The following is a 115,343-nucleotide window of genomic DNA, read 5'->3' as shown; positions in this document are numbered from 1 at the left end:
CAATAAGCATGTATTTCTTCATCACTGAGTGTTTTAAAGGTGACATCTGTACTGACCACACAACTGAGTACTTTATCTGGTGTCGCAAAAGCGATGGCAGTTAACACTTGGTGCGTGTTCCCTGATAAGCGCTTTAAGGTTTGAGTAAAATCGTCTTTATCTCGTGGCTTACATAAGGATTGGTTATCCATCACCACCACAGTATCACTACCTAGCACAGGCCGGTCAGTATAACCTTGTTCTACGCCCATTTGCGCCTTTAAACGCGCTAAACGCTCTACATAGTCATGCGGGCGCTCATTAGCAAGCTGGCTTTCATCGGCATCAACACTAAACTGTGAAAATTCAATACCCAATTGGGTTAGAAGCTCTTTACGACGGGGAGACGCGGAGGCTAAATATACTGCGCAAGTCATTATCTGATCCTAAAATGTCTACGGTATTTTCGAAGTAATAAAAATACCCATATCCAGCTCAACATGCCTGTTAATACAGGCCATAAGTAATGCGGGCTAAAATAAACGCCAAGTAAAAAGTGATTTAACCAAAACTGCATTAAATGGTAAAGCGTTAAGAACAAGCCTATAAGTAGGCTTTGTTGCCACAATGAAAAATTGCGAATTTTTTGAAAGTTACTTGCAGTAACAAAAATACACACTGAATAAGTTAATGAATTAACACCCAATGAAGAGCCTGTTGCTAAGTCAATTAATAACCCAACAACCCAAGCAGTCCCTATATTTAATCGATGCGGTAAAGCCAAAGACCAGTACATAAGCACCAACAGCACCCAATCAGGACGAAATGGTTCAAGTGAAAAAGGTAACGGCATTAGCGCCATTACTAATGCAAAGAAAATACTTAATGCGATTAAGAGCATATGACGGTTAATCATCACCCATCAACTCCTGCTGATTTAGCCATAACACCACTAATAACCGAATTCGATCTAATTGAGCTATCGGCTCAGCAAATACTTGCGCAAAAGGTTGGCCTTCATCACGAGTTATTTCGGTGATCACCGCAACCGGATAACCTTCAGGAAAGGTACCACCTAGGCCAGAGGTCACCAGCACATCACCAATACGAACATCTAAGCTATGCGGCACATGTGATAGCTTTAGCACGTTAATTTTACCGATACCTTCAACCACTGTGCGCACATCGTTTCGTAATATACGCACCGGTGTTGCATGAGTGGTATCTGTAATTAACAGCACTCGCGAGGTTGTTGAACCAACTTTAGTCAACTGCCCGACTAACCCCATATCATCAATCACTGCTTGGCTTTCGCTTAAACCATCGGTGGTTCCCCGATTTATCACCACTTGGTGACTATAAGGATTTGAATGAACAGAAAGTACTTGAGCAATAATTTTACGATTGGTGTGTTTAGAGGAAGAGCCAAGTAATGCACGAAGTTTTTGATTCTCTTTTGCTAAAAACTCATACTGCTGGATTTGCTCACTTTGCAATACTTGCTTCTTTTTGAGTGCTTCGTTTTCGGTTAGTAACTGCTCACGGGTATGCAAACTTTTGGCGCTAAAGCTAAATACTTCGTAAGGTAGGTTAGCAACATAAATAAGTGGACTAACCAACGTATTCAAACTAGTACGAATGTTCTCGCCACCTTGCGTGTACTTGTCTCCAAGGATCAATACGATACTCAAAAGCACTGCGACAAAAAGTCGCAGTTGCAAAGAAACCGTTTTTTCAAACATTGATTTCATTAATCGTAACTAAAAACGTCACCACCGTGCACATCAATCATTTCAAGGGCCTTGCCGCCGCCACGTGCAACACACGTAAGTGGATCATCAGCAACAACCACTGGAATGCCCGTTTCTTCCATTAGCAGGCGATCTAAATCCTTAAGTAATGCGCCGCCGCCAGTTAACACCATACCATGCGCTGAAATATCAGATGCCAGCTCAGGTGGAGACTGCTCAAGCGCCACCATGACAGCGCTTACAATCCCCATTAGTGGCTCTTGTAATGCTTCTAAGATTTCATGCGAGTTAAGCGTAAACGAACGAGGTACGCCTTCTGCAAGGTTACGACCACGCACTTCTATCTCTACTGGCTCGTCTGTTTTAAATGCCGATCCAATTTGGTGTTTAATATTCTCAGCGGTGGCTTCACCGATTAAGCTACCAAAGTTACGACGCACATAATTAATAATGGCTTCATCGAACTTATCACCACCAATGCGTACTGAAGATGAATACACAACACCATTAAGTGAAATAATAGCGACTTCTGTTGTACCGCCACCAATATCAACCACCATAGAACCCGTTGCTTCAGACACCGGTAAACCGGCACCAATTGCAGCTGCCATTGGCTCTTCGATTAAGTAGACTTCGCGAGCACCTGCACCCATTGCTGATTCACGAATTGCACGCTTTTCAACTTGAGTAGCTCCACAAGGAACACAAATAAGCACGCGTGGGCTTGGGCGCATAAAATTATTATTGTGCACTTGTTTGATGAAGTGCTGTAACATTTTTTCAGTAACATAAAAATCAGCAATCACACCGTCTTTCATTGGACGTATAGCTTTAATATTACCAGGCGTACGGCCCAACATTTGCTTAGCTTCTGTACCTACAGATGCAACACTTTTAGGTCCACCAGCACGCTCTTGACGAATAGCAACAACTGAAGGTTCGTTTAATACAATACCTTCTTCTTTTACATAAATTAGTGTGTTGGCTGTACCTAAATCGATCGATAGATCGTTTGAAAAAATACCACGGAGTTTTTTAAACATGAGGCTGGATGACCTTTGAAATTCGTTCTTATTGTAGTTGCGCTTACTTTAACATTCTCAACACAATGAGCAATGTAAAGCGCAGCCGTCTTTGTAATCATTAAAAAGAGGAAGCACCGCTTCCCCATTAAATATTATCGTTCGCTCATTAAGCGAAAGCCAATATAATTAGCTCTAAAATCTGGCGCTAAAATTAAACGCGTTGATGCACGAGCAAGGCTAGGGGCAAAATTCCATGCACCTCCGCGAACAACGGCATCTTTTTTATTCCCTGTGCTACTAGTCCATTCCCATACATTGCCTACAGTATCGTATAAGCCAAATGCATTTGCAGAAAAAGACCCTACCGGAGCCGTGCGTTTATTAGACCACTCGCTACCACACCAACCACAGTTAGCTAGGTTTTTACCAATTTCGTTACCCCATGGGTACTCTGTCTCAGTGCCTGCACGCGCCGCATATTCCCACTCAACCTCAGTAGGTAAACGATACGTTTGCGCTGTTTTATCAGAAAACCATTCAGCGTAAGCAATAGCATCATTTTTTGTCAAACACACAGCAGGAAACTCATTGGTTTGCTCAAATCCTGGAGCACGCCAATTTAAGCTTGCTTCCCAAACAGGTTCGCCGTTGAGGTAATATGCGCAACCTTTGCCTTTTTCAGCTTCGGTTTTATATTGCGTTTCGTTTACAAACGCTTCAAATGCGCCAACAGTCACTTCTTTGCTCTGCATAGCAAAAGATTCACTAATCGTTTTTTCAACCACGGGGCGTTCATTTTCAAGCCCATTGCCGTTTATATCACCCATTTTAAATTTGCCAACGGGGATCATCACTGCTGATGGGTCCACCATAGGTGGGCGTGTATCAACTTCCATTCCTTTTGGGCAATCTGCTTGTATTATTTGCTCTCGCTTTTTAGTCGGTGCAGCAATCGACTCTGACTTTTTTTCCAACTGAGCAAAAAGCGTTCGCGTTTTCTTTAAGTCAATTCGCGCTTTATAAGGGATGTAACCCTCTTTGCGTATTTCTAATTTATGCAAACCACGTGGTAAGTTCGTCACCAAACGAGTAGAACCTACTCGAATATCATTAATAAATACTTCATCGCCGTGTACATTAGAGCGTAAGGTTAACTGAACTAATTGATCTTTCTTGTTATCAGCGACCACTTTGGGCTTTTTATTAACTGTTTTAGCGACAACGGCAGCGGCTTTATTATCCCCATTATCGCTGAATGTTAACTGACTATCAGAGAAAGTAGTGCTATAAGCTGGCTGATAAGTATTTGCCAGCGGGGTACCATACTCTAAACAAAAACTATTATTCACACTAAGTAAGTGACATAAACGACTGCTGTTTACATCTCCGCGCATAGTAACGCTTAAATTGACGTTGTAATCACCTTGCCCGCTAAATGCGCTCTTAATCACGTGACTACTTAAAATTTGTACTTGTGCCCCTGCCATGTCTCGCTTAGGTTCAACAAGACGTTTTTCTGTAAGATTTTCAAATATTTGATCTAAAAAACGTTTAGTTGCCTTTTTCAGCCCTATTTGCTGACCGCTCTGCTCACATGCCGCCAGTGTTTCAGTGCGCTTACAGTTAATGGTATGGTCAACTTCAAGCGTCCCCTCTCGGGTAAACTCATTGCGTAATCGCTCTACACGCGCCGTGGTATATTGCACTTTTAAGCTTTCAATCGTGTTTTGAAGTGCATGTTTATCAGCGCGAATTTGCTCAATATCTTTTAGATGGGATGCAATTGCCGCCAATTGCATAGAAATATCATTTTTATTTTGTTCTTGATCAACAACGGCTTTTTGATAACGCGACTGTGCAGAGGTAATGTCTAGCGACGGATTATCAATTAAACGTCGATACATATCATTCATCGCATCCAACGCTTGGTTTTTTTCTTTATCAAGCTGTGTGGAACGCGTTCTGAGCAATTCAAGTTGTGTTTGAAGTTGATTCTCTTCTTTTAAATATTTGTCGAGCATCGTCGTTGAACGAGTGTATTCTGTTTGTTTCGTATTAATCTCTGATTCAATTCTGTTTACAGTAGTTGTATCTTGTGCAAATACTGTGCTTGCAAAAAAGCTAGCAGAAATTAACAGAGATAAAGGAGCAATTCGCATATATTCCAGTCCCAAAAAAGCGGCAATTATTTGGTTATTATTATTTTTTATAATAAAACCTTATGCTATGTACTTGAAGCACAAAACACAAGCTTTGTTCATTTATTATCTCAGTTTACAACTATTATCCCGTTTCATGCCAGTAAATAACCGTTTCATTTGTACTAAATAGCTAATTTATTTAACAACACCGAGATTTATCTGCATTTTACGCTATTAAGATGCCAATTTAGCCGCGTATTCATATTTTTTAGTTTGCTTAAGTAATAAAAACTGAGTCAAAATAACGCTATTACACAGCACATTCATCATGTAACTAATGAAAAAGAGTGATAATGCCAATACCATTCAGTATTAATGAACATAGCTATTTACAAACAATTACCAGTGAATTACTAACAGACAAGAAAATAACTTTAACTATTAAGCGCGATGATTTATTGCATCCACTTATCAGCGGTAATAAATGGCGAAAGCTCAAATACAATTTAGTTCGTATGCAACAACTGGGTAAATCTGAATTACTTACATTTGGTGGTGCTTTTTCAAATCACATTCATGCGTGCGCCGCTGCTGGTAAAGAGTTTAACTTAACAACCCACGCAATTGTGCGCGGCCCACAGCTTGATCTAAATAATCCTACTCTAAAATTTGCACAGCAATGTGGTATGCAGTTACATGCTGTCAATCGTATAGAGTACAAACAACGACATGATGAAGCCTATTTAGCCGCATTACAGGCACGCTTTCCAAACGCATACATTCTACCTGAAGGAGGCACTAATTCGTTTGCTATAGAGGGATGTAAAGAGCTTGCCCAGAGTTTACCTGAGCACGACTACTTAATCTGTCCAACTGGCAGTGGCGGCACCTTGGCTGGATTGATAGAGGGCAGCTCAAATAAAATCAACCTACTAGGGATTGCTGTTTTAAAGCAAGCCGACTACCTGCGGGACGAAATACGCGCTCTTAGCCCTAAAGCAAAATCACAAAATAACTGGCAACTACTTACGCAATTTCACGGTGGTGGATATGGTCGTTTTACAGCTGATTTATGGCAGTTTTGCCAACACATGCAGCATCAACATCAATTACCCTTGGAGCCTATTTACAGCGGTAAAATGATGTACGCACTTTGGCAGCTCATCAATAATGATTACTTTGCCCCTAACAGCAAAATTATTGTAATACATACTGGTGGGTTGCAAGGTTTAGAAGGGCTAAAATATCGCAAATTAGTGTAGAGTATATTTAACTTGTTAATTGCTTAGCATTAGTGAAATGCGACTTGAGTATAATTGGGAAGAAATTTAGAAAAATATCCTCCTTGCGCGCCGCTAATGCCTATTACTTTTAAAAGTTGTAGCTCCTGAGGCGTCTCTACATCAAGTGCAAATACTGACAAGCTCAATAATCTACTTATATGCACAATTCCCCTAACGTATTTTTGTTGTGAATTACTGCGCTCTATCCCATGGACAAGTTCAGAAGCTAAGTTAAGCCCTGATATTTGTTTATTAAGCGTAAACTTAAAAATATTTTTACTGCTTCTCACATCATCAATTACAATATTGCAGTTTAGTGCCGCTATTGCTGCAAAAGCGCCTTGCAAACGTAATTGATTATTTAAGAATTCTGATTCATTTATAGAAAATTGCAGTGTATGTTGGTTTTTTAAGTCATTGATATAAGCAGTTAACCAGCTCCAAAACTCGTTATTAAACCAGTTTTTAGGATGTAACTTAATACTAATAACTGACGATGATTTATCTATAAGCAATAGTTTTTTTACTTGCATAACTACCGCTTGATCGTGCAATAGCGCCTCACCTTCGTTATAAAATTGACTGATACTTTCTTGATTAAGTAATTGTTTATTTCCCCTGTCATTACTTTTAATTGATACGTAATGCTTAATAATAGCGCCGCTATCGAGCTCGTATACTGGTTGAAATAAAATAGCCAATTTTTGCTTTTTAATTCGTTGTGGTATTGAGTGTCTATCGAGCTGTTGGACATGACCATAATTTAACGCTAATTGGTGATAATGCTTAACTCGATTTTGCTGCGAAAGAGTAAGTGCCGACTTTGCCAACTGATACACCATAACCTGATCAGCCTCTGAATAATAAGTACATAAACCTACTTTTACATGCCTCTGTGCAGTTCTTGGCGCCAATACATGAGCGGCACTTACAGTGCATTGATGTAAATATTTAGCGCAATTGAGTTTATCAATTGCATCAATCCCTTTGAGAGTAAAAGCGAAATTGCCTGCAGTTAATAACTTAACGGATATTTCAGTCGTATTAATAAAGTCTTTTGCCAATAAGACTTTAAGAGTCGCTTGTAAGTCAGTGTTTGCATCAAAATGGCATTCACACTGAATAAGTGCAAATACATTATATTTAATTGCTTCCTGCACATTAGTTGTCGCTATGGGAGCGAGCTGTAAAGAACTCACTTTGGGTGCATAACGTACTTTCTTATTATTAAAGTGCTGCTGACGTTTAGAGGTCATTGTGCTGTTTTTTATTGTTTTAGGCTTTTTAAAACGTCGAATACAAAGCATAGCGAGCAAAAGAACCGCGTTTATTATTAAAAACAAATAGCTATAGCTATACCAAACTGGCCATGAGTAGAGCAAAATTCCTTTTGAGTTAGCGCTAAAATAATGTTTTTGTTTTTCTATATAAATAGAGTTTTTATTAGGGGCGAGCGTAAAAGGCGTATTTGCAATAAGTTGTTTTTCATTGGCCAATGGCTGTTGCAATTGCTTCGCTAGCTTTAAACCAACTTGCTCGTTTTGATGCTGTAAAACCAAACTTAAACCGCTATTAATAATCACTAGCAAGGCGATACACAGAGCATAAAACAAAGCATTTGAATAATTGGTAAAGTGAAATTTACTGGCTTTCATAACCCACCGGCACATCAAATAAGTTATTAAAGTGTTGTCTACTATTTGCAATTGTACAAGCCAATAATAAAAGTTTAGCGAAGGTTTAAAAGTTAGTACTTAATGTTTATAAACATTATATTTAGCCTTCAATTAGTTAACTAAACAGCAGTCATTATTTATATATTAGTTTGAACAAAGGAGGGCTTGGCTCAAAAAATAAAAACACCAATATCACAGTGCTTTTTACACATTCATATGTTTACTTTAGGAAGTGTTTATTCAGATTTAAAAACTGTAGAAATGGAATACGGTCATTTTTTTAATAAAAAAGCCGCTTAATAGCGGCTTTCTAGAAAACTTTTAAACATTTTGCTTTTTGTCTTAGGTCAGAACGGTAATAAATACATAAATCCAAAACAGGGTGAGTGAATGAATAAAAACTCCTTTTAAAATAAAGCTTAAAAAGATAACTCAAACATTATTTTATACACTCCAATCACAATTTGTATATTAAAAGCACTTTTAGGGCTGAAAACTACACTTAATCTACATTTTAAGCTTAACTACAAAAAGTAGTGGTGAAGCTTATTACCACTCTAATTTACCTGATGTTCTACCAATACTAGACGTTTTAGCCAGCGTTCTATACTCATAATATTCATAGCCAAATGCTTTATCAATTAAGACCTCGGTGGCAAACTGATGCACTAATTTATCATCAACCACTTGGGGTTTTAAAGCAACGACAGGCTCACCTTTCGCTTTTACTGAAGAATAAAGAACACCATCACATTTATCAGTCAAAAACATATTACTTAGGGCTGATGTCACTTGATACAACCGTTCATTTCCTTCACGAGATAATATATCTGCAAAGAAACGATCTGTTAACTCATAGGCTAAAAGCAATTCTCGGCTAAACTGCTTAACCATATGCTTTCTTGCCTCAGTGTAATAGTCAAAGGTATCTTGGTTTAAATAATACGGTTTTTCATTTCGTCTTATTTGATCCCATATCCCTATGATTCTTAAATATAAATCAGTTTTACTCACTTGATGAGATCGCAGTACATTTAGGTGATCAAGCTGTTTCGCTTGAGCCTCAGATAATACAACTCTTAATGCCGTATCATCTTGTTTAACGGCTACAGAAGCATAAAACAGCGCTTGGCCTGTAAGATTTAACCTACCCGCCTTTGGAAACGTGCAAGAGCTTTTCTTTATGTAAGATAACTCATCAACATTAGTAAAGTTTTGACCCTCACAAAGGCGAACCCTAAGAAATTCAAGTTCATTTATTGGGTGATCGAGTGTAATTGTCACGCAACCAGCTAAGTTATCTATTTTAGACTCGATTTCATGCTTCGTTAATTCACACGTACCATTTATGTGCTCAGTTAATTGACTAATATAAACAGAAGAGTAAAGCAAATTAGTATGCCCACACTCTACCGATGCTTTATGCTCAATTAACTTAATTAATTCAGGATCTAATACCACTACATAACCTTCATCACTCTGCTACAACAAGAACAACGCTATTTGAAATACTCTCTATCAGCTCTGTTTTTTCTAAGGCTTTTTGCTTAACTGGTTCAATATAGTCTACACCGTGATTTATCAGCATTGACAATGCATAAGCTATTTTAACGGCATAATTTACATTTTGTGCTAATGTTCCCGTAGCCTTAATAGCTGCGGATTGATTTAACGATGCTGAAGCAATACCAATGACAACACCTTGATCATTTACCACAGGGCTACCCGAGTTTCCGGGCTGTATAGGGGAATCAATTTGAAAATACCGAGTATCACCTTGGATGCCAGAATTGGCATTAACATACCCAAATGTCGCTTTTTGTTCGTTGCCTTGTAAGCCTATATTTGGATAACCTAAAATGGCGATTGCGGTTCCTTGCTTTGTTTTGTTTTTAAGCTCAATCGGTAAACCTTCAACCACCTTATCTACTTTCAGCAAAGCGATATCATTGCTAGGGTCATGATCAACCAATGAAGCTGATACAGATTTACCATGTCGAATAATCGATATGTTTGATGAACCTTCTATTACGTGACTATTGGTAAGCACATAACCATCATTAGAAATAAAGAAGCCCGTGCCTGTAGAAATACCTTTAGGCGACTCAGGCTTTTTGTTGTCAGGTTTTGTTGTCACGGTTGATGAAGTAACATTCTGAGAGTCATATCTTTGCTTCATAGCTAGTGCAAGCTGTCCTGCACTGTTTGCTCTATTTGCCAATGTCGAGGCTTGAATTGATACTTTTAAAGTTTCATCTGTATAACTCTCTGGTAAGGTAACATTTTCTTTTTGAGTACCAAACTGCCATTTCTGATGAAATACCCCATGTTTATTTTTCACTACAATATACTTGTCAGGCTTGTCAGCGTTTATATCGTAGAAGCCCCAAGTTGTAAAAGCTAACTGGTTATTTTTATCAAAGAACTCTCTGGCTCCGAAAAAACGCAAGTTGCCGAATTGTCCTGATAGTTTAGCAAATCCATCAGCATAGTTCTTTCTTGCAATACCAGTGAATATTCCTTTTATAAGGCTTCGCTCTCCTTGCAGATCGACAGAATCAATATCTCCATTTGGTTTTAATGACGCATGGTTTTGTAATGTTTTAGTCATTTTGCCATTTTCACGGATATACGTGCCAAACTCGACATTATTTGTTCCTTCAACCCATTTGTAATAAAGTTGATCAGTAACGCCTTTGTTGTGGTACGTAATCTCAAACCCTCTAATACTGCCATTTGTATAACTAATTTTGCCAAGCCCCTCAGCTTTTCCGTCTTTACAATCCCCATCCCACTCTACATGGCCGTGATTTGTTTGTTCTGTATAGCCTTCCATTAGCATTTCACATTTCTCGGACTTATTTGCAGGCTGAATCCAATGTGGAGAATAACTTCCGGCTTGAAAATCTGTGATCTGGCTCTGATAGTTTGTAATTTCTGATTCAGAGACTTTCCGATAATTTGGTGTGGAGTTACAAGCTGTTAATAGAATGCTAATCCCTATGACTAATGGTAAAATCTTTTTCATACCAGATCCCTTTATAATATTTTTTGTCATATATTTTTATTGAGATAAATATAACGAATAATAAATATTATGTCATTGTTCTCATGCACTAAACGGCAAAAAAGCTAACCTGTTACAAAGCTTGCAATTCCAATGAATCAATCCCTTGCAGACTAATCCAGCTCAAATGCTAAATTTATCTTTTCTCTGAGAAAAGTTACTCGATTTAACGCCCTTGAACCCACCTTAATAGCCTTTTGAACTACTCGTTCACTCCCCATCAAAACCAGCCTTTCACTTGGTCGAGTTGATGCGGTGTATAGCAATGTTTGGTCTATCATTTTTTCCGCTTCATTGGGTAACATAACAAAGCAATTAGGCCATTGAGAACCTTGTGATTTGTGGATAGTAATGGCATACCCAAGGTGCAGTTTTTCCAATAGCTCAGTAGTGACATTAATTAAGTCGTTATTTACTTCAATAACGGCAACAGCGCCATCTTCATCAGGTTGTTCAAAGACTTCAACAACAAGCCCTAAATCACCATTTCTCAGATCTGCGTCTTCATCATAATTGTTTGCGGTGATTAATACAGGATCACCTTTCAATAACCGTGAACCAGTTGATGTAATCCAAGGAATCCAGCCCCTTAGTGAGTCTTGAAAGTAAATGGCTTGCCTTTCATTACCTACTGATTCTTGCAGCTCTAAATTTAGGTTGTCGATCCCAAATTCACCTTTTCTAATAGGCGATAAAACAATGCTCTGTTCAATACCGCCAGACTCTTGCCAAAGCTTGATGAGTCTTTCAATTGTCGTCTTTGTTTCAATAGAGCAATCACTACTTTCATTTAGTGTATTTTTAGTAGGCTCTGGAATGTCAAACTGCCTCTTTCTAACAGATGTCGAAAACTTGTGTATTTCACTTTGCTCGTTTTGCCTCTTAACCTGCGTTAAGTTAAAAAATGGAATCTGAGTTTCAGTTAAGGCGTGGAATACCAAACCATTACCTACAGGTGGTAATTGAGCGATATCACCAACAAAAATAACTCTAGCTGCATCTGGCAATATGCCTACTACTCGATACATAGACAAGAGATCTACCATTGACGACTCATCTATGACTAACAATATTTGCTCAGGTAAATCAGGCTTGTTGTCGCCTAGGTGCTCACTAATTAACTTGGCAATGGTTTTGGCTGGTCTTTGGGTACTTTCCGCCATACGCTGTGCTGCACGGCCTGCTAGAGCCACTTGATAGCACTGTATTCCTTGTGCTACTCGTTCATATACACCTAATACTGCTTTTAGTATCGTTGTTTTGCCTGTTCCTGCAAAACCTGAGATACCACATACAGGTGCAAGTACAGCACCAATAACAGCATCTCGCTGATCGGTAGTTAAGTTAAAATCCAGTGTACTTTCATAGTCCGTTAAAGCAGTTTCAACTATTTCTGGTGATAATTCACGCTCCCAACTAGCCAATAAACAACCTTCACCTGCTGGTCTTTGCTGTGCATCAACAATAAACTGAGCTACAGCAGCTTCCATCAAGGCTTTACCATAAACTTGATAACCGTCTGCCGCCTTTACTAAAAGCCCTTGTTCACAGGCTATTTCACCAACATCATTAGGAGCTTTAGAGTTCATGAGCTTAGCGTATTCTTTATTTAGTTCATCAATGGTTATCACTGTTGAACCAGTCTTATTAGCATGACTAATTGCCGCATATTGAGCGATGCCTGCAACAACTACTTCGTCTTCTAATGTAAAACCAAGCCTTAATGCCAATTGTGATACCTGTTCAAAAGCAGCCCCCATTGCCACTAAGATAAAGGGATGTTCTTTGATTTTATCAATCGCTTCTTCACCAAATATCGCCACTAACTTTTCACCAAAACCCAATGGCAAGTTCTGTTCTTCAAGCCAATTAATTGTGTTAAAAAGCGCCTCACTAGGCCAACTTTCTATTAAGTCCTTAACACGATTTTCAGTCATCCCTGCTATGTTTAGCAGGGCATCTGTATCTTGTATTTCAATGAGTTGGGCTAGTTTTTTATGTCTAACAAGACGATTGGCTATAACACTGCCGATACCTTTGATGTTGTTGCTGATCCAACGAGATAAAATCCTGCCTGAAGGTCTTAGAAACTTAATGTTGTCAGCATCAATGGTGTACTCGCTTAATGGAAAGTCATTAATGATAAAGTGATTAATCCCCTCTTTACCTGATACTTCCCATAAGCTTCCTGTTGTAGCGGTATCTTGAGCGTGCTCTGGAAATTTAACAACGGTTGTCCTGTCTCGTTTTTTGATCGAACCATCTGCATTGACAAGATCAACTGTTGCATATGAATTAGCTCTCTGCTTCTTCACTTGAATGATTTGACGTAGGTGGACAACTTCGCTCATAGCTTGAACCCTGCTGCGCCAGATTGAACCAACATTTGCTGTTTTTTAAACTTGGTCAATTCATGTTGTAGCTGCCTGTTTTCGGCTTCTAACTCAGCAATTCTTTGTGTCAGCGCATTATTGCTTACTGCCGCCATACCGGATTGTTTTTCAGCTCTTTCTCGTGCCGCTTCATGAGACTTTTTATCTTCATCAATCTTGCGAAACCAATAGCTATCAGCTTCCTCAATTAATGCTCTGACGGCCTTATTCTGCGTACATACAGACTTTGCAAAACCCAGCTCATCAGCTAATACTCTACGATTAATTTTGCCGCTGTATTCATACTCGTGCCAGTCTCTAGCCGCATTACGCTCATCAATCCAAGTCTGAACCAATTTGATATTCTCTTGAGCAATCTGCTGTCCGTTTTTTCCTTTGGTCATCGTCTATCAACCTCAGGTAAAGGCTTATCAAGTTGCCTATCCAATAGTTTCATATCAACATTGGGCATCATATATGCGTTATGTTGCCAACGGACAAACTGTTCTAGCAATTTTTCGTTCTGCTTTTCTAGCCTTTCCACCTTAGCTTCAAGAGTGGCTATTTGCTGTTTAGCAAATTCAAGTGTAATGTCTTTTTCTTCGTCTTTAGTTGCTTCTTTAAGGCTTTGTTTTCTGTCGTTAAAAGCTTCAACTAAAGCAGGGTACGAAAGCAGGGTATGCCTACTAATATTCTTTTCCCCAAACACCTTTGCAAGCTGCTCAGCAAAACTATTCCAAGTGAGCTTTCCTGTCCACTTATCGAGTTCATGTAATGCTAGTGGTAATGTTTTTTCAGTAATGATTTTTTTAGGCATTTTCGATCCCCAATAACATTGCGACTTCAGATTCTTCAACAAGATCTTGATCACTAGCGCTGATATCCAAATCATTTTGTTCAAGTGCTCTTTTTACAGGGCTTGGATCGTGCTCAGGTGGAATCCACAAGATTGCCCCCTCTGGCGTATCTTCCGATTCGAGCCGCTCACGTTGTGTGCGAATATGAGCCAGTTTCCAACCCAAATGTGATACCCATCTGTTAGCACCAAAAACACCATCAGCGTCATCATCTGTCGCTTTATTGAATTGAGATTCGACCTTTTTTTCTAGACGTATAATGCGTTCAAGTGTTTTTGGCATACCTTTGATACAAACATGCTCTTTACATGTCATGCACTCTCCACCTTTTGTGCATGGCGACATAGCGTAATCATGAACACACATACCATACTCGGTTACATCTGCTATACCGATACGATTTACCCCTAAATCCTTATAGCTAACAGGTAAATTCATCTTAATAGCCTCTAGCGCTGTAGGTCTCTCATTAAACTCAAGAATGCTTCTAGCTTGTTGCTCACGCTCATCTTGCGTGCGTAGATCATAATGACGGTTATCATTAATCCGAGCACGTCCAGCCCACCTTGCAAGCTGCCACGCATCCATACCACCACGCTCAGCATTAGTTGATAACCAAACTCTGATCTGATGTGAAGTTAAGCGAATATCAAAGCCGTCTTCATCTTTATAGCCCATACGTTGGAATAATGTTTTAGGTGGATTTTTTAACTTGTCTCGAATTGCTAATTGAGCATTAAGTTCATTAACGCTTGGTAATCGCCATGAGAATTCTCTAACGTCAAAGTCATTGTGGAACTCACGATCTCTTATTAATACTAAAGATTCCCATACTGGACGTTGAATAGAAGGTAGATTAGGCCAGTCGTGAGTTTGATATTCTGAAGCAACAAAGCTTGCTAAATCTTCATAAGTAGGCTCACCTGAGGCAATTAATTTTTGAACCCACTTTGTATTTTTACCACCAACCATATTCCATGCTGTTACGCTGCTAAACTGACTCGTTTTAGCTTTTATGCTTGTTATAGACTGCTCTGTAAAGCTCATTGCATGTGCAAATTGATATGCATTTAGCGGTTTGTTTTCTGCAAAGTCGTCTGACGTGCAGCAACCTGCATGGCGCATAAACACATTAGGGTGATCATAAGCGTACTTAGCAGCCTCCCTTGCTGGCTTACCAATTTCCATAAGTCTGTTATGTGCTTCAATTACCGTTTGCTCTAAAGCTTCTGGAACCCATTTGATCGTATGTCCAAAGCCTTTTTCAGCATACCACCTAACGCCAAGCGCTCCATTTTCTCCTCGGTGCAAGCAGTCAACGGTTAGCTCTGATAGCTCCCCAGCTCTTCCCGGAGCAAACATCAGTAGAGTGATAACGCTAGACCAGTATTTATCTTCTAAAGTTTCTGCATTAGCAAAACAATCAGCCAATGCCAGCATCTGGTGCATACTTGGGCAACGAGTATCTTGCCATTTACGAGAGTCTTCATCAGTTCTTTCAGCTTTTGCGCCCACCTTAGGCCAAGGGTTCTCCCACGATTGTAGTGCTGGCACAATTCGCTTGCTGCGAATGAACTCCAATAATATCTCAATTTGATAGCCAATCTTATTTCTTCGATCTTTATTGGTAACTCTTTGCTTAGTGATAGTCTCTAATTCACCAATTACCAGTCCATCAGTTTTCAGTACATTTGCAATACCATGCACTTCAACAAGAGCGTCATGTAACATGCGTAATGCAACCATTTTATTTGTTACGCTGGATACCGCCTTGATACTCTGGTTATAGCGGATATAAGCTTTTGCAAAAGACAAGAAAGGTTCGTCCAAAGGGTCAAAATTCGCAGGATTTGACTTTGCTCTATACTTTGAAAAAGTCATCGCTATTGACCGATTTTTTTGCTTGTGTTGCCAGTTGTTACTTTGCCAACCGCCTTGATCATCATAGAGTGTCAAAGTGTTCTTGCAGTGCTCGATGAAGCTATCTAGATTTTGCTTAGCGCTTATCTCATGCTTAGGTTGAAAGTGAATAATATCAGCCATTTGCACACTCCTCTTCAGATAGGTCTTGTTTGCACATTATTATTATTTGCTGAACGGCCAATAAAAGCCTGTCAGTGGATTGGATGACATTGTTTGATACACCAAGGTCTTTTTGTTTTTCTCTTTCAGCTAAGATTTCATTGAGAACCTCTTCATGAGGTGCTTCAATCCAAGGTTCAAAACTTGAGCAGGTATAACAAGCTCTATATCCAGAAGCACAAAAAGCATAAGTTCCGCAGCTACCAACGTTTTCAGACTTGCCATTCTTTACTCGGCTATTCGGGTCATTTGCTCTAACTGCATCACGCTCTGATGCAATCAATTTCCCTGAAAAAGCTTGAGCTAAAGGTGCAAGCATAGGAGCCATTACTTCATCAATTTGCTTTGCTGTTTCTTCAGTATTTTCTGTATACACACCAATGTTTTGCGTATCGGTGTGATCTAGCGCAGCAGCTAGTGCTACACCACTAATTCCTCTTCGAGCTAAATTCGTTCCCTTTGTATATCTAAAGCGAGAGGCTGTGAAGTTAATGTAATCACCTGTCCTTTCAGAGCAGGCTGTATTTTTAATTGCTACACCTCGAAGTAATTCATATGCAGTATCGGCAGCCATGTGCAAATAATCAGGCGTTTTAGAAAGCCTTGTTTCTAAGTCTTCTGCACTTGATAACCTGTTGACTCTTGCTTCTTCTATGAAAATAGGAATTTGCTCACGTAAAGAAAACGATAGTTTTTCCCTCAATCGAGATTCGACATATTGAATTGATTGGTTACGCTGATTGTGAAGCAGAAGGTATAAATCTTCATTAATTGGCAGTGGGGTAAATTGTTCTCTAAATCCTACGCCACGCTGTTTAGCTCTTGGGCAATTAATAACGTAGTCGTTACCATTTTTATCTTCCCTAACAACTAAATCAACTGAACGTAAGGAGCGAATTTGAACATATCTACGACCAGTTAAGACTAACGCCATAAAACAAACATACTCTTTTAGATTGAGAACTTCTTTCGTAAATGCATTTGATGCCCAGTCAATCAACGCTCCCAGCTCGTTATGCGTTAAAGGGCCTGAATATGGGCAAGCACCTTTAACAGCATTACCTTTTGGGTTTCCTTTTAATGTTAGCTCTTCTAAATAATCAGCTACTTCCTTGCTGATACCGCTAAATCCCCATTCGTACCAAGCCAATAAGAACCCCTTAAGTGCTCCTAACTTGTATTCAGTATCTGAATCAAATGACGCTCTATAATCTGTTAAGCCTTGTAATGTTAGCTTGCCTTCTTTTATAGACTTCATATATGCGTTGAAACGATTAAACATATTGAAAGTGTGCATAGCTGAGAGTTCTTCAGCGTAACGACACAAAGCCTTCCTAAACCCTTCTTCCGTTTCTGGTTCAAGAGCGGTCAAGCGCTGGAAGTTAATCACTGTTGAACCATCTAGCCTCCATTCAATATCCGAGAAATAAAATGGATAACCACTTTTCGTTGTGTGTTGACTGGCTAATGCTTTGCTCTTTTTTAATTGCATACTAGTTATCCTTCTTAGCTCGGTTAGTCCAGTGATCCATATCCTCTCGCATAACCCGATCAGCTTCTTCTCGGATGTGTCTCAAGTTATATGTCTCGGCAGTTTTATCTGAACTCCATCCATTCAGCTCTTTACGGATCTGAGTTTCTTTCTTTTCATTAATAGGCTTAATTTTGGGATTTTCCTTGGCGGCTTTATTAACTGCGTCAATCTTCTTTGAAAGCTTATAGTTGAAATTGTGGCGGAAGCCGTGACGGGTAATTTCTTCAAGCATTTCTGGATGGATTGCAACCGCTGGCTTAAGTATCCGATTGACAAAGGTACTATTCGATATTGGCTTACCGTGATACTTACCATGCTTATGCGTTACAAAAATATATGGATGCTTTCTAGCAGCAGGTATTTTGGCTCTTCTGTCCATGATGTATTCACGCAGCCTGTTTGTAATGACTTTATCAACAGGAATTGTACGTTCATTGGTTTTCGCCACAGGCTGCTTTTTACGGGGATCTTCTATAGCATCATGCCTACGAACAACAGACACTGTTCCTTTTTGAAAATCAATATCTTGGATCTGTAAGGCCAGTATCTCTCCTGCACGCATCCCTGTTGCGTCCATCACCTCAAATATCACAGCGTTTCGATATTTAACTTCCTCCCCCTTAAATGGGTTATCTGGAGAGGTTTCTTTTACAATACTTAAAATTCGGTCAAATGCTTTAGGCGGTGGAGCTTTAGTGTTTGGATCAGCAGTAAGTCCTTTACCACTACTACCTTTGGGTTTATTCGCTAACAATAACTTTTTCATGGCTTCAATATTATTTGAAACCGCTTCTTCGACTAGCTTTGCTTTAAGAATTGTTCTTGCCAAAAATTCTAAGTAGGAAGCGATCTGAGCCATCCGATTTGCAGCATGATCATTAGACACCTTTTGTATCGGTGCAACGCTAGCGGTCGATGCTGAGGGAAATTTAACTACATTTTTCTCTGATGTTTTTAGCCATTTCTTCAAACTTCTTGTATCTAATGTGCAATGATCACGGATTGAATAAACATCTTCGTCAGTCAACAAGTCACCTTGTTCAAACTCAGAAATAAGATCCCGACCATTTATGTTTTCCCATAGCTTTAGATGAATCAGATGACCAAGCGAATTGGATATTGCAGATTGAGTGTGTGATGTTCTTAGCTTTTCAGTAACGTATAACGTCACCCAATAATTGGGTAATCCATCTTCCTCCATTAAGATTGGATATCGTTCACCATTTCCAAAAATTAAATCTCGAATTTGTGACATTGAACACCTCTTTATCTACAATTTACATATGTATAGTTCCTAGGCTGATTATTGTCAACATCTTTTTTTAAAGAAAATAAAAAAGGGCTTGTAAAAACAAGCCCTTGATAATTTTAATCTACATTTTTTATTTATGTATTCCTCAAAACGGGATATCGTCATCAAAGTCGATTGTTGGTTCCATAGGGTTTGATGCGCCACCTTGCGGTGCATTTTGTGGCTTAGGTGCAAACCCGCCTTGCTGTTGTGGTGCACTATTTTGTTGTGGTGCAAAACCACCTTGCTGCTGTGGCTGGTATTGGTTGTTTTGCTGCGGTGCTGGCTGCTGAGCAGGTGCAGATTGCTGCTGTGGAGCATAACTGCCTTGCTGGCTATTTTGGCCTTGGTTATTTTGACCATAACCACCGCTTTGTTGCCCGCCTTGGTTGCCTTGATAGCCACTACTTTGTTGACCACCTTGGTTACCTTGATAGCCACCACTTTGTTGATCGCCACCGCGTGCACCTAGCATTTGCATTTGACCCGTAAAGCCATCGACAACGATTTCTGTGGTGTATTTTTCTTGGCCTTGTTGATCAGTCCATTTACGGGTTTGAAGTTTACCTTCTACGTAAATTTGTGATCCCTTGCGGCAGTATTCACCCACAATTTCAGCTAACTTGCCAAAAAATACCACACGGTGCCACTCAGTTTTATCAACCATTTGGCCAGTGTTTTTATCTTTATAGCTATCTGAAGTTGCTAAGGTAATATTTGCTACACCATTACCATTAGGCATGTAACGAACTTCAGGATCTTGCCCTAAATTACCAACCAAAATTACTTTGTTCACACCGCGTGCCATGGAACCATCTCCTATAAACGTTAGATTAAACCAGCCACTCTTCGGGCTTGGTCTAGGTCAAATTCTTTATCATTAATCTTTAAGTAGCTACGACTTTCATCGCGAACTACGGTTGCTTCTATTACGCCGGGTAAAGCAACTAACTGAGAAGCCAGTGTTTGTGCCTGCTCTTCAGAATCTAGTTGGGTCATTAAACTAATAACTTTGCTTTTCGGTGGGACTTGCATTTTCCACGCAATAATAAGCCATATTACCCCAACAAGTGCCGCCGCCGCAAACACAGCTTGCGTACTAGTTGTTTGTGCTACATACCCGCCAAGCATGCCGCCTAAAAAAGCGCCTAAAAACTGGCTCGATGAATACCCCCCCATGGCTGAGCCTTTTTGGCTTGCTGGAGCAATACGCGACACAAGAGCCGGCATAGTGGCTTCTAAAAAGTTAAACGCAACAAAATATAACAGCATACAAACCGCAATACCAACAACGCTGTTTGCCCACATAGACATACTTAACATGCTGACTATTAAAACCATAACAGAACCAATAAAGGCTTGTTTTTCTTTCTCTTTTTTAATCGCCACTATCATTACTGGCACCATTAAAAAAAACGCCAAAAATAAAACCGGAATATAAAGCTGCCAATGGTTTTCGGCCACTAAGCCATCTTTAATTAATTGGCTTGGTAATACTACAAAAATAGTCGTTAATGTTAGATGCAGCAATAATACGCCTGCATTTAAACGTGCCAGCTGTGGGTGTTTAATCAATTTTTTGATGTCACTAAAACTGGCAAGCGTATCGCCTTTAGGGGCTTTATTTATTGCACTGGGAACGAGCATAGTGACTATAAAAATACCACACACAGCCAAAATAGCCGTTAGCCAAAATACGCCTGCAATGCCCCACGAAGCTGCCACTATAGGCCCTAATAACATCGCAAACGCAAAGCTCATGCCGATGCTCATGCCAATCACCGCCATAACTTTGGGGCGCTGTTCATCACGGCTTAAATCTGATGCAAACGCTAATAATGCGCTGGCTATAGCTCCCATGCCTTGTAACGCACGCCCTACCGTCACCATTTGAATAGACTCTGCCAAAGCGGCAATTACCGAACCTAAAGCAAACACCGCCAAACCACCGACTATGACTTTTTTACGACCTATTTTATCGGAAAGTCTCCCCATTGGGATTTGTAATACGGCCTGAGTTAAACCATACGCACCAATTGCAAAACCAATCCAGATAGGTGAAAAGCCTTCAAGCTCTTGACCATAAATAGCTAAAACAGGCATCAGCATAAACAAGCCGAGCATTCTAAATGCAAACACACTCGCTAACGATACGGCAGCGCGTTTTTCTCGTGAATTAAGTGAAGATGCGGTCATTATATGCGTGATCTTACTGTGTTAAAAAATTAGGCAAGGATTCTATCACAAGCTTGGCAATAATTAATCGTCTATAACTAAGGATTTTTTCGATGATCAAGGATTAATATTGCAGCGTATTATGCGATACTGAACAAATAATTTTGGCAATAAACGAGATAGCATGGAAAACATTGAAGTCCGAGGCGCCCGCACGCACAATTTAAAAGACATCAGCCTAACCATCCCACGTGATAAACTAATTGTTATTACTGGCTTATCTGGTTCAGGAAAGTCATCACTTGCATTTGATACGCTGTATGCAGAAGGGCAACGCCGGTATGTTGAATCACTCTCTGCTTATGCAAGGCAGTTTTTGTCATTAATGGAAAAGCCCGATGTAGATCATATTGAAGGCCTTTCTCCTGCTATTTCCATAGAACAAAAATCAACCTCGCATAACCCACGTTCAACCGTGGGAACTATTACTGAAATCTACGATTATTTACGCTTGATGTTTGCACGCGTTGGCGAACCTCGCTGTCCGACTCATGATTTACCGCTCGCGGCGCAAACAATCAGCCAAATGGTCGATACCGCACTGGCGCTGCCTGAAGGCACAAAGTTAATGCTCTTGGCGCCTGTTGTTAAAGACCGTAAAGGCGAACATGTAAAGCTATTAGAGCAGCTTGCAAGCCAAGGCTACATTCGCGCACGTATTGATGGCGAAGTGTGCGACCTATCTGATCCACCACCACTAGATCTACATAAAAAGCACACAATTGAAGTCGTGGTTGATCGCTTTAAAGTCAAAGACGGCCAGCAACAACGTCTCGCGGAATCATTCGAAACAGCACTTGAAATGTCAGGCGGCGTTGCCAACATTGCGTTTATGGACGATAGCAATGCTGAAGAAATGCTGTTTTCAGCAAATTTTGCCTGTCCAACCTGTGGCTATGCGATGACAGAGCTTGAACCGCGTCTATTTTCGTTCAACAACCCAGCCGGGGCTTGTCAAAGCTGTGACGGTTTAGGTGTAAGGCAATACTTTGACCCTAATCGCGTGGTTCATAACCCTGAGATAAGTTTAGCTGGCGGTGCAATTAAAGGTTGGGACAAACGCAGCTTTTACTACTATCAAATGTTGCAAGCAGTTGCACAACATTACGACTTTGATTTAGATGTGCCTTATCAGGAACTAGCTAAAGAACATAAGAAAATTATTCTAGATGGCTCGGGTGATACTAAAATTGCATTTAATTACCGTAATGACCGCGGTGATTTAATTACACGTAATCATGTATTTGAAGGCGTGTTAAATAATATGAACCGCCGCTACCGCGAAACTGAATCAAACTCTGTGCGTGAAGAGCTAGCTAAGTATCAAACTAGTCAAGCGTGCCCTAGTTGTAAAGGTTCGCGCCTTCGCCAAGAAGCACGTAACGTATTTATTGGTCAAACTAACTTACCAACCATCACACATATGAGTATTGGTGAGGCAATGAGCTTTTTTGAAGGCTTGCATTTGACTGGGCAAAAAGGCCAAATTGCGGAGAAGATTTTAAAAGAAATTCGCGATCGTTTATCTTTCTTAATAAATGTTGGCCTAAATTACTTATCACTTGAGCGCAGCGCCGACACGCTCTCTGGCGGTGAAGCACAGCGTATTCGTTTAGCGAGTCAAATTGGCGCTGGATTAGTAGGTGTAATGTATGTTTTAGATGAACCATCTATTGGTTTACACCAACGTGATAACGACCGTTTATTAAAAACCTTAGTGCATTTACGTGATTTAGGTAACACCGTTATTGTTGTAGAGCATGATGAAGACGCGATCCGCGCGGCAGATCATATTATTGATATTGGTCCGGGTGCTGGTGTCCATGGCGGCCATGTTATTGCTCAAGGTACACGCGATGATATTTTAGCGAGCAAAGACTCGGTTACCGGTCAGTTTTTATCGGGGGTGCGTAAAATTGAAGTACCTAAAGAGCGCCATGCTACTAACGATAAATGGTTAGAGCTGTTTGGCGCTACCGGTAATAACTTAAAAAATGTTGATTTAAAAATACCCTTTGGCTTAATGACCTGTATTACCGGTGTATCGGGCTCAGGTAAATCTACACTCATTAACGACACCTTATTTAAACTCGCTCACACTGAGCTTAATGGCGCCACAACTGCAGAAGCGGCCCCTTACAAGTCAATTGCAGGCCTTGAGCACTTTGATAAAGTGATTGATATTGACCAAAGTCCTATTGGCCGCACACCGCGTTCAAATCCTGCAACTTATACCGGTATTTTCACCGGTATTCGTGAACTGTTTGCGGGTACTCAAGAAGCCCGTTCACGTGGTTACAAAGTAGGTCGCTTTAGCTTTAATGTTAAAGGTGGGCGTTGTGAGGCATGCCAAGGTGATGGCGTTATTAAAGTAGAAATGCACTTTTTACCTGACGTATATGTGCCGTGTGATGTATGTAAAGGTAAACGTTATAACCGCGAAACCTTAGAAGTACAATATAAAGGCAAAAACATCAACCAAGTGCTCGATATGACCGTTGAAGATGCCCATGACTACTTTGATAAAATACCGGCCATAGCACGCAAACTTAAAACCCTAATGGATGTTGGACTTTCTTATATCCGCTTAGGCCAAGCCGCTACAACACTTTCTGGTGGTGAAGCACAGCGAATTAAGTTAGCACGTGAGCTTTCTAAGCGTGATACCGGTAAAACGCTATACATATTAGATGAGCCAACAACAGGCCTGCACTTTGCAGATATAGAGCAGTTATTAGTAGTACTGCATCGTCTGCGCGATCATGGCAATACCATTGTAGTGATTGAGCACAATTTAGATGTCATCAAAACAGCCGACTGGATCGTTGATTTAGGCCCTGAAGGTGGTGCTGGCGGCGGTGAAATACTGATTGCAGGTACACCAGAAGAAGTGGCTGAATGCCAGCGCTCTCATACTGGGCACTACTTAAAACCGTTATTAAATAAATAACGGTAATACGCTTTAGATAAGGAAAGTCGGTGTTAAGGTATTTAAAAATTGCAAAATGGCGTGCTAATAAGCAGTTTAAGCAACAGCAAAAAAGCTGGCAACCACACCAAGTTAAACTGCTTAGCCATATAAAAAGCATATGGTTTAACCTTAACACCGCGCAAAAACTTTATCTGCTTGCGTTTATAACTCTAGCCATTTTTAAGTTAACGTGGCTATGTGCCACTATTACTATTATTGCGCTGATCATAGAATTTTGGCCTAAGTTTAATCAACTATGGAATTCACTCGCCGGTAAAGCACTTATTTTGGTATTTTATGCCAGTATTGCTAACTTTGTTTTAGCAAGTGCTAGTGGCATTGTAAATGAAGTCACTCAGGTATCAGCTAATCACTTTAATTACACTCATAACTTTGCCACTTTATTATATTTACCGCCTTGGACACTAGGAATAACTCTGGCAACACTGCTCGGCTTACAACTTATTTTGCCTTTTTACATCATAGTGTTATTACTAATCAAGCCATTTGGATCTGATCGCATAAAGTTTATTAGCCAAAGCTACTCACCACTTCTAACTGCATTAACCCGCTTTTTTTTAGCGACGGTAGTGTTTGTAAGTCTGATTGCATTTATTGATGAAAAACCGCCTGAAAAAGTATTAAACGATATAGTAAATAGCTTTGAAAATAGCCAATCGCTCGCAAATAAATCCCCCGCTGAGCAAGAGCAAGCCATAGAAAAATTGAGTGAGCAAATAGAGAAAAAACTCCCCTCTTCAGACAATGACGGCGCTCAGACAAAAACATTTGGTATTCGCTTAGAAGGCGAAGATGAGAACACTCAAACGGTTAGGCAGTTTTTAGATACTAAAGGCTACTTTGAACGTAGTAAGCGCTTAATTGCCATATTTGCCTATAGTTATGAAGCAGACAGTTATTCACGCTGTAAGAAATCAACAGAGAGTAAGTCAATCGAACTCAATGATTACGAAATTATTGAAATAACGCCTGATCAAAGCATGCCTTACGGTTATAAATTTATAGTTAGAGCCTGTGAGTCTGCCGGTATTTCTGCTACAAAACATTAAAATACAAAAAATGCCGCTAAATTAGCGGCATTTTTGTATCTGCAAATAAACGCGCTTATGGGCGTGGAATAAACCCAACCGCATCATAAACTGCTTTTAATGTAGTTTCTGCACGCGCGCTGGCTTTCTCGGCATAATGAATAGCGCTATTCGCTCCAACTAATTTGTACTATTTGCATATCTTTATACTTAGATCCCGTAAACAATATTTCATTGCTTTCGTTTACCTCAAAACCAATAGGTCGAAAGTCCACGTGTGTATCCTGTATGGTTTGATCTTGTAAATTTAGCCTAGCGATTCTAGAAATAGAATCTGAATAATAGAAATAGTTTTTGCTAATGCCATATGCAACTGACTTTTTGGCATTTTTAGGTAATTCCCAGCTTTGCCTATCTGAAAGGCGAATTAATTGATTATCATTGGTTACGTATCCGTTACCTTTACTATCTGAAATGAGTTTACTCGCTTTTATTCCTTCTATCACGCGTGTATCGCGGGTGAGTAAATTAAATTCTGCCAATATATTTTTTGAACCAAGTCGCTTAATATAAATAATGCTTTCGTTATTTTTTGACCAAATATAGCTTATTATTTTATGCTTATTAAATTCTTCTAACGGATAAAATCTTTGAGCGTTTACGTCATAAAGTGAATAGCTTTTATTTTTTATGAACATTATGCGCTGCTTATTGGAAGAAGCTCTGAGCATTCCTAATGCAAAAGTCGAAGGGGCATCATCATAATTAAAAAAGCTAAGTTGCTTTGTAAAACCATTTTGAGAGAGCCATAATTGACTGCTGCCAGAACGCTCAGATACGAAAACATGCGCAGGCCCTTCTTTATTAACTATTTCAATAATGTTGTAGTCGTCTTTATCACTTTTATAGAGCGTTTCATACTTAGGTGTATCGCCAAAAGGGTCTGTTGCTTTAATTAGCGAGTATGATTGGGTTTTATTCTCTGAATAAAAAAGACTATTGGCAGAGTGAACCGCTATATAATAAGGATTTATCTTTGGGGTTACTGTTAGCGTATGTTTAACAATGTTTTTTTCATCAAACATAATGGTTGAAAGCTCAGAACCTTCAAATACAATCACGCCTTTATCGTCAGCAAGCCAATCAAATGCAAAGCTAATCGTGCTTTTTTCTGCTTTAAATAACCGCTTGGTTTCATGGGTCTCAAAGTTATAACTAAATACAGAAAAAGGCTTACCCTTTTGACTAAGTATATATGCTATTTTATTACCAGAATGAGATAAACGCGGCATGATTACGCCATACATTACCCCTGGTGGTGGGATCACTATGAATTCTTTTTTAAGTTCTAAATCAAATTTATATAAACCTGAACCTTCATGCTCATTTTTATATTCGGTGTAATAAATATGTTCACCACTTTCGTCTACTTGCGCATAACCTGTATATCTAAGGTCACACTTTTTAATAGAGGTAGCCTCCCCAATAACAGGAAACTGGCTTAAATCAACAAGTACCATTTCGCACTTTTGCTGCTTTAAATTGGTAGCTTGTAATAGCACTGAGTGCTGGTTTAACTGCCATGATAAAATAGACACCTGAAAGCCTGGATAGGTAATTTCAATCTCTCGCTGATCTGAAAGACGCTTAACAAATGCATGCATTACGTCATTTTCAGGTTCTATATTAGTGTAAGCTAAAAACTGTTTATCAGAAGATACCTCGGGGTGAACCTCGCTGCCAATATTCCACGTGCTTGCTACCTTATTTACCGTGATCTGTTTAATCTTTTCGCTAGAAGGTGCATTAATAAAAAACAACCCAAACCATACTAAAAAGCATATAAAAATAATGACGACTAAAGAATAGATCAAAAACTTTTTACTATTCGTTCTTTGAACCGGTTGAGAAGTAGTTGCAGTCACTACCTCTTCATTTTTGGCAAAAACATCCGGTGAGTCAGGCAAAAAGTTTGCAGGCTCTTCAAAAACGCTTGCTTGCGTTAAGCGCTCTGGTATGACGGTTAGACTGTACCCTTTACGGTAATGCGTTTTCAAAAGCGGCGCTTTTTCAATGGGGTGAGCAAGCAGCTTTCTTAACTCTGAAATAGCACGATTAATCGCATTGTCGTCTACAAAGCTTTGCTGCCACACACTCTCTATTAGCGCTTGACGGGAAACGATTTGTTGAGGCTTATCTATAAAATACAGTAATAGCTTTACTAAAAGTGGGTCTAATTCCCTTTCCATGTTGTTTGAAGTAATCACACATCGATTACTAATAAATTGCCAAGGTCCGATTTGATAATTCATAGTGTTTACGTATTTTTATTTTTCACTAACCCTATCACAGGTACACTTTTTAATATAGTTAGGTGAATTAGAAACCTTATTTCTGCAGATAAGGTTTAAGGCTAACACTTTAATTTAAAACAATAAAAACAATAAAAATTCTTATAAATAAATCACTCACAACTAGATAAGCGACTCTCGGTAAATTCAGCGATATTCTTTAAAACGTCATCAACAAGCAGCTTACTGAACACGACTTTTAAATGTTAATTAAGCTGACTTTTAAACATAAAAAAGGTTTCATTATGAATAACGCAACTAAAAAAGTATTACCCGTAATTATATTAGCAACAGTATTTAGTACAGCCTCTGCAGTCGCTACAGAAAGCAAAAGCAACACGCTATTAGCTAATTCAGGGCAATGTGCAGCCGGTGAAATAGTCATCAATAGCAATCAAATAATTTATGCTACAAACACCGATTCACTCATTAAGCATGAAGTAAACACTGAAACATTATTTACTAGTATAGAGAATCAAATAACGGCCGACTTTGAATCTTCTATAAACAAGATGAACGCAAAAATTGATAGCAACCTTTCGAAAATAACGTCATCACTAACAACTTATATAAGCACTATTTTAACCAATCAATAATAAATAAAATTTCATTAAGGAAGTGTTATGAACGCATTTACTAAAAAAGTATTTTCAGCAACTGTATTATTGAGCAGCTGTTTATTAGCAACGACTGTGCAAGCACAAAGCTCAGTGTGGCAGGTAAGCAAAGGAAATGACTCATTATTTATTGGCGGCACAGTACACATTTTACCGAAATCAGAAATGCCTCTACCAGTGGAGTTTAACCACGCCTATAAACAAGCAGATACTATTGTATTAGAAGCACCAATACCTGATCCTAGCGATGCACAAGCACAAATGAAAATGTTGAGCGCACTATCCTATAAAAATAATGAAACATTGAGCCAAAAGCTAACTCCAGAGGTAAAGCTCGCATTAGAAAACAAGCTGGCTGAATTTGGTGCAAATCTGAATAAATTAGATAACTTTCGCCCAGCAATGGTTAGTATTGTGCTGATGTCGATGGAGTTGCAAAAACAAAATTTAATGGGTGAAGGCGTTGACGCTTACTTTACTAAAAAAGCGACATTAGATAATAAAGAACAACAATACTTAGAGACGATGGCATTTCAGTTAGAGTTATTTAAGACTATGGGTGAACATAACGAAAATGACTTTATCAAAAATAATTTAGCTGGGTTTGACAATTACGGTGTGATGTTTAAAAAATTACTCTCAGCTTGGCGTGAGGGTGATACACAATCGCTCTATACAGTAGCACTTGAACCGATGCAAAAAAATGATCCTGCAACTTATAAACAATTAATGACCGATAGAAACAATAACTGGCTAGTTAAACTAGAACAAATGTTTAAAAACGATAAAAGTGAATTTGTACTTGTGGGCGCAGGACACCTCGCCGGAGAAGATAGCTTACTGACATTACTTGAGAATAAAGGCTACCAAGTATCTTTAGTTGATATTAACAATACAACTTCCAAAACAACTGCTAAGGCCGATTGATGGATAAAACAGACAAGCAAGCAATGTCACTTCTATTTATATTTGGCTTTTTAATGTTAATCAGCGTGATATAAAAAATGCCGCTAAATTAGCGGCATTTTTGTATCTGCAAATAAACGCGCTTATGGGCGTGGAATAAACCCAACCGCATCATAAACTGCTTTTAATGTAGTTTCTGCACGCGCGCTTGCTTTTTCAGCCCCTGTTCTCATGATGTCATTAAGAAGTGTTTGATCTTCACGAATTTCTTTAAAACGTGTTTGAATTGGCTCAATCATGCTGACAACAGCTGCTGCGGTGTCTTTTTTCAAATGGCCATACATTTTGTCTTCGTATTCAGGGACTAACTCTTCAATTGAGCGCTTAGTTGCCACACTTAGTAGCGTAAGTAAATTAGATACACCTGGCTTTTCTTTGCGATCAAAGTAAATACGCGCTTGCTCGTCAGAATCGGTAACTGCTTTTTTAAGCTTTTTCTCAATCTTTTTCGGCTCGTCTAACATCATAATAAAGCCATTTGGATTTTCATCTGACTTAGACATTTTCTTCAGTGGATCTTGCAGGCTCATGACTCGCGCACCAAATTCTGGAATATACGGTTCTGGCAGCGTAAAAATATCGCCGTAAACATTATTAAAGCGAGTTGCAATATCACGCGTTAGTTCAAGGTGCTGTTTTTGATCTTCACCTACAGGTACTTTGTCTGCTTGGTACAGTAAAATATCAGCCGCTTGCAAAGCCGGATAAGCAAATAACCCCACATTAATATTATTAGCATGCGTTGCCGACTTATCTTTAAACTGGGTCATGCGATTAAGCTCACCCATTTGCGCATAACAGTTTAATACCCAGCCAAGTTGCGCATGCTCAGGTACCTGAGATTGTACAAATAACGCCGCTTTTTCTGGGTTAATACCGCATGCCGTATATAACGCAACGCCATCGAGTACACGAGCACGCAATAATTCAGGGTCTTGGCGTACGGTAATTGCATGCAAGTCTGCAAGCATAAAGTAGCTATCATATTCTTCCTGTAGCTTAACCCACTGGTTAATAGCGCCAACATAGTTGCCTATTGTCATACCACCGGTTGGCTGCATGCCACTTAATACTACTGGTTTACTCATGATTTTCCTTTATTTTTACTTAATTAAAAATGCTTAACGCTGTGTTAGTGTCGGTATTATAGCTAAGAAGTTATCGCATAGGTACTGCGGATTATAATCCGCTAACTGCTCTCCCTGATGATACCCATAAGTAAGCGCTATCACGTCAATGTTTGCGGCTTGCGCTGCGAGTATGTCACTCTTTGAATCACCAATCATAATCGCTTTATCAGGCGTTATATTTAATGCATCGCAAGCAAATAATAGCGGCTCAGGTGACGGTTTTTTTGCCATGTCGTCACCGCAAACAATCACTTCAAAATGACTGCGAATAGCGAGCTTATCTAAAAGCATTTCAGTAAAGCGGCGTGCTTTATTAGTAATAAGTGCTTTAGGCATACCACTGAGAGCAGCAAGACCAGTTTCAACATGCTGATATAACACACTGTATTCACCGACCTGCTCACTGTAATGTTGATAAAACAGATTGATAGCTCGTTCGCTTAAAGCCTCATCGAGATGCTCACTAATTTGCATATCGCCGCAAAGGGCTCGTTTCACTAACACCTCAATGCCATTACCTACCCAACTTTCAACTAATCGCTGACTGACAATTGGAAACGCTAAATCGCTAAGTGTTAAATTTAAAGCCATATACAAGTCGTACACGCTATCAACTAGGGTGCCGTCTAAGTCAAAAAACGCTGCATCATATTTCATTATTTAACACTTTCTAATTGCTGACGCATCTCATCAATCACTGTTTTATAATCAGCCTGATTAAAAATAGCTGAGCCTGCAACAAACATATCGGCACCCGCTTCAGCCGCCGCGGCTATGTTATCTACTTTAATACCACCATCTACTTCTAAACGAATATCACGTCCAGATTCAACAATGCGTTGTTTTGCCTCTCGCAGTTTCTCGAGTGTTTGTGGAATAAAACTTTGCCCACCAAACCCAGGATTTACTGACATTAATAAGATCACATCTACTTTATCCATTACGTGATCGAGGTAACTTAAACTCGTTGCAGGGTTGAACACTAAGCCTGCTTGGCAACCTTCATCTTTTATCAATTGCAAAGTACGGTCAATATGCTCGCTCGCCTCTGGATGGAAGGTAATAATTGATGCACCCGCCTCGGCAAATTGTGGGATTAAACTATCTACCGGTTTTACCATTAAATGCACATCAATCGGGGCTTTAATCCCGTAGTCGCGAAGTGCTTTACATACCATTGGGCCAATCGTTAAGTTAGGTACATAATGGTTATCCATTACATCAAAATGAACGACATCAGCACCTGCGGCTAACACTTTGTCGACATCTTCGCCTAATCGTGCAAAGTCTGCAGATAATATTGAGGGCGCTATTAAGTATTTTTGTTTACAGTTGAGCATCGCTAATCCGTTAATGAATAATTTATGCCGTTAATGTAACTTAATTAGCGAAGTTACCCAAGTAGCACCTTTAAAAATAGCGTCAAATAAGTAATGTTAAAGCCTTATTGTGGCTATTCATGAAAAAGAATAACCTGCTGAGGATGTAGGCTTCATAATTAAAAAAAGAATCAGTTTTTAAGCGGGGGCCACTCAGTATTTAAAACACAATACAAATAAACAATAACAAAAATAAAGTGTATTATTTAAGCAGTTTTTGTTATGCTGGGCAAAGAACTAAATTATTAGGTTTATATTATGCGTGCTTTTAAAATTGGATTATTAATCACGTCGGTAAGTGTTATTATTGGAGCAACATCGCTTTGCTCAAATACTGAGCAAGATTTAGGCTCAGCCAACATTTGTCTTCATAAAGAGCAAACCAACGCTATTAATAATAGCGCAACCCGTTGCATTCAAATTGAAGAGGATTCGTCTTGGGCCTCTTGGTTAACAGGTGATAGCCGTAGCGCTCAGTTTCATTACTTAGACTTGCTAGAGTTGTTAACGGGTACTGATGACAAACACAAGCCCTCTTCAATCAAGCCATTATTTTAATTAAATGCAGCACTTTTTTAGCGCGTTACAAAGCGTACTGGCTGCATTTTTTGGTGTTCAATCTGAAGATAAGCGCAAAACAGACTTTAAGCACCACTCTCCAATTACGCTAATAGCTATTGCCGTAGTACTGTTTGTATTATTTGTACTGGCTATTTATGCAACCGTGACTTCGGTGCTAAATACATAGCCATTAGCTCATCCACTTTATTTCGTGAACCGCCCTTTGGACTAATCGTACGTTTAACCTGAATTTTATCCAGTGATGCTTGACTGTAAATTTTGCGTGTCCACACGGTATCGTGGTTTGAAATAAGGACTGGCGTGTTATTCTCAAATGCCGCTTGCTCAGCCAAGTTAGCTAAATTAGCCTGATCATCTAAGTTAAATCCGCCTTTAGCGTAAGAGGTAAACGATGCGGTTTTACTTAATGGCACATAGGGCGGATCGCAGTATATCACCGCATTTTTAGGGACCAGTTTAAATACATCATCGTAGCCTAAGCAGGTAAATGTTGCTTTTTGTGCTTTGTTGGCAAAAAAGTACATTTCTTTTTCAGGAAAATAAGGCTTTTTATATTTACCAAAAGGCACATTAAAAATGCCCTTTAAGTTATAGCGACATAATCCGTTATAACCATGGCGGTTCATATATAAAAATAAAATAGCTCGCTCATACACATCGCTGCTTTGGTTAAACTGCACACGATAATCGTAATACGCATCTGGATGGTTATTTAAATCAACAAATAGTTTTTTTGCATCGCTAATAAACTCATCCGGCGAACGTTTAAGCTCTTTATATAAATTGATTAAATCAGCATTTATATCGTTAAGTACGTAGTGTTTAAAATTACTATTTAAAAACACTGAGCCCGCACCAACAAAAGGTTCAACCAAGGTATCTGCATGTTTACTTGCTTGATTTAGTCGCGCGTTAATATCTTCAACGAGGCTGTATTTTCCGCCAGCCCATTTAAGGAAGGCTCTACTCTTTTGCTGCATTGGCTCTTTACTTCAATTCGGTGTTGCGCGATTTTACACTAAAGTCACTGAGTTTACTGATCAACTCGTGCAATTTCTTGTTTTATTTTGCTAATTTTTTTATAGAAAGGTTTATTTTTTCTTACTCCAGCGGGGAGTGCTTGCAGTGCTTGTTTTGCCTCATTTAAGTTAGCAAAACTGCCTGTTGTTACCACCCACCATATTTTACCATTTCGCTTAGTTTGATATGTATTGGTAATACTTTCTAGCTTATGTTCAGCAATAAACTCATTGCCTACCTGCTGCTGAGTTACGGCTAATAGCTGAATAACAAAATTATCTTCAGGTTGTTCTAGGTACCAGTTACTGGGTATTTTTACTATTTGGCTTTGCTGCTTTACCACCTCAGGTACGCTAATGGCTTCTTCAACCGGCGGCGGTGCTGGCTTTTCTTGTTCAGTTAAAGTCGATGGCTCCGTTAAACTTCCTACAATTGCTGGCACGTCATTGTGGGCACTCTCATCTGTAGTTGGCTCTTTAGTTATAGGCTGTGGCGAAGTAAACAGGGTTGATGATTTAACCGGTTGTTGTTTATTTTGAATAGCTTGCTCGGTTGTAATAGCGGTTGTGAGGACTTGCTCATCGCTTTGACTATTAGCATTTTTCCACCATTGGGTCATATCAGCTTTGTATACGACGCCAATAATCAATAACATAATTATGAGTAATAGTGTGAGCAACTGTAAGCGCCAAGATACTTTGTCTTTTACGATAATATCAGCAACTTGTTCGCTAGGCTGCCAGGCTAATAAAAGACTTGGGTTACCTTGGGCTTCAACTAAAAAGGTTTTAAATACAGGGTCTTCATCATAAGGTAGCGCCGTGAAGTACCATCCCATTAGCTGCTTACTTTCAACCAAGTTTAATGGCTCTAAATGAATATTAACTACCTCTTTAAACGGCAATTTAGATTGCGATGCAATCATAATGTAAAGCACATTGGGCGCACTTTTTGATAACAGCTCGAGCTCTGCAATTAGTTCTTCAGATAGGTGCCTGCCGCCATCGATAACCCATAAACACGCGCCGCATTGTTGTTGCTTCGCTAATTGATAATAGTTTTGTGATAAGCTCAGGTTGTGATCAATTAAAGGGGCATTAAAGCTTTGCTCTAATAATTGAGTCATCAATTGCACATCAGTCATTTGAGCGCCAACTTGCACAAACGCTTTATTAAAATCGTTATATTTATCAGTGATGAAGGTTTCAAGCAAATAGCTTTTACCTAAACCAGAAGTGCCCAACAAAACAATTAGGTTTTGACCATATTCAAATTGCAATGCGATTCTATCCACCAAAGCCGCACGGCTCGGTAAAATTTGTGACTGCATTTATTGCTCGATCAATGCTCTGACTTGATCATCAGACACATCATCAACTAATGCACATTGACCAAATTCGGTGGGTAAAATGAATCGGATAGTCCCTTTTTTATTCTTTTTATCTTTTCGCATATGCAGTAAAAAGTGCTCACTGGTCATATCGCTAGGTATCTCGATTGGTAAGCTATATTGCGCTATTAATGCAGCAATACGCTCTACATCTTCTCGTGTTAAATCTTGGCGAGTATAAGCAAGCTTTGCAGCAAGCACCATACCTGTTGCGACTGCTTCTCCATGTAACCAAACACCGTAACCCATTTGTGCTTCAATAGCATGCGCAAACGTGTGCCCTAAATTTAACAACGCACGAAGACCCTGCTCTTTTTCATCTTGTGCAACAATGAGCGCTTTAATTTCACAGCATCTGAAGATGATGTGCTGTAAACACGTCTCGTCTAATTGTTGTAATTTAGCGATGTTATGCTCTAGATAAGCAAACAGTTCAGTATCGTAAATCAAGCCATACTTAATAACTTCAGCCATGCCTGCAGCAAACTCGCGTGTTGGTAAGGTATGCAACGAACGTGTGTCAATAAATACAGCTTGGGGTTGATAAAAAGCCCCAATCATATTTTTACCTAGCGGGTGATTAACCGCTGTTTTGCCGCCAACTGAAGAATCAACTTGAGATAATAAAGTGGTTGGTATTTGGATAAAAGGGACGCCACGCTGATAACAAGCAGCAACAAATCCAGTTAAATCACCTACAACGCCACCACCTAATGCAATTAAGCAGGTGTCACGGCCGCAATTATTCTCAAGTAGGAATGCCGAAATTTTTTCAAACCAAGTGAGTGATTTATATTGCTCACCATCTGGAATAATAAAATGCAGTGGGTTTAGCTGTGCTAATGAATCAAGCAACTGTTGAAGGTACAGCGGTGCAATCGTTTCATTAGTAATGATGATAGGCCGACAATCACCAATGTGATGGATTAGACGGCCTGTATCTTGAAGTGCAGATTGGCCAATATAAATAGGATAACTTCGCTCGTCTAAATTAACAGTTAATTCAAGCATGCTGGGTTAGTCCTTTTTAATACTGGCTTTTAAAAATCCAATTTCTCGATGATTTGGTTAGCAACAACTTTCGCGCTCTGCTCATCAGTGCGTACAACAAAATCAGCTACTTCTTTATATAATGGTTCACGCTCTTCTGCTAAGCGCTCAAGTACATCACGAGGTGCTTCTTCTGTTTGCAGTAATGGGCGACGCTTGTCGCGTTGCGTACGTGCAACTTGCTTTTCAATCGGTGTCTCTAAGTATACAACAATACCGCGAGCCGAAAGCTTGTTTCGAACTTCTTTACTCATTACTGAGCCACCACCGGTTGCAAGTACAATACCTTGCATTTCGGTTAAGTCACCAATAACAGATTCTTCACGAAGTCTAAAGCCTTCTTCACCTTCAAGATCGAATACCCAGGCAATATCTGCGCCCGTGCGACGTTCGATTTCTTGATCAGAATCAACAAATTCAAGGTGTAATTGGTCAGCGATGTGACGACCAATCGTGCTTTTGCCAGCCCCCATGGGGCCAACTAGAAATATATTACGTTTCTCAGCCATATCTTTTAGTACAAACGAACTCTAAAATTTGAAATAAAACCCCGCCTAACGACCTGGCCCCAAAATTAAGAAAGGGATTATCTCAGTAATCGGTCGGGTATTTCAAGTCAATTAGGATAAAAAGCCATATAACGAGCAATTAAACTAAATAATTACCCACTGGTTAACAAAAAAGCACCTTATTATAGGCAAGTTTATCTTCTAGGGTTAAAATTTATGCAATTAAGGTTACTACATTGTTGCTTCATGAAAGCTTTTGCATGGTAACTTTACAAGAGCCTGAATTACACACAACATAAACGCAGCCTTAAATACATCCGCAGTACAGTACATGATCAAAATTATATACTGTCTTATTGTACATTTATAGGGAGTGTTCACACCACGATAACTAAATTACATACCCATACTATCTAGGCTGGTATTCAACCTAGATAAGCTTAAATATTTAGTCTATTTGGATTTTAGGTGTGACAAAAATCAGCAGTTCGCGCTTTTCATTGAACTCGCTTGTGCTTTTAAATAGTCTTCCTACGTAAGGAAGGTCGCCCAATAAAGGTACTTTTTTGGTCGAATTAATAATTTGCTGTTGGAAAATACCACCCAACACTACCGTTTGTCCATTCTCAACGAGTACTTGAGTCTCAATTTGTTGCGTATCGATGGCAACCGCTGGGCCTGTACCTGTTTGAACCGTATCCCCTCGGGTATCTTGAGTAATGATTAAATTTAAAATAACTTTGTTATCGGGTGTGATATGAGGTGTCACCTCTAGGCTTAGTACCGCCTTTTTAAAACTTACGGTTGTTGCACCACTTGAAGCTGACTCCACATACGGGATCTCAGTACCTTGTTCAATACGCGCTTTTTGCTGATTAGCAGCAGTAATGCGTGGGCTTGCAATGATTTCACCTTTGTTTTCTTCTTCAAGGGCGGTTAATTCTAAATCAATTAATGTTCCGTTAGCCAATTTAGCAATGTGCATACCTATACTTGCCGATGGATTCGCCACAGGTAAATTAACGTTAAGTCGATCAGAAAGGCTAGGAATATTACCATTAGAAATCGTTTCAGCTCCTTCTAATGTGCCAGAAACACCGTCTGAGCCTTGCTGATCACTAAACCCCCAACGAACCCCCAAGTCTTCAGTTACGTTGTCACGTACGGTTACCATACGCGCTTCAATAACCACTTGTTTAACCGGTATATCTAAAGTTTCGACCATACGACGAACACTTTCAATACTTTTTGCAGTGTCTTTCATTAATAACGTATTAGTACGTTGATCAACAGACACGCTCCCTCTGGCTGTAATAATACTGTTGGTATCTGTTTTTAATAAGTCGGCAAAATCTTCTGCTTTTGCATAATTTAAGCGGATGTATTCACTGTAAAGTGGCTCTAAATCCTCAACTTGCTGTTTAGCTTTTAACTCTTTTGCTTCACGGGCAGCCAGCTCTTCAGATGGTGCAACCATTAAAATAGAACCGTCCATGCGTTTGTCTAAGCCTTTTATTCTAAGCACGACATCTAACGCCTGATCCCACGGAACCCCATCAAGGCGAAGAGTAATATTGCCTGTCACTGAGTCGCTTGTTACCAAGTTAAAATCATTGTAACCGGCAATAATCTGTAATACAGCACGAACAGAGATATCTTGAAAATTAAGCGTCATAGGACGACCCAAGTACTCTTTACCACCATCTAAGTAGGCATTTTGCGTTTCATCTTTCTCAACCGTTAAGGTAAAAATATTCTCAATTTGCTGATAGGTATAGGCAAAAGCAGTGTTTGGTTCAATCACTAAACGTGTAAGGTTATCTTCTTTAAACGTTTCAATACTGCTCACCACAGTGCCAAAATCGAGTACATCTAATTCATACAATAAATCATCTAAAATATCGGTATGATGAAACTCGGCAATGATTTTTCCACCGCTTTCATGAACCTCTACAGCTGCCTGAGTATCTTGTAGATAAACAAGTACTTTCGCCTCACCTTTTTCTCCACGTCGAAAGTCAATTGCTTGAATACCGTTAATATAATTAGACGTGTAAGCAGGCTTATCTTCGCTGGTTGTTAAAATTTGCTCTGTGAGTGGGTTATCAGAAATTCTAATAGAAACTAAATTATTGTTTACTTCAGTCTCATAAATTTTTAATCGGTCCAAGTTAATGGTCACTTTTAAACCCGCACTGGTCATCATACTCGTGATGTTACTGATACCAGCTTGGTTGATAGCGATATTCGTCAACCCTTCATCTAATTCTACCCCATCGAATAGTAGCTCTATTCTTGCAGGGCTATTAAAAACTTGTACTGCTGGTTGCTGCTGCAACTCTTCATCAAAAACTAGCTGTAATTCGGTTTCACCTTTAAGCAATGGATTATATCGAACGTCATAGAGTAAAGGGGCTGCACTGACGGCTTTTGTCATTAGTAGTAAAAAAACAAACAATAAAGCAGATAAAATACGATGATGCGAACACTCACCTTTGTGCATATAGGGTATACCTTTTTTCTTATTAATTTGCGCCATTGGTTGCCGCCTCTAACATTTCTAATTTGGTCAAACGTTCTTTCCAACAACCTGACCCATCAGGGATTAATTCTACTAATTCAATATAGTCACTATTAACACTGCTTACTTTTCCGTCATAGGTGCCTAAATAGCTTCCTATTGTTACTCGGTGCAAGGTGTCATCAGCAGCTGTAATGAGCGCCCATGTTTTGCCGTTCGATCCTATTGTGCCCCTCATTGCTAAATTATCTAATGGGTACTTCTCCAGTGGCTGACGAACACGCTCTGGATCTGGGTGAAGACAGTTTTTAACTTGTGTTAGCTTGTTTTGAATAATTTCTGGTTCTGGCGCTACAAAAGGGCTACGTAAGTCTTTGGCGTTATACTCAAAGTGCTCAAACTTAACTAGCTCAGGTATTTTTTCAATACGTGCCGTGGTATTTGCCTTAACCTGATCAATAAATTCTTTTTGCTCCGATGTATCCTCGTTACAGCCACTGAGCAAAAACATCGCAGTGGTTAAAAAGAGAAGCTGCTTCATCATCTCACCCCCTCTTCATAACGGTAAGTTTTTGCTACTACACTGAATGTTAGCTGCTTTTCGCCAGATGATAAAATAGAAAAGTCATGTAAACTGACAATTCTTGGTAGTTGAGCCACTTTCCCTACAAATTCGCCAAACTCATGATAAGTACCTACCACTTCAATTTTAATTGGCAACTCGGTATAAAACTCTTTTTCAACTTCTGGCAACCAACCAATTTTTAAAAATGTTAACCCGCTGGTTGTACCCACATAAGAAAGGTCGTCCAATAATCCTGGCGTCTCATTTGAAGTAGGTAGGCGTTTTAATAATTGAGAGAATTTATCTTCCATCTCAACCATTTGCTCACGATAAATATCAAGCTTACTGGCAACTGCATATTTAGTTCGGTAGGTTGTGCGTAACTCAATTTCCTTAGCAACGGCATTGTGGTAGCTGTCTATTTCATCCGACACTAATAAGCTGTAGCTAAAAAACAACACCAAACAAGCTACAAAAGTTCCGCATATTGCTTTTACAATAACGGGCCACTCACCGATGTTATCGAGCTCGATTTCATTCCAATCGATTTCTGTAAACGATTTAAAATCAAGGTTCATTACGTACCTCACCTATTTTGCCAAATGGTTTTACGTAAAACTCCATATTAAAATCGCTGAGTAAACGTGAAGATTGATCGCCGGCAACAATACCTTGCATAGTCGGGCGCTCTAATAAGTAAGAGCTTTGTACCTGTCTGAGCATAGTAGATAAACGATTATTAGACTCACTTTTGCCTAACACATGAATTTGATTACCTTTGCGCTCCAGCTTGGTTAAATAAACCCCTGCAGGCACTATTTTTGCCACTTCATCCATTATTTGGGTGCCTAAATTACGGCTACTTTGTAACTCTTCAATTAAACGCATACGTTGTTGTAAGTTTTCTTTTTTCTTGTCTAGATCACGTATGTCGCGAATTTTATTGTCGAGCGTTGTAATTTCTGAACTAAGATAATTATTTTTTAACGTTTGCCCTTCTTTTAGAGCACCATAAAACACACTCAGCATATACATACCAGCAAAACAGACGATAACCACAGCCATAAGAAGTGTTATAAATTTCTTTTTAGACTGCTCACGCTGTAGCTCACGCCAAGGTAATAAATTTATATGTGGCATGATGAAAAGCTCCTCAACGCCAGGCCAGTCGCAATTGCAAATTGAGTGCGGTGGCGCTGTATTATATTACGATCAACTCTAGGGGATATTTCCATCTTATCAAATGGTTCAACAACAACTGTGTGTATTCCTAATTCTTCAATCAGCAATCTATCAATGCCTTTAATCATCGCTGAGCCGCCCGTCAATACAATATAGTCCAATTGTTCTTTACCTGTGGTGGTTAAAAACATTTGAACAGCACGACGAACCTGCTGGAGTAACGATGTTTGAAAAGGTGCTAACACTTCAAATGTATAGTTTGGAGGTAAATCACCGGTTGTTTTGCCAATTTCAGCTTCATCAAAGCCTTTGTTGTAGTAAGCAACGATACTATTTGTGTATTGGTCGCCACCAAATACTTGGTCACGGGTATAAATTGTCTCACCAGATTGCACTACACTCACCAAGGTGAGTACAGCACCAATATCAACCACTGCAACCGTTTTGTCATATGCATCTGATGGTAACTGTTGGTAGTAAACATCCATAGCGCGACTTAGCGCATAGCTTTCAACGTCCACTACTTTTGCGGTTAAATTCGCAGCACTTAACGCACCGACTCTGGCTTCAACGCTTTCGGTTCTAGCGGCAGAGAGCAGTACATTTATTTTGCTCGGGTCAGCACTATTTGTAGAGAGCTTTTCAAAATCAAGACTCACTTCATCTAGTGGGTAAGGAATTAAGCTGTCGGCTTCAATTTCAATCTGCGACTCTAATTCAGCGTCGCTTAAGGAAACATCCATGAAAATAACTTTGGTAATCACTGTTTGCCCAGAGACGGCAACAGACGCGAATTTTAGCGACTTTGGTAGCTTTCGTTTTAACTTGATTATCACATTACCAATTGCTTCAATATCTTGAATATTACGCTCACTCATAGCGCCTTTTGGCATAGGTTCAATTGCAAGTGCTTCTAGTCGAAGCCCAGTTTCTGTTTCACTTAAAAGTACGGCCTTGATAGAGTGCGATCCAATATCAATACCTACCATCATTGGTGATGGTTTTTTTATTAGTTGACTTAGCATGTTTGCAACTTTGCCTTTGTTTTAATAATAAACAAGTTATAATTTATATCTTAAAAAATATTATTCAATTTTTAATCAATATATACTAGCAGTCTCAACCTGTAATTGGGAGTCCGTTTAGGGAAATATCAGTGATTTTATTAAAAAGAACTTTACAATTTTTGATCATTTGTGCATTACTTGCACTAATTACATTGCTCAGCCTTTATTACTACGTTAAATCCGATATTCCCAGCGTGCAAGTTTTAAAAAACGTGCAATTACAAACGCCTATGCAAGTATTTACTAAAGATGGGCTTTTAATCAACCAATTTGGTGAAAAAAGACGGATCCCTGTAACTATAGACCAAATTCCCCAGCCTTTATTGCAGGCTTTTTTGGCAACTGAAGATAACCGCTTTTACGATCATATCGGTATTGATCCAATTGGTATTGTGCGCTCAGCGCTAGTACTTATTTCTACTGGTGAGAAAAAGCAAGGTGCCAGTACTATTACCATGCAATTAGCTCGTAACTTCTTTTTAACACGAGAAAAAGCCTACATTCGTAAAGTAAAAGAAATATTTATTGCCATTCATATCGAAAACCTCCTCTCAAAAGATGAAATATTTGAGCTTTACCTAAATAAAATAGAATTAGGAAATCGTGCCTTTGGTATTGGTGCTGCGGCGCAAGTTTATTATGGTAAAGAACTAAAAGAGTTAACTCTTGCGCAAATGGCAATGATTGCTGGTTTACCAAAAGCTCCTTCGGCACTTAATCCTATTCGTAATCCAGAACGTGCTAAAGCAAGAAGAAATGTGGTGTTAGGAAGAATGCTTGAAGAGAAGTATATTTCAAGAGCGCAGTATAACGAAGCCACTAACCAACCAATTACCGCGTATTTTCATGGAGCTGAAATTGACTTATATGCGCCGTACATTTCAGAAATGGTACGAGCAGAAATGGTGTCACGCTACGGTATAGATAAAGCCTATAACTCAGGGTTTAAAGTGTATACCTCTGTTGAATCAGATGTTCAAAAAGCAGCACAAACAGCTCTAGTTAATAACCTACATGCCTACGATATGCGCCATGGTTTTAGAGGCCCTGAAGCCATATTGTGGGATCCGCAAACAGAGCCGCCATTAACGCAGTCGAAATTATTAAACACTTTAAAAACTGTTAATGAATTTGGCCCTTTAAAAACGGCTGCGGTGTTAAGCGTGAGCGATAAAAGCGCTGAAGTTATACTTAAAAGCGGCGAGCGCACAACCCTTACTTGGGATAACCTAAAATGGGCACGTAAGTTTATTACACGCTATCGCCAAAGCTTTGCGCCTGAAACAGCAAGCGATATATTAACTCCAGGCATGCAAATATGGCTTCGCAAAAATGACGATAATAGCTATATTTTAAGTCAAATACCTGAAGCGGCGAGCGCCATTGTTTCTTTAGACCCACAAGACGGGCGCATAAAAGCCATTGTTGGTGGATATAGTTTTGAACAAAGCCAATATAACCGAGCTGTACAAGCTAAACGCCAAGTAGGCTCAAATATTAAGCCGTTTATATATTCAGCTGCGCTTGAAAAAGGCTACACACTAGCGTCAATTTTAAATGATGCTCCTATAAATCAATGGGATAAGAGCCAAGGCGTTGCATGGCGACCAAAAAACAGCCCAGCTATTTATAATGGTCCAATTCGCATTCGTCGTGCTTTAGCCCAATCTAAGAATGTAATTTCCGTACGCTTATTAAGGGGCGTTGGACTGCAAAGAACAGCCGATCATTTATTAAAATTTGGTTTTGACGATAAAGATATAAATCGTAGTGAGTCACTGGCATTAGGCAGTGCATCCATTACGCCGCTTGAATTAGCACGCGGGATGAGTGCTTTTGCTAATGGCGGTCACCTAATTGAGCCGTACTTTATTTCACAAATCCAAGATGCAATGGGTAATACGTTATTTAAAACCAATCCCACCATTATTTGTGATGATGAAACGACAACACCTAGCTCGCTAATGCTAGGTGAGCAAGTAGCACCAAATTGTGCGCCGCAGATCATCTCTAAACAAAATGCATTTTTAATTGCCAGCGCAATGAATAGTGCTATTTGGGGTGGCGGTAGCTGGTCACATAAAACCGGTTGGAGTGGAACAGGCTGGCGTGCACAAGCGCTAAAACGTCGCGATCTTTCTGGTAAAACAGGCACGACTAATGATTCTGTAGATACTTGGTTTAGTGGCTTTAACCGCGATGTGATGACATCAGTTTGGGTTGGCTTTGATAACCCAGGTAATACGCTGGGACGCTCAACCTACAATAACAACTTAGGAAGTGGTCAAATATCAGGTGCTGAGTCAGGCGCAAAAACAGCTCAGCCTGCATGGGTTGATTTTATGCGCGCCGCACTGGATGGCAAACCTGCTGCGCCCATCGAACCACCTGAAGGCTTAGTTTCTATTCGTATTGATTTAGAAACCGGATTATTAAGTCATAAAAACGATTACACCAGCCGTTTTGAATACTTTGAAAAAGGCACCGCTCCTACCAAGTATGTGTTATCACAACCAAATGATATATTTGAAGAAAACACTAAAACTGAAGAAGAGCTATTTTAAATATAGCGAACAGTAAAAAGGCCGCAAATTAGCGGCCTTTTTGATGGTCTAACTAATATTTTGTACCAACCAGTATAAGTCAGAGTGAACGCCAGCAGCAGTCACTTCTTTACCCGCTCCGGGGCCTTGTATCACTAATGCGTTTTGCTTATACCACTGGGTATTAATCACAAAAATATTATCGCCAGGGGTCAAATTCGCAACCGCTTCGCTTTTTGGTACATAGGTAATCCCTACCTTAGCGTTTAACGTGTTGTTTTCAAACTCTAATAACCCGGTGTAGCACAGTGCAGCATTTTGTTGCTGAGCCGCTTGCGCATGCTGCTCAATAAATGCATCTAAACGATCCTTATTATCAATAAAGTTATTCCAGCTGCCAGCACTTAACTCATCGGGCATCAAAGCGGATAAAGAAATGTCATCAAGTTCCAATTCAATACCTAATTCACGCGCTAAAATAAGCAACTTACGTTGCATATCTCGTCCAGATAAGTCTTCTCGAGGATCCGGCTCTGTGAACCCCAAAGCTTGCGCTTCTAGAACTAAATCTGAAAACGCTTTACTGCCATCATACATACTGCATAACCATGACAGCGTGCCTGAAAACACGCCTTCTATTCGCGTTATTTTATCGCCACTATTTTGTAAATCAGCCAAGGCAAAATTAATCGGTAGTCCGGCCCCTACACTTGCATTATAACGCCAATGTAAGCCACGTTGAGCAAGGCTTTCACGTAGTGTTTGATACCACGAAAGCGATGCGGTTCCCGCGTATTTATTAGCACTAATTAGATGGCAGTTTAATTCAACTAACTTACTATAAAGCTGACTAAAATGTTCACTGGCGGTAATGTCGATCACTATTTTATGTTCATACTCAAGAGTATCTATGTATGACAATAAATCGGCTTGTTTATAGGAGCTTGCATGGTTTTCCCATTGAAGTTGCCAGCTTTCACAGTCTAATCCATTAGCATTCACCAGCATCTGCTCTGAGCGTAAAAGCGCTACTAACTTGACGTTAAAATCAGTTGATAAGCGTGCTAGTTGAGCAGGTAATTGGCGCATAAACTCAGCACCTACATTACCAAGTCCTGCAATAATTAAAGCTATTTCTTGTGCTTTATTAATGAGCTTGTCATGTAATAGGCTCAGCACATCACTTTCAAGTACTTGATCGGTTAATAGTAACGTATATCCCTCACCGTAATGGGTAAACCGAGGCTGGATAGATTGTGTTTGTAATAAGGCTTCACTTTGCTTACCAAGCGGCGCTACCTCTTGATCAGGTGCAATAATCGCCACCCCATTTAAGTTTGACTCACTAATATTGGCGCGGCCAGCAAAATAATTAGCCACCTGATGTGTCGCTGACGCAGGGACTAGTAAGTAGATTTCGCCTTCGTGTTCAAAGTGATGCAAACTATGCTGAATAAGTTGGCTAACATGTGCTACTTCGCCTTCACTCAGATCATCAACAATGAGTAAATCCACATTATTTACTGTGGTTAAAAAGCGTTTTTGTTTACTCATTCCTAGTTTAACTATTTCGGTATGACTGCCTTGAGGATCGTAACTACTGCGAACAACTAATTCTATATCGGTATCTTTTAATGGCGATAATGTTTTAGCGTGTAATACTGGATTACCTAACCTCGCTAATAAATTCGCTTGATCACGGCACACTCGCGCATACTTAACCGCATTAGCAACCTTACGCGGATCAGTACTAAAAACACCTTGAGTGTCAGTCCAAATAGAGACTTTTTTAGCATTGCAATACCGCGCTAATAAAGTGGCACTGTAATCACTGCCATTTCGCCCTAAGGTCACTGTTTCACCATGTAAATCAGCCGCAATAAACCCCGTAACTACATTAATTTTACTCGTCTGTATGGCTTTTAAGCACTGCTGCTGATTATTAGCATGCTGCAGCTGTCCGGTATCTAACGTAAATAACTGCCTAGCGTCATGGGCACAAGCGCTAACGTTAAGCTGTTCTAAGTAAGCGCTTAGTAACCTTGCAGACCACAATTCACCATGTGCTAATAACGCAGCTTCAGCTAATGTCCCTTGCTTAGCCTGCTTGGTAATAATACTGAGCTCAGTTTCAAGTAAATCAAGCGCATGGTGCTTAGCGTTAGCTATTAATAATTGCTCAATTAGAGCTATTTGATGGTTGCTCAATAGCAATACAATATCAGCAATAGCTTGAGTGTCTTGCTGTTGGTAGCTTTGCCACAGTTTAACTAAGGTATCGGTGGTTTTACCGGCAGCCGATACCACCACACAATCCCCAGCTTGAGCGTGAGTTAAAATAATATTTGCGACACTTTTAAAGCGATCCGCTGAGCTTAAACTCGAACCACCAAATTTATGAACCTGATTTACCATATTAATACCGACTCGCATTTATGTTTTGTATTTTGAAGATTGGTATGCACTACCATAACGCCGGATTCGCCGCGTTTAACTTTGCTGAACCAAATGATTCACTAGCACCACTTTTTGCCGATAGGCCGGGATTGGCTTGCCCTGGGCGCACCAAATTAAATACCCTGTCTAAGTCAGCGAGTAAATCATTTACATCTTCAATACCCACCGAGATACGAATAAGCGTGTCGCCTACTCCGGCTTCTGCACGCGCGGTTGCGTCCATGCCGGCGTGGGTCATAGTCGCAGGGTGACAAATCAAACTTTCTACTCCACCTAATGATTCCGCTAAGCTAAATTCATTTAAGCGCGTTAAAAACGCTGCAGCATCGTTTATATCGCCTTTTATATCAAAGCTAACCATAGCACCAAAGCCAAGCTGCTGCGCCTTAGCTAGCGCATGTTGAGGGTGTGATTCAAGACCTGGGTAGTAAACTTGGGCAACAAACTGGGAGCGTTCTAAATACTGTGCAATGGCGAGTGCATTTTCTTGGTGTTGCCTTAAACGCACGTTTAAAGTACGTAAGCCTCTGAGCGTTAAATAGCTATCAAATGGCGCGCCGGTGATGCCAATGTTATTTGCCCACCACGCTAACTCTTCACCTAACTCAGCAGTCGCTGCGATAACCGCGCCACCAACAACGTCTGAATGGCCATTGATATATTTTGTGGTTGAGTGCACCACAATATCAGCGCCAAACTTAATCGGGTTTTGTAATGCTGGCGATAAAAATGTGTTGTCGGCGGCAACCAGTGCACCACACTGTTTAGCTGTATCAGTTACCGCTTTAATATCTGTTAAGCGTAAAATAGGATTGCTAGGTGTTTCAATCCAAATCAGCTTAGGTTTAATAGCAAGGATGCGTGTCAAACTGTCGCTTTTGGTAAAATCGACCACTTCTAGTTTTAATAAGCCGCGCTTTTCTAGCGAAGTAAATAAGCGATAGCTGCCCCCATAACAGTCATGAGGGATCACTAACGTATCGTCACTATTAAGTAATTGTGTTGTTAGGTGAACGGCTGCCATGCCTGTTGCGGTAATAATGCCTTTAGCGCCACCTTCAAGCTCCGTGAGCGCCTCAGCCAAAATGTCACGATTAGGGTTACCACTGCGGCCATAATCATATTGACGCTTTGTATCAAAGTCAGCAAATGAGTAAGTTGTTGATAAATAAAGCGGTGGAACAACCGCACCATGCTGTTTGTCGGCTTCTATTCCACTACGAACAGCAATTGTTGCCTTATTTTTTTCACTCATTTTCGCTACCTTTACTAATTTGGATGTTTAGACGTCTAAAAGGTAGCGTATGCAATTTAAGATGTCAAAACATTTAAATGTCTAGATAGCTAAATAACTAGTATTTGACTATCTTTTTTAAACCGATAGAATTTCACGCATATTTACACGCTTTGATGCTGTGTGAGCAATTTATAATCTGAGGCAACGATACATCTTATGGCTAAATGGAATGGTGAATATATTCACCCATACGCAGAACACGGGAAAAAATCCGAACAAGTAAAGAAGATCACCGTTTCGATCCCGCTAAATGTATTAAAAGTATTAACTGATGAACGTACTCGTCGTCAAATAAACAACTTACGTCATGCAACAAATAGCGAGCTTTTATGCGAAGCGTTTTTGCATGCGTTTACCGGGCAACCGCTGCCTAATGATGATGATTTGCGTAAAGATAACGCAGAAAAAGTACCTGAAGAAGTGAAGAAAATAATGCAAGAAATGGGACTAGAAGTGCCTATTTTAAATGAAGACTAGAAGGGTCTTTATACAAAAAAACCTCAGCAAATGCTGAGGTTTTTTTTGCGCTAATTTATACTTAACAATTACGCCATGTAGTTTTCTGGCATATCAATTTGTGCAACGCCAGAGTCTACCGCCGCCTGCGCAACCGCTTTAGCTATACGTGGTAACAAACGTGGATCCATTGGTTTTGGTATAATATATTTAGCACCAAACTCTAATTTGTCGATGCCTGCGGCAGTAAGCACTTCAGTCGGTACGGGCTCTTTAGCAATACTACGAATTGCTTCTACAGCAGCAATTTTCATCTCGTCGTTTATTTCACTGGCACGTACATCTAACGCACCACGGAAAATAAACGGAAAACACAATACGTTATTAACTTGATTCGGATAATCAGAGCGACCTGTAGCCATAATTAAATCGTTACGTGCAGCGTGTGCTAATTGCGGATCGATTTCAGGATCGGGGTTTGAACAAGCAAATACCACGGGTCTATCAGCCATTAATTTTAAATCTTCAGGGGCTAATAAATTAGGGCCCGATACACCCACAAACACATCGGCATCTTCAATTACATCTTGTAAAGTACGTTTATCGGTATTGTTTGCAAATAATTGCTTATATTCATTCAAGTCATCACGACGCGTATGAATAACTCCTTTGCGATCTAACATATAAATATGTTCACGCAACGCGCCACATTTAATTAAAAGCTCCATACAGGCAACAGCTGCAGCGCCGGCACCTAAACATACAATAATTGCATCTTCAATTGCTTTGCCCTGTACTTCCAGCGCGTTTAGCATACCCGCAGCCGTTACAATAGCCGTACCATGCTGATCATCATGAAAAACAGGAATGCTACAACGCTCTATAAGCGCTTTTTCTATTTCAAAACACTCGGGCGCTTTAATATCTTCTAAATTAATTCCACCAAAAGTGTCGGCAATATTAGCCACCGTGTTAATAAAGTCTTCGGTAGTACGGTGCTTAACTTCAATATCTATAGAGTCTAACCCTGCAAAACGCTTAAATAGTAGCGCTTTACCTTCCATAACGGGTTTTGAAGCCAGTGGACCTAAATTACCTAAGCCTAAAATTGCGGTGCCGTTAGTAATAACCGCAACCATATTTCCTTTACCAGTATATTTGTAGGCATTTGCTGGATCAGCGGCAATTTCACGAACAGGTTCTGCGACACCGGGGCTGTATGCGAGCGCGAGGTCTTTAACCGTCTCAGCGGGCTTGGTCAGCTCAATACTGATTTTACCTGGAACGGGATGGGCATGGTAATGTAGTGCTTGTTCACGAAAATCTGACATAACGCGATTATATCCTGCAATTTAAGTTAAAGTGAGAGGTAGTTTTAATCTACGATACCTTTATTATTTTTAAATTCCAAGCAATATCAGGTCTATCCTGTTATATGCTAGAACTGTTAATTTTAAGTGATTTATCAGCAACTTCCCTAGATTATCCTGACATTTTTAAAATATAAATTCGTCATAAAAATGAAAAACACAGGTACTTTTTGCCCTTGTTCTATTTTTATAAAGCGTATTTTTTAGTCTTAAATTAAAATAGTGAAATACCGAATTTTATTTAACTTTAAACACAAATAACCTCACGTTACCTGCATTTGAGTACCATCTTTAAAGTTTAACAAATAAAAATATAGAGAATATTGGCTGTTTTGTCTGCAAATGTTTATGCATACTCAGAATAAGAACAGGAAATAGTTATGCAAAAAAAATAAATACAAAATTGCTAAGAAAGCAGGTAGGAAAGTAAATTTTGGCCACAAAAAAAGCACCCTAAGGTGCTTTTTTTTACATAGAAACAAAAAATTATTTTTTGCTGCTAAGTGCACCGAAGCGCTTGTTGAAGCGATCAACACGGCCGCCAGTGTCTAAAATCTTTTGCTTACCAGTGTAAAACGGGTGACACGCAGAACATACGTCTAAGTGAATGTCTTTACACAGAGTAGAACGAGTTTCGAATTTGTTTCCGCATGAACAAGTTGCAGAAATTACTTCGTACTTAGGGTGAATACCTTCTTTCATAGGAACCTCTAGTTAAGGCCGCATCGCTCTCCAAACCCGAAGTCTGGCACCATACGTCGTTAAAACAAATTTATTGGTCGCGAATTTTATCCAACAACCCGCACGCACACAAGCTTTAATTACCCTTTTTGCTAAAAAGTCGGCAAACACCTATCCATTACTGATTTGTCGGTAGGCTTTTAATGCTATTTTTAGTACATTAAACCATTACGTTAATTGGTTGAGTTGTTATGCGTTTTGCTGAAGTTGCAATAAAAGTCCCCTTGCCTCGCACCTTTGATTATAAAGTGGATGAGCAATTAGTACCGCTGACTCAATTACAGCCTGGTATGCGCGTGTTAGTCCCTTTTGGTAATCAACGTAAAGTAGCGGTTATTCTTAGCTTAAAAGCGGAAACAGCAGTCCCCGAAGGCAAAATAAAATCTATTATTGAAGTTATTGACGACTCACCGGTGTTATCTGCGCAGCATTTAGAGCTACTGAAATTTACAGCGCGTTATTATTGCTATCCACTCGGTGAAACTATTCATATTGCATTGCCCAGTGCACTGCGCCAAGGTGAGTGCCCTGATAAAACCAGTATAAACATGGTGACATTAAGCGAAAAGGGGGCACTTTTACCGTCTTTAAAAGCTAAAACACAGCTTAATTTGCTTAAGCAATTATCAGCATCCGGTAAATCATCATTAACCGAACTCAAAGCCCTCGGGTTTAATAAAAAAACCATTGATACCCTTTTAGATAAAGAGCTAATAATTCAAACCATTGAGCACGACAATCAATGGCAACATACCTCGCCAACGGTTGGCAGCAAACCCCGTTTAAATAAAGAGCAAGCCATTGCCTGCACTGCAATTAATCAAAGTACGGGGTTTAATAGCTTTTTGCTAGAAGGTGTCACTGGCAGCGGAAAAACCGAAGTTTACCTGCAATGCCTAGAAGAAGTATTAAAACGTGGCGAACAGGCGTTAGTGCTCGTTCCTGAAATCGGGCTAACGCCTCAAACGGTCAATCGTTTTAGACGTCGCTTTCCTGACACCCCTATTATGTTATGGCACTCGGCATTAACCGATAACGAGCGTCTGCAAACATGGCGCTTTTGTGAAAAAGGCAGTTGCGCCATTGTTATAGGTACCCGTTCGAGTATTTTTCTGCCATTTTTAAAGCTCGGGATGATTGTGGTTGATGAGGAGCATGATGCCTCATTTAAACAACAAGACACTTTACGCTATCATGCCCGTGATTTAGCTGCGTATCGTGCCTATCAGCATCAAATTCCACTTATTTTAGGTAGCGCCACGCCAGCACTAGAAACACTGCATAAAGCTATTAATAACAAATACCAGTTGCTTACATTAAGTGAGCGCGCACAAACCGCCACCGATAATCAGTTTAAGCTGCTCGACATGAAAGGTCAGCCTGATAGAGCCGGTATTGCGCATGCCAGTCTTGCAATAATGCGCCAGCACCTGAATAGGGGAAAGCAGGTGATGGTATTTTTAAATCGCCGTGGGTTTTCTCCTACTTTGATTTGTCATGAATGTGGTTGGTTGAGTGAATGTAGCCGATGCAGCACCAGTGCGACTTTTCATAAGGCAATAGGCCAAATGATTTGCCACCATTGTGGCGATCAATATCATGTACCACATCAATGCCCTGACTGTGGTAGTACGCAAATCTTTCCTAACGGCAAGGGCACCGAGCAAATAGAAGAGTTTTTGAGTAGTGAATTTGCAGACACCCCGATCAGCCGTATCGACCGTGATTCAACTCGGCGTAAAGGTAGCCTTGAAAAAGCACTGGATGAAATAAACCAAGGCGGCGCACGTATTTTAGTTGGTACGCAAATGCTGGCAAAAGGTCACCATTTTGCTGATGTTAGCTTAGTACTTATTTTAGATGTCGATAGTGGTTTGTATTCGTGTGACTTTAGGGCTACTGAGCATTTAGCACAATTAGTAACACAAGTTGCAGGACGCGCGGGACGTTCTGGCGAACCCGGTGAAGTATTATTACAAACGCACTTTCCTGAGCACCCGCTATTACAAGACTTAGTTAATAATGGCTATCAAGATTTTGCCCGCTTTGCACTCACTGAGCGAAGTGATGCACAGTTGCCACCCATTACGAGTATGGCAATTGTTCGCGCACAAGGGCATAACATAAAGCAAGTCGTCGACTTTCTAACGGATTTGGTTCCTGTCAATGGGGTATCTGGTATACAATTGCTCGGACCGATCCCCGCGCCTTTAGAAAAAATTGCGGGAATGTATCGTTTTCAATTACATATTCAAGCGCAAGATCGACGCATACTACATCAGTATCTCGCGCAAATGGTTGATTATCTCAGCACTAGCAAACTTGCACAAAAAGTTCGCTGGAGTTTAGACGTAGACCCTACAGACATGATTTAGGTAAGGCCACATATAACACCATGGCACAGCACGATTATATTAATAAAAAACCAAAAAATAGAAAAAACACTAAACAAGAGCCGGCTAAAAAACCCTTCCCGTTTTTGTTAATCATTATTGCCTTGTTACTAATCGGTGGTTTTGCATACGGACTCTGGTTTGTTAAAAACAATGCCGATCCAGAGCTTGTTGAAAAGCAAGCAAATCCAACACCCGAAAAACAAGTAGAAATAGCTAAACCGCGGCCACCTAAATTTATTAAAGAAATTAAAGAGCATGAGATTCAGGTTGAAGTAAAAGAACTTGAACAAAAAGGCCCTTATGTCATGCAATGTGGTTCATTTAGAACCCATCAGCAAGCTGAAACCTTAAAAGCTAAAATAGCCTTTGCCGGATTAATTTCAGAAATCAAAAAAACCACAGGCAGCAATGGTATTTGGTACAAAGTGCGTTTAGGGCCTTATGAAACCAAGCGTCATGCAGAAAGTGACAAGAACAAACTTAAACGAATTAATATTGTCGGCTGCGGAATTTGGGGCTGGACTTGAATTTAAACCATTCACCCATATAACCTCTTCATAATCGTTTTTTACGCGCTGCCTCTTGCAGCGCGATGATGAGGAATAACATGACTACAATCGTAAGTGTACGCCGTGATGACAAAGTTGTTATTGGTGGTGACGGCCAAGTATCTCTTGGTAACACAGTAATGAAGGGCAATGCCCGAAAAGTTCGACGCCTTTATAATGGCAAAGTTATCGCTGGGTTTGCTGGCGGCACTGCTGATGCCTTTACTCTTTTCGAACGTTTTGAAAGCAAACTAGAAATGCACCAAGGTAACCTCACTAAAGCTGCTGTAGAAATGGCTAAAGATTGGCGTAGCGATCGTGCCCTGCGTAAACTTGAAGCTTTACTTGCTGTTGCTGATGAAACAGCTTCGCTAATTATCACCGGCAACGGTGACGTGGTGCAACCAGAAAACGACCTAATCGCAATTGGCAGCGGCGGTAACTTTGCGCAATCAGCTGCAACCGCCTTATTAGAAAATACCGACTTAAGTGCTCGTGAAATTGTAGAGAAAAGTCTAACAATTGCTGGCAACATCTGTGTATTTACGAATAACTTCCAAACTATCGAAGAATTGTAATAGGAACTCGCTATGTCTGATATGACCCCAAGAGAAATTGTTCATGAGCTAGACCAACATATTATTGGCCAAGCTAAAGCGAAAAAAGCGGTTGCTATTGCCCTTCGTAATCGCTGGCGCCGTATGCAGTTAAACGAAGACTTACGCGCAGAAGTAACGCCAAAAAATATCTTAATGATTGGCCCTACGGGTGTAGGTAAAACTGAGATTGCTCGTCGTTTAGCAAAGCTTGCCAACGCACCTTTTATTAAAGTTGAAGCCACTAAATTTACAGAAGTAGGTTATGTCGGTAAAGAAGTTGAAACTATCATCCGTGATTTAGTTGATGTTTCAATTAAAATGACACGAGAGCAACAAACTAAAAAGTTCAAACATCGCGCTGAAGAAGCGGCTGAAGAACGTATATTAGATGTATTACTGCCTCCAGCGAAAGATCAATACGGTGAAGTTCAGCGCGATGAAAATTCATCGACACGCCAATCGTTTCGTAAAAAGTTACGCGAAGGCCAATTAGATGACAAAGAAATTGATATTGATTTAGCCCAAGCTCAACCTAATATTGAAATTATGGCTCCTCCTGGTATGGAAGAAATGACCAACCAGTTACAGGGAATGTTTCAAAACATGGGTGGTGATAAACGCACTAAGCGTAAGCTTAAAATTAAAGAAGCGTTTAAGTTACTTACTGAAGAAGAAGCCGGTAAACTGGTTAATCCTGAAGAATTAAAAGAACAGGCCATTTTTGCAGTAGAGCAAAACGGCATTGTGTTTATTGATGAAATAGACAAAATTTGTAAACGTGGTGAAGCCTCAGGCCCAGATGTAAGTCGTGAAGGTGTACAACGTGATTTACTTCCGCTTATTGAAGGCTCTACCGTTAATACTAAGCACGGCATGGTAAAAACTGACCACATGTTGTTTATTGCCTCAGGCGCATTCCAAATGTCTAAACCATCAGACATGATCCCTGAGTTACAAGGCCGTTTACCTATTCGTGTTGAACTTGAAGCACTCACAGCCGATGACTTTAAACGTATATTAACTGAGCCACACGCGTCACTTACTGAGCAACAACGCGAGCTACTCAAAACAGAGCAAGTCGCTATTGAATTTAGCGACGACGCAATTGAGCGTATTGCTAAGGCAGCATGGCAAGTAAACGAAAAAACCGAAAATATCGGTGCGCGTCGCCTTCATACAGTTATGGAAAGGCTAATGGAAGAGATTTCATATGACGCTTCTGAAAAAGCGGGTTCAAGCCTTGTTATCGATGCCGCCTACGTTGAAAAACACTTAGGTGCGCTAGTTGAAGATGAAGACTTAAGTCGTTTTATTCTTTAATTGAAAACACAAACAGTTATACTAAAAGCCTCCAATATGGAGGCTTTTTTGTAAGCGAGATGACGATGAAACAAGTTACAAAAGTGCACTATCATAGTGTGAGTAAAAATTTAGATGTTTATTTTGATGATAACTCTGAAGTTATATTTAGCGCTGAGTTTTTACGGGTACACTCTCCCTCAGCAGAGGTTCAAGGCCATGGATCTGAGCCTATGAAGTTAGTACTAAATAAACAAGCAGTGGGCATTAAAACCATTACGCCGGTAGGGCATTACGCGTTACGTTTAGAGTTTGACGATGGCCATAACAGCGGGCTGTTCAGCTGGCAATATTTTGCTAAATTACAAGCTGAACAAACAAGCTTATGGGATACGTATTTAGAGCGTGTTAAACAACATGAAAACAACAAAGACAGCGTACCCATAAAGTTTGTCCCCTAGTATTTAGTCTGAACTTATACTCTGTGAATGAGAAAAAAGCGGCAATTAAGCCACTTTTTTCTGTTAGTAGTTAAACCTTATATTTTGAAATCGCTTGATGAAGTACCCTTGCTTGCTCAGAGACCTCTTCACTGGTTTGCGCATTAGTTTGTGAGTGAGCCGCAGCCCCCTCTGCAATATCTCGAATACGGACCACGTTTTTATTTACCTCAGAAGCCACCTGACTTTGCTCATCAATAGCAGTAGCAATATGTGTACTCATTTCCATAATAGTTTGCACATCAATGGTAATTGATCCTAGCAGCTCACCCGCTTTTGTTGCTTGTGTAGCACTTTCGCCACCTTGAGTACGACATTGGTGCATGATACTCACAACTTCTTGAGTACGCTGTTGTAGGGTGTTAATAATGCCCTCTATTTCGCTGGTTGACTCTTGCGTACGCTGTGCAAGTGAGCGCACTTCATCTGCAACAACCGCAAAGCCACGACCTTGTTCACCCGCTCTCGCCGCTTCAATGGCAGCATTTAAAGCAAGTAAATTAGTTTGCTCTGCAATCGCACGTATCACATCAAGTACAGAACCTATGGTTTCACCATCTTTTTCTAGCTGAGACACCACGCTGGAAGCTTTACCAAGTGAATCGGATAAGGCATTAATATGCTTAATAGTTGACTCTACTTCAACCTGACCTTGCTGGGCGCTTACATTGGTCGATTCAGCTTTTTTAGCGGCGGCTTCAGTATTGTGTGAAATATCTTGAATCGTTGCCTGCATTTCTGTAGCAGCGGTTGCTACCATATCCGCTTCATGCAATTGCTCTTGCATACCAGAGCTAGTCGCTGAGGTTGTTTCAGATAGGTTCCCTGTTGCTATATTAAGCGTTGTTAGAGCCGTATTTACTTCGTAGATGAGATCTTTAAAGTCACTAATTAAACTATTAAAGTCTATGGTCATCCTCGTTACTTCATCTTTCCCTTTATGCTCTATAAACAAGCTTAAGTCATTGTTTTGTCTTATCTTATCTATTGCTTGATAAACTTTTTCAATAGGCTGGATAATTGAACGACTGGTCAAGTACACAAGTAGCATAACGATGATACTAGCAATTATAAAAATGACTATTGCTAATAATTGCGCCTGCTGCGCCGTTTCAGTTACTTGCTCTTTAGTCGCATTAGTGATCAAAGTAACCACTTCATCACTTTTCTTAACACTTATTCTCATTTTCCCTAGGGCACCCGAATTTAAATCGACGCCTAATTCCACCTGCGCCTCTACCAATGCAGTAAATTTATTTTGGTAGTTGGTCATTAACGAGACCAATTGATTGCGTAAATTATTAGGTAGCTCTGCAGCATTTACTTGTTGTTTTAACTCGCTTGCTAATTTATTAAATCGATCTAAATACTTGGTATCTAAACGTAGCATAAAATCTTTTTCAGCTCGACGCAGCTGTAGCATAGTGGTGAGTAATTGGTAATTATTTTGCTCACTAAGCAATGTTTCTATTTTATGAACTGCTTCTCTCAGCTCGCCATATAAAGCGTCTTTTGGGTGCAACCCGATTTTACGCTGTAGTTTTACAACATTTTGAAAGTCGTCATAGTACTGTTGGGCTAACGTAGAAAATTGATTGACCTGAGCCGTAGCAATATTTAAATCTGCAGATAAAACAGATAGCTTTTCTAGTTTAAATTGTAGTTTTTTATATTCTTGCGCAAATAGCTCTAAACTAGACTCATCTTTGTAAAACAAAAAGTCTTTTTCGTATTTACGCATCGAAAGCTCATGCACATCTAGCTCTTCAGCGTACTGAATAGTTTCATTTAATTTAATCATAATACGTGCTTCATAAATGATGATGCACAGCATAACAATCATGGCTAAGCCAACGATTAATGCGTTAAATTGTAAACGACGTTTAATCGTTAGATTCTGTAAAAAGTTCATTGTAAATACCTATATTAAATTTGCCAGTTCAGTATAACGTGATGCTTTCTTGTATTAACATAATTTTGTTACATGAAATAAACAATAATGCCTATCATTAAAAACCAAAAAAGGGCTACCAGTAAAATTTAACCATTAACAAACTCCCTTTATACAAATGGACAATATAATCATCGGCCTGATCACAGTATTGTTTAATTTTAACAGTCTCGCCAATCAGAACTTAAATCTCTCGCACTTATAAACGCTCAGTCCATAGCTTTAAAAATATTTATTTATAAAGATGACAATTTTATTAAAAAATTATGAGTCGTGTTATTGATTTAGTTCTATTTCTGGCTAAATTTACTGCAATTAAGTCGTTGTTATTGAATATAAGGAGGGTATACTAAGTTACTAACTTATGTATCTTTTGAGGATAAAATAATGGATTACAGCACTTCTGATTTATGTGACCATTTCGCTGATGTGGTTGACGTGCTTGAACCTATGTTCATCAACTTTGGTGGTCGACACAGTTTTGGTGGCCGCATTAAAACGGTAAAATGTTTTGAAAATAATGAACTGATCCGTCAATTGCTTTCTCAAGATGGTACAGATCAGATTTTACTTATTGATGGTGGAGGCTCCACTCGTAGAGCCTTAATTGATATTGAACTGGCTGAGCTGGCACTTGAAAACAATTGGCAAGGTATTATTGTATATGGTGCACTGCGCCATGTTGATGAACTTGAAGAACTGGATTTAGGAATTCAAGCCATTGGATCAATTCCGGTTGCAGCTGACAGTGAAGGCGCGGGTGAAAGCGGCATAGGCGTTAACTTTGCGGGTGTATCATTTTTCGATGATGATTTTGTTTATGCCGACAGTACAGGTATTGTACTTTCTGCTGAAGAATTAGAGCTAGAAATAATAGAACTGTAGCGTGACAGCACACCTTAAAGTATATAACGAAAGCACGCTCAAGCGCATTTGTTCTAACCGTGCAGGTGAACAAAAAGCGTGGCAGTCAATGGCATTACTTGACGCAAACGTTAATATACAACAAGCGCTTACTGATGCTGCACAGTTTGGTATGCGCTTTGTTTTACTGGGCGTTTGCGAAGACATTGGACCTAGAGCCAATTTAGGTAAAGGCGGAGCACAACATGCTTGGCCCGCTTTTTTACAACACTTTTTAAACCAACCTCACAATCACGCTATTGCCATGCAAAAAGTGTTACTCCTTGGCGAAGTAAACCTCGATGACTTAATGGAACAAGCACACCCGCTTGATAACCAAAATCCTCTCGATTTAGACCAATTACGTCAGTTGTGCGCTGAGATTGATGTGCGGGTTGAAGCAATTTTAAGCATGATTTTTAAAGCAGGTCTTGAACCCATCATTATTGGTGGCGGACATAACAACTGCTTAGGTATTATTCGCTCGCTTGCAAAATATAAAAACAGCGCAATTAACGCCATTAATTTAGACCCCCATGCCGACTTTAGAGAGTGTGAAGGCAGACACAGTGGCAATGGTTTTCACTACGCCTATCAAGAGCAGCACCTTAACAGTTACCATGTAATTGGCTTACATGAGCTTAAAAATAATCAACAAATTTTTAATGCAATGCAAAGTGCAAAATTTAGTTTCACCAGCTATCAAGCGATTAATGTTAGGCGAGAAATAAGTTTAACGGAGGCAACTAACAATGCACTAAACGCATTTGATAACGCACCGTTGGGAATAGAAGTTGATTTAGATAGCCTAACCAACATGCCTGCAAGCGCATTTAATTATTGCGGTTTTGATGTTAGCGATGGCGAGCATTATGTTTATTTAGCTGCAAGTAATTATCACAGTGCTTATTTACATTTATGCGAAGCAGCACCCTCGCAACATCCTCACTCTCTTGCTGCGGGTAAATTACAATGTGGTCAAGTAATCAGTGCCTTAGTAAATATCTACCTACAAACAAAGCAAAAAATCTAATCTTCCCTAGTCTTCTTGTGCCTGTAACCACTGTTTAAACCAACTCATTAACCCCAAGCTACTTAAAGGGTGTCCGAAGTAGTAGCCTTGTGAGGCATAAGCTTTCAAACTTTTCACAAATTTAAGTTGGTCCAGTGTTTCAACACCTTCAAAAATCACTTTTGTTTGTTGCTGATTATGCATTTCTACCATACCGCTTACTAAGCTGCGTATATTATTTTGATTACTAAAGTCTGCAGTTAATGCAGGCGATACTTTAATATATTCCACCGCTAAACTAGGTAACTTAGAAAGTAATACAGGGTTATCACCTAAACCATCAACACACACTTTTAAACCTAAACTGTTAAGCCTTGCGATCATGGCTCTGCCTTTATCATCTAGGCTGGTAAAAACATGAAGCGGACATTCAATAATTAAATCGCCTGGCCTGAGTTGATGCTCACCAATTACTCCGTAAACAAAATCAACAAACTCTTCATTGAGCATTTCTGGGCCAAATAAATTAACACTCAAAGGTACCGACATCCCTTCCATACGAAGTGCCATGGCTAATTCGCCAGCACGCTCTATAACAAAGGTAGCCAGTGAATAACCAAGCCCTGCAATTCTAATATCATTTATAAATCGGCTTGCCGATAAGGTGCCTTGCGTGGGGTGTTGCCAACGTAATAACAATTCTAAAAATTCAATTTGACCATCGCCGTTGCGAATAACGGGTTGAAAAAACAGCTCAAACTCATCAGCAAAGCTGATATTCGCAAGCTCTGTTAATCGCGCTTGTTGCTCTAAATGCTCAACCGTCATTTGTTGATGATAAGCCACTATTTGTTTGCTTGGCTGACTATCAAGTGCCAAATACGCATAACTAATTAAATCATCAAAGCTCGTACTTTGTTGATCGCAATGAACATAACTGGCTCTTACCTTTACTTCAATAGTGCAATTAGCCACGTTAAAGGGCTTTAATGTAGCGCCAATAATTTGCTTGATAAGCTGTTGATGTAAATGATTATGGCTTTGTAGATCACAAATAAACGCAAAATTTAACCCGCCTAAATGCGCTAATTTAGCATGCGGAGCAAGGAACAACACTTCATCACTGTCTAGTAAGTCTTTTATTCGATTTGCCGACTGCGACAACAATAAGTCACCAAAATCTCGTCCAATATGCTGATTTACCTGCGCAAACCCCTCTAGCCTTAATACAATAAGTGCGGCTCTGAATGAACCTTCATCAATAAGCTCATTATACTTTTGACGTAACTGTTGTTTATCGGGGAAGCTGACTAAGGGTGAGTTTTCAACATACACCTCAGGCTCAGTTTGTGGCTTTAAAGGCGTAGTAGCTTTAGGCTCATTATCAGCTAAAAAACCACTGACTGAGAGCAGTAAAATAGCCATGAGCAACCACGCTAAATGCAGCGTAAAAAAGAGATACCCTATTAACAATAAAGCAAATAATGCGCTTGCACAGGCACTGATAAGAAATGGTTTTTTTTGCTTTTGTAACTTCGCTTGATATAAATTAAAACCAAAACCTAGCGCTAGTAAAATAGCGAGCCAAGGTATTGCGCTACTGACCATAGCTAAGCCAATGAGCCCAGTACATAAAAAGCTGAGTCTCATTACGTTACTTTTAACGGTTAATAGCGTGGCAACCATTGCCATTAAAAGTGCACCACTTAAAAAAATAGCTAAATTGCTGTAGCTCAATAACGTTCCATCCATAGCTGACGTACTCACTGACATTAAATAAAACATAGGTTTAAGAGTTAATTTTATACAAACTAACTAAGTTTACCCAATATCCATAAATTTAACAGTTTATTTACCCCAAACTGATAACTTAATTGTGCAGGGTGGTCAATTTGCCAATGAGCGATATCTGCGCGAGCGCCAACTTTTAACACCCCTCTATCAGTAAAACCTAAAGCACGAGCCGCATGTGCTGTTACGCCAGTTAATGCCTGCTCTGGAGTGAAATTAAATAAGGTGCAGGCCATATTCATCATTAATTGCAACGAACATAATGGTGATGTGCCGGGATTAAAATCACTGGCAATTGCGATGGGAACCTTGTATTTATTTAACAGTTCAATTGGTGGGTATTTCGTTTCTTTTAAAAAATAAAAAGCCCCAGGCAGTAATACCGCCACAGTGCCTGCGTTTGCCATAGCTTTAACGCCTGCTTCATCAAGGTATTCTAAATGATCAGCCGACAGGCCATTGTATTGTGCTACCAGCGCTGCACCGTGTTGATTTGATAATTGCTCGGCATGACACTTGATTGCCAAACCCTGTTTTTTAGCTGCATCAAATACGCGTTGAGTTTGTGCGTAGCTAAAGCCAATGTCTTCACAAAAAACGTCAACGGCATCCACTAGGTCATGTTCAACAAGCGTGCTTAGCATTTCATTACATACCAAATCTATGTAATCATCACTGCGGTTTTTAAACTCCAAAGGTAGCGCATGTGCCCCTAAAAAGGTGTTAACCACTTCAATGGGGTGATGTTGATTTAACAGCCTAGCCACCTCCAATATTTTTTTCTCATTGTCTATATCAAGCCCATACCCTGACTTAATTTCAACCGTCGTCACCCCTTCAGCTAACAATGCATTTAAACGCTCTTTTGCTGCTACAAATAACTGTTCGTGGTCAGCCTCTCGGGTTGCTTTAACTGTACTTGCTATTCCCCCTCCCTGCGCTGCTATTTGCTGATAGCTCACGCCCTGCAAACGCTGCTCAAACTCTTGCGCACGAGAACCGGCAAACACTAAATGTGTATGGCAATCAATTAAGCCTGGGGTTAACCATTGTCCTTTTACACTTAATATCGGGGTGGCTAACACATCAAAATTAGGTAAATCAGCTTGTTTACCTAGCCACACTATTTTGCCATTTTTAATAGCTAGCGCCGCATTTTCTATCGCCCCATAAGGCGCATCAATATTGCTATCCATGGTCGCAATGTTGGCATCTGTGAGCAATAAATCGATATCATTTAACTGTTCTGTAGATTCTGTGGCTTGCATAAGTTTCTCCGCGATAATGTTCAAACGAGTTTAACAACACATCTTGTATATACAAGGTAATTATGCCATCTTATTAAGTATTGTTTATTTTTAATACACCAAAAGCGTTTATGCCAACACCTAAATTTACACAAATAAAACAGTTTATTGTGGACAAAATACGCAGTGGGCTTTGGCTTGAAAACCAACGCGTGCCCTCAGAAAATGAACTGGCAAAGCAGTTTGCGGTAAGCAGAATGACCGCACGTCGAGCGTTAAGTGAGCTAACTGATACAGGCATTTTAACCCGTAGCCAAGGGCTAGGTACTTTTGTCGCAAGCTTTAAGTCGCAGTCATCATTACTTGAAATAAAAAACATTGCACATGAAGTCAAAGAGCGAAACGGAAACTACAGCTGCACAGTACAGGTGCTGGAATCAATCAATGCCGTGGCGCCAATTGCTATTGCTTTAGGTGTTGAGGTAGATAGTGTGGTGTATAGAAGTGTCATTATTCATAACGAAAATGACAGTCCCTTGCAAGTTGAAGAACGCTTTGTAAACCCGTTACTTGCCAAGGATTATTTACAACAAAATTTTACCGCTCTTACCCCACACGAATACCTATCAACGGTTGCCCCTTTAACACAAGCAAGGCACACGGTAGAGGCTATTACACCAAGCAGTGAAATGTGCCAATGGCTTAACCTATATAATGAAGAGCCATGCTTACAAGTAATACGCCGCACTTGGTCGATAAACGGAATTGTAAGCTTTGCACGACTTATATCGCCGGGTAGTAAGTACCGCTTGGGCGGACAATTAACATTTAAAAATAATAATAAAAGCGCATAACGCTTAACACTATTTAACAGGAGTGAACAATGAATCATCGACTGGACACACAACGCACAATACGCGCGCAACATGGCAATAAAATAACCACCAAAAGCTGGCAAACCGAAGCGGCTAAACGCATGCTAATGAATAATTTAGACCCTGATGTTGCAGAGCACCCTCAAGCTCTGGTGGTTTATGGTGGTATTGGCCGTGCTGCACGTAATTGGCCAAGTTATGACAAAATAATTGAAACGCTTGAACGCCTTGAAAATGACGAAACTCTATTAGTGCAATCAGGCAAACCGGTGGGTGTATTTAAAACTCATAGCAATGCACCACGGGTATTAATTGCAAATTCTAACCTTGTTCCGCACTGGGCAAATTGGGAGCACTTTAACGAGCTAGATAAAAAAGGCTTGATGATGTATGGCCAAATGACCGCAGGGTCTTGGATTTACATTGGCTCTCAAGGCATAGTGCAAGGCACTTACGAAACGTTTGTGGCTATGGCAAAACAGCATTTTGCTGGTAATGCTAAAGGTAAGTGGGTATTAACGGGTGGCCTTGGAGGTATGGGGGGCGCACAACCATTAGCGGCTACTATGGCAGGCTTTAGTGCCTTGGTAGTGGAATGTGATGAAAGCCGTATCGATTTTCGGATAAAAATAGGATATGTCGATGTAAAAGCCACAGATCTTGAGCATGCACTAAAATTAATAACAGATGCTTGCATAAAAGGTGAAGCGCTTTCTGTGGGTTTACTAGGTAACGCCGCCGATGTGTTCAGTACCTTAGTAAAAAGTGGGGTGACCCCCGATATAGTTACCGATCAAACCTCAGCTCATGATCCACTTAACGGTTACCTGCCACAAGATTGGAGTATGGAGCATGCAGCAAAAATGCGAATCGATAACCCACAAGCAGTTGTAAAAGCGGCTAAACAGTCAATGGCCGTCCAAGTAAAGGCGATGCTGGCACTACAAAAAGCGGGCGCAGCAACAACCGACTATGGCAATAATATTCGTCAAATGGCTCTAGAAGAAGGCGTGAGTAATGCATTTGATTTCCCTGGGTTTGTGCCTGCGTATATTCGTCCATTATTTTGTGAAGGTATTGGCCCATTTAGATGGGTAGCACTATCGGGCGATCCCGAAGATATTTATAAAACCGATGCAAAAGTAAAAGAGCTCATTCCAGATGATAAACACCTGCATAATTGGCTTGATATGGCGCGTGAGCGAATTCAATTTCAAGGCTTGCCTGCACGTATTTGTTGGGTCGGTTTAAAAGATAGAGCGCGCCTTGCTGTTGCCTTTAACGATATGGTTAAAAGCGGTGAGCTTAAAGCGCCGGTAGTTATTGGACGAGATCATCTCGACTCAGGCTCAGTTGCCAGCCCTAACCGTGAAACTGAAAGTATGAAAGATGGCTCCGACGCGGTCTCCGATTGGCCACTATTAAATGCCCTGCTTAATACCGCAGGCGGTGCTACTTGGGTATCACTTCACCATGGCGGTGGTGTAGGCATGGGGTTTAGCCAGCACTCAGGCGTAGTGATTGTTGCCGATGGTACTGATGAAGCAGAGCAGCGTCTTGCTCGAGTATTATGGAACGATCCCGCCACCGGTGTAATGCGCCATGCTGATGCGGGTTATGAAATTGCAAAAAACTGTGCGCAACAGCAGCAGCTAGACCTACCAATGCTTAATGAGGACAAGTCATGATTTCATATACACTCAAACCGGGTCAGCTTGACTTAAACACGCTAAGAAAAATTAACAAATCAGCCATACACTTAACTCTGGCCAATGATGCACAGGCGCAAATAGCTGCCAGTGCTCAAACAGTCCAAAACGTGATAAACGAACATCGCACTGTATATGGTATTAATACTGGCTTTGGGTTATTGGCCAATACTAAAATCGCTGACGATGAACTCGAACTATTACAACGCAGTATTGTGCTTTCACACGCCGCAGGTATTGGTGAGTTAATGGATGACAGCACCGTTAGATTGATGATCACACTAAAAATAAACTCTTTATCGCGCGGTTATTCTGGTATTCGCTTAGCTGTGCTTGAGTTTTTTATGCAGCTGCTTAAAAGTGAAGTTTACCCTTGCGTGCCTAAAAAGGGCTCAGTGGGTGCATCGGGCGATTTAGCACCACTTGCGCATATGTGTTTGCCTTTATTAGGTGAGGGTAAAATGCGTTATCAAGGTGAGCTGATAAGCGCTACACAAGGGCTAAAAATTGCGGGGCTTGAGCCACTAACATTAGCTGCAAAAGAAGGGTTAGCCTTATTGAATGGCACCCAAGCATCCACTGCATTTGCACTACAAGGCTTATTTAGAGCCGAAGACTTGTACGCACAAAGCTGTGTTATTGGCTCTATCAGTATAGAAGCGGCCATGGGCAGTCGCGCGCCATTTGATGCACGTATTCATGACATTCGTGGTCAGCAAGGGCAAATAGATACGGCTCACGTATTTAGAGAATTACTCGATACCCACTCACAAATTAGTGACTCACATATTAATTGTGAAAAAGTACAAGACCCATATTGCCTGCGTTGCCAACCGCAAGTACTTGGTGCATGCTTAACCCAAATACGCCAAGCCGCCGAGGTACTACTGTGTGAATCAAACGGGGTAACCGATAACCCACTCGTTTTTGCCGATGTAGGGGATATTATTTCAGGCGGAAACTTTCATGCTGAGCCCGTCGCTATGGCCGCTGATAACCTTGCGATTGCTATTGCTGAAATTGGCGCCTTAGCCGAGCGACGTATTGCCCTACTGATTGACTCTAATTTATCAAAATTACCGCCATTTTTAGTAAAAAACGGCGGGGTAAATTCAGGATTTATGATTGCTCAAGTCACCGCTGCAGCACTGGCCTCTGAAAACAAATCCTTAGCACACCCAGCTTCGGTAGATAGCTTACCAACTTCAGCAAATCAGGAAGACCATGTTTCCATGGCAACGTTTGCAGCACGACGACTGGTTGATATGGCGAATAATACGCAAGGCGTACTGGCCATAGAATGGCTAAGTGCTGCCCAAGGGCTTGAATTTAGAGCACCACTTCGCGCGTGTGATAAAGTCGAAAGTGCCAAAGCACTGCTACGCCAGCATGTTAGTTATTATGACAAAGACCGGTATTTTGCTCCCGATATTGAAGCGGCTAACACGCTACTAAGTGAAGGTAAGTTGTGTGACTTCATAAGCCACTCACCCTTACCTTCTTATTAAATACCATACTGATAACTACAACCCAGTGCTTCTATCGCTGAGCCAATAACTTTGCGCTCAGCGACTTCATCACTACTAAAGCTTGGCATTTGTGTGCCATACAGCTCAGACTTTTGTGCATAATAATCTGCTTTGGTCGGGTGCGCTGGGTTCACCACGTTATAAATGCTTTGTCCTTGCGACCAGTTATTAAGGACCGCATAAATAGCATTGATCACATCTTGTTGATGCACCATATTCACTACTTGCTGACTAGAGGTATTGAGTTCTTTACCCGCCACAAAACGACCAGGCTCTCTGTTTGGCCCCAACAATCCGGCTAAGCGAAGCACTTTACCTTGCTGTTCAAGCACTTGCTCTTCAGCGTCATACAGCTTTATTTGTCGCTCGTTAGTGCCAGATATATCGCTACTTTCACTATAAACTCCAGGCTCTTGATCATACACCCCAGTCGATGAGCACAATAAAAAACCTTTGCAATTAAGTTCAGTTGCCAGCTTTAACCCCTGCTCCAGCACTTGAGAATAATCACTTTCGCTGTCACGACTGCGCGGAGGTATAGCACACACCCAGTACGCGTTTTGTAAATCCACTTGGTGCTGCAGCTCGCCGTTTTGTAGAACAAACTGACGCTCAAAATCAAATTGATGAGTGTCACTACGATGAGTTCCTTGCACTTGCCAACCTTGTTTTTGTGCATCAATACATAAGGCTTGGCCAAGCCAACCAGCGCCAAGAACGACTAAGTTATCTTTGTTGGTTTGCACTTTATTACCCTTTTATTAAACTCAATCAACGTGTTATATAGCAATAAAAAAGATGACTAACTCTATGCTACTAAAAATAATATTAGCAAACGCTGGTTACAGAAGATATTAACATACACCTTTTTTACGATTAACAACCTCTTTAATGATAAAGCTTCCGTGCATACACATCTGCCGATAAACCGCATGACTTAAGTGACCTACCGAGATTAATTAATAAAATTATTGCTCAATTTAAGGATTAAAAAACGATAGCGACAAACAAGGCATTTAAGGGTGAAATTTAAGCGCTTCGCTCTTGTTTTTAATTTATTCAACACCATATCTTAAGGGTCTGTTTATCTGCAGTTTTAATCAAGTTTCGTTACATAACGCTATTTTTATGAGCGAGATCTCATTTTTCTGTTTTAAATGAAGATCTTTTTATTGAGGTAGTTTGATGTTTAGCAGAGTCTGGTATAGTAGCGCAGGTAATAAACAGTGCTTTTTAAGCAGCTTAATACAAAATTGCTAATTAATGTGTCCTAAAGGTTAATTTAAAGAATACATTAATTATCAATTGTAAAAAATGGGTTAGCCGATGTACGGCTAGCAAAAAAACACATTGTAACGGTTTTATCATGATATCTAATTTATTTACCAAGATTTTTGGTAGTCGCAATGACCGCACTATTAAAAACCTAAGAAAGACGGTCGCACTGATCAATGCACTTGAAACGCAGCTAGAAGCGCTTTCAGATGAAGATTTAAAAGCTAAAACAGCCGAGTTTAGAGAGCGTTACGATAACGGACAAAGCTTAGGCGATATTCTACCAGAAGCATTTGCAGTGGTACGTGAAGCATCAAAACGTGTAAACGGTATGCGTCATTTCGACGTGCAGTTATTAGGTGGTATGGTTTTACACCAAGGTCGTATCGCAGAAATGCGTACCGGTGAAGGTAAAACACTCACAGCGACACTGCCGGCTTATTTAAATGGTCTAACAGGTAAAGGTGTTCATGTCATTACCGTGAATGACTACTTGGCCAAACGTGATGCTGAAACCAATCGCCCATTATTTGAATTTTTAGGGTTAACCGTAGGCTGTAATGTTCCGGGCATGATGCCACAACAGAAAAAACAAGCTTATGCAGCTGACATCACTTACGGTACCAATAACGAATTTGGTTTTGATTACCTGCGTGACAACATGGCATTTAGTATTGATGAGCGCGTACAACGCCCATTATTTTATGCTGTAGTGGATGAAGTGGATTCAATCCTTATTGATGAAGCACGTACGCCACTGATTATTTCTGGTCCCGCTGAAGATAGCTCTGAGCTATACACTGAAATAAATACCATCGTTCCTCTACTTGAATTACAAGAAAAAGAAGACGAGGAAGGAATTGAAGGTGATGGCGATTTCACCATCGATGAAAAATCTAAGCAAGTTCATCTTACTGAGCGTGGGCAAATAAAAGTTGAAGAGTTACTTACCGAGCGCGGCCTAATTGAAGAAGGTGACTCACTATATTCAGCAGCGAGCATTACCCTACTTAGCCATGTTTATGCAGCTCTTCGTGCGCACAAGCTTTATCAAAAAGATGTTGACTACGTTATTAAAGAAAACGAAGTCATCATTATTGATGAGCACACAGGTCGCTCTATGGAAGGACGTCGTTGGTCAGAAGGTTTACACCAAGCTGTAGAGGCAAAAGAAGGTGTGAAAATTCAAAACGAGAACCAAACATTAGCCTCTATTACGTTCCAAAATTACTTCCGCTTGTACGAAACGCTAGCAGGTATGACAGGCACAGCCGACACAGAAGCGTTTGAGTTTCAGTCTATCTACGGTTTAGACACTGTGGTTATGCCAACCAATAAACCAATGATCCGCGATGATCGCGCTGATTTAGTTTACTTAACTCAAGAAGAAAAGTACGAAGCGATTTTAGCAGACATTAAAGACTGTCAAGAACGTGGTCAGCCGGTACTTGTAGGTACTATCTCAATTGAAAGCTCTGAGTACTTATCGCAGTTTTTACGCAAAGAAAAAATTAAGCACAACGTACTTAATGCTAAATTCCACGCACAAGAAGCAGACATTGTTTCTGATGCGGGCTTACCAGGCACAGTCACCATTGCCACCAACATGGCCGGTCGTGGTACCGATATTGTACTTGGTGGTAATTGGAACAGCGAAGTTGAAAAACTTGAGAACCCAACTGACGAACAAATTGCTGAAATAAAAGCAGCATGGAAAATTCGCCATGATGCGGTAATTGATGCTGGCGGCTTACACATTATTGGTACTGAGCGTCATGAATCACGTCGTATTGATAACCAGTTACGTGGTCGTTCTGGCCGTCAAGGTGATGCCGGTTCAAGCCGTTTCTACCTATCGATGGATGATGCGTTAATGCGTATTTTTGCCGGTGAGCGCATGACTAACATGATGCGTAAACTAGGTATGCAACGTGGTGAAGCCATTGAACATCCATGGGTAAACCGCGCAATCGAAAACGCCCAGCGTAAAGTAGAAGCACGTAACTTTGATGTGCGTAAACAGCTACTTGAGTACGATGATGTAGCAAACGATCAACGTCGTGTTGTTTATTCTCAACGTAACGAATTGCTTGAAGAAGGTGATATTTCAGAAACGATTACCGCTATCCGTGGTGATGTGCTCGCGGGTGTGATTGATCAATACATTGCCCCACAAAGCTTGGCTGAAATGTGGGATATCCCAGGGCTTGAAGAACGCTTAAAACAAGACTTCTTGATTGAGTTACCACTTTCGCAGTGGTTAGCTGATGACAATAAACTGTACGAAGAAAAACTGCGTGAGCGTATTGAAGAAGCGGTTGAACAAGCTTACAAGCAAAAAGAAGAAATGGTCGGCGATTCTGTACTGCGCCAGTTTGAAAAAGCCATTATGCTTCAAAGTCTTGACCAACATTGGAAAGACCATCTTGCTGCAATGGATCACTTACGCCAAGGTATTCACTTACGTGGTTATGCACAAAAGAATCCTAAGCAAGAGTACAAACGTGAGTCGTTTGAATTGTTCTCTGAAATGCTAGAAAACTTAAAAGTCGATGTCGTCGGTATTTTAAGTAAAGTGCAAGTTCGCGCCGAAGAAGATGTTGAAAAAGTAGAAGAGCAACACCGTAAAAGTGAAAATGCCCCTCGCGAATATCAACATGAAGAAGCAGAGCATGTAGGTGGTGAAGCACCACAAAGCGCTCAGGTTATGGCGCGTAGCGAGCCAAAAGTGGGTCGTAACGATCCATGTCCATGTGGTTCAGGTCAAAAATACAAACAATGTTGTGGTAAATTAAAATAACACCACTTTGTTACGTTAGATAAAAAGCGACGCTTGCGTCGCTTTTTTTATGCTATTTAAGGGAGAGGTAATGACTAAAGTAATCATCAATGTTGCTGTGGGTGTAATTAAAAAAAATAACAATGTGTTTATTTGTAAACGTGCAGATGAACAGCACCAAGGTGGCTTATGGGAATTTCCAGGCGGAAAAGTTGAAGCCGGAGAAAGTGTTTTTCAAGCACTGAAGCGTGAATTATTTGAAGAAGTAGGACTGACTATTCATAGCTCAAGCGAACTTGTCACTATAGAGCACGACTATGGCGATAAATGCGTACGACTTAATGTACACGTGGTCAGTAACTTTAATGGTCAAGCTCATGGCGCAGAAGGGCAACCAAGCGAATGGGTAAGTATAGACGAACTTGATAACTATGATTTTCCTGCAGCCAATGTCGAGATTATCAGCGCCATAAAAACGAAATATAGCTAGTTTTATCATCAGGTATAAAAGTAACTAAAAAGCCAGTGGGCATCATGCTCACTGGCTTTTTATTTTGCGATTAGTGGGGCTAACCGCTTAAGCTAATTTCAGCTTAAATTACCAAATTTTTACGCGATCTTCAGGCTTGATATACATTTTATCGCCCTCTTTAACATCAAACGCTTGGTAAAATTCCGGCATGTTCGACAAAATACCAATCACGCGATAATGACTCGGTGAATGTGAATCGGTCATTAAACGATTGCGCAATGCTTCATCACGGTATTTACGACGCCAAATTTGCGACCAGCCCATAAAGAAGCGTTGGTCGCCCGTATAGCCTTCAATAATGGGCGCTTTAGAATCACCCAGCGATAATTGATACGCTTTATAAGCGACGGTTAAGCCGCCTAAATCACCAATGTTTTCACCCAGTGTCAGCTCACCATTAACGCTGGCATCTTCAAACGGTTTATATTGATTATACTGCGCAACTAAGGCAGCACTTCGCTCTTCAAACTGCTTAAGGTCTGACTCGCTCCACCAATTACGTAAATTGCCATCACCGTCGTATTTTGCACCTTGGTCATCAAAGCCATGGCCTAACTCATGGCCAATAACCGCACCAATAGCACCATAGTTAACCGCATCATCTGCTTCTAAATTAAAGAAAGGAGGCTGCAGAATCGCCGCAGGGAATACTATTTCGTTATTCACTGGGTTATAGTAAGCATTCACTGTTTGTGGCGTCATATGCCACTCAGAGCGATCAACTGGCTTACCTAATTTAGCAATCATATCTGCATAAGCCCACTCACTGTAGCGAATATAGTTACCTACTAGTTCATCAGGATTAATTACTAAATCTGAATAATCTTTCCATTTATCTGGGTAACCAATTTTAGGCGTAAACTTATCCAGCTTTTCTTGCGCCGCAACTTTTGTTTCAGGGCTCATCCACTCAAGGTTTTCAATTGCCACTGAATAGCCTTTAATCACGTTATCAACTAATTCTTCCATGCGCGCTTTCGCTTCTGGCGGGAAGTTTTCTTTAACGTAGACTTTACCTAAAATTTCACCCAGTACACTGTTTGATGCATCAACGGCTTGCTTCCAAAGTGGCGCTTGCTCTTCAACACCGCGCAATGTGGTGCTGTAAAAATTAAATTTCAAATCCACTAAGTCTTTATTTAGCAACTGCGCGTAATTACTAACGAAATGGAATTTTAAGTAGTTTTGCCAAACCGATAAGTCTGTATTTTTGAAAATGTCTGCAAATTTTTCAAAGTAACTTGGTTGGCGCACAATCAACTCTTGGGCATCAACACCAACGGCTTCAAAGTAAGCACTTAAATCAAAATCTCCCATTAACGTGTTAGCTTCAGCTACTGACATTTTATTATATGATTTTGTTGCATCACGACTTTGTACCCGACTCCACTGTGCCTCAGCAAGTGTCGTTTCAAGGGCAAGTATCGCTTTGGCTGCATCAGCGGCATTATTAACGCCAGCTTTAGCTAAAATATCGGTAATATAGGTTTGATATGCCGCGCGAATTTTTGTGAATTTTTCATCATCTTTTAAATAATAATCACGGTCAGGTAAACCAAGTCCCGCTTGATAGGCATAAAGCGCATTTTCACTTGAGTTTTTAGCATCATTATTAACATACCAGCCAAAAGGAAGATCTCCGCCTTTAACTTGTAGCTGTGCCATCAATGTGACCAACGCGACTTTATCTTTTACTGTATCAATGCTTTTAATAGCTGGCTCAAGTGGTAACATCCCTAACTCTTCACGAGCATTTTCAGCCATGTAGCTAGTATAAAATGCGCCGATCTTATATTCATCTGAACCTGGCTTTGCGCTGCTATTGGTACTGGCATTTTCTAGTACTGTTTTCATTGCTTTTTGCGATTCATCATATAACTGTGAGAACGACCCATAGTTTGACTTATCGCCAGGGATTTCAGTTTTTTCTAACCATTTACCGTTTACGTGGTAGTAAAAATCATCCTGTGCACGAACACTTTTATCGATATTTTGTAAATCAACACCTAAGGCACCAGGGGTTGCTACCGGTGCGGTTACTGTTGTTGCTTCTGCTTGCATTTCTTGTGGCTTTTCGCCGCAACCAACCAAACCTAACGCCAATGCAATACTGGCGGCAGTCATTGTTATTTTTTTCATAAGAATTCCGTATATTAATTAGAATAAATACGCATTTCATTAAGATTTGATAACTCAAAAAAACAACAATAGGATGCAGTCTATTATCTGCTTAATGAAATACGCATCAGCTACAACCTAATTTAGGAAGTACTAACTAGGCATCATAAACCTGATTTAAATAACAATAAAATCGAATATGTAACAAAGTATTTTAAAGCCAGCAAAACAAACCGAGCAAGGTGTCAAATGGTATTTAATTAAGGTTTATTTTTACCGTGTAAAGCTAAGCGTTGAAGCTTTTCTTTTAATGACGGTGGAGCAGAATCGGCGATCGCATTTAAATAATCAGCCGTTTGTTCACTCATTTTAAGGGAGTTCGTTGGTTTGCCATCAGCCACTTTAGGTCGAGTGCTTAACCGTTGAGTTGCCTGTGGATTGGCAGTAATTTTTATTTGCCCAAGCTCGGCCATACCCGCGGCTCTAAAATGCGATTGCATGTCCATTTTTAAATAATTAAGCCTAAGCGCAATAGGTGCAGAAACAGCTTCTATCATTAAGGTGCCGTCACGGTAATTACTTACTCGGCACTTTTCACCTAACTTAGGGCCTAAGAAATCGCGCAACAATTGTTGCTGTGTATCCAGTGCATGGCTTTTTCCCGCATAGGCTGCTAAGCGGTTGTTCAGCCCAGCCATAATATCGGTTAACGGTTTTGGCGCATATCTATCTTTAGCCATATCACACCTTAAAAACATCAAAAGAAGGCTTGCTTAAATTAAACTTAATTTAAGCAAGCAAAGTGGGTTTATACCAATTCACTGAAATAAATATCATTGCGGATGGGTATTAAGCACCTGCTACTTGCATTTGTTCAATCAGTACTGAACCAGTCTGAATCCCGCCGCGACGTTCTATATCGCCACCTATAGCGGAAATACCTTTGAACATATCTTTTAAATTACCAGCAATCGTAATTTCGCTTACTGGGTATTGTATTTCCCCATTTTCAACCCAAAAACCAGCCGCACCGCGAGAGTAGTCACCGGTTACGGTATTCACGCCCTGCCCCATCAATTCTGTAACTAATAAGCCCGTACCCATGGTTTTTAATAATGCAGTTAAATCTTGATGCGTCTGTTCTACTAACCAATTATGAATACCGCCAGCGTGCCCTGTTGGGGTCATATTCATTTTACGTGCCGCATAGCTTGCTAATAAATACGTTTGTAACTCGCCACCGTGAATTATTTCTCTGTCGAGAGTTTTAACCCCTTCGCTATCAAATGGCGATGATGCTAAGCCTTTAAGTAAGTGCGGACGCTCTGAAATATTAACGGTTTTGCTAAATACCTGCGTGCCTAAGCTATCCAATAAAAAGCTGGATTTACGATACAGTGCGCCACCACCAATTGCTGATACCAAATGGCCAAACAATGAATTAGCAATATCGGCTCTAAAAATAACCGGCACTTTCATGGTGCCTAGTTTTTGGCTGTTTAGTTTTGCTAGGGTTTCTGCTGCAGCTTCAAGTCCAACACTTGCAGCATCTTTTAACCCCGCTTGATCGCGAGAAATCGTGTAGGCTGAGTCGCGCTGCATATGCTCGCCCTCTTTACCTATCACCATAGTGCTTATGCTGTGGCGAGTACGTGGAAAGCCTGCAATTAAACCATGGCTGTTACCATATACTCGCAACCCTTGATGCGATGAAAAGCTCGCGCCATCTGAATTCACAATTCGCTCATCGGCGTTTAATGCGGCTTGCTCTGCGGCATGACACAAATCAATCCCTTGCTCTGGGCTTACATCCCAAGGATGAAACAAGTCTAAATCTTTAGGGGCAAACTCAAGCAGTTCTTTATCAGCAATGCCATTACATGGATCGTCTGAAGTGAATTTAGCAATATCGATGGCTTTTTCGACCACAGCACGTAATGTTTTAGGATTTAAATCAGCCGTTGATGCCGAGCCTTTGTTATTGCCAACATACACGCTAATACCTAAACCACCGTCTTGATTAAACTCAATGGTTTCTACCTCCCCCATGCGCGTACTTACCGACAGCCCCGAAGTGCTAGACATAGCAGCTTCTGCAGCGGTAGCACCTAGTTTTTTAGCATGTTCAAGTACTTCTGATACAGCGTCTTTTACTTGAGAGATTTGCGAATAAATTGGATCTTGGTGTTGGCTTTTCATAAATTCTGTCCTGAGCCCTGAAGGCCATATTGCACACATTTTTTATATTTAAATGCTAACACACTCACTGCACCACATCAGCTAATATTAATCACTAAAAGAATCGCGTATAATAGATGAAGTTATTTTTATTTAAGAGCACCCCATGGCGAAGAAAAAAGGCAAGCCTGCTGAAATTGAAGAAGAAATTATATATGTATCAAAAAGTGAACTTAAGCGCGAAGCGCAAGAGTTTCATCAGTTAGGATCTGAAATTGCCAAAATGGGTAAAAAGCAGCGCGAACGCCTGCCGCTCAATGATGACTTAAAAGAAGCAATGGTGGTTGCTGATAAAATAAGTAATAAAAGTGATGCTTACCGCCGACATTTAAATTACATCGCAAAAACCCTTCGTACGGTAGAAAATATTGAAGAAATTAAAGCGATCATTGATGTCATGCTTAATAAAAATAACCAAGCTGAGGTTATGATCAAAAAAATTGAGCAACTGCGCAGTGATTTAATTGAACAAGGCGATGACTTAATTAACGAAACAATTGAACAATATCCAGCTCTTGAGCGCCAAAAAATGCGCCAAATGGTGCGTAATGCTGCCAAAGAAGTAAAAGCTGAAAAACCAGCGAGAAGCTACAAAGAGTTATTTCAGTACTTAAAAGACGCCATAATGTAACGCAGCCGCGTTATATATTAAAAAGGTGCTGCGGCACCTTTTTTTGTTGTAGATCAAAACCTCCTCCCCTTTGCTTTTTTACAATACGCAGCAACTTAAAAGATAAGGTGCGCGTGATGATTAAACTTCCTCAATGGGATCAAACTTTAATAAACAAATACAATGTATCGGGCCCGCGTTATACGTCTTACCCGACCGCACTTTCGTTAGCTGATGGTTATCAGCAACAAGATTTGATTAGCGCTATTGAATCATCGCAAACCCGTTCGTTGTCTTTATATATTCATATTCCTTTTTGTAGTCAGCTTTGTTATTACTGTGGCTGTAATAAAGTCATTACTCGCCACCAATCTAAAGCCGATACCTACCTAGACTTTTTAGCTAAAGAAATTGCAGCACAAGCGCCGCTGTTTCAAGATTATCGGGTTGAGCAATTACATTTGGGGGGCGGCACACCAACTTTTTTAACCGCAGCGCAAATGACGCGCTTAGTAAAGCTGCTAGAGCAACACTTTAACTTTAGCGATACCTGCGAGCGCGGTATCGAAATCGACCCTCGCTCACTGGCTGACAATATGCTGGTTGATTTAAGCGAGTTGGGGTTTAATCGTGTGTCATTTGGTATTCAAGATTTTAATGATCAGGTTCAGCTGGCTGTTAATCGCCCTCAGCATGTTGATGAGGTAAAGCAATTAATTACCCAAGCAAAACAGTTGGGCTTTAAATCAATTAATGCTGATATGATTTATGGCCTGCCACTACAAACACCTGAGAGCTTTACGCAAACGATTGAGCAACTTATTGCCTTAAACCCTGACCGCGTTTCAGTATTTAACTACGCTCATTTACCAGAACGTTTTGCCGCCCAACGTAAAATTAAAGACGCCGATTTACCCAGTGCGCATAATAAGCTCACCATGTTTAAAAATACCCTAGAGCAAATGACGCAGGCGGGCTATCAATTTATAGGTATGGATCACTTTGCAAAAGTTGATAATGAGCTAGCCATTGCACAAAATACGAATCAGCTGCATCGTAATTTTCAAGGCTACACCACTCATGGCGAGTGCGACTTATTGGGCTTAGGTGTCTCGTCTATTTCACAAATAGGCACAGCGATATTACAAAATAAAAAAGAGTTAAAACATTATTATCAAGCAGTTGATGAGCAAGCAGGCAGTGCCATTAATAAAGGCATGCATTTAACCCAAGATGATCTTATTCGCGCCGATGCGATTAAGCAGCTTATTTGCCAGTTTGAGCTTGATATGAGCGTATTCGCTAACAGACATAAAATCAGCTTTAATGACTACTTTCAAGATGCTTTAGAGGCACTCGCACCATTAATTGCCGATGAAATGGTAACAATAGAAAACAACCTAATTAGCGTAACACCAAAAGGGAATTTATTTATTCGTATTATTTGTATGTGCTTTGATGCGCATTTACAAAAACAGATAAATGCCACTCGCTTCTCACGCGTTATATAATTTAAAACTAGCACGCATAAAAAAAGCAGACCAAGGTCTGCTTTTTTTATATATGCCGTAAAATATAAGCGCTAGTTAAAAACCACGTTTTCGCTGCCTTGGGCTGCTTTAAACTCAACAATAATTTTTTTACAGTCAGCTTCTATTTCATCACTCAGTGATTCTTCTGCGCGCCAGCGCGCCGTGTCTTGCTTAAAAATTTCTTTTTTAGCGTACTTTTTGCGCGAATCATGGGTTGGCATTTCTTTTACCACGTCGTACATTTTATAAATACCCGGGTATGCACTCGTTAGGTCGCGCTCAGTATCAAAACTATATTGCGACATAAGCACCCAAATACGTAAGCACCCCTCAGAATAATCACATTGCTTTTCATTCATAGCACGTGCAATTAAATGAATACTATCGGCTAACTTCGCATTACGCTTTAAACGCGACTGTTTTAGCTTTTGCTGTTGCTCTGCCTGTTTTTTGCTAATTAGCTTTTTTTGCACATTTAGCTTATAGAGCAACTGACCCGCATAAAATGCCAAGCCCGCTATAATAGCAGCACCTACAACTAAGGCTAAGATCACTGCTGTACTCATTGCGTGTCCTTATTACTTATCTTCGTCGTCATCTAGCCATTCATTCGCTAGATCGTTTGATAGGTATTGATCAAAGTCTGAATTACTGTCTTCATCGCTGAAGTCATCTTCAAATTCTTCTTCATCTTCAATGCCTAATAATTTACAAAGCACTTGGTGACGCGCTATGCGGCTATTAAAGTATTTTGCATCTTTACCCGTTAGCATTTCACCTTGCTCATGACGCTCAACTAATTTAAGTAAGCGCTCATCATTTTCAAGGGCTTCTAACTCTTGTTCAGGCGTTAATTCTGGTTCAACAGCCTTTTTAAGCTCTGCTACAGGTTTAAGGTTACGTTTCATTTCGATTTTTGGTTCAGCAGCAGGTGCAACCAATGGCACTGCTTTTTTACTACCAACGCGTTTATCTTTAGCAGCCGAACCTGCTTTTTGAGTGTCATTACTCAATGCATCCGGTGCATTACGTGAACCAGGCTTAGCGCCCTTAGTTTTTTTAACACGTTGCTCTTTCAATGCGCGCATTTCTTTAAGCTTATCTTGGCTTAAACGAACGGGACCATTTGATGGAATTTTACGTGACTTTTTCTTTCTACTCATATCTTGATCGTCTCACTTAAGAGGTTTTGAGCGAGGCGCAACTCAATGGGCATCGCGGTGCTGGCCTAGCCAGGAGAATTCAGTTTGGGCGTTTTGTGCGCCAAAGCACAGTTAAGGTGCTTTTTTTAAACGGGGGGTATTGTAACAGGACAAATAAAAAGGCGGTAGAGAAAACATCTCTACCGCCTACTAATCTGAGCGCCATTATATGGACACTTCTCCCTTCGACTTTTTAGTCTTTATTGTTTTTATTATTATTTTCTATCCGTATTTTTATTATTTATCTTCCGTGTAGCATTCCATTTTGTTTTTATTATTAAACTTCCATGAGTATTTTATTATTTTCGGTCTTCCTAACACTTTTTTGATATTTCCTTTGGTAGCACACTCTATGTGCTATTCAGTCGTGCCGCGCTACTATCCTTATAACGTTTTCCTATTTGTTATTGTTTTTGCGACAGGGGTTAATTTACTCGTTAATAATTTTGTTACAACTAATTTATATCTTTTTTCTTGTACTACATATGACAAAAAACACTAAAAAAATATAAATTACAATAAGTTACATTAAAAATTAAAAATAAAATGAGATTTTTCTTACACCAAAGTATGGTCAATGTCTTACAAGAGAAGGAGCTTTATCGGTCATTGCAGGCACAAAAAAAGCAGCTAAAGCTGCCTTTTTCACTAATTAACATTATATTATGTTAACAACATCTAAATAAATACGACTTTAGTGTAGACCACCAAGGTATTTAGAGAGTGTTTCAATGTCTTTATCTGTTAGTTTCTTTGCAATGTCCTGCATAACACCATTTAGGTCGTTATTACGAACACCATCTCTAAACTGTTCAAGTTGTGACTTGATGTATTCTGGATGTTGGAAAGAAATTTTTGGGAATTTAGCTAATGAAGAGCCATTACCACGTGGACCATGACAAGCCGCACATGATGGGATACCACGCTCAGCATCACCTGCTTTATATAACATGGCGCCTGTTTCTTGAACATCTTTCGGTGTAGCACCTTCAGACATGTTCAAAGAAGCAAAGTAAGCAGCCAAGTCTTTCATATCTTGATCACTTAATGGCATTGCCATACCGCTCATTACTGGATTCATACGACCTTCTTTACCACCCGAAGTCATACCTAATTTAAATTCAGTAAGTTGCTTGTATATGTAATCTGCGTGTTGGCCTGCAATTTTTGGGTAGATGTTAACCGGCGCATTACCGTCTGGGCCGTGACAAGCCGCACACGTTGCTGATTTTTCTTTACCTGCGTTTACATCGCCATCAAATGCTGTTGCGTTGCTTGCTGACAACGCACCAAGCAATATAGTTAAAGATAGTGCTATTTTTTTCATGGTGAATTCTCTGTTTCCGACCCTGTATCATCTACAATATGGATGTTGTGATTTTTATATTCTACACGATATTAAATTCTCTGGCACGTTTTCTACACACATTAAACCTATAAATTATAGGGTTTTGAGTAAAATTAAACGCTAAGCCAGTTAAAATGTACTGTCAGCAATGATCTTACATGCTCAAATACACTTTTTAATAGCTACTTTATAGTATAAAATACGCGCCACGGGTGAATTTGGTTTACCCAATGTTATTTTTTTAAGTTTTAGGAGAGCCTGTGCTCAAATCTCGTATCAAGTATAACACTGCGTCTTTTGTTACAAGCGCGCCAGACATCACTAAATTACCTGCTGATACGGGAATTGAAGTCGCGTTTGCCGGTCGCTCTAATGCAGGTAAATCAAGTGCGCTAAATGCCCTAACCGATCAAAAGTTAGCACGAACCAGTAAAACACCCGGCCGTACTCAGCTGATCAACACCTTTGAACTTGCCGATGTAGATAATATGCGCCTAATTGACCTACCTGGCTATGGGTTTGCAAAAGTGCCGATTGAAATGAAAAAGAAATGGCAAAAATCGCTAGGCGAATATCTGCAAAAACGTCAAAGTTTAAAAGGTATTGTGGTATTAATGGATATTCGTCATCCATTAAAAGATTTAGACCGCGACTTAATTAATTGGGCTGTAGGCAGTGAAATTCCGGTATTGGCACTATTAACTAAAGCCGATAAGCTAAAGCAAGGTCCGCGTAAATCACAAGTTCTTAGCGTACGTCGTGAGTTAAGTGAATTAGATGGCGATATTACGGTTCATGCATTTTCATCACTTAAAGGCACCGGCTTACCAGAAGTCGCTAAAAAGCTAGATGAGTGGTATTTAGGCCCAATAGTGGCCGTTCCACCTGCTGATTTAGTAGCGCCAGATAGCGAATAATTACTGTAAGTAAAATTTCTGCTGTGCGGAGGTAATAAAATAGCCGAGCTCATCTGTTTCGGCTATTTCAGCCCACTGATAAAACACATTTCGCGCAACTCGCGCAAAGCAGCCGTAGGGTAACTGCATATAAGGCACAGCCGCACCTTTGTAGTCATTGATATAAAGTGACTCAGAACGACCTAATAGCCATGTGCGGTTTAAGTTATCAATACAACAAATAACACTTCCCTCTGATGTCGGTTCACTATGCCAATTTACAATAATAAAAGGCGCATCCTTCACCTCAATCGCGATTTTTTCTACGGGTGTTTTTAAGTAAAACTGCCCATCTTCGTTGCATAATACACTGGCAAAAAGTTTCACCATTGATTGACGGGTAATTTCACTACCTGCGTAAAACCATTTACCTTGCTCATCAATCAATAATGGTAACTGCCCGCAGTGAGCGGGCTGCCATTGTTCAAAAGGTTTGCTTGGCTCGCTGAGTTGCTTGCTAAGCTCGTTAAGTGAAATCACTGTTTTTTAAATGTCAGTGCAAAAGTAACTGGCACGGCAGTAGCAATTGAAGGTAATCCGGCTAATTTTTGTAACTGCATTACCCCTTCGGTGATCTTAAAGTCATCACTGTTGATAATGATAGGAGTGAATGATGCCACACTTAAATCTCCATTGGCCGCACTGCTTACGAGTACATCAACAGCAAGTGGCTTTTTATGACCATGAAAGTCTAGCTCAGCGCTAATACCTTTTAATACGTACTGCCCTGGTTGCTTAATAAGTGACAACTTATCAGATAAGTCAGCGGTTAATACTGCGTTTGCAAACGTGTCAGACTCAAACAATATCTTACTTAAACGTTCGTTACGGATTGGGATAAAGGTTTCGGTTGAGGTTAAATCAACGTTTACGCTAAATTGACCCTGATCGCTCAGCTGCCCTGCTAACTGAGTAAAGTGACTTGCTTCAGCAATGCTATTTTTTTTAATTGATACAAAACTTAATTGGCTTTTATCGTTCAATAGTTGCCAGTTTGCCGATGCAGCACCTGAAACTAGTAAACATGATAAAGATAAACCTGCGATAGCTAACGTTTTAAACATAATGCACTCCTAAAATAAAAAGACTTATACCGGTAAAAATAATACTTTGATCAGCCCAGCTGAAAATCATTAGTTACTGTGTGGTAAATCGAAAATGCTAAGTAGACTGATGGTATCACTTGAAACGCTAAGTGCAATTAGAGAATAAATTTAACGCTTGGATGCAAGGCAATAAAAAAACGGCCCATCAAATATATGATAGGCCGATATAGCAAACTGGGGAGAAGCTATTAATACGTTGCATCTTACGATGCATCATCAACAGGATGTCCTACAGGATGAGGACGGGCGGCACTTTACCAAAAGCAAGTGTAAAAATACAAGCATATTATTGATAATCGTAGCGAATTGACGAACCTCTAACGATTTAATACAAACTGCTGTTTAATTTAACTTTTTTTTAACCTGCAAGATAAAGAAAAAGCGCCTAGCGGCGCTTTATGATTCTCTTTTTGGACTCTGTATTTGGCCTATATTAAAACCAGTACAGTAGCGCTAAATTAGTGTGCTTGTTCCCAGTTATCACCTTCGTCAGCTTCAACAATAAGTGGTACATCTAACTGCGCCGCTTGTGACATCAGCTCACAAATCTGTTTGGTATATTGCTCAGTACATTCTGTTTTAATCTCAAATACCAATTCATCGTGTACCTGCATGAGCAGCTTAACTGTATTAGGTGCTTGCTGATTAACCCAAGTATGCACGCTTAACATCGCTTTTTTAATAATATCAGCCGCAGTGCCTTGCATCGGCGCATTAATTGCTGCGCGCTCAGCGCCTTTGCGACGAGCACCATTACGCGCATTTATTTCTGGTAAATGTAAGCGACGGCCAAAAATTGTTTCTACATAGCCATTTTCGGCCGCTTTTTCACGCGTTGTTTCCATGTACTCTAAAACACCTGGAAAACGCTCAAAATATTTATCGATATAATGCTGCGCTTCATGGCGTGGTACATCAAGTTGACGTGCTAAGCCAAATGCCGACATGCCATAAATTAAGCCAAAGTTTACCGCTTTAGCTTTACGGCGCATATCTGATGTTACATCTTCAAGCTCAACCCCAAATACTTCAGCAGCCGTGGCACTGTGAACATCTAAGCCATTAGCAAATGCGCTTAGTAATCCCTTATCTTGCGAGAGATGCGCCATAATACGCAGTTCTATTTGGCTGTAATCGGCAGCCACAATTTTATATCCATCTGCGGCAATAAACGCTTCACGAATACGACGTCCTTCCTCTGAACGAATAGGAATATTTTGTAAATTAGGATCGCTTGAGCTTAATCGACCCGTTGCTGTTACCGCTTGGTGATAAGAAGTATGCACTCGCTGCGTGCGTTCATTGACTATCAAGGGTAACTTATCGGTGTAGGTTGATTTGAGCTTAGATAAACCACGATGCTCAATAATCACTTTAGGCAGCGGGTAATCGTGTGCTAACTCTTGCAGTACTTCTTCTGCTGTAGAAGGCGCGCCTTTGGGTGTTTTTTTGATAACGGGCAATTCGAGCTTTTCAAATAACAGCACCTGTAATTGCTTTGGCGAGCTTAAGTTAAACGGTTCGCCCGCGATTTCAAACGCTTCTTTTTCAAGCTCAAGTAATCGCTCACCTAAACGTTGGCTATGCGTGGCCAACATGTTGCTGTCGATAGCAACACCGGTGCGTTCAATATCAGAAATAACACTTACTAGTGGCATTTCTATATCTTCAAACACCGATTTTAGTTTTTCATCCGCTTCAAGTTTCGGCCATAACACTTGGTGCAAACGCAAAGTAATATCGGCATCTTCAGCGGCATAAGGCGCTGCTTTTTCAAGTTCTATTTGATTAAATGTAAGCTGCTTTTTACCTTTACCAGCAATATCTTCAAAGCTAATATTTTTGTGGCCTAAGTATTTAAGCGCCAACGAGTCCATATCATGACGGGTGCCTACGCTATTAAATACATAAGACTCCAGCATAGTGTCGAACTTAATACCATTTAATTCGTAGCCTGCATTGGCAAGCACGCTTTTATCGTATTTTAGATTTTGACCTACTTTAGCTTTATTTTCGTCTGCTAATATTGGCCCCAACTTTTGCATCACAAATTCAAGGCTTAACTGATCGGGCGCATCGGGGTAATCGTGTGCTATTGGTAAATAAGCCGCTTCCCCTGCTTTAACCGCAAAGCTCATACCGACCAATTGCGCTTTCATATACTCTAAACTGGTTGTTTCTGTATCAAAAGCAAATAGCTCAGCTTCATTAAGCTGTTCTATTAATGTCTCAAATTGGGCCTCAGTTAAAATAGTTTCATAGTGCGCATCTTCAACTTTTGGCAGCTCATTCTCTTGCGTTGGTACTGCTAAATGTGTGTCGGCATCTTTTGGGTTGTCTAGCAATTCAGCTAGCCAACGACGAAACTCACATTCACCGTATAAGGCAATTAATTCGTCTTTATTCGGTGTTTGTAATTTAAAAGTATCAAGATCAGATTCAACCTCAACATCACATTTAATAGTGGCAAGCTCATAGCTTAACGGTAAATGATCAATCGCTTTTGCCAGTTTCTCGCCTATTTTACCTTTTATATCAGAAGCATTATCAATTACGCCCTGAAGCGATCCGTACTTTTGTAACCATTTAACTGCTGTTTTAGGTCCACAACCCTCAACGCCAGGAATATTATCTACTTTGTCGCCCATTAAAGCTAAATAATCGATAATAAGTTCAGGTCCAACACCAAACTTTTCAACCACAGTTTCGGGATCTGAAATACTGTCGGTCATGGTATTAATCAAGGTTACATGCTCATTGACCAACTGCGCCATATCTTTATCACCAGTCGATACCAGCACATGACGTTGTTGCTCAGAGGCAATCCGTGCAAAAGTACCGATTACGTCATCGGCTTCCACGCCCTCAATACTAATTAACGGAAAACCCATTGCTTTGATAATACTGTGCAGCGGCGCTATTTGAGTACGCAGATCATCAGGCATTGGCGGACGGTTCGCTTTATACTCACTGTACATATCATTTCTGAAGGTTTTACCTTTGGCGTCAAATACCACCACCATATGTGAGGGATCATATTGTTTGATCAAACTTTTAAGCATGTTTACCACGCCATAAATGGCACCGGTGGCCTCACCCTTAGAGTTCGTTAGATGTGGTGGTGAATGATAAGCACGAAACAAATATGAAGAGCCATCAACTAAAATAAGCGGGTTTTCGGGGATCTGAGCCATGGTAAAATTGGATCCTAAATACAAAAAAGTAATATGAGTGTAAGCATGCCATAAGGCAGTAAATAAAACGACTGTGAATTAATGTGAGTAATCGCGCTACATTTTTAGTAAGTTGTGGATAACTATGTAGATAACACCCACAGGCAATTCATCCGAAGCATCTTGAAATGCCTAGATTAATTTGTAATTTATTGTTTTGTTTAAAAAAAGATAATTCGAGGTTCTTTTTTATTATTTTTTTATTAATGTGGAAAAAGCATTTATACCGTCACTGGTTTTATAACCCACCTTAATTATTTACGTCCATTTAAATAACTGGATGAGCATTCTAGCATAATGGATCAAAGATCATAGCGATCCTTTATAATTTTTTTCATGGCTACTAATCACTAAATGGCATATAGCGCATAACAACGTGCTTTGCGCCTAAAAAACGAGCAAATAAATTTTTAAATCGGCTGATTCATCGTGTTAAACTTTATTTAAGAGACTTTAATGGAGCGAAATGATATGAAAAATATAGCTGTAATTTTAGCAGGTTGTGGTGTGTTTGATGGTAGTGAAATTAATGAGGTGGTACTGACTTTATTACACATTGAAAAAAATAATGCTCAGTATCAGTGCTTTGCACCTGATATAGAGCAGTACCACACCATTAATCACATCACTGGTGAAGAAATAGCACAGCCGCGAAATGTATTAGTTGAATCAGCTCGCATCACCCGTGGCAATATAAAGTCACTCGCTGAATTAGACGTTACACAATTTGATGCACTCATTATCCCTGGGGGCTTCGGGGTAGCTAAAAATCTATCTGACTTTGCTATTAATGGCACTAACGCTAAAGTAAACGAGGCAGTACTTAGCGCTTGTAAAGAGTTTGCGGATGCAAAAAAAGCCACGGGTTACATGTGTATTGCACCGGCTCTATTGCCTTTTATTTATCATAAACCTCAGCTTACTATTGGTAATGATAGCGACACAGCCGAGGCTCTTAGCACATTAGGCGCTGAACACGTAGAGTGTAAAGTGGATGATATTGTTATTGATAAAAGCAATAAACTCGTTACGACACCGGCCTATATGTTGGCACAGTCTATTATGGATGCAGATGCAGGAATCGATAAGTTAGTGCGTAACGTATTAGCTATGAGTTAGTCGTAAGGGCTTTGATCGCATTAAAGGCGTGATGATCCCGTTTTATAATTTAACTATGCGCTAAACCATGTAATTTTATTGAGTTAAGACAATCATTAGTCGTATTTCTAAATAAAATCGACTCTGAGCATTTTATAAATGACTTAGTGGAGTTATAATTGGTTTAAATTCCGTCATTTAAAATCGTGATTGATCACGTTCAAATTGAAGTGGGCAAGGCAAAATGAAAAAACTATCAGCTGCAGCATTACTTGTGCTAGCAACCACCGCATACGCACAGCCATATGATAACTCTATGACTGAAGATGCAATTAAAAAACGTTTAGCGCCTATCGGTGCTGTTTACCTTGAAGGTGAAAAAGTAGAGGTTGCTGCACCAACAGGGCCTCGTTCAGGCGAGCAAGTATATCAAGCGGCCTGTTTTGCTTGTCATGGTACAGGTGCTTTAGGCGCTCCTAAATCAGCTGACGATTGGGCTCCTCGTATTGCTAAAGGAAAAGATACCTTATTAGATCATGCAATCAACGGCTTCAATGCAATGCCGCCACGTGGTACATGTATGGATTGTTCTGATGATGAAATAAGCGCAGCAATCGACTTTATGACTGCTAAATAAAATCAGTCAGGCTAAAACTATAAATGAAAGGCTTACTCACAGTAAGCCTTTTTTGTTTCTAATTATCGATTTTTCGCAGCATAATTAAGATAAATATCTACTTGACGCAAAATGTTAAAAGTGGAACTATAATGATTAATAACTATACAAAAAATTATAACTGGTTAAACATCATTGGAAGATAAACTCATTGTACCGAGTAGCGTAGTGCGCCAAAATAAACGACTAAAAGCACTATTGAAAAAGTACAAACATGCCTACCACCTCCACAATGCCCTGATACAGCTATCAGAGCAAGCAAGTACTGTTGCCGAATTAACCTTACTTTACCCAGCTATTCATGACATTTTACAAAAGTATGTCCCGAGTAAAAGCTTTTATGTGGTGCTTGTTGAGCCGCAATCACAACAGTTGGAACTGTCTTATTTTTCTGATGAAAAAGATGGAATTTCTGTACCACTTAATCGGGAGAATAATTTTGAAGAAGGCGCAACGGGTTATGTGTTTAAGCAAGGAAAGACCACTTATTTCACTAAGCAACAAATGCATGATGCTGCACAGCAAGGCTTATTCAAAGCATTAGGTACACCTGCAGAACACTGGGTAGGCGTTCCAGTTTATCAAGAAAAAAATATTATTGGCGTATTAGCAGCGCAAAGTTACGACACTGAGCAAGGTTATAGTTCGCAACAAATAAACCTACTTGAAGCAATGTCACTTTATTTAGCGACAGCTATTGAACGCGTTAAGAAACGAGAGTTGCTCGAATCAGAAGTAAAACTAAGAACCCGTGCATTAACGCAAAGCAATGATGCTTTAAATGTTGAAATACAACAGCGAAAAAGCGCCCTGCAACGCCAGCAAATATTATTTAAAATTTCAGAGCTGACAACTCAAGCTAAAAACCTAGATGATGCTTATTTTCAAATACACGAAATAATAAAAACCATCACTTACGCAAAAAATCTTTATATTGCCTTGTATGATAAAGAAACGGGCTGGATTAGTTTTCCTTACAGTGTTGACGAATTTCAAGGCAGCACCCAACCAAGGCGCTTTGCAAAAGGGTACAGTGAGCTGGTGATCAGCACCGAAGAAACACAAATAATTCACCCGCAAAGAGCACAAGAGTTATTAGATAGTGGCATTGTAGAGCGTGAAAAACCAATTGATGAATCTAGAAGAGCCACCAGCTGGCTTGGCGCTCCGCTAAAAACATCGCAAGGAGTTATAGGTTTAATTGTTTGCCAAGCTTATAATAATGAACACCTTTTCACACAAGATGATGCAGAACTCATAACCTTTGTATCGCATCAAATTGCCACGGTATTACAAACAAAATTAGCCTCACAGGCGCTGAAAAAGAGCCACCAAGAGCTCGCTTCTCGAGTAAACGAAAAAACCAAAGAGCTAAGCCAAGCAAATTTGCATTTACAGATGCAAATTGATGAGCGTAAAAAAATAGAGCAGCAGCTGTATCACGATGCGCACCATGACTCATTAACAAGCTTGCCTAATCGTAATTTATTTTTAACGCAGCTAGAAAAAACGCTACAGTTTTACCAACGTCACCCTGATGAGCACTTTGCGGTACTGTTTATTGATCTTGATAAATTTAAAGATATAAACGACCAGCTTGGGCACCATGCCGGAGACGAATTTTTAATTAGCGTGGGTCAGTTGTTCTCTCAATGTATCCGTGAGCATGATTTATTAGCACGCTTAGGGGGAGATGAATTTGTAATTTTACTCACTCATTTAACCGAGCCAAACCAAGCTGAAGATGTTGCAAATCGAATCATCAACATCATGCGAAAACCTTTTTGTACAAAAGGTATTTGTGTGCAAAGCGGCGCGAGTATTGGTATCACTTATTCAAAACAAAGCTATAAACATACAGATGAAATTATTAGAGATGCTGATGCCGCAATGTATTACGCTAAAAACTCTGGTAAAAATCGCTTCGAATTATTTCACCCGTTACTCACAGAGCCAATGCTGCAACATGAGTCACAAACATTGCACCATCTTGATGTATTACCTATGACGTTTCGTAGCTCAGATATTATTTCTATGGATGAGCATTATCAATATGCCTCATTATTTGAAGCGTTTGGTGAACACCCTGTACTTGGCTTTACTAGTTTTGATATTTTAAAGAAATTTGCAAGTGATAAAGAACAGCATATAAAAGTAGAACTCCAACTGATTTTACAAGCGTATCAACAAGCGAAAGACTCTGAAATAAGCGTTGCTCTTCTGCCTTGCTCAAGTCTGCTTTTAGAAAAGCATGAGTTCTCTTTATTAACTGCTGCACTAAAGCAGCCATTAAACATTGATCCACTTTGTTTGTTGTTTGATGATCAAGAATTACGTTACGCCAGTGCGCTGCAACTAGAAAACTTAAAACAGCTTAAAGCGCTGGGCTACTCTATTGGTCTAAATAATTTCGCAAAGGATAAATGCGAGCTTAATTTAGTGACCGAGATAGAATTTGATTACTTACTATTAAGCTCCACTTTCAGTAAACGAATATTGCAGCAGGAATGCTATGACTTGCAGCTACAAGGTTTGCTGGCTATCACTAAACTTAAACACATTAAAGTGATTGCTAAAGGCCCGTCAATATTAAACTTCAGAGCCCTTTTAGATAAGCATGGCTTGAACTTGTTTGTTGCCAAACAGCACCCACTTAAAAGCGCGATACGTTCAACACTTATAAGCTCAGAATCAAAATAACGCTAAACACATGCTATTGTGGTTTTTTTAGCATTGCCCTTAAATTTGCAACCCGAGCTTGGCCTTTTTCCATGCGTTCAGCTTGAGTATTAGGCGCTTTTTTGTTTTCAAAGGCTAAGTCATCTTGTGGTAGCTCTTGCACAAACCGGCTGAGCTCCGTTTGCGATGTTTCACCAAATTGACGACGAATTTTAGCATACGTTAAGGTTAGCTCTTGCTGCGCGCGGGTAATACCTACATAGGCAAGGCGGCGCTCTTCATCTACATTATCCTCATCAATGCTTACTTGGTGTGGTAATAGCCCCTCTTCCATGCCTACCATAAATACATAAGGGTACTCGAGTCCCTTTGAAGCATGCAGCGTAAGTAATTGTACTGCATCTGCTTCATCTTCTTCCTCGTTACGCTCTAGCATATCGCGCAGGGTCAATTTACTAACCACTTCAGCTAACGTCATTGGCGGATTATCGGCATCGCCAGTCAGCATATCGGTGATCCAACGGTACAGCTCCGAGACATTTTTCATCCGCATTTCGGCGGCTTTGGCACTCGGTGATGATTCATATAAATAGGCTTCATAATTAATATTTCGCACTAAATCTTTGACCGCTTCTAAGGTATCGCTGCGTACTGCGTTATCCGACAGCTCAACCACCCAACGGGCAAACCCAGCTAACGCATTAAAACCACGTCCTTTTAGTCTGTATCCTAAGTCGTTATCAAAACAGGTGGCAAACAAGCTTTGATGTTTTTCATTGGCTAAGGTGCCTAGTTTTTCAAGCGTCACCGTGCCTATTTCACGCCGTGGCGTGTTCACGATTCTTAAAAAGGCATTGTCATCATCTTGGTTCACTAAAAGACGTAAGTAAGCCATGATATCTTTAATTTCAGAACGTGAAAAAAACGACATCCCGCCGCTAATTTTATAAGGTATACGGTTACTCATTAACGACTTTTCAAAACCACGCGCTTGGTGATTACCCCGGTACAAAATCGCGTAATCTTTATAGCTGGTGCGCTTCATAAACTTATGAGAAATAATCTCTGCAACCACACGCTCAGACTCATGCTCTTCATCGCGACAACCAATGACTTTAATTTGCTCACCATAGCCAAGTTCACTAAAGAGCTTTTTTTCAAACTCATGGGGGTTATTTGCAATTAATATATTAGCCGCTTTAAGAATGCGCCCTGCACTACGGTAATTTTGCTCTAGTTTTATTAATCTTAATCCTGGATAGTCTTTACTTAATAACACCAAATTTTGTGGGCGAGCACCACGCCAAGAGTAAATTGACTGATCGTCATCTCCTACCACAGTAAAGCGTGCACGTTCACCAACCAGCAATTTTACTAATTGGTATTGGCTGGTATTAGTATCTTGGTATTCATCCACCAGTAAATACCGAAAACGCTGCTGCCAACGCTCACGTGATGTGGCATTACTGCTTAAAAGCAGCGTGGGGATCATAATTAAATCATCAAAGTCGAGTGCATTATAAGCGCGAAGCTGATTTTGATAACGCGCATATAACTGAGCAAACAAGGCTTTTTGTGGCTCTCTGGCTTCGCGAATAGCTTGCTCTGGTAAAATGAGTTCATTCTTCCAGCTACCAATTTGCATTTTAAGTAGATTAAGTAAGTCTTTGTCTTTTTTAAGCTCATCTTCGGTTAAATCACCGAGTAGTTGATTCGTATCTTGGTCGTCAAACAGCGAAAAACCAGGCTTAAAACCCAGTGTTTTTAACTCTTTTTTGATGATTTCAAGCCCGAGTGTATGAAATGTAGAGACCCATAAACCTTTAGACTCTTGCTTTCCTAAGGTTTGCAAAACCCGCTCGCGCATTTCTTTAGCCGCTTTATTGGTAAAGGTAACCGCCGCAATATTACGCGCTTGATACTCACACTTCTGTACTAAGTAAGCAATTTTGTTGGTGATAACTCGTGTTTTACCCGAGCCTGCGCCAGCTAATACTAAGCAAGGACCACTAATGTACTTTACCGCTTCATCTTGTTTAGGATTGAGTTTCATAACGACCAGCTGATTGCAAAAAGACGGGCAATTTTAACGTAATCACTACAATACGCCTAGCCAATAAGGTAATATTAGTTATTATCATTTTAGGCAACAGGCAAGGGACGACTATGATTAACCCAGCAAAACTTGAAGAAATTGCGAAACAGATCACTAATAACATGCCACAAGGTGTAAAAAACCTGGCTGATACACTTGAAGGTAAAACCAAGCAAGTGTTACAAAATAAGCTTGCCGAAATGGACTTTGTAAGCCGTGAAGAGTTTGATATTCAAAGCCAAGTGCTGATCCGCACCCGTGAAAAGCTAACTGAATTAGAAGCAAAAGTAGCGATACTTGAACAGCAATTATCGGCAAAAACAGACGCAGAATAATAAATATAACGCCATAGACGAACCTGCTTTATGGCGCTAATCACTCAGTTATTCAAATAGCTCGTCGAGCACATAGTAACCCGTTGCTTGTTGCTGCTCTATGCTCACCCTTAGCAATTTATTAGCTACTTGCTCACCGGTTATTGGTCTATACCGTTTGAAGATGCCAAAACGCGTTAACAGTGGCAGTACTACCTCACCTAACTTTTCTGCAATTCTAAGCTCTGATCGCTCGCCGACTAACAAAGACGGTTGCAATATACTCAAGCGCGAAAAACCAAGCTGCTTTACCTGCTGCTCAAGTTCCCCTTTGATTTTTAGGTAACGGCTCATGCTATGCGCATTTGCGCCACTTGATGACAACAAACAATAATGAGGAACACCGTTATTGGCCGCCATTTGCGCACAAATAAATTGGTATTCAAAATCAACTTTACGCTGTCCTGCTTCGCTTCCAGCTTGCTTTAACGTGGTGCCTAAGCAGGAAAAAAACACGTCACCTTTGAATAACTCAACGTAATGTGTCAGGTTCTCAAAATCAATAACATGGCTAGTTAATTTAGGATGAGAAAAGTCTAATTGGCGGCGCGATAAGCTCACTACTTTCGTATAGCAAGGAGATGCTAACAGCTGTTGTAATAACTGGCTGCCCACTAAGCCGGTACTGCCGATTATTAACGCCGTTTTAGCCATATTAAGCGTGACTACCCGCTGACTTGTTCAGTACATGGTGTACTGCCTTTTTATAGCTAGTGCATTCTTCTTCAGCGCAGCTAACTACCGACTCTAAATCATGCAGGTGACCGTTTTCTAATCCATATACCCAGCCATGCACTGTGAGCTCTTGACCTCGTAACCAAGCATCTTGAACAATGCTAGTGCGCGATACGTTACGCACTTGCTCAATCACATTAAGCTCAATTAAACGATCAAGACGCTGTTTTTCTGGTAGAGCATTAAGTTGCTCTAAATGCTTTTCTTTTACATCACCAACGTGGCGTAGCCAGTTATCAATAAAACCAAAGCGATCTTCGTTTAATACCGCTTGTACACCTCCACAACCGTAGTGGCCAACAACCATAATATGTTTAACTTTTAATACTTCGACCGCATACTGCATAACCGATAAGCAATTATGATCTGTGTGCACTACCACGTTGGCAACATTACGATGCACAAACAATTCACCCGGTAATAAATCAACAATTTGATTAGCAGGAACTCGTGAGTCAGAACAACCAATCCATAAATATTCTGGATTTTGTTGCATCGATAAAATTTTAAAAAATTCGGGATTAGCTTCGCTCGTTCTAGATGCCCAGCGTTTATTATTTTCTAGTAGGTTATTTAAATTTCTCATTACATCTCTTTTAGGTCGAGGGCGTTAAACTGGCTAAAATTAAAATATTACGGGGTGTTAATTGCTTCTCACAAAATGTACTAACACTGACGTTATAGCCTTGCTGTTGCAAATATAAAGCACGATCGAGCACAAGCCAAACTTCTATTGCTCTTCTAAACACATGTCGAACCAGTTCAACTCGCTCGGTTATCTTTTTTCGCGCCTGCCCAATCAATAAAAATTTATTGTAATCAATATCTTTTGGCAGTTTTAAGGCTTTTTTATCTGCCGCCCACTTACAAAATGATTCAAACGAATCTGAAAATATTGCTTTATTCACTGAGGGCACACTAACATACGCCGACTCACCGGTGAGTGACTTTCTTAAAGCATCAAACCCGAGTCGCCACTCAACTTCTGTTTTTCGTACTTTGCCCACTCGCGATGGAGCCGTGACGGTTTCTTGCAAGGCGAGTTTTAAATCTCGATGAGTTAAATTAAGCGCACTTCGCTTCGCCTGTTCGCTCATTGCTTGATAATTATTCTCGGTAAACAAGTGATAGCAACAAGGTGAAAAACTAATTTGTGTTACTTTGGCCGCACTGGCTTGATGCATAAAAGTTTGATGTAACGCACCGCAGGCATGTAAAGCAACGGCATGGGTTTGTGGGTTAAAAAAATCCTGAGTGTTATCTGTGAGTACATCAGCTTGGCTAAATTGCATAGCAAGCCCCTGTTGCTGCGCACTTTTTTGTCCTTGCTCACATAAGTGAGATTGTAGCTCAATACTGTGCACGCTCGGCGCACCATTAAAAGCTAACATTCGTCCTAAATGGCCTTTGCCTGCACACCACTCTAAAATAGGCTGATCATTGGCAGGTAGCGCACCAACAAAGTCTTGTAGCTGTGTAAACTTTCGTCCTTTAATACCGTTACTAATCCAAAACGGATAATCCGTTCGACTGCTTGTTATGACAGGGAGTGAAGCTAATTGGCTTAATTGCTCAATACCGGGTATGTAAGGTGAAAAAAACTGATAAAGTTGCGCTTGATCAGTATCTAACTCAGCAACGTCCTGATCAGTTAAAGCAGTTAGGGGGTCGTGTAATTCAGGCCACGGTAAACAGTCAAAATCAAACGCAGTACATTGCCAATACGAGCGCGTATTCATCAGTAACGAATCGAGGGCAGTAAATTGCTCAGTTAAGGTCATAACAGCTTAAAATATTAAAAAGGCAATAAATTATACCAGTACACTCGCGCCTAATTAAGCGGTTATTTTTTTAACCTCGCAGAGCAAGGGGATTACTTAACTTTCCCACCTTTTCTATTGGTTAAATTAGCCATTAGCGTGCTTTGAACATTAACCGTAAATAAAGGGGAATAGAAATAATACTAATAATAATGGCCGCAATCAGCATCCAAGAAAGCTGCAACGTTTCTTGTTTTTTAAATTTATAAATAAAATCGGCTTTTACTTCGTCAAACTTTGTTTGGTCAATCTCATATAAATCAGCAATTAAACGCCATTTGGCCATCGACATATTACCCACATTGGTGCTTGGCGGCGCAATATAGTCTTTTAGCACTTCGGCCTCATAAGCTAATTGATGAAAACTACGTTCAGGGGCATAAAACTGCTGAGTAATGGCGATGGCTTCATCCATATTCATTACCGCATAACGCCACCCTTTTAAACTCGCTTGGTAAAACTTTTCTACCGTATCGGGGTGGTACTTAATCATGTTATCACTGGTAAATAAAATATCTGCGTATACGTCCATACCATAACGTTGTGGACATATAAGTCGATGAGCAATACCTTGCTGATCCATATAATAAGGTAAGTCGGTAACATAGACTTCGATGGCATCTATTTTATTTTCCATCCATGCTTTTTGTAATTTATCGCCTTTGTATATAGCCAACTTTTCGGTATTTATACCGCTGCGCTTGAGCATAGTTAACAACTCAGAATTGCTCTCTTTACTCACTTCACTTACACGTTTATTGACAAAATCACGGGCATGAAAAATATCAGAACTTTCTTTGACCATCCAGCAATAAGGAGAAAACTGTAATATGGCAGCCATGGCGACAAAGGGTTTACCTGCAATACGCTGCTGTAAAATACCAGAATGCGCAACCCCAAACTGGGCTTCACCACGCTCTACCGCGCCAAAACTATTGGGTCGTTTTTGATCTGCAGGCACAATAGTAACGTCTAAACCGGCCTCATCATAATACCCTTTTTGCTGAGCCATATAATAGCCCGCAAATTGAAATTGATGTGTCCACTTTAATTGTAGTGTGACTGATTCCTGCGCCATTAACTGGCTACAAAAAAGGCAGGCGCTAATTATCATTCCTTTAAGTAACAAAGAGAGTTTCCAAAAAACGTAGTGATTAACGTAACTATATGTAAAGCAGCTGATAAAGCAAGCATCCACAGAAGATGCCTGCTTAAAATAGGATTATGCTAAGGCGAGCTTTTCAAGCTTTTCTGCTTGAGGTTGTGTGGTTAAAAACTGGGTGAAACACGGGTTATGGGTTTCGTCTTGAACACTGTAACCTAGGCGGTTTAAGTGCTCATTAAACATCTCATATTGACTTGGCTCAATAGCAAAACCTGCCAATACATTACCCGTTGAACCGCCATGATTACGGTAGTGAAATAAAGTGATATTCCAATTACTACCCAGTGTATCTAAAAAGCGCGCTAATGCACCTGGGTACTCTGGAAACTCAAACCGCAGTAAGCGTTCATGTAGCTGCTCTGGCGCTTTACCACCAACCATATACCGTACATGAAGTTTTGCTAATTCGTTATCTGACAAGTCGCAAAACGAATAGCCATTATCGGTTAGGCTTTGTTTAAGCTCCTCAAGTTCTGCTAATCCTTGGCGCAGTGCAATACCAACAAAAATTTGCGCCTCGCCAGGCCCCGCATATCGGTAGTTAAATTCGGTAATAGCGCGCCCACCTAAAGATGCACAAAACTGTTTAAAGCTACCGCGTTTTTCATCAATTGTTACCGCTAATAATGCTTCGTTCTTCTCACCCAATGCAGTACGTTCAGCTACATAGCGTAAGCGATCAAAATTTAAATTAGCACCAGACAAAATAGCCGCTAAGTTTAACCCCTTTAAACCCGACTGCTGAGACCATTTTTTAAGCCCTGCAGTTGCAAGTGCGCCTGAAGGTTCGGCAATAGCACGGGTTGATACAAAAATATCTTGCATGGCAGCACATATTTCATCATCTGACACGGTCACCACTTCATCGCAAAACTTTTGCGCCAGTCTAAATGTTTCGCTACCAATTATTTTTACGGCAACACCATCGGCAAAGCTTCCTACTCTTTCTAGCTCTACAGGCTCTCCCGCTTCCATGGCAGCTTTTAAACAAGCGCTTTCATTAGCCTCGACCCCAATCACTTTGATATCTGGGCGCAGCGATTTAATGTATACCGCCATACCCGCCAGCAATCCGCCGCCGCCAACAGGAATAAATACCACGTCTAAGTCGTTCAGCTGTTGCATTAGTTCACGGGCAACTGTGCCTTGACCAACAATGACATCGGGGTCATCAAATGGAGGGACAAATACGCCGTTTCGCTGCTCAGTTAATTCAAGCGCATACGCCTTTGCGGCATCAAATTGATGACCATGTAACACGACTTCCCCACCCAATGCCCTTACCGCATTAACCTTAATTTCAGGCGTCGTTACGGGCATAACAATGGTGGCTTTATGCCCTAGGTGTGAAGCACTCAGCGCCACCCCTTGAGCATGATTGCCTGCCGATGCGGTGATCACGACCGAGCCCTTTGGCAGCTTATTTAATTTATTAAAAGCACCGCGTAATTTAAACGAGTACACCGGTTGCTGATCTTCACGCTTTAACCAAACATGATTACCTAATCGTGCACTCAATTCGGCCATTTCACTCACCTCAGTCACCTTAGCTAAAGGCTCCATATTGGCTTGGATAATAGCGCGAAAATAATCGAGTTCTTGAGAAACCATACCTAACTAAGCTCCTCCAGTTTGGCTAAATCACGCACCGCACCTTTATCGGCACTGGTTGCAAGTAGCGCATACGCTTTAAGCGCAGATGACACATAACGATCGCGGTTAAGCGGCTTATAAGCTTGTTTACCACGAGCCAATTGTTTTTGCCTGCGAGCTTCGAGTTTCTCATCGCTTAATGCTAAAGTGATTTCTCGAGTAGCGATATCGATGATAATTTTATCGCCATTTTCAACATAAGCTATCGCGCCACCGCTGGCTGCCTCGGGAGACACATGGCCAATTGATAAACCTGACGTACCACCCGAGAAGCGACCATCGGTGATCAAGGCACATTTTTCAGCCAAGCCTTTTGATTTTAAGTAGCTGGTTGGGTATAGCATTTCTTGCATGCCTGGGCCGCCTTTAGGGCCTTCGTAACGAATTACAACTACATCGCCGGCTTTTACTTCGCTATTTAAAATCCCTTCTACAGAGTCATCTTGAGACTCATAAACAACAGCAGTGCCTTCAAAGTGCAGCATTTCATCGACAACGCCGGCACTTTTAACAATACAGCCATCAACCGCTAAGTTACCTGAAAGTACCGCCAGACCGCCATCTTGACGAAATGCATGTTCAACACTGCGAATACAACCATGTTCACGGTCATTATCCCCTTCGTCCCAACGGCAATCTTGGCTCATGGCTTTAGTAGTACGAATACCAGCGGGACCCGCGCGGTAAAACTTTCGCGCCACTTCGTTATTAGGATCCGTTGCATCCCATTTTTTTACCAGCTCACCCATGGTCATGCCGGCAACATGATTAACCGATAAATCAACCAAGCCGGCTTTACCAAGCTCGCGTACTATGGCCATCATGCCACCAGCTCGGTGTACGTCTTCAATATGGTATTGCGCGGTAGCTGGGGCAACTTTACATAAAAACGGGGTTTTACGTGAAAGTTCATCAATGTGTGACATATCAAAATCAACGCCAGCTTCTTGTGCCGCTGCGAGTAAATGTAATACCGTATTTGATGAGCCGCCCATGGCAATATCAACCACCATAGAGTTCATAAATGCGGTTTTATTAGCGATGGCACGAGGCAGTACGTCTTGGTTATCTTTTTGGTAATACTCGCGGCATAAATCAACGATGCGAGCACCTGCTTCAACATACAATTGTTTACGGTCTTTGTGGGTCGCAAGCGTGGTACCGTTACCCGGCAGCGCAAGGCCTATTGCTTCTAATAAACAGTTCATTGAGTTGGCAGTAAACATCCCTGAACACGACCCACAGGTAGGGCATGCAGAGCGTTCAACTTGCTCTGAGTCGGCATCACTTACCGATTCATCGGCACCTTTAACCATGGCATCTACTAAATCGAGTTTAATATCGATATTGGCTAATTTAGTTTTACCCGCTTCCATAGGGCCACCCGATACAAAAATAACCGGTATATTTAAACGCAGCGCCGCTAACATCATCCCAGGGGTGATTTTGTCGCAGTTTGAGATACAAATCATCGCATCAGCACAATGGCCATTGACCATGTACTCTACCGAGTCGGCTATTAAATCGCGCGATGGCAGTGAATAAAGCATACCGCCGTGCCCCATGGCAATACCGTCATCTATGGCGATGGTATTAAATTCTTTTGGAACACCGCCCGCTTGGGTGATGGTTTCAGCCATTAGTTCACTGAGCTGATTAAGATGCACATGCCCCGGCACAAATTGTGTAAATGAGTTAACCACAGCAATAATTGGTTTACCAAAGTCGGTGTCGGTCATGCCTGTTGCACGCCATAATGCTCTTGCGCCTGCGCGTTTACGTCCTTCAGTAGTCGTTGCACTTCTTAATTTAGCCATAGTTACCTCAGTATTTGCCGCAATAAATGCGGGCATTCCTCATTCTTAAAATTGATGAGTAACCACGTGAACAGTTACTCGTAAAATCTGTTAAATTTTTTGTTATACAGCTTGTTGCTGTAAGCTTTGCAGCTTGACATGTTTCACATCAACCAATTTATTTAACTGGCTGGTAAGCAAATAAATTGGTTTATCGCTATCAACCGTCATGGCCATATTATATTGGCCATCGTCCATATTGAGCTGCAAGTGAGTTAAATCAAAACCACGATGACGCACGACACGTAAAAAGCGCTCGATTGCGACACTTTGGCTTTTTAAGGCAATAGTTAAACTATGTTTCATTGTGCTTTCTCCGTCATCATTTCATCGTTAGCAGCCCCAGGTGGAACAAGTGGCCATACGTTTTCTTTATCATCAATACAAGCATGAACAATGTAAGGCCCATCACTATTTAATAAGGCTGTAATTGCATCATCCACTTGGTTGGCATGAGTAATCGTTTGCCCCGCAATACCAAAAACAGCCGCTAGCTGCACAAAGTCAGGGTTATCTGACAAGTTAGTTTCGCTATAGCGCCCTTCAAAAAATAACTCCTGCCATTGGCGTACCATGCCTAAACGCTGGTTATCAAGTATCAGTATTTTTACTGGTAAATTATTACGACGAATAGTGGCAAGCTCTTGGATATTCATCATGATTGAACCATCACCTGATACGGTGATCACAAAGTCATCTTTTCTCGCTATTTGTGCGCCGATTGCCGCAGGTAAACCAAATCCCATGGTGCCTGCACCGCCACTGCTTAAGTGGTTGCATGGATGGTTAAATTTCATATGCTGCGCAACCCACATTTGGTGCTGACCCACATCGCAGCAAACAACACTGGTGCTTGGCATACGCTGGCTTAGTTGATTAAGTAAATAAGGGGCAAATACTTTTTCACCAGGATAGTCGTAGCGCCATGCATGCTTAACCATCATTTGTTTATTATGATCGCACCACGCTTTTGGCGTAACGACGCACTCAAGGGCGGGAAGTGAGGTTTTTAAATCAGCAATTAAAGAAGCCTTTGCGGGTTTACGTTTACCGACCTCGGCTGCATCTATGTCTAAATGAATCACGTTTGCTTTTGCAGCAAACTTAGCTAAGTTGCCTGTTACACGGTCATCAAAGCGAGCACCAATACACACTAATACATCACATTCTTGCACCGCTAAATTAGCGGCTTGACCACCATGCATACCTAGCATGCCTAAATCATATTCGTAATCAGGTAATACACTGCCCAATGCTTTAAGGGTTGAAACCGCAGGCATCTGCGTTTTATTTAAAAATTGCATTAATTCATTTTGCGCATCAGCGGCATGAACGCCCCCACCAACATACGCTACGGGTTGCTTGGCTTCACTGAGTAATTGATTGGCGATAGCAACTTGGTTTAAATTAAGTTGCGGTAAGTATTCATCTGCCGCTAACCAAGGTTTAAAAGGCACCTGCGCCATTTGAATGTCTTTGGGGATATCAACTAAAACGGGGCCTGGACGGCCGCTTTGTGCTAAATGCATCGCTTCTTGTAATATTTCGGCTAAATCTTCTGCTCGCTCAACCATGTAACTGTGTTTAGTACACGAAAGCGACATGCCAAGCACGTCAATTTCCTGAAAAGCATCAGAGCCAATAGCGGCGGTTGGTACTTGCCCTGTAATAGCGAGTAAAGGCACTGAGTCCATCATGGCATCTGCCAATGCGGTAATTAAATTAGTAGCTCCAGGGCCTGATGTTGCCAAGCACACACCTAAACGTCCAGTACTGCGTGCATAGCCCACGGCGGCAAACCCTGCACCTTGCTCATGGCGAGTAAGATAATGTTTTACAGGCGCACCATACAAGGCATCGTAAATGGGCATAATAGCACCACCTGGGTAGCCAAATACTTCATCTACGCCGTGTTTGGCGAGTAAATCTATTGTTAGTTCTGCGCCTGTCATTAGTAAATCCTCATTCCTGTGTGACAACCCATTAAAAGTTTAACTCTAAAACTAAAAAGCCCCCCGGACGGTTAAGTGCGGAGGGCTTTTCAATGCTTAGTTTTTTAAAGCACTACGAAGCCCTCGCGGGAATAATCACCACGATAATAATCAGGACTAGGTTAAGTGCATTTTTAAGCATAAAATTCAGTACCATTTAAGATTTAGTCATTGCGAACATCTTGTTTCGCTGTCTTTTTATATTAGTACCGCGCTCAGGGCGGTAAGTCAACACCAAATTCAATTCAAAATAATTATAAAAACACGCTTACTCAGGTTTTAAAATTCAATTAAACCAGGTTAAATAGATTTTTTATCCCGTCATTTCAACTCAGGAAATTCACTATTCTTATAACACTGAATTCTGGTTTGATTAATTTTTAGTAAGCCACCTCATTTTTATCTAACAAAATTAAAATAAATCGATTTCTTAAGAGTTTCTTAAGTCTGGCAGCCTAGCATAACAACGTTCACGAAAAAGAGGCGTGTTATGAACCCAACTTTCAAACTCAGTAAGCAACCGCAAGAAAATACTAAAAAACGCTTTTATTTTAATTGCAGTGCTAATGCATTCATTATTTTTATGGCTTGTTATTACGGCTTAGTTATTAATATTCCATTTATGCATGGTGCGTTTAGCGCTATTACCTCGTTGCACACATTTTCATGGCTATTTTTGTTTTCTGTGCCGTTACTACTGATTTGTTTGCTAATCATATTCTTTTCAGTGGTTTCTATTCGGGGAATACTAAAACCCATTAACTACTTGCTGCTAGTGCTCTCGAGTGCGGCGTTATATGGCTCATTGAACTATGGTGTGGTGTTTGATTATTCCATGATACAAAACACCGTCGAAACTGACTCTAGTGAAGCGTTAAGCTATTTAAACCTGCAACTTGTTGGCTTTTTACTGCTTTTTGCCGCATTACCTGTCTTTATTTTGAGTAGAATAAAAATAAACTGCGCTCGTCCATACAAAGAAGTTATTAGCCGTCTTAAACTGCTTTTAGCAAGCTTTGCACTGATTGCATTAGTGGTCGTTAACTTTTACGCCGATTACGCGGCAACGGGTCGTAATAACCGTATTCTTAAAAAAGAAATTATTCCATTTCAATATCTCTCTAGTGGCTACAAATACGCCCGTGACCAGTTACTTTATAGCGATATTGAATTTAAAAATATTGATACCACGCCAACTTTAGCATCGCCAAGCACAACACGAGTTACTGTCATCGTGGTAGGTGAAACCGCTCGAGCTGAAAATTTTTCCTACCAAGGCTATGAGCGTAATACCAACCAATACACGCAAAAACATAATGTCACTTATTTCGATAACGTATCGTCGTGTGGCACGGCCACAGCAGTGTCAGTACCATGTATGTTTTCACTGCAAACTCATGCCAATTTTTCTCGTTTAGACAGTGATAACCAGCAAAACGTAATTGATTTGATACAACAAGCAGGCACAGATGTCTTGTGGGTTGATAATAACAGTGGCTGTAAAAACGTCTGCACGCGCGTACCTACCATTAATATTGATACCAAAGCATCTGAACTATGTGATGGTAAATACTGTTTTGATGAAGCGTTACTAGCCCCTTTAAAGCACAAGCTTGCCAATTTGAGTCAGGCTAATACGGTTATAGTGCTGCATATGATGGGTTCACATGGCCCTACTTACTTTAAGCGCTACCCTGAAAAATTTAAACAATTTAGTCCAACCTGCGACCGCAGCGATATTCAAAACTGTAGCGCTGAAGAACTGGTTAACACCTACGATAATACAATTGCTTATAGTGATTTTATCAACGCTCAAGTTATTGAACAGTTAAAGGCACTGCCAGCTAATATTGATAAGCAATTACTGTATGTGTCAGACCATGGCGAGTCGCTCGGTGAAAATGGCGCATACTTACATGGCTTTCCCTATGCATTTGCACCAACAGCTCAAACCCATGTGCCTCTTTACATCTGGGCTGATGAGCATAATCAGCGCATTACAGCCAAGTGTCTAAACAACTTAAATAGCACTTTAGCGCAATCACACGATGCTATTTTTCATACCCTTTTAAGCTTAACCGGTGTTGCGAGTAAAACCTACCAAACCTCTGAAGATTTACTCGCGTCATGTCAATCGATTAACCATAGCGAAACTAAAATATGAATAATAAAACCGTTATAAAACGCCAAGGCCTAATGCGCCTAATTTTTACCTTAAGCCATACATTTAACGGCCTAAAATGGATGAGCCGATTTGAGGCTGCTTTTCAGCAAGAGTTGGTTTTATTTAGTTTGCTAGGCGTATTTGCCTGCTTGCAAGAAATTACTTTAAGTAGCAAATTAATCTTGATTGCCAGCTTATTGTTTGTGTTATTTGCTGAGTTGGTCAATACCGCAGTCGAAGTGGTGGTTGATCGCATCGGTAGCGAATATCATGAACTATCAGGCCTAGCTAAAGATATTGCATCCGCCAGTGTCTTTATCGCCATGCTTATTGCTATTTTAGTTTGGTGGTCTGTGCTATGGACTTAATCAGTAGCACTAAAAAAGTACTGGGGCCATTGTGGGTTTTAGCGGTATTTTTTTTCGCACTCCTATGCTTGCTAACTTTTGCGCGATTAGGTTTAAGTTTGTGGCAAAGTGGCCGTGTATTTACCGAAGGCGCCTGGCACTTTGTTTTTGTAGGCGGTTTACGTGTTGATATAGCAACATTATGCTACATCATAACCCCCGCTTTGTTACTAACACTTGCAGCACATGCTCTCAAATTAACTGCTTATATTCGAGGAGTCGTAAAGTGGTATTTAGTAATAATGGCTGCAATGTTAGTGTTTTTTGAGGTTATTACACCCACGTTTATTAACGAATACGACTTACGCCCTAATCGCCTATTTATTGAATACCTTATTTATCCTAAAGAAGTCTCTAAAATGATTTTTTCAGGTTACAAACTCGAAGTCCTCTTCGCTGTTTTAGCGCTCGTTTTCACCATTAAATTTGCTAACAAAATTCTTACTCAGCAATGGCAAAACCGCTCGTCCCTAGGGGCAATAAAACTATCACTATTAGCTGTTATTATATGTAGCCTAACACTGTTAGGCGCTCGAAATTCATTAGGCCATCGTCCATTAAACCCCGCTATGGTGGCATTTTCGACCGACCACTTGCTGAATGACCTCACGCTTAATTCATCATATAGCGTAGCATTTGCGTTAAAACAGCTCTCCAATGAGCAATCAAGTCAGGCATATTATGGCAAGGTCCCTCAAGAGGAGTTACTCGCCACAGTACGCAGTACCATGCAAAATCCTCAAGCAATATTTAATAATCCAAATGCCCCTACCCGCACTTTTCATCAGGCAAGCTACCAAGGTAAAAAGAAAAACCTGGTTATTATTCTGCAAGAAAGCTTGGGCGCTCGTTATGTAGGTACCTTAGGTGGCTTACCCTTAACGCCTAATATAGATGCACTTTATCAACAGGGCTGGGGATTTGATAACTTATACGCTACCGGCACTCGCTCTGTACGCGGTATTGAAGCAGTTATAACCGGTTTTACACCGACTCCCTCACGCGCGGTTGTAAAACTCGATAAATCACAACGTGACTTTTTTACCTTGGCTAGTTTTTTAGCAAAGCAGGACTACCATACTCAGTTTATTTATGGTGGAGAAAGTCACTTTGACAACATGCGTAGCTTCTTTTTGGGTAACGGCTTTAGTGATATTGTTGATAGTGAAAGCTTCGATAACATTAACTTTAATGGTTCATGGGGCGCATCTGACGAAGATTTATTTACTCAAGCAGATAAAGAGCTGAATAAATTACAACAACAGCAAAAGCCATTTTTTAGTCTGATTTTTAGTAGTTCTAATCATAGCCCTTATGAATTTCCGGACGGTAAAATAGCCCTGTTTGAGCAACCAAAGCAAAGCCGTAATAACGCAGCTAAATATGCAGATTATGCCCTAGGCACATTCATTGAAAAGGCGAAAAAGTCATCTTACTGGGACGATACTGTGTTTATAGTGATTGCTGATCACGACTCACGCGTGTCTGGTTCCAGCCTTGTACCTATTGATCACTTTAGAATTCCTGCGGTTATTTTTGGAAACGGTATTAAGCCCAAACGCGATCATCAATTAGCCAGTCAGCTGGATATTCCTACCACCTTACTGTCGCTTATTGGCGCCAGCGGTGAACACCCAATGATTGGTCACGATCTCACTCGCCCTGTGGCCAAAAATAAGCAGCGTGCAATGATGCAGTACGATAAAAACTTTGCTTACATGCAAAATGATAACGTTGTTATTTTGCAGCCAGATAAACCGGCAACCACCTATATTTATAAAAATAAGCAATTACACCCCAAACATAACGATAGCGCACTCATCAAGCAAGCTCGTGCGCTGGCTAATTATGGCAACATGGCCTACAGCAATAATTGGTATCAATAACACCGAAAAATGCCTGATTGATTAATCAGGCATTTTTACGTTACCTATAAAGTAAACTAAGTTAGTATTTATAAAACGACTTAAACTTGGATAGGATTTTATGAACGTGTCATTACGTATTAGTCATTTATTTATGGTGTTATTACTTTTAGCCTTTAGCGTCAATGGCTATGCAGCACCGGCTCTATTCAAAATAGAAAAACAAGGCGCTAGCTCGTATTTATTTGGCACCGTGCATGTGGGTGATGCCAGCATGAAAGGGCTACCACAAAAAGTGACTCACGCACTGGATAACAGTAATCAAGTTGTTGTTGAAGTGGATATAAGTAAACTATCACCATTACAAATGCAACAACGTTCTATGCCGTTTATGCTGCTTACTAACGGGCGTACGCTACAGAGCGAGCTTTCAGAAAAAAATTATCAACTCCTCAAAGACTACTTTGCTAAAAAATCGATTGATATTGCCATGTTCAACAGTTTCAAACCTTGGGCTGTTATGTTGACCATGATGCAAATTGAGTTTCAAAACGCGGGCTATTCAGATAAAAACGGCATCGATAAGCAAATACTCGAGTACGCGCAAAAGCACAGTATTAACATTGCGGAGCTTGAAACCATAGAGCAACAACTACAGATGTTTAATGGCTTAGAGTCATTAAGCAATGCCATGATGGCAGAAACTTTTGAGCAACTAAGCGATATTAATACCTACTTTATCACCCTAGTGGATGCATGGAAAAAGGGCGATATGCAAACCCTAACCGGCTATTACCACACCAGTTTTGATGACAGCCAATACGGTCAACAAAGCGAGCAAGTGATGCTGATTGAGCGCAATAATAATTGGGTCACTCAACTCACGCCTAAACTTGAACAAGGCAAGGTGTTTATTGCGGTAGGTGCTCTGCACTTAGTTGAGCAGCATGGTTTAATTAAACAACTTCGCGACCAAGGGTTTAAGGTTACTCAGTTATAAACAAGCTTATATAAGCGTCTCACTATGAGCAGCTTGTTGCCCATAGTGAGCCGGTTTAAAATCTTCCATTTTTAAGGTGTGTTCAATCCCTTTAATGGTATCTGCTGCATGATGGTTTACATAAATAACGGTACTCGTTTTTGCAGCACACACCTTTTCAATCAGCAGTAAAACGCGTTGACGATTTGCCTCATCAAGCCCTAAGCATGGCTCATCTAAAATAAGCAAAGCAGGATGTTTAACCATTGCGCGCACAATCAGTAATAGTCGCTGATCGCCATACGATAGCTGGGTAAAAGCGCTATTTGTTTTGTCACTTAAACCAATTAGTGCCAACCACTCTTTAGCTAAACGCGTTTGTAACTCACTGGCTTGTTGATATAAACCTATACTATCGAAAAACCCTGAAATAATAGTATTAAGCGCCGAAATACTCACTCGATACTGCAAATGTAGCGTATTTGAAATATAACCAATGTGCTGTTTTATATCCCAAATACTCTCCCCTGTGCCACGCTTAAAACCAAACACTTCAATCTCATTGTTATAGCACTGAGGGTTATCACCTGTAATTAAATTTAATAAACAGGTTTTACCTGAGCCATTTTTCCCGGTGAGTTGCCAGTGCTGATATTGGTTAATCGTCCAGTTTAAATTTTCAAAAATTGTTTGTTCGCTGTAACGCACATGAGCATTAGTGAGCTTAACGAGTGGCATGTTTGTCGCTGATTTAAAACAGCGCTCAGGCGCATCGGGAATACTTAATGATGTATGCTCTAAATGAAGTAATTTGAATAAATCCGCTTGTTTTGCTGCACACGGTTTTGCCAAGCTATGTTGTAAACGACCATTATTCACATAAGCAAAGTGATCAACAAACGCTGGAATTTCGTCAACACGGTTTAGCACAAACACAAAGCAGGTTTGTGCGCTCAACTGCTGTAATAGGCGGTTTAGCTGCCCAACCGATTCAGAGTCTAAGCCATCAAATGGTTCATCAAGCACAACTAAATCACTGTTAGCAGATAGCGCTTTAATTAATAATAATTTACGCGTTTCGCCAGTAGATAAATCAGTAAAATCACGATTAAGTAAGGCATCAAAATTAAAAGCGGTGATTAACTGTTGGCATAAATCGCTATTTATTTGAGGCTCAGCAAAGAGCATGTCTGTTACTTTTTGTGGCTTTTCACTTTTACGATGCGTGTTAAGTAACTGCTTTTGTAGATCACTTGACACTAATTGTAGCTTGTTAAAGGTACTATGACGTTGCCCGCTTTGTTGTTTTGCTTCACCAATTAACGCTGCTGCGAGTGCTGATTTTCCAGCACCATTCCCCCCGAGTAAGACCCAATGTTCACCCTGCTTTACTTGCCAAGTTAAATCGTCGATATAATACCGAACACTGTCATCGGTAGATAAATAACCACTAAATTGCTGTAGTAAAATTGAGCGCACGTTAGATCCCATAACAGAGCTAAAAACTCAAACTAACGTAATAAGGAATAATTAAGCAAGTGAGATTTAATCAACCTCAGGTAGAAAAGCATCGTTTAGCGCCGCGATTATGCTTTGCTGATCTATGGGTTTATGAATATGACCTATTGCTCCACAAGCTTTAGCGCGAGCAAGATCACTATCAGAGGTGTTTGCGGTAACCACAATAATCGGCAGTGTTTTATCGTTATCATGCAAGATTTTAGTGGCTTCAAACCCATCCATAACCGGCATATTTAAATCCATAAAGATGACGTCATAAGATTTTTTGGCGACCATTTCACACGCTATTTTGCCATTCTCAGCGCATTCAGCGTGTATGTTCAATGCAGTTAATAGCTTAGTGAGTACCAGCATATTAAGTGGGTTATCTTCAACGACTAAACAATGTAAGTTATCAGGCATTGACGATGACTTGCTTAAAGTAGTATCCATCTCTAATGGTAATGTTAAAAATACAGATGCCCCTTGCTGACGATTATTTTCAAAACGAATTTCACCCTTTAAGGCATCAACAATATATTGTACACGGGCAAGGCCTGTTCTGAGTCCTTGAAAATGGTTACTTTGCTCAGTGCTGTCTAATTCTAATTGCTCGATAAGGTGATCAAAGCCACAGCCGGTGTCCTCGACGCTCAGCGATAGTTGGTTATTGTTGAGCGTAGCGATGACTTTCACCTCTCCTTGCTCTGTAAACTTTAATGCATTACTAAGTAGCTCATTAACTATTTGTTGTAAGCGTGCATGATCTACAATCACCGCGCAGTCTAAGCTCGCTGCTAACTCTCTGATTAACTTTAACCCTTTTTCAGTACAACCATATTCATACACAACTAACACTTTATTTATGGTGGTTAGTAAGTTGTCAGAGGTCGGGTTTAACGACCAACGATTTAAACTCAGCGCTTGTAAATCTTGTAATTCATCTAACATCGCCAACAACCTCGCCGAGCAATACCGAGCTTGGCGTTGTATATCCTGCTGTGAAGTGGGAATTTTTAGCTCATCGATCGAGGTAATTAACCCCTGTAATGGGGTTCTAAATTCATGACTGGCTCGTGCAATAAAGTGCTCTTTGTTATTACTTACCTGCTCTGCAAATTCTTTTTGTTGTTGATACTTTTGTAAGGTTTCTAGAACTCGTTTTTCCATTGGCATAAACACAAATCTAAGTTCTAAAAACAATAATGCCAGAGTAAAAAACCAACAAAGCAGTTCAATACTAGAGATCCAATCAACCTTTTTTACCGCTTGTTGCTCAAATAAGCTCACCGCAGTGTCTAACTTTTTTAGTAATGCTTCAACTTCGCTCACAGAAAACGAAGCCAAATTAATAACCTCCTTTCGAAAGACCAAATTTTTAGCTTGCGTTATAAAGGCCAACACCTCTGCATTTAAGTTGCTTGGGGGGGCATAATATAAATCAAATAAAGATGTATTTAGATAAACTGCGTCACCTTGCTCATCTTTAGTGAGTAAATATTCATGGGCTTGTTCAAATAACTCAAGGGAGTGTTTTAACGATTGAAGATGTTGTGCGTGATTATCCGTTTGATTAATTAATGCATTGCTATGCCAAGCTATTTTTTGCGAAAGCATACGTTGCTTGCCAGCTATATTGATAATTTTTGCATCGTATTTTTGCACTGAAAAGAAGTATTGCATCAGTAATGCAGATACGCTGACCAACAAGGCAATAGCAACTAAAGCCCAACGGTAACGTTTGCGAATACTCTTAACAATGTTGAACATACACTAGGTTACTTTTTTTGTTTTAACTGTAGCCTAAGCTTAGCAAACTAATTACTAAATTATTAAATATAAAAAACCCAGCTAGTTAAGCTGGGCTCTTGTAACCGTTTAGCGTGTACCTAACGATTTTCTAGTCGATTATAATCAAACATGCCAAATTCAACACCTCGGTACTGGCGGGCAACCTGATGTAAAATATCGCTGTATTGCCAAAATTGCGGGTGAGTTCGACGAATCGCAAACTTAGACTTTAAAGCGCGATAATCAGCTTCCACTTGCATTAGCGGTAACTGTTCGGCAAAGGCCGAAACCTGTTGGGCGTTATTTAAATACCAAATTGCAGAAGGGTAATCACCAATAAAGCCCGGAACAATTGTCACCGTATCTTCTTCATAGGCGCGCTGTCCATCTTCGTTTAGTAGACTCGAAATATTATAGTGCGCGTTATGGTGAATAATCGTATAGCCTTTGTGGCCATCCTGCTCTTTCACTAGCACATAAGATAGCTGTGGCAGTAAGTTAACTGCTTTAGCAGGCATGGTATTAATCGCACTTAATGGTGCGGGTACTTTTTTATAGTCATAACGAGGACTTAAAACGGGCTCTAATGCCTCTTTAATTAAGCCATATAGCTCTGATTGCGGTTCATCTGTTTGATAGTTAATACCGCTGGGTTGACTAAACTCACGATTGTTTTCAAAAAAGGTCGACAAACTAGGTGGTGATTTTCGATACCAACTCTGTTTAATTGTCTCTCGCTGAGCTTCAGGTAACAAAGCTAAAAAGTTGTGCTCACCTTCTAAACGTAAAAAGTCCATGTATAAGCGCGTTATTAATTGATGGCCAATATTGCCATACACATCAAAGCCCGCAACTAACAAGTAATGAATACGCTCAAACAGCGCGTAATCAAGCACCCACATAGTTTTAGGTTGTTGGCCAATAAAGCCTTTAACTACAGTTGCACTATCAAAGTGTCGAAAAATAGTCAGTGCTGCATTTTGATTGTGCCCATCCCCTTTCCACAATAAGTCGGTGGTTAAATGCTCGCCGTTTTTGAACAGATTATTAGCAAGCTCTACCTTGGCTTTTAAGTAACGTTTTTCGCGAACCGAGTATTTGACCCAATTAGAAATCGGTAACGCATTACTTTCCTCTGCTGCGGGCAACTCTAATGCATCCTCATGTTGCACCAGCATTTTACCTACCGCCGGAGTCGCTACCTTTTTAGGATCAGCAAACGCCACCCAAAAATGATCATTAATCACATTGAGTGCTATTTGACCACGACAAACAGGGCCTTTAATAAAGCCCATAATAATTAGCTCAGCTTCATCGAGCATAAATTGATATTTTGCATCTATAGGCAGTGCTTCAAACGTTTTAAACGGGTTTGATGCAAGGGTAGGCTCATAGCTTGGTAAACTAGATACAGTGTAATTTGGCGCAATAAATTGCTGGTAAATACGTGCCAACTTTTCATCATTAAGTTTAAGCGGTAAATGCGTTTTTGATAAAATAGTAGAACGGTCGTGAAGCAGTCGATAATAAACACGCTCAACGTTTGGATTATCGTAAGGGCGACGAGAACTTATTAATTTAATGTCTTCACCAGGGGGAGTACTTGAGCGTACCAACTTAAAAAAGTTAGGTGATTGTGCATCACTAAAGTAGATGTGTGCTAAAAACCAATGCTCATAAATATAGCGCGCTGATAATTGGTACTTCAAACCATCTTGATTTAAAAATGCTTCCCAGTTTTTTACTTGCGCAAGCTCAGCAGCTGATGGCGGCTTGATGTGCGCCATTTTCCCGCCTTTTTTAATCCAGTTTTGTAAGTGCTGAAATTCAGCAGCAGTCACTCCAGGCAAGCCATAAGGCATACCCGCATGCGGTTGCTCATCCGCTAATTGGTCAAACTCACCCATGGTCGCACAACTTTGGTTGCGACTAAGCGAAAAATCAAAGCGTTCATCTAATACTTCATCTTCTGGCAAGGGTGAACTTTGCTTTAATACCAGCGTATTAAATAACACACTACCCGCTAAATTGGCTTCTTCAGTTTGTGCTCGCTCGTTTAATACCGGGCTAAATTCTTTATCACGCCATTGCTCAGTCGTGGTTGCATCAAATAATAATCGGCTCGGCGTTGAGGCTAACAACCGAGTACCATCGTAAACCAACTCTTTACTGAGGCCTCTGTCGATACCTTCAGGAGAAGAGAGTTTTAATTGGCAAGGCGCATCATAACAGCCATGACAAACCACGCAGCGGTTATCGAGTACAGGCTTTACATGCTGAAGAAATTCGGCGCCATCACCACTATTAGCGTCAACAATACGCGCTTGTGTTTTTTCGGGACCAAACAGTTCGTTATAATGAGCATTTCCTAGGTAGGCACAGCCACTTAAAATAATCAGTACAAATGTACTTATAATGATCTTTTTCATTACTCTGCCTCATCGCCCAAATCGAACGTGGGCATCATATCAACTTGAGGTGATACGAATGTCAGCTCATCAACTGTAGTCACTACAGCGCTTAATAGAGGGCCTTGGGTGAGCGTTAGTTGAGCGTCATGCTCGCTATGCGCTATGGTAGCAAAGCTTGAATTGATGATATTCAACTCATAGTCTGCAATGCTAATGCCTATACTACTGTCAGCACTGGGGTTCTGGCATAGTTGAGTAAGCAGCTCATCACTTAAGATAACTGAAATTTCCAAGTCAGGCTGCGCTAAGTCACGGGTACTTAGTGTTTCATCTAGAATAAATAAAGGAAGTGTTAAATTGCTATCTTGTTCAAGTTCCATTGGACTCTCTGCGCTACTGACTATTTAATTATTACCTATTATAACAACGTTCCAACTTAAATAACGATAAACAAGCCTTAAAATAGCCTCGTTAATTTTTAAGCAGCGGTATCAATGCTGCTTTAAACTTCGTTACGACAACAACAGGAACGCCAAACTTCACTCATTAAAACCTGAAACCTGCAGCATTACAGTAATTGAGAACTCAACGATCGTTGCTACTAAGCACCAATGCATAAGGTAAGTGTAGAACCTTCATGCTTTACCCTCTAAGTGCGATAAAACTCAACCCAAGTGACAGTGTTAAATTTACACCGAGCTGCTTTATACCAATCCGCAATAATACTCAATCATTTTGCGGGGCTAAACGTGCCGCTACCTGTGTTAAAAAATTCTCATTTAGAACAACTAAATAGCGAATTTTTTGCCTAGCTATCACCCCGTTTTTCCTGCCTCAAAATAGACCGCTTAATTAAGTGAATTGGTATTACCTAAAACCTTAAACCTTGCACCTGAAACCTTTATTTTATTGCAGGCATTAAAAAACCCGAGGCTAAGCTCGGGTTTTTTCGTATTAATTAGCTAGGCTAATTATTACTCGTTGAACGTTGCGACAAAGCACCTACGCCTAAGGTGACTGCGCCACCTTCACATGATGTAAATCGCAGCCATTAAAAAAGGCCACCTAAGTGACCTTTTCTAACAATTAACTTAAACGTTAATTATTACTCTACGATAGTTGCTACAACACCAGCACCTACAGTACGGCCACCTTCACGGATAGCGAAACGAAGACCTTCGTCCATCGCGATTGGCGCGATTAGCGTTACAGTCATCTTAACGTTATCACCAGGCATTACCATTTCTACGCCTTCTGGTAACTGTACGTCACCTGTTACGTCAGTTGTACGGAAGTAGAACTGTGGACGGTAACCTTTGAAGAATGGAGTATGACGACCACCTTCATCTTTCGAAAGTACGTATACTTCTGAAGTGAATGTAGTGTGTGGCTTGATTGAACCAGGCTTAGCTAGTACTTGACCACGTTCAACGTCTTCACGCTTAGTACCACGTAAAAGTGCACCAATGTTCTCACCAGCACGACCTTCGTCAAGAAGCTTACGGAACATCTCAACACCAGTACAAGTAGACTTAGTCGTCTCTTTGATACCAACGATTTCAACTTCGTCGTTCACGTTGATGATACCAGCTTCAACACGGCCAGTTACAACAGTACCACGACCTTGGATTGAGAAAACGTCTTCGATAGGCATGATGAATGGCTTATCGATGTCACGCTCTGGCTCTGGAATGTAAGTATCTAGTGCTTCTGCAAGCTCTACGATTTTAGCTTCCCATTGCTCTTCGCCTTCAAGTGCTTTAAGTGCAGAACCTTGAATTAGTGGTAAGTCATCACCTGGGAAGTCGTATTCAGAAAGAAGTTCACGAACTTCCATTTCTACTAGCTCAAGTAGCTCTTCATCATCAACCATGTCACATTTGTTCATGAATACAACGATGTAAGGAACGCCAACTTGGCGAGAAAGTAGGATGTGCTCACGAGTTTGTGGCATAGGACCGTCAGTCGCAGCAACTACTAAGATAGCGCCGTCCATTTGAGCAGCACCAGTGATCATGTTTTTAACATAATCGGCGTGACCAGGACAATCTACGTGTGCGTAGTGACGAGTAGGCGTATCGTACTCAACGTGTGAAGTTGAGATTGTGATACCACGCTCGCGCTCTTCTGGAGCGTTATCGATTGATGCGAAATCTTTAGCAACACCGCCGTATACTTTTGCAAGTACGTTAGTGATTGCTGCAGTTAGTGTAGTTTTACCGTGGTCAACGTGGCCGATTGTACCAACGTTTACGTGCGGTTTTACGCGTTCAAACTTTTCTTTTGCCAT

The 115,343-nt window shown here is 40.4% G+C and carries 92 protein-coding genes (1 of these 92 running past the window's edge); 32 read left to right on the top strand and 60 right to left on the bottom strand.

The window, feature by feature from the left end; translation table 11 throughout:
* From L641_RS0113345 to L641_RS0113325, 5 genes are all read right to left on the bottom strand, one after another.
* On the bottom strand, nt 1-416 hold the 5' portion of the coding sequence (locus L641_RS0113345) for a Maf family protein (RefSeq protein ID WP_024602163.1). 154 nt of this gene lie to the left of the window's left edge; 416 of the gene's 570 nt are visible here — the first part of the coding sequence; it begins with the start codon at nt 414-416; the stop codon falls past the left edge of the window.
* On the bottom strand, nt 416-895 hold the full coding sequence (mreD, locus tag L641_RS0113340; protein ID WP_016900308.1) for a rod shape-determining protein MreD: 480 nt from the start codon (nt 893-895) through the stop codon (nt 416-418). Before mreD ends, L641_RS0113345 begins: the two co-directional genes overlap by 1 nt.
* Nucleotides 888-1,730, bottom strand: a complete 843-nt coding sequence (gene mreC / locus L641_RS0113335; RefSeq protein ID WP_016900309.1) for a rod shape-determining protein MreC — start codon at nt 1,728-1,730, stop codon at nt 888-890. Before mreC ends, mreD begins: the two co-directional genes overlap by 8 nt.
* A complete protein-coding gene (locus tag L641_RS0113330) occupies nt 1,730-2,773 on the bottom strand; it encodes a rod shape-determining protein (RefSeq protein WP_013463921.1) in 1,044 nt (347 codons plus the stop codon). The genes mreC and L641_RS0113330 overlap by 1 nt, the downstream gene beginning before the upstream one ends.
* Nucleotides 2,774-2,907: 134 nt before the next feature.
* Nucleotides 2,908-4,914: a formylglycine-generating enzyme family protein gene (locus L641_RS0113325; protein WP_024602162.1), complete on the bottom strand. Its 2,007-nt coding sequence runs from the start codon at nt 4,912-4,914 to the stop codon at nt 2,908-2,910.
* Nucleotides 4,915-5,249: 335 nt separating this feature from the next.
* Here L641_RS0113325 and L641_RS0113315 point away from each other — a divergent pair, with 335 nt between their 5' ends.
* A complete protein-coding gene (locus L641_RS0113315) occupies nt 5,250-6,158 on the top strand; it encodes a pyridoxal-phosphate dependent enzyme (protein ID WP_024602161.1) in 909 nt (302 codons plus the stop codon).
* A 29-nt stretch (nt 6,159-6,187) separates the two neighbouring features.
* Here the strand turns inward: L641_RS0113315 and L641_RS0113310 are convergent, their stop codons facing one another.
* The 11 genes from L641_RS0113310 to L641_RS0113260 all read right to left on the bottom strand — a co-directional run bounded on the left by L641_RS0113310 (nt 6,188) and on the right by L641_RS0113260 (nt 21,254).
* Nucleotides 6,188-7,834 (bottom strand): EAL domain-containing protein, encoded by a 1,647-nt coding sequence (locus L641_RS0113310; protein ID WP_024602160.1) that lies wholly within the window; start codon nt 7,832-7,834, stop codon nt 6,188-6,190.
* A gap of 570 nt (nt 7,835-8,404) precedes the next feature.
* Nucleotides 8,405-9,316: a hypothetical protein gene (locus L641_RS0113305; RefSeq protein ID WP_024602159.1), complete on the bottom strand. Its 912-nt coding sequence runs from the start codon at nt 9,314-9,316 to the stop codon at nt 8,405-8,407.
* A 13-nt stretch (nt 9,317-9,329) separates the two neighbouring features.
* Nucleotides 9,330-10,883, bottom strand: coding sequence for a serine protease (locus L641_RS22625; protein WP_158000848.1), 1,554 nt, complete (start codon nt 10,881-10,883; stop codon nt 9,330-9,332).
* Nucleotides 10,884-11,035: 152 nt separating this feature from the next.
* The gene (locus tag L641_RS0113295) at nt 11,036-13,273 is read right to left on the bottom strand and encodes an AAA family ATPase (RefSeq protein WP_024602157.1); all 2,238 of its coding nucleotides are present in this window, start codon (nt 13,271-13,273) and stop codon (nt 11,036-11,038) included.
* Entirely contained in the window at nt 13,270-13,698 is a 429-nt protein-coding gene (locus L641_RS0113290) for a hypothetical protein (RefSeq protein WP_024602156.1), read from the bottom strand. The genes L641_RS0113295 and L641_RS0113290 overlap by 4 nt, the downstream gene beginning before the upstream one ends.
* Nucleotides 13,695-14,111, bottom strand: a complete 417-nt coding sequence (locus tag L641_RS0113285) for a hypothetical protein (protein WP_024602155.1) — start codon at nt 14,109-14,111, stop codon at nt 13,695-13,697. Before L641_RS0113285 ends, L641_RS0113290 begins: the two co-directional genes overlap by 4 nt.
* Nucleotides 14,104-16,194, bottom strand: a complete 2,091-nt coding sequence (locus L641_RS0113280; protein WP_024602154.1) for a hypothetical protein — start codon at nt 16,192-16,194, stop codon at nt 14,104-14,106. Before L641_RS0113280 ends, L641_RS0113285 begins: the two co-directional genes overlap by 8 nt.
* Nucleotides 16,187-17,725, bottom strand: coding sequence for a site-specific integrase (locus tag L641_RS0113275; protein ID WP_024602153.1), 1,539 nt, complete (start codon nt 17,723-17,725; stop codon nt 16,187-16,189). The genes L641_RS0113280 and L641_RS0113275 overlap by 8 nt, the downstream gene beginning before the upstream one ends.
* A 1-nt stretch (nt 17,726) precedes the next feature.
* Nucleotides 17,727-19,022: a site-specific integrase gene (locus L641_RS0113270; RefSeq protein WP_024602152.1), complete on the bottom strand. Its 1,296-nt coding sequence runs from the start codon at nt 19,020-19,022 to the stop codon at nt 17,727-17,729.
* 142 nt (nt 19,023-19,164) lie between these two features.
* The gene (gene ssb, locus L641_RS0113265; RefSeq protein WP_024602151.1) at nt 19,165-19,866 is read right to left on the bottom strand and encodes a single-stranded DNA-binding protein; all 702 of its coding nucleotides are present in this window, start codon (nt 19,864-19,866) and stop codon (nt 19,165-19,167) included.
* A gap of 20 nt (nt 19,867-19,886) precedes the next feature.
* On the bottom strand, nt 19,887-21,254 hold the full coding sequence (locus L641_RS0113260) for an MFS transporter (RefSeq protein WP_024602150.1): 1,368 nt from the start codon (nt 21,252-21,254) through the stop codon (nt 19,887-19,889).
* A gap of 163 nt (nt 21,255-21,417) precedes the next feature.
* Between L641_RS0113260 and uvrA the strand changes: the two genes are divergently transcribed.
* Complete coding sequence (uvrA, locus tag L641_RS0113255) at nt 21,418-24,243, top strand: excinuclease ABC subunit UvrA (RefSeq protein ID WP_024602149.1); 2,826 nt, start codon at nt 21,418-21,420, stop codon at nt 24,241-24,243.
* A 29-nt stretch (nt 24,244-24,272) separates the two neighbouring features.
* Nucleotides 24,273-25,334 (top strand): hypothetical protein, encoded by a 1,062-nt coding sequence (locus L641_RS0113250; protein ID WP_013463914.1) that lies wholly within the window; start codon nt 24,273-24,275, stop codon nt 25,332-25,334.
* A 146-nt stretch (nt 25,335-25,480) separates the two neighbouring features.
* Here L641_RS0113250 and L641_RS0113245 read toward each other — a convergent pair whose 3' ends face one another.
* A complete protein-coding gene (locus L641_RS0113245) occupies nt 25,481-27,625 on the bottom strand; it encodes a winged helix family transcriptional regulator (RefSeq protein ID WP_024602148.1) in 2,145 nt (714 codons plus the stop codon).
* 284 nt (nt 27,626-27,909) lie between these two features.
* Here L641_RS0113245 and L641_RS0113240 point away from each other — a divergent pair, with 284 nt between their 5' ends.
* A complete protein-coding gene (locus tag L641_RS0113240) occupies nt 27,910-28,260 on the top strand; it encodes a hypothetical protein (protein WP_013463912.1) in 351 nt (116 codons plus the stop codon).
* Between the two features lie 27 nt (nt 28,261-28,287).
* A complete protein-coding gene (locus L641_RS0113235) occupies nt 28,288-29,208 on the top strand; it encodes a TraB/GumN family protein (protein ID WP_013463911.1) in 921 nt (306 codons plus the stop codon).
* A 122-nt stretch (nt 29,209-29,330) separates the two neighbouring features.
* On the opposite strand, the gene trpS is transcribed toward L641_RS0113235, so the two are convergent.
* Genes trpS through rpe form a run of 3 tightly spaced genes read right to left on the bottom strand, consistent with a single transcriptional unit; the run spans nt 29,331 to nt 31,717 of the window.
* Nucleotides 29,331-30,335 (bottom strand): tryptophan--tRNA ligase, encoded by a 1,005-nt coding sequence (gene trpS, locus L641_RS0113230; protein ID WP_008115060.1) that lies wholly within the window; start codon nt 30,333-30,335, stop codon nt 29,331-29,333.
* 33 nt (nt 30,336-30,368) lie between these two features.
* Nucleotides 30,369-31,034 carry a phosphoglycolate phosphatase gene (locus L641_RS0113225; RefSeq protein ID WP_008115059.1) on the bottom strand — a complete coding sequence of 222 codons (666 nt, stop codon included), beginning with the start codon at nt 31,032-31,034 and terminating at the stop codon, nt 30,369-30,371.
* On the bottom strand, nt 31,034-31,717 hold the full coding sequence (gene rpe, locus L641_RS0113220; protein WP_013463910.1) for a ribulose-phosphate 3-epimerase: 684 nt from the start codon (nt 31,715-31,717) through the stop codon (nt 31,034-31,036). The genes L641_RS0113225 and rpe overlap by 1 nt, the downstream gene beginning before the upstream one ends.
* A gap of 297 nt (nt 31,718-32,014) precedes the next feature.
* Between rpe and L641_RS0113215 the strand changes: the two genes are divergently transcribed.
* Together L641_RS0113215 and L641_RS0113210 are read left to right on the top strand one after the other, a co-directional pair.
* Entirely contained in the window at nt 32,015-32,314 is a 300-nt protein-coding gene (locus L641_RS0113215; RefSeq protein WP_008115055.1) for a hypothetical protein, read from the top strand.
* Nucleotides 32,315-32,318: 4 nt separating this feature from the next.
* A complete protein-coding gene (locus L641_RS0113210; RefSeq protein WP_013463909.1) occupies nt 32,319-32,504 on the top strand; it encodes a DUF2970 domain-containing protein in 186 nt (61 codons plus the stop codon).
* On the opposite strand, the gene L641_RS0113205 is transcribed toward L641_RS0113210, so the two are convergent.
* The 9 genes from L641_RS0113205 to L641_RS0113165 form a co-directional block, all read right to left on the bottom strand.
* A complete protein-coding gene (locus tag L641_RS0113205) occupies nt 32,467-33,318 on the bottom strand; it encodes a Dam family site-specific DNA-(adenine-N6)-methyltransferase (protein ID WP_008115051.1) in 852 nt (283 codons plus the stop codon). The genes L641_RS0113210 and L641_RS0113205 overlap by 38 nt on opposite strands.
* A 53-nt stretch (nt 33,319-33,371) precedes the next feature.
* Nucleotides 33,372-34,688 (bottom strand): AAA family ATPase, encoded by a 1,317-nt coding sequence (locus tag L641_RS0113200; protein WP_024602147.1) that lies wholly within the window; start codon nt 34,686-34,688, stop codon nt 33,372-33,374.
* Entirely contained in the window at nt 34,689-35,759 is a 1,071-nt protein-coding gene (gene aroB / locus L641_RS0113195; protein ID WP_008115047.1) for a 3-dehydroquinate synthase, read from the bottom strand.
* A 29-nt stretch (nt 35,760-35,788) separates the two neighbouring features.
* A complete protein-coding gene (gene aroK, locus L641_RS0113190) occupies nt 35,789-36,307 on the bottom strand; it encodes a shikimate kinase AroK (protein WP_008466255.1) in 519 nt (172 codons plus the stop codon).
* A 448-nt stretch (nt 36,308-36,755) separates the two neighbouring features.
* Nucleotides 36,756-38,846, bottom strand: coding sequence for a type IV pilus secretin PilQ family protein (locus tag L641_RS0113185; RefSeq protein WP_013463907.1), 2,091 nt, complete (start codon nt 38,844-38,846; stop codon nt 36,756-36,758).
* A complete protein-coding gene (locus L641_RS0113180) occupies nt 38,833-39,369 on the bottom strand; it encodes a pilus assembly protein PilP (protein ID WP_008115036.1) in 537 nt (178 codons plus the stop codon). The genes L641_RS0113185 and L641_RS0113180 overlap by 14 nt, the downstream gene beginning before the upstream one ends.
* A complete protein-coding gene (locus L641_RS0113175; RefSeq protein ID WP_008115035.1) occupies nt 39,369-39,971 on the bottom strand; it encodes a type 4a pilus biogenesis protein PilO in 603 nt (200 codons plus the stop codon). The genes L641_RS0113180 and L641_RS0113175 overlap by 1 nt, the downstream gene beginning before the upstream one ends.
* On the bottom strand, nt 39,961-40,533 hold the full coding sequence (locus L641_RS0113170) for a PilN domain-containing protein (protein WP_008115031.1): 573 nt from the start codon (nt 40,531-40,533) through the stop codon (nt 39,961-39,963). Before L641_RS0113170 ends, L641_RS0113175 begins: the two co-directional genes overlap by 11 nt.
* Nucleotides 40,521-41,600, bottom strand: a complete 1,080-nt coding sequence (locus L641_RS0113165) for a pilus assembly protein PilM (protein ID WP_013463905.1) — start codon at nt 41,598-41,600, stop codon at nt 40,521-40,523. The genes L641_RS0113170 and L641_RS0113165 overlap by 13 nt, the downstream gene beginning before the upstream one ends.
* Before the next feature lie 131 nt (nt 41,601-41,731).
* Between L641_RS0113165 and L641_RS0113160 the strand changes: the two genes are divergently transcribed.
* Complete coding sequence (locus L641_RS0113160) at nt 41,732-44,206, top strand: penicillin-binding protein 1A (protein ID WP_024602146.1); 2,475 nt, start codon at nt 41,732-41,734, stop codon at nt 44,204-44,206.
* A 48-nt stretch (nt 44,207-44,254) separates the two neighbouring features.
* Here the strand turns inward: L641_RS0113160 and metL are convergent, their stop codons facing one another.
* Nucleotides 44,255-46,600, bottom strand: coding sequence for a bifunctional aspartate kinase/homoserine dehydrogenase II (gene metL, locus L641_RS0113155; RefSeq protein WP_024602145.1), 2,346 nt, complete (start codon nt 46,598-46,600; stop codon nt 44,255-44,257).
* Between the two features lie 49 nt (nt 46,601-46,649).
* Nucleotides 46,650-47,897, bottom strand: coding sequence for a cystathionine gamma-synthase (gene metB / locus L641_RS0113150; protein ID WP_024602144.1), 1,248 nt, complete (start codon nt 47,895-47,897; stop codon nt 46,650-46,652).
* Nucleotides 47,898-48,095: 198 nt separating this feature from the next.
* On the opposite strand from metB, the gene metJ reads away from it, so the two are divergent.
* Complete coding sequence (gene metJ / locus L641_RS0113145; protein WP_008115021.1) at nt 48,096-48,416, top strand: met regulon transcriptional regulator MetJ; 321 nt, start codon at nt 48,096-48,098, stop codon at nt 48,414-48,416.
* 68 nt (nt 48,417-48,484) lie between these two features.
* Here metJ and L641_RS0113140 read toward each other — a convergent pair whose 3' ends face one another.
* Nucleotides 48,485-49,726: a malic enzyme-like NAD(P)-binding protein gene (locus tag L641_RS0113140; RefSeq protein WP_013463901.1), complete on the bottom strand. Its 1,242-nt coding sequence runs from the start codon at nt 49,724-49,726 to the stop codon at nt 48,485-48,487.
* Nucleotides 49,727-50,251: 525 nt separating this feature from the next.
* Nucleotides 50,252-50,467, bottom strand: a complete 216-nt coding sequence (rpmE, locus tag L641_RS0113135; protein WP_008115018.1) for a 50S ribosomal protein L31 — start codon at nt 50,465-50,467, stop codon at nt 50,252-50,254.
* 230 nt (nt 50,468-50,697) lie between these two features.
* On the opposite strand from rpmE, the gene priA reads away from it, so the two are divergent.
* The 5 genes from priA to L641_RS0113110 all read left to right on the top strand — a co-directional run bounded on the left by priA (nt 50,698) and on the right by L641_RS0113110 (nt 55,809).
* Entirely contained in the window at nt 50,698-52,881 is a 2,184-nt protein-coding gene (gene priA / locus L641_RS0113130; RefSeq protein ID WP_024602143.1) for a primosomal protein N', read from the top strand.
* Nucleotides 52,882-52,901: 20 nt separating this feature from the next.
* The gene (locus L641_RS0113125) at nt 52,902-53,429 is read left to right on the top strand and encodes an SPOR domain-containing protein (RefSeq protein WP_008115014.1); all 528 of its coding nucleotides are present in this window, start codon (nt 52,902-52,904) and stop codon (nt 53,427-53,429) included.
* Nucleotides 53,430-53,509: 80 nt separating this feature from the next.
* Nucleotides 53,510-54,028, top strand: a complete 519-nt coding sequence (gene hslV, locus L641_RS0113120; protein WP_008115012.1) for an ATP-dependent protease subunit HslV — start codon at nt 53,510-53,512, stop codon at nt 54,026-54,028.
* A 12-nt stretch (nt 54,029-54,040) separates the two neighbouring features.
* Nucleotides 54,041-55,369, top strand: a complete 1,329-nt coding sequence (gene hslU / locus L641_RS0113115) for an HslU--HslV peptidase ATPase subunit (RefSeq protein ID WP_013463899.1) — start codon at nt 54,041-54,043, stop codon at nt 55,367-55,369.
* A gap of 65 nt (nt 55,370-55,434) precedes the next feature.
* A complete protein-coding gene (locus tag L641_RS0113110) occupies nt 55,435-55,809 on the top strand; it encodes a gamma-butyrobetaine hydroxylase-like domain-containing protein (RefSeq protein WP_008115008.1) in 375 nt (124 codons plus the stop codon).
* 70 nt (nt 55,810-55,879) lie between these two features.
* Here L641_RS0113110 and L641_RS0113105 read toward each other — a convergent pair whose 3' ends face one another.
* Entirely contained in the window at nt 55,880-57,760 is a 1,881-nt protein-coding gene (locus L641_RS0113105) for a HAMP domain-containing methyl-accepting chemotaxis protein (protein WP_024602142.1), read from the bottom strand.
* 426 nt (nt 57,761-58,186) lie between these two features.
* On the opposite strand from L641_RS0113105, the gene rraA reads away from it, so the two are divergent.
* Both rraA and L641_RS0113095 read left to right on the top strand, forming a co-directional pair.
* The gene (gene rraA, locus L641_RS0113100) at nt 58,187-58,684 is read left to right on the top strand and encodes a ribonuclease E activity regulator RraA (protein ID WP_008115004.1); all 498 of its coding nucleotides are present in this window, start codon (nt 58,187-58,189) and stop codon (nt 58,682-58,684) included.
* Nucleotide 58,685: 1 nt separating this feature from the next.
* Entirely contained in the window at nt 58,686-59,735 is a 1,050-nt protein-coding gene (locus L641_RS0113095; protein WP_024602141.1) for a formimidoylglutamase, read from the top strand.
* Between the two features lie 6 nt (nt 59,736-59,741).
* Here L641_RS0113095 and L641_RS0113090 read toward each other — a convergent pair whose 3' ends face one another.
* Complete coding sequence (locus tag L641_RS0113090) at nt 59,742-61,466, bottom strand: GGDEF domain-containing phosphodiesterase (protein WP_024602140.1); 1,725 nt, start codon at nt 61,464-61,466, stop codon at nt 59,742-59,744.
* A 59-nt stretch (nt 61,467-61,525) separates the two neighbouring features.
* The gene (gene hutI / locus L641_RS0113085; RefSeq protein WP_024602139.1) at nt 61,526-62,773 is read right to left on the bottom strand and encodes an imidazolonepropionase; all 1,248 of its coding nucleotides are present in this window, start codon (nt 62,771-62,773) and stop codon (nt 61,526-61,528) included.
* A 110-nt stretch (nt 62,774-62,883) separates the two neighbouring features.
* Here hutI and hutC point away from each other — a divergent pair, with 110 nt between their 5' ends.
* The 3 genes from hutC to hutH are packed head-to-tail and all read left to right on the top strand — an operon-like array spanning nt 62,884 to nt 66,844.
* Entirely contained in the window at nt 62,884-63,606 is a 723-nt protein-coding gene (gene hutC / locus L641_RS0113080) for a histidine utilization repressor (protein ID WP_024602138.1), read from the top strand.
* A 29-nt stretch (nt 63,607-63,635) separates the two neighbouring features.
* Entirely contained in the window at nt 63,636-65,315 is a 1,680-nt protein-coding gene (gene hutU, locus L641_RS0113075) for a urocanate hydratase (RefSeq protein WP_024602137.1), read from the top strand.
* Entirely contained in the window at nt 65,312-66,844 is a 1,533-nt protein-coding gene (gene hutH / locus L641_RS0113070) for a histidine ammonia-lyase (protein WP_024602136.1), read from the top strand. The genes hutU and hutH overlap by 4 nt, the downstream gene beginning before the upstream one ends.
* Here hutH and L641_RS0113065 read toward each other — a convergent pair.
* Entirely contained in the window at nt 66,841-67,611 is a 771-nt protein-coding gene (locus tag L641_RS0113065) for an NADP-binding protein (RefSeq protein WP_024602135.1), read from the bottom strand. The genes hutH and L641_RS0113065 overlap by 4 nt on opposite strands.
* A 620-nt stretch (nt 67,612-68,231) precedes the next feature.
* Here L641_RS0113065 and secA point away from each other — a divergent pair.
* Both secA and mutT read left to right on the top strand, forming a co-directional pair.
* Entirely contained in the window at nt 68,232-70,940 is a 2,709-nt protein-coding gene (gene secA / locus L641_RS0113060; RefSeq protein WP_016899311.1) for a preprotein translocase subunit SecA, read from the top strand.
* Between the two features lie 70 nt (nt 70,941-71,010).
* Nucleotides 71,011-71,409, top strand: coding sequence for an 8-oxo-dGTP diphosphatase MutT (gene mutT / locus L641_RS0113055; protein ID WP_016899312.1), 399 nt, complete (start codon nt 71,011-71,013; stop codon nt 71,407-71,409).
* A gap of 108 nt (nt 71,410-71,517) precedes the next feature.
* Here the strand turns inward: mutT and L641_RS0113050 are convergent, their stop codons facing one another.
* The 3 genes from L641_RS0113050 to pmbA form a co-directional block, all read right to left on the bottom strand.
* Entirely contained in the window at nt 71,518-73,590 is a 2,073-nt protein-coding gene (locus L641_RS0113050) for a M13-type metalloendopeptidase (RefSeq protein ID WP_024602134.1), read from the bottom strand.
* Nucleotides 73,591-73,829: 239 nt separating this feature from the next.
* On the bottom strand, nt 73,830-74,309 hold the full coding sequence (locus L641_RS0113045; protein ID WP_024602133.1) for a DUF721 domain-containing protein: 480 nt from the start codon (nt 74,307-74,309) through the stop codon (nt 73,830-73,832).
* Between the two features lie 109 nt (nt 74,310-74,418).
* The gene (gene pmbA / locus L641_RS0113040) at nt 74,419-75,768 is read right to left on the bottom strand and encodes a metalloprotease PmbA (RefSeq protein WP_013463883.1); all 1,350 of its coding nucleotides are present in this window, start codon (nt 75,766-75,768) and stop codon (nt 74,419-74,421) included.
* A gap of 145 nt (nt 75,769-75,913) precedes the next feature.
* Between pmbA and yjgA the strand changes: the two genes are divergently transcribed.
* On the top strand, nt 75,914-76,438 hold the full coding sequence (gene yjgA / locus L641_RS0113035; protein ID WP_013463882.1) for a ribosome biogenesis factor YjgA: 525 nt from the start codon (nt 75,914-75,916) through the stop codon (nt 76,436-76,438).
* Between the two features lie 116 nt (nt 76,439-76,554).
* Nucleotides 76,555-77,928 carry an oxygen-independent coproporphyrinogen III oxidase gene (gene hemN, locus L641_RS0113030; protein WP_024602132.1) on the top strand — a complete coding sequence of 458 codons (1,374 nt, stop codon included), beginning with the start codon at nt 76,555-76,557 and terminating at the stop codon, nt 77,926-77,928.
* A gap of 71 nt (nt 77,929-77,999) precedes the next feature.
* Here hemN and L641_RS0113025 read toward each other — a convergent pair whose 3' ends face one another.
* From L641_RS0113025 to L641_RS0113010, 3 genes are all read right to left on the bottom strand, one after another.
* The gene (locus L641_RS0113025; protein WP_024602131.1) at nt 78,000-78,515 is read right to left on the bottom strand and encodes a DUF2489 domain-containing protein; all 516 of its coding nucleotides are present in this window, start codon (nt 78,513-78,515) and stop codon (nt 78,000-78,002) included.
* Between the two features lie 12 nt (nt 78,516-78,527).
* On the bottom strand, nt 78,528-79,112 hold the full coding sequence (gene yihI, locus L641_RS0113020) for a Der GTPase-activating protein YihI (RefSeq protein ID WP_013463879.1): 585 nt from the start codon (nt 79,110-79,112) through the stop codon (nt 78,528-78,530).
* Between the two features lie 733 nt (nt 79,113-79,845).
* Nucleotides 79,846-80,478, bottom strand: a complete 633-nt coding sequence (locus tag L641_RS0113010) for a c-type cytochrome (protein ID WP_013463877.1) — start codon at nt 80,476-80,478, stop codon at nt 79,846-79,848.
* A 281-nt stretch (nt 80,479-80,759) separates the two neighbouring features.
* Between L641_RS0113010 and yihA the strand changes: the two genes are divergently transcribed.
* Nucleotides 80,760-81,416: a ribosome biogenesis GTP-binding protein YihA/YsxC gene (gene yihA / locus L641_RS0113005; protein ID WP_013463876.1), complete on the top strand. Its 657-nt coding sequence runs from the start codon at nt 80,760-80,762 to the stop codon at nt 81,414-81,416.
* Here the strand turns inward: yihA and L641_RS0113000 are convergent, their stop codons facing one another.
* The 3 genes from L641_RS0113000 to polA all read right to left on the bottom strand — a co-directional run bounded on the left by L641_RS0113000 (nt 81,417) and on the right by polA (nt 85,755).
* Nucleotides 81,417-81,935: a DUF1285 domain-containing protein gene (locus tag L641_RS0113000; protein ID WP_024602130.1), complete on the bottom strand. Its 519-nt coding sequence runs from the start codon at nt 81,933-81,935 to the stop codon at nt 81,417-81,419.
* Nucleotides 81,932-82,519: a YceI family protein gene (locus L641_RS0112995; RefSeq protein WP_024602129.1), complete on the bottom strand. Its 588-nt coding sequence runs from the start codon at nt 82,517-82,519 to the stop codon at nt 81,932-81,934. Before L641_RS0112995 ends, L641_RS0113000 begins: the two co-directional genes overlap by 4 nt.
* Nucleotides 82,520-83,019: 500 nt before the next feature.
* Nucleotides 83,020-85,755: a DNA polymerase I gene (polA, locus tag L641_RS0112990; protein WP_024602128.1), complete on the bottom strand. Its 2,736-nt coding sequence runs from the start codon at nt 85,753-85,755 to the stop codon at nt 83,020-83,022.
* A gap of 510 nt (nt 85,756-86,265) precedes the next feature.
* Here polA and elbB point away from each other — a divergent pair.
* The 3 genes from elbB (at nt 86,266) to L641_RS0112975 (ending at nt 90,268) form a co-directional block, all read left to right on the top strand.
* Complete coding sequence (elbB, locus tag L641_RS0112985; RefSeq protein WP_024602127.1) at nt 86,266-86,913, top strand: isoprenoid biosynthesis glyoxalase ElbB; 648 nt, start codon at nt 86,266-86,268, stop codon at nt 86,911-86,913.
* Nucleotides 86,914-87,136: 223 nt separating this feature from the next.
* A complete protein-coding gene (locus L641_RS0112980) occupies nt 87,137-87,529 on the top strand; it encodes a cytochrome c5 family protein (RefSeq protein ID WP_024602126.1) in 393 nt (130 codons plus the stop codon).
* Nucleotides 87,530-87,703: 174 nt separating this feature from the next.
* Nucleotides 87,704-90,268, top strand: coding sequence for a diguanylate cyclase (locus L641_RS0112975; protein ID WP_013463870.1), 2,565 nt, complete (start codon nt 87,704-87,706; stop codon nt 90,266-90,268).
* A 13-nt stretch (nt 90,269-90,281) separates the two neighbouring features.
* On the opposite strand, the gene rep is transcribed toward L641_RS0112975, so the two are convergent.
* On the bottom strand, nt 90,282-92,300 hold the full coding sequence (gene rep / locus L641_RS0112970) for a DNA helicase Rep (protein WP_016899315.1): 2,019 nt from the start codon (nt 92,298-92,300) through the stop codon (nt 90,282-90,284).
* A 113-nt stretch (nt 92,301-92,413) separates the two neighbouring features.
* On the opposite strand from rep, the gene L641_RS0112965 reads away from it, so the two are divergent.
* Nucleotides 92,414-92,677: an accessory factor UbiK family protein gene (locus L641_RS0112965; RefSeq protein WP_008112735.1), complete on the top strand. Its 264-nt coding sequence runs from the start codon at nt 92,414-92,416 to the stop codon at nt 92,675-92,677.
* 48 nt (nt 92,678-92,725) lie between these two features.
* Here the strand turns inward: L641_RS0112965 and L641_RS0112960 are convergent, their stop codons facing one another.
* The 8 genes from L641_RS0112960 to ilvG all read right to left on the bottom strand — a co-directional run bounded on the left by L641_RS0112960 (nt 92,726) and on the right by ilvG (nt 101,897).
* On the bottom strand, nt 92,726-93,370 hold the full coding sequence (locus L641_RS0112960) for an NAD(P)H-binding protein (protein WP_024602125.1): 645 nt from the start codon (nt 93,368-93,370) through the stop codon (nt 92,726-92,728).
* Between the two features lies 1 nt (nt 93,371).
* Complete coding sequence (can, locus tag L641_RS0112955) at nt 93,372-94,037, bottom strand: carbonate dehydratase (RefSeq protein ID WP_024602124.1); 666 nt, start codon at nt 94,035-94,037, stop codon at nt 93,372-93,374.
* A gap of 10 nt (nt 94,038-94,047) precedes the next feature.
* Entirely contained in the window at nt 94,048-95,232 is a 1,185-nt protein-coding gene (locus L641_RS0112950; protein ID WP_024602123.1) for a methyltransferase, read from the bottom strand.
* A 133-nt stretch (nt 95,233-95,365) separates the two neighbouring features.
* On the bottom strand, nt 95,366-96,349 hold the full coding sequence (locus tag L641_RS0112945) for an ABC transporter substrate-binding protein (RefSeq protein WP_042849365.1): 984 nt from the start codon (nt 96,347-96,349) through the stop codon (nt 95,366-95,368).
* A gap of 144 nt (nt 96,350-96,493) precedes the next feature.
* Nucleotides 96,494-98,047, bottom strand: a complete 1,554-nt coding sequence (gene ilvA / locus L641_RS0112940) for a threonine ammonia-lyase, biosynthetic (protein WP_013463863.1) — start codon at nt 98,045-98,047, stop codon at nt 96,494-96,496.
* Nucleotides 98,048-98,049: 2 nt separating this feature from the next.
* Nucleotides 98,050-99,906 (bottom strand): dihydroxy-acid dehydratase, encoded by a 1,857-nt coding sequence (gene ilvD / locus L641_RS0112935; RefSeq protein ID WP_024602121.1) that lies wholly within the window; start codon nt 99,904-99,906, stop codon nt 98,050-98,052.
* 102 nt (nt 99,907-100,008) lie between these two features.
* Nucleotides 100,009-100,251, bottom strand: coding sequence for an acetolactate synthase 2 small subunit (gene ilvM / locus L641_RS0112930; protein WP_024602120.1), 243 nt, complete (start codon nt 100,249-100,251; stop codon nt 100,009-100,011).
* Nucleotides 100,248-101,897 carry an acetolactate synthase 2 catalytic subunit gene (gene ilvG / locus L641_RS0112925; protein WP_024602119.1) on the bottom strand — a complete coding sequence of 550 codons (1,650 nt, stop codon included), beginning with the start codon at nt 101,895-101,897 and terminating at the stop codon, nt 100,248-100,250. The genes ilvM and ilvG overlap by 4 nt, the downstream gene beginning before the upstream one ends.
* Before the next feature lie 529 nt (nt 101,898-102,426).
* On the opposite strand from ilvG, the gene L641_RS0112920 reads away from it, so the two are divergent.
* From L641_RS0112920 to L641_RS0112905, 4 genes are all read left to right on the top strand, one after another.
* A complete protein-coding gene (locus L641_RS0112920) occupies nt 102,427-104,100 on the top strand; it encodes a phosphoethanolamine--lipid A transferase (RefSeq protein ID WP_024602118.1) in 1,674 nt (557 codons plus the stop codon).
* The gene (locus L641_RS0112915) at nt 104,097-104,468 is read left to right on the top strand and encodes a diacylglycerol kinase (protein WP_008112748.1); all 372 of its coding nucleotides are present in this window, start codon (nt 104,097-104,099) and stop codon (nt 104,466-104,468) included. The genes L641_RS0112920 and L641_RS0112915 overlap by 4 nt, the downstream gene beginning before the upstream one ends.
* Entirely contained in the window at nt 104,459-106,393 is a 1,935-nt protein-coding gene (locus L641_RS0112910) for an LTA synthase family protein (protein WP_013463858.1), read from the top strand. Before L641_RS0112915 ends, L641_RS0112910 begins: the two co-directional genes overlap by 10 nt.
* 100 nt (nt 106,394-106,493) lie before the next feature.
* Entirely contained in the window at nt 106,494-107,372 is an 879-nt protein-coding gene (locus tag L641_RS0112905) for a TraB/GumN family protein (RefSeq protein ID WP_024602117.1), read from the top strand.
* 6 nt (nt 107,373-107,378) lie between these two features.
* On the opposite strand, the gene modF is transcribed toward L641_RS0112905, so the two are convergent.
* The 5 genes from modF to tuf all read right to left on the bottom strand — a co-directional run bounded on the left by modF (nt 107,379) and on the right by tuf (nt 115,343).
* On the bottom strand, nt 107,379-108,830 hold the full coding sequence (gene modF / locus L641_RS0112900) for a molybdate ABC transporter ATP-binding protein ModF (RefSeq protein WP_024602116.1): 1,452 nt from the start codon (nt 108,828-108,830) through the stop codon (nt 107,379-107,381).
* A gap of 66 nt (nt 108,831-108,896) precedes the next feature.
* Nucleotides 108,897-110,621 (bottom strand): response regulator, encoded by a 1,725-nt coding sequence (locus L641_RS0112895; protein WP_024602115.1) that lies wholly within the window; start codon nt 110,619-110,621, stop codon nt 108,897-108,899.
* A gap of 119 nt (nt 110,622-110,740) precedes the next feature.
* Nucleotides 110,741-113,071 (bottom strand): fatty acid cis/trans isomerase, encoded by a 2,331-nt coding sequence (locus L641_RS0112890; RefSeq protein WP_024602114.1) that lies wholly within the window; start codon nt 113,069-113,071, stop codon nt 110,741-110,743.
* Nucleotides 113,071-113,433 (bottom strand): hypothetical protein, encoded by a 363-nt coding sequence (locus L641_RS0112885; RefSeq protein WP_024602113.1) that lies wholly within the window; start codon nt 113,431-113,433, stop codon nt 113,071-113,073. The genes L641_RS0112890 and L641_RS0112885 overlap by 1 nt, the downstream gene beginning before the upstream one ends.
* A 725-nt stretch (nt 113,434-114,158) precedes the next feature.
* Nucleotides 114,159-115,343: an elongation factor Tu gene (tuf, locus tag L641_RS0112880; protein ID WP_013463851.1), complete on the bottom strand. Its 1,185-nt coding sequence runs from the start codon at nt 115,341-115,343 to the stop codon at nt 114,159-114,161.

Origin of the sequence: Pseudoalteromonas sp. TB41, from assembly GCF_000497975.1 — a bacterium.
Lineage (GTDB): Bacteria > Pseudomonadota > Gammaproteobacteria > Enterobacterales > Alteromonadaceae > Pseudoalteromonas > Pseudoalteromonas tetraodonis.
This window is presented reverse-complemented; position numbering and strand designations above follow the sequence as displayed.

Bases quoted from the DNA above. Each gene is read 5' to 3' on its own strand.
- L641_RS0113315 (WP_024602161.1), top strand. From the start codon at position 5,250: ATGCCAATACCATTCAGTATTAATGAACATAGCTATTTACAAACAATT.
- L641_RS0112885 (WP_024602113.1), bottom strand. From the start codon at position 113,433: ATGGAACTTGAACAAGATAGCAATTTAACACTTCCTTTATTTATTCTA.
- L641_RS0113210 (WP_013463909.1), top strand. From the start codon at position 32,319: ATGCAGCACTTTTTTAGCGCGTTACAAAGCGTACTGGCTGCATTTTTT.
- L641_RS0113225 (WP_008115059.1), bottom strand. From the start codon at position 31,034: ATGAAATATGATGCAGCGTTTTTTGACTTAGACGGCACCCTAGTTGAT.
- L641_RS0113050 (WP_024602134.1), bottom strand. From the start codon at position 73,590: ATGAAAAAAATAACAATGACTGCCGCCAGTATTGCATTGGCGTTAGGT.
- L641_RS0113140 (WP_013463901.1), bottom strand. From the start codon at position 49,726: ATGTCAGATTTTCGTGAACAAGCACTACATTACCATGCCCATCCCGTT.
- L641_RS0113200 (WP_024602147.1), bottom strand. From the start codon at position 34,688: ATGCAGTCACAAATTTTACCGAGCCGTGCGGCTTTGGTGGATAGAATC.
- L641_RS0112960 (WP_024602125.1), bottom strand. From the start codon at position 93,370: ATGGCTAAAACGGCGTTAATAATCGGCAGTACCGGCTTAGTGGGCAGC.
- aroK (WP_008466255.1), bottom strand. From the start codon at position 36,307: ATGGCTGAGAAACGTAATATATTTCTAGTTGGCCCCATGGGGGCTGGC.
- rraA (WP_008115004.1), top strand. From the start codon at position 58,187: ATGGATTACAGCACTTCTGATTTATGTGACCATTTCGCTGATGTGGTT.
- L641_RS0113105 (WP_024602142.1), bottom strand. From the start codon at position 57,760: ATGAACTTTTTACAGAATCTAACGATTAAACGTCGTTTACAATTTAAC.
- L641_RS0112910 (WP_013463858.1), top strand. From the start codon at position 104,459: ATGGACTTAATCAGTAGCACTAAAAAAGTACTGGGGCCATTGTGGGTT.
- L641_RS0113325 (WP_024602162.1), bottom strand. From the start codon at position 4,914: ATGCGAATTGCTCCTTTATCTCTGTTAATTTCTGCTAGCTTTTTTGCA.
- secA (WP_016899311.1), top strand. From the start codon at position 68,232: ATGATATCTAATTTATTTACCAAGATTTTTGGTAGTCGCAATGACCGC.
- rpmE (WP_008115018.1), bottom strand. From the start codon at position 50,467: ATGAAAGAAGGTATTCACCCTAAGTACGAAGTAATTTCTGCAACTTGT.
- L641_RS0112905 (WP_024602117.1), top strand. From the start codon at position 106,494: ATGAACGTGTCATTACGTATTAGTCATTTATTTATGGTGTTATTACTT.
- hslU (WP_013463899.1), top strand. From the start codon at position 54,041: ATGTCTGATATGACCCCAAGAGAAATTGTTCATGAGCTAGACCAACAT.
- L641_RS0113240 (WP_013463912.1), top strand. From the start codon at position 27,910: ATGAATAACGCAACTAAAAAAGTATTACCCGTAATTATATTAGCAACA.
- L641_RS0113045 (WP_024602133.1), bottom strand. From the start codon at position 74,309: ATGGCTAAAGATAGATATGCGCCAAAACCGTTAACCGATATTATGGCT.
- L641_RS0113215 (WP_008115055.1), top strand. From the start codon at position 32,015: ATGCGTGCTTTTAAAATTGGATTATTAATCACGTCGGTAAGTGTTATT.
- L641_RS0113175 (WP_008115035.1), bottom strand. From the start codon at position 39,971: ATGAACCTTGATTTTAAATCGTTTACAGAAATCGATTGGAATGAAATC.
- L641_RS0113330 (WP_013463921.1), bottom strand. From the start codon at position 2,773: ATGTTTAAAAAACTCCGTGGTATTTTTTCAAACGATCTATCGATCGAT.
- priA (WP_024602143.1), top strand. From the start codon at position 50,698: ATGCGTTTTGCTGAAGTTGCAATAAAAGTCCCCTTGCCTCGCACCTTT.
- elbB (WP_024602127.1), top strand. From the start codon at position 86,266: ATGAAAAATATAGCTGTAATTTTAGCAGGTTGTGGTGTGTTTGATGGT.
- rep (WP_016899315.1), bottom strand. From the start codon at position 92,300: ATGAAACTCAATCCTAAACAAGATGAAGCGGTAAAGTACATTAGTGGT.
- L641_RS0113245 (WP_024602148.1), bottom strand. From the start codon at position 27,625: ATGAATTATCAAATCGGACCTTGGCAATTTATTAGTAATCGATGTGTG.
- hutI (WP_024602139.1), bottom strand. From the start codon at position 62,773: ATGCAAGCCACAGAATCTACAGAACAGTTAAATGATATCGATTTATTG.
- yjgA (WP_013463882.1), top strand. From the start codon at position 75,914: ATGGCGAAGAAAAAAGGCAAGCCTGCTGAAATTGAAGAAGAAATTATA.
- L641_RS0113280 (WP_024602154.1), bottom strand. From the start codon at position 16,194: ATGGCTGATATTATTCACTTTCAACCTAAGCATGAGATAAGCGCTAAG.
- L641_RS0113260 (WP_024602150.1), bottom strand. From the start codon at position 21,254: ATGACCGCATCTTCACTTAATTCACGAGAAAAACGCGCTGCCGTATCG.
- L641_RS0113290 (WP_024602156.1), bottom strand. From the start codon at position 13,698: ATGACCAAAGGAAAAAACGGACAGCAGATTGCTCAAGAGAATATCAAA.
- L641_RS0112950 (WP_024602123.1), bottom strand. From the start codon at position 95,232: ATGACCTTAACTGAGCAATTTACTGCCCTCGATTCGTTACTGATGAAT.
- mutT (WP_016899312.1), top strand. From the start codon at position 71,011: ATGACTAAAGTAATCATCAATGTTGCTGTGGGTGTAATTAAAAAAAAT.
- L641_RS0113235 (WP_013463911.1), top strand. From the start codon at position 28,288: ATGAACGCATTTACTAAAAAAGTATTTTCAGCAACTGTATTATTGAGC.
- L641_RS0113310 (WP_024602160.1), bottom strand. From the start codon at position 7,834: ATGAAAGCCAGTAAATTTCACTTTACCAATTATTCAAATGCTTTGTTT.
- L641_RS0113090 (WP_024602140.1), bottom strand. From the start codon at position 61,466: ATGGATGGAACGTTATTGAGCTACAGCAATTTAGCTATTTTTTTAAGT.
- L641_RS0112980 (WP_024602126.1), top strand. From the start codon at position 87,137: ATGAAAAAACTATCAGCTGCAGCATTACTTGTGCTAGCAACCACCGCA.
- metJ (WP_008115021.1), top strand. From the start codon at position 48,096: ATGGCTAAATGGAATGGTGAATATATTCACCCATACGCAGAACACGGG.
- ilvG (WP_024602119.1), bottom strand. From the start codon at position 101,897: ATGACAGGCGCAGAACTAACAATAGATTTACTCGCCAAACACGGCGTA.
- L641_RS0113205 (WP_008115051.1), bottom strand. From the start codon at position 33,318: ATGCAGCAAAAGAGTAGAGCCTTCCTTAAATGGGCTGGCGGAAAATAC.
- tuf (WP_013463851.1), bottom strand. From the start codon at position 115,343: ATGGCAAAAGAAAAGTTTGAACGCGTAAAACCGCACGTAAACGTTGGT.
- L641_RS0112890 (WP_024602114.1), bottom strand. From the start codon at position 113,071: ATGAAAAAGATCATTATAAGTACATTTGTACTGATTATTTTAAGTGGC.
- polA (WP_024602128.1), bottom strand. From the start codon at position 85,755: ATGGCTCAGATCCCCGAAAACCCGCTTATTTTAGTTGATGGCTCTTCA.
- hemN (WP_024602132.1), top strand. From the start codon at position 76,555: ATGATTAAACTTCCTCAATGGGATCAAACTTTAATAAACAAATACAAT.
- uvrA (WP_024602149.1), top strand. From the start codon at position 21,418: ATGGAAAACATTGAAGTCCGAGGCGCCCGCACGCACAATTTAAAAGAC.
- mreD (WP_016900308.1), bottom strand. From the start codon at position 895: ATGATTAACCGTCATATGCTCTTAATCGCATTAAGTATTTTCTTTGCA.
- metL (WP_024602145.1), bottom strand. From the start codon at position 46,600: ATGGTAAATCAGGTTCATAAATTTGGTGGTTCGAGTTTAAGCTCAGCG.
- rpe (WP_013463910.1), bottom strand. From the start codon at position 31,717: ATGCTCAACTGTAAACAAAAATACTTAATAGCGCCCTCAATATTATCT.
- L641_RS0113025 (WP_024602131.1), bottom strand. From the start codon at position 78,515: ATGAGTACAGCAGTGATCTTAGCCTTAGTTGTAGGTGCTGCTATTATA.
- L641_RS0113010 (WP_013463877.1), bottom strand. From the start codon at position 80,478: ATGAAAAAAATAGCACTATCTTTAACTATATTGCTTGGTGCGTTGTCA.
- aroB (WP_008115047.1), bottom strand. From the start codon at position 35,759: ATGCTTGAATTAACTGTTAATTTAGACGAGCGAAGTTATCCTATTTAT.
- can (WP_024602124.1), bottom strand. From the start codon at position 94,037: ATGAGAAATTTAAATAACCTACTAGAAAATAATAAACGCTGGGCATCT.
- L641_RS0113295 (WP_024602157.1), bottom strand. From the start codon at position 13,273: ATGAGCGAAGTTGTCCACCTACGTCAAATCATTCAAGTGAAGAAGCAG.
- ilvA (WP_013463863.1), bottom strand. From the start codon at position 98,047: ATGGTTTCTCAAGAACTCGATTATTTTCGCGCTATTATCCAAGCCAAT.
- L641_RS0112945 (WP_042849365.1), bottom strand. From the start codon at position 96,349: ATGGCGCAGGAATCAGTCACACTACAATTAAAGTGGACACATCAATTT.
- L641_RS0113270 (WP_024602152.1), bottom strand. From the start codon at position 19,022: ATGTCACAAATTCGAGATTTAATTTTTGGAAATGGTGAACGATATCCA.
- L641_RS0113110 (WP_008115008.1), top strand. From the start codon at position 55,435: ATGAAACAAGTTACAAAAGTGCACTATCATAGTGTGAGTAAAAATTTA.
- L641_RS0112920 (WP_024602118.1), top strand. From the start codon at position 102,427: ATGAACCCAACTTTCAAACTCAGTAAGCAACCGCAAGAAAATACTAAA.
- L641_RS0112915 (WP_008112748.1), top strand. From the start codon at position 104,097: ATGAATAATAAAACCGTTATAAAACGCCAAGGCCTAATGCGCCTAATT.
- ilvM (WP_024602120.1), bottom strand. From the start codon at position 100,251: ATGAAACATAGTTTAACTATTGCCTTAAAAAGCCAAAGTGTCGCAATC.
- pmbA (WP_013463883.1), bottom strand. From the start codon at position 75,768: ATGAAAAGCCAACACCAAGATCCAATTTATTCGCAAATCTCTCAAGTA.
- L641_RS0113275 (WP_024602153.1), bottom strand. From the start codon at position 17,725: ATGCAATTAAAAAAGAGCAAAGCATTAGCCAGTCAACACACAACGAAA.
- L641_RS0112965 (WP_008112735.1), top strand. From the start codon at position 92,414: ATGATTAACCCAGCAAAACTTGAAGAAATTGCGAAACAGATCACTAAT.
- L641_RS0113180 (WP_008115036.1), bottom strand. From the start codon at position 39,369: ATGAAGCAGCTTCTCTTTTTAACCACTGCGATGTTTTTGCTCAGTGGC.
- L641_RS0113185 (WP_013463907.1), bottom strand. From the start codon at position 38,846: ATGGCGCAAATTAATAAGAAAAAAGGTATACCCTATATGCACAAAGGT.
- ilvD (WP_024602121.1), bottom strand. From the start codon at position 99,906: ATGGCTAAATTAAGAAGTGCAACGACTACTGAAGGACGTAAACGCGCA.
- L641_RS0113165 (WP_013463905.1), bottom strand. From the start codon at position 41,600: ATGCTAAGTCAACTAATAAAAAAACCATCACCAATGATGGTAGGTATT.
- L641_RS0112995 (WP_024602129.1), bottom strand. From the start codon at position 82,519: ATGTTTAAAACGTTAGCTATCGCAGGTTTATCTTTATCATGTTTACTA.
- ssb (WP_024602151.1), bottom strand. From the start codon at position 19,866: ATGGCACGCGGTGTGAACAAAGTAATTTTGGTTGGTAATTTAGGGCAA.
- trpS (WP_008115060.1), bottom strand. From the start codon at position 30,335: ATGAGTAAACCAGTAGTATTAAGTGGCATGCAGCCAACCGGTGGTATG.
- hslV (WP_008115012.1), top strand. From the start codon at position 53,510: ATGACTACAATCGTAAGTGTACGCCGTGATGACAAAGTTGTTATTGGT.
- L641_RS0113170 (WP_008115031.1), bottom strand. From the start codon at position 40,533: ATGCCACATATAAATTTATTACCTTGGCGTGAGCTACAGCGTGAGCAG.
- L641_RS0113125 (WP_008115014.1), top strand. From the start codon at position 52,902: ATGGCACAGCACGATTATATTAATAAAAAACCAAAAAATAGAAAAAAC.
- hutC (WP_024602138.1), top strand. From the start codon at position 62,884: ATGCCAACACCTAAATTTACACAAATAAAACAGTTTATTGTGGACAAA.
- mreC (WP_016900309.1), bottom strand. From the start codon at position 1,730: ATGAAATCAATGTTTGAAAAAACGGTTTCTTTGCAACTGCGACTTTTT.
- hutH (WP_024602136.1), top strand. From the start codon at position 65,312: ATGATTTCATATACACTCAAACCGGGTCAGCTTGACTTAAACACGCTA.
- L641_RS0112895 (WP_024602115.1), bottom strand. From the start codon at position 110,621: ATGTTCAACATTGTTAAGAGTATTCGCAAACGTTACCGTTGGGCTTTA.
- yihI (WP_013463879.1), bottom strand. From the start codon at position 79,112: ATGAGTAGAAAGAAAAAGTCACGTAAAATTCCATCAAATGGTCCCGTT.
- L641_RS0113285 (WP_024602155.1), bottom strand. From the start codon at position 14,111: ATGCCTAAAAAAATCATTACTGAAAAAACATTACCACTAGCATTACAT.
- L641_RS22625 (WP_158000848.1), bottom strand. From the start codon at position 10,883: ATGAAAAAGATTTTACCATTAGTCATAGGGATTAGCATTCTATTAACA.
- hutU (WP_024602137.1), top strand. From the start codon at position 63,636: ATGAATCATCGACTGGACACACAACGCACAATACGCGCGCAACATGGC.
- metB (WP_024602144.1), bottom strand. From the start codon at position 47,897: ATGAGTGAAAAAAATAAGGCAACAATTGCTGTTCGTAGTGGAATAGAA.